Source organism: Providencia vermicola (assembly GCF_010748935.1).
Classification (GTDB): domain Bacteria; phylum Pseudomonadota; class Gammaproteobacteria; order Enterobacterales; family Enterobacteriaceae; genus Providencia; species Providencia zhejiangensis.
Genome location: NZ_CP048796.1, coordinates 584,043 through 699,385, shown reverse-complemented (window position 1 = coordinate 699,385; position 115,343 = coordinate 584,043). Strand labels below are relative to the sequence as shown.

At 41.4% G+C, this 115,343-nt stretch carries 96 protein-coding genes, 4 tRNA genes and 3 rRNA genes (2 of these 103 cut by a window edge); 24 read left to right on the top strand and 79 right to left on the bottom strand.

What is annotated here, in order from left to right:
- Both G3341_RS03000 and G3341_RS02995 read left to right on the top strand, forming a co-directional pair.
- Positions 1-2,155, top strand: partial view of a M16 family metallopeptidase gene (locus tag G3341_RS03000; RefSeq protein ID WP_163860672.1) — the 3' portion only. It extends 635 nt beyond the left edge of the window; 2,155 of the gene's 2,790 nt are visible here — the last part of the coding sequence; its start codon lies beyond the left edge, outside the window; its stop codon occupies positions 2,153-2,155.
- Positions 2,156-2,291: 136 nt separating this feature from the next.
- Positions 2,292-2,795 (top strand): GNAT family N-acetyltransferase, encoded by a 504-nt coding sequence (locus G3341_RS02995; protein WP_154622157.1) that lies wholly within the window; start codon positions 2,292-2,294, stop codon positions 2,793-2,795.
- Between the two features lie 97 nt (positions 2,796-2,892).
- On the opposite strand, the gene deoD is transcribed toward G3341_RS02995, so the two are convergent.
- The 10 genes from deoD to G3341_RS02945 form a co-directional block, all read right to left on the bottom strand.
- A complete protein-coding gene (deoD, locus tag G3341_RS02990; protein ID WP_004926652.1) occupies positions 2,893-3,609 on the bottom strand; it encodes a purine-nucleoside phosphorylase in 717 nt (238 codons plus the stop codon).
- 156 nt (positions 3,610-3,765) lie between these two features.
- Positions 3,766-4,989 carry a phosphopentomutase gene (gene deoB, locus G3341_RS02985; protein ID WP_154622158.1) on the bottom strand — a complete coding sequence of 408 codons (1,224 nt, stop codon included), beginning with the start codon at positions 4,987-4,989 and terminating at the stop codon, positions 3,766-3,768.
- A gap of 62 nt (positions 4,990-5,051) precedes the next feature.
- The gene (gene deoA / locus G3341_RS02980) at positions 5,052-6,374 is read right to left on the bottom strand and encodes a thymidine phosphorylase (protein WP_163860671.1); all 1,323 of its coding nucleotides are present in this window, start codon (positions 6,372-6,374) and stop codon (positions 5,052-5,054) included.
- A 53-nt stretch (positions 6,375-6,427) separates the two neighbouring features.
- Positions 6,428-7,207 (bottom strand): deoxyribose-phosphate aldolase, encoded by a 780-nt coding sequence (gene deoC / locus G3341_RS02975; RefSeq protein WP_154622159.1) that lies wholly within the window; start codon positions 7,205-7,207, stop codon positions 6,428-6,430.
- Between the two features lie 468 nt (positions 7,208-7,675).
- Complete coding sequence (locus G3341_RS02970) at positions 7,676-8,950, bottom strand: NupC/NupG family nucleoside CNT transporter (RefSeq protein ID WP_195848137.1); 1,275 nt, start codon at positions 8,948-8,950, stop codon at positions 7,676-7,678.
- Positions 8,951-9,253: 303 nt separating this feature from the next.
- Positions 9,254-10,036 (bottom strand): TatD family hydrolase, encoded by a 783-nt coding sequence (locus G3341_RS02965; RefSeq protein WP_163860670.1) that lies wholly within the window; start codon positions 10,034-10,036, stop codon positions 9,254-9,256.
- Complete coding sequence (locus tag G3341_RS02960) at positions 10,029-11,183, bottom strand: patatin-like phospholipase family protein (RefSeq protein WP_154622162.1); 1,155 nt, start codon at positions 11,181-11,183, stop codon at positions 10,029-10,031. Before G3341_RS02960 ends, G3341_RS02965 begins: the two co-directional genes overlap by 8 nt.
- Before the next feature lie 205 nt (positions 11,184-11,388).
- Complete coding sequence (locus G3341_RS02955; protein ID WP_154622163.1) at positions 11,389-11,799, bottom strand: BON domain-containing protein; 411 nt, start codon at positions 11,797-11,799, stop codon at positions 11,389-11,391.
- Positions 11,800-12,086: 287 nt separating this feature from the next.
- Entirely contained in the window at positions 12,087-13,676 is a 1,590-nt protein-coding gene (gene prfC, locus G3341_RS02950; RefSeq protein WP_163860669.1) for a peptide chain release factor 3, read from the bottom strand.
- A 238-nt stretch (positions 13,677-13,914) separates the two neighbouring features.
- Positions 13,915-14,982: a tartrate dehydrogenase gene (locus G3341_RS02945; protein WP_154622166.1), complete on the bottom strand. Its 1,068-nt coding sequence runs from the start codon at positions 14,980-14,982 to the stop codon at positions 13,915-13,917.
- Positions 14,983-15,089: 107 nt separating this feature from the next.
- On the opposite strand from G3341_RS02945, the gene G3341_RS02940 reads away from it, so the two are divergent.
- Both G3341_RS02940 and G3341_RS02935 read left to right on the top strand, forming a co-directional pair.
- Entirely contained in the window at positions 15,090-16,013 is a 924-nt protein-coding gene (locus G3341_RS02940; RefSeq protein WP_154622167.1) for a LysR substrate-binding domain-containing protein, read from the top strand.
- A 25-nt stretch (positions 16,014-16,038) separates the two neighbouring features.
- A complete protein-coding gene (locus G3341_RS02935) occupies positions 16,039-16,935 on the top strand; it encodes a helix-turn-helix domain-containing protein (RefSeq protein ID WP_163860668.1) in 897 nt (298 codons plus the stop codon).
- Between the two features lie 43 nt (positions 16,936-16,978).
- Here G3341_RS02935 and G3341_RS02930 read toward each other — a convergent pair whose 3' ends face one another.
- Genes G3341_RS02930 through G3341_RS02920 form a run of 3 tightly spaced genes read right to left on the bottom strand, consistent with a single transcriptional unit; the run spans position 16,979 to position 20,563 of the window.
- Positions 16,979-17,932, bottom strand: coding sequence for a PDR/VanB family oxidoreductase (locus G3341_RS02930; RefSeq protein ID WP_163860667.1), 954 nt, complete (start codon positions 17,930-17,932; stop codon positions 16,979-16,981).
- Positions 17,933-17,961: 29 nt separating this feature from the next.
- On the bottom strand, positions 17,962-19,410 hold the full coding sequence (locus G3341_RS02925; RefSeq protein ID WP_154622170.1) for an NAD-dependent succinate-semialdehyde dehydrogenase: 1,449 nt from the start codon (positions 19,408-19,410) through the stop codon (positions 17,962-17,964).
- Positions 19,411-19,435: 25 nt separating this feature from the next.
- Positions 19,436-20,563 carry an aromatic ring-hydroxylating oxygenase subunit alpha gene (locus tag G3341_RS02920; protein ID WP_163860666.1) on the bottom strand — a complete coding sequence of 376 codons (1,128 nt, stop codon included), beginning with the start codon at positions 20,561-20,563 and terminating at the stop codon, positions 19,436-19,438.
- A gap of 288 nt (positions 20,564-20,851) precedes the next feature.
- Between G3341_RS02920 and G3341_RS02915 the strand changes: the two genes are divergently transcribed.
- Together G3341_RS02915 and G3341_RS02910 are read left to right on the top strand one after the other, a co-directional pair.
- Positions 20,852-22,420 carry a BCCT family transporter gene (locus G3341_RS02915; protein WP_196713777.1) on the top strand — a complete coding sequence of 523 codons (1,569 nt, stop codon included), beginning with the start codon at positions 20,852-20,854 and terminating at the stop codon, positions 22,418-22,420.
- Positions 22,421-22,612: 192 nt separating this feature from the next.
- Positions 22,613-23,665 carry a hypothetical protein gene (locus tag G3341_RS02910; RefSeq protein WP_163860665.1) on the top strand — a complete coding sequence of 351 codons (1,053 nt, stop codon included), beginning with the start codon at positions 22,613-22,615 and terminating at the stop codon, positions 23,663-23,665.
- Positions 23,666-23,734: 69 nt separating this feature from the next.
- Here G3341_RS02910 and rimI read toward each other — a convergent pair whose 3' ends face one another.
- Together rimI and G3341_RS02900 are read right to left on the bottom strand one after the other, a co-directional pair.
- Positions 23,735-24,187 (bottom strand): ribosomal protein S18-alanine N-acetyltransferase, encoded by a 453-nt coding sequence (rimI, locus tag G3341_RS02905; protein WP_163860664.1) that lies wholly within the window; start codon positions 24,185-24,187, stop codon positions 23,735-23,737.
- Positions 24,156-24,566, bottom strand: a complete 411-nt coding sequence (locus tag G3341_RS02900) for a DNA polymerase III subunit psi (RefSeq protein ID WP_154622774.1) — start codon at positions 24,564-24,566, stop codon at positions 24,156-24,158. The genes rimI and G3341_RS02900 overlap by 32 nt, the downstream gene beginning before the upstream one ends.
- 195 nt (positions 24,567-24,761) lie before the next feature.
- On the opposite strand from G3341_RS02900, the gene rsmC reads away from it, so the two are divergent.
- From rsmC to G3341_RS02885, 3 genes are all read left to right on the top strand, one after another.
- Positions 24,762-25,775, top strand: coding sequence for a 16S rRNA (guanine(1207)-N(2))-methyltransferase RsmC (gene rsmC, locus G3341_RS02895; RefSeq protein WP_154622775.1), 1,014 nt, complete (start codon positions 24,762-24,764; stop codon positions 25,773-25,775).
- Between the two features lie 151 nt (positions 25,776-25,926).
- Positions 25,927-26,012 (top strand) — tRNA-Leu (locus tag G3341_RS02890).
- A 65-nt stretch (positions 26,013-26,077) separates the two neighbouring features.
- A tRNA-Leu gene (locus tag G3341_RS02885) sits at positions 26,078-26,163 on the top strand.
- A gap of 96 nt (positions 26,164-26,259) precedes the next feature.
- Here the strand turns inward: G3341_RS02885 and G3341_RS02880 are convergent.
- The 7 genes from G3341_RS02880 to G3341_RS02850 all read right to left on the bottom strand — a co-directional run bounded on the left by G3341_RS02880 (position 26,260) and on the right by G3341_RS02850 (position 34,552).
- Complete coding sequence (locus G3341_RS02880; RefSeq protein ID WP_154622776.1) at positions 26,260-26,520, bottom strand: DUF1435 family protein; 261 nt, start codon at positions 26,518-26,520, stop codon at positions 26,260-26,262.
- A gap of 111 nt (positions 26,521-26,631) precedes the next feature.
- A complete protein-coding gene (locus G3341_RS02875; protein ID WP_154622777.1) occupies positions 26,632-27,165 on the bottom strand; it encodes a GNAT family N-acetyltransferase in 534 nt (177 codons plus the stop codon).
- Complete coding sequence (locus tag G3341_RS02870; RefSeq protein ID WP_163860663.1) at positions 27,149-28,801, bottom strand: Na/Pi cotransporter family protein; 1,653 nt, start codon at positions 28,799-28,801, stop codon at positions 27,149-27,151. Before G3341_RS02870 ends, G3341_RS02875 begins: the two co-directional genes overlap by 17 nt.
- 409 nt (positions 28,802-29,210) lie before the next feature.
- Positions 29,211-30,650 (bottom strand): alkaline phosphatase, encoded by a 1,440-nt coding sequence (gene phoA, locus G3341_RS02865; RefSeq protein ID WP_163860662.1) that lies wholly within the window; start codon positions 30,648-30,650, stop codon positions 29,211-29,213.
- A 189-nt stretch (positions 30,651-30,839) separates the two neighbouring features.
- Positions 30,840-32,417, bottom strand: coding sequence for an alpha/beta hydrolase-fold protein (locus tag G3341_RS02860; protein ID WP_244316469.1), 1,578 nt, complete (start codon positions 32,415-32,417; stop codon positions 30,840-30,842).
- Between the two features lie 61 nt (positions 32,418-32,478).
- A complete protein-coding gene (locus G3341_RS02855) occupies positions 32,479-33,084 on the bottom strand; it encodes a DUF3156 family protein (RefSeq protein WP_154622781.1) in 606 nt (201 codons plus the stop codon).
- Entirely contained in the window at positions 33,059-34,552 is a 1,494-nt protein-coding gene (locus G3341_RS02850) for an APC family permease (RefSeq protein ID WP_154622782.1), read from the bottom strand. The genes G3341_RS02855 and G3341_RS02850 overlap by 26 nt, the downstream gene beginning before the upstream one ends.
- A gap of 398 nt (positions 34,553-34,950) precedes the next feature.
- On the opposite strand from G3341_RS02850, the gene G3341_RS02845 reads away from it, so the two are divergent.
- The gene (locus G3341_RS02845) at positions 34,951-35,622 is read left to right on the top strand and encodes a LuxR family transcriptional regulator (protein WP_154622783.1); all 672 of its coding nucleotides are present in this window, start codon (positions 34,951-34,953) and stop codon (positions 35,620-35,622) included.
- Positions 35,623-35,863: 241 nt separating this feature from the next.
- Here G3341_RS02845 and G3341_RS02840 read toward each other — a convergent pair whose 3' ends face one another.
- The 15 genes from G3341_RS02840 to G3341_RS02770 form a co-directional block, all read right to left on the bottom strand.
- The gene (locus G3341_RS02840) at positions 35,864-36,634 is read right to left on the bottom strand and encodes an N-acetylmuramoyl-L-alanine amidase (protein ID WP_154622784.1); all 771 of its coding nucleotides are present in this window, start codon (positions 36,632-36,634) and stop codon (positions 35,864-35,866) included.
- Positions 36,635-36,774: 140 nt separating this feature from the next.
- The gene (locus tag G3341_RS02835; protein WP_154622785.1) at positions 36,775-37,572 is read right to left on the bottom strand and encodes a methylenetetrahydrofolate reductase; all 798 of its coding nucleotides are present in this window, start codon (positions 37,570-37,572) and stop codon (positions 36,775-36,777) included.
- A gap of 599 nt (positions 37,573-38,171) precedes the next feature.
- A complete protein-coding gene (locus G3341_RS02830; protein WP_154623690.1) occupies positions 38,172-39,197 on the bottom strand; it encodes a hypothetical protein in 1,026 nt (341 codons plus the stop codon).
- 16 nt (positions 39,198-39,213) lie between these two features.
- Complete coding sequence (locus G3341_RS02825; RefSeq protein ID WP_163860660.1) at positions 39,214-39,744, bottom strand: fimbrial protein; 531 nt, start codon at positions 39,742-39,744, stop codon at positions 39,214-39,216.
- A 14-nt stretch (positions 39,745-39,758) separates the two neighbouring features.
- The gene (locus tag G3341_RS02820) at positions 39,759-40,259 is read right to left on the bottom strand and encodes a fimbrial protein (RefSeq protein ID WP_154623692.1); all 501 of its coding nucleotides are present in this window, start codon (positions 40,257-40,259) and stop codon (positions 39,759-39,761) included.
- A complete protein-coding gene (locus G3341_RS02815; RefSeq protein ID WP_154623693.1) occupies positions 40,252-40,650 on the bottom strand; it encodes a hypothetical protein in 399 nt (132 codons plus the stop codon). Before G3341_RS02815 ends, G3341_RS02820 begins: the two co-directional genes overlap by 8 nt.
- A gap of 28 nt (positions 40,651-40,678) precedes the next feature.
- On the bottom strand, positions 40,679-41,386 hold the full coding sequence (locus G3341_RS02810) for a fimbrial biogenesis chaperone (protein WP_154623694.1): 708 nt from the start codon (positions 41,384-41,386) through the stop codon (positions 40,679-40,681).
- 9 nt (positions 41,387-41,395) lie between these two features.
- The gene (locus G3341_RS02805; protein ID WP_163860659.1) at positions 41,396-43,870 is read right to left on the bottom strand and encodes a fimbria/pilus outer membrane usher protein; all 2,475 of its coding nucleotides are present in this window, start codon (positions 43,868-43,870) and stop codon (positions 41,396-41,398) included.
- A gap of 14 nt (positions 43,871-43,884) precedes the next feature.
- Positions 43,885-44,427, bottom strand: a complete 543-nt coding sequence (locus tag G3341_RS02800) for a fimbrial protein (RefSeq protein ID WP_154635551.1) — start codon at positions 44,425-44,427, stop codon at positions 43,885-43,887.
- A gap of 58 nt (positions 44,428-44,485) precedes the next feature.
- Positions 44,486-45,028: a fimbrial protein gene (locus tag G3341_RS02795; protein ID WP_154635552.1), complete on the bottom strand. Its 543-nt coding sequence runs from the start codon at positions 45,026-45,028 to the stop codon at positions 44,486-44,488.
- A gap of 265 nt (positions 45,029-45,293) precedes the next feature.
- Positions 45,294-45,581: a helix-turn-helix domain-containing protein gene (locus tag G3341_RS02790; protein ID WP_154635553.1), complete on the bottom strand. Its 288-nt coding sequence runs from the start codon at positions 45,579-45,581 to the stop codon at positions 45,294-45,296.
- Positions 45,582-46,855: 1,274 nt separating this feature from the next.
- Positions 46,856-48,349 carry an aldehyde dehydrogenase family protein gene (locus G3341_RS02785; RefSeq protein WP_154622585.1) on the bottom strand — a complete coding sequence of 498 codons (1,494 nt, stop codon included), beginning with the start codon at positions 48,347-48,349 and terminating at the stop codon, positions 46,856-46,858.
- Positions 48,350-48,375: 26 nt separating this feature from the next.
- Positions 48,376-48,744, bottom strand: a complete 369-nt coding sequence (locus G3341_RS02780) for a cupin domain-containing protein (RefSeq protein ID WP_154622586.1) — start codon at positions 48,742-48,744, stop codon at positions 48,376-48,378.
- Between the two features lie 47 nt (positions 48,745-48,791).
- Positions 48,792-50,096, bottom strand: coding sequence for an NAD(P)/FAD-dependent oxidoreductase (locus tag G3341_RS02775; RefSeq protein WP_163860658.1), 1,305 nt, complete (start codon positions 50,094-50,096; stop codon positions 48,792-48,794).
- Positions 50,097-50,331: 235 nt separating this feature from the next.
- On the bottom strand, positions 50,332-51,102 hold the full coding sequence (locus G3341_RS02770; protein ID WP_163860657.1) for a helix-turn-helix transcriptional regulator: 771 nt from the start codon (positions 51,100-51,102) through the stop codon (positions 50,332-50,334).
- A gap of 339 nt (positions 51,103-51,441) precedes the next feature.
- Here G3341_RS02770 and G3341_RS02765 point away from each other — a divergent pair, with 339 nt between their 5' ends.
- On the top strand, positions 51,442-52,389 hold the full coding sequence (locus tag G3341_RS02765) for a nucleoside hydrolase (RefSeq protein WP_154624924.1): 948 nt from the start codon (positions 51,442-51,444) through the stop codon (positions 52,387-52,389).
- A gap of 50 nt (positions 52,390-52,439) precedes the next feature.
- On the opposite strand, the gene G3341_RS02760 is transcribed toward G3341_RS02765, so the two are convergent.
- Complete coding sequence (locus G3341_RS02760) at positions 52,440-53,423, bottom strand: glycosyltransferase (RefSeq protein ID WP_154624925.1); 984 nt, start codon at positions 53,421-53,423, stop codon at positions 52,440-52,442.
- Between the two features lie 310 nt (positions 53,424-53,733).
- Here G3341_RS02760 and G3341_RS02755 point away from each other — a divergent pair, with 310 nt between their 5' ends.
- On the top strand, positions 53,734-54,660 hold the full coding sequence (locus G3341_RS02755) for a DUF808 domain-containing protein (RefSeq protein WP_163860656.1): 927 nt from the start codon (positions 53,734-53,736) through the stop codon (positions 54,658-54,660).
- A 105-nt stretch (positions 54,661-54,765) separates the two neighbouring features.
- Here the strand turns inward: G3341_RS02755 and narI are convergent, their stop codons facing one another.
- The 5 genes from narI to G3341_RS02730 all read right to left on the bottom strand — a co-directional run bounded on the left by narI (position 54,766) and on the right by G3341_RS02730 (position 62,926).
- Positions 54,766-55,443 (bottom strand): respiratory nitrate reductase subunit gamma, encoded by a 678-nt coding sequence (gene narI / locus G3341_RS02750; RefSeq protein ID WP_163860655.1) that lies wholly within the window; start codon positions 55,441-55,443, stop codon positions 54,766-54,768.
- On the bottom strand, positions 55,440-56,162 hold the full coding sequence (gene narJ, locus G3341_RS02745; protein ID WP_154624927.1) for a nitrate reductase molybdenum cofactor assembly chaperone: 723 nt from the start codon (positions 56,160-56,162) through the stop codon (positions 55,440-55,442). Before narJ ends, narI begins: the two co-directional genes overlap by 4 nt.
- Positions 56,159-57,700 carry a nitrate reductase subunit beta gene (narH, locus tag G3341_RS02740; protein WP_163860654.1) on the bottom strand — a complete coding sequence of 514 codons (1,542 nt, stop codon included), beginning with the start codon at positions 57,698-57,700 and terminating at the stop codon, positions 56,159-56,161. The genes narJ and narH overlap by 4 nt, the downstream gene beginning before the upstream one ends.
- A complete protein-coding gene (locus G3341_RS02735) occupies positions 57,700-61,461 on the bottom strand; it encodes a nitrate reductase subunit alpha (protein WP_163860653.1) in 3,762 nt (1,253 codons plus the stop codon). The genes narH and G3341_RS02735 overlap by 1 nt, the downstream gene beginning before the upstream one ends.
- 67 nt (positions 61,462-61,528) lie before the next feature.
- Positions 61,529-62,926, bottom strand: a complete 1,398-nt coding sequence (locus G3341_RS02730) for a NarK family nitrate/nitrite MFS transporter (protein ID WP_154624930.1) — start codon at positions 62,924-62,926, stop codon at positions 61,529-61,531.
- Positions 62,927-63,255: 329 nt separating this feature from the next.
- On the opposite strand from G3341_RS02730, the gene narX reads away from it, so the two are divergent.
- The 4 genes from narX (at position 63,256) to G3341_RS02710 (ending at position 67,664) form a co-directional block, all read left to right on the top strand.
- Positions 63,256-65,010: a nitrate/nitrite two-component system sensor histidine kinase NarX gene (gene narX / locus G3341_RS02725; protein ID WP_163860652.1), complete on the top strand. Its 1,755-nt coding sequence runs from the start codon at positions 63,256-63,258 to the stop codon at positions 65,008-65,010.
- Between the two features lie 22 nt (positions 65,011-65,032).
- Positions 65,033-65,689 carry a two-component system response regulator NarL gene (narL, locus tag G3341_RS02720; RefSeq protein ID WP_154624932.1) on the top strand — a complete coding sequence of 219 codons (657 nt, stop codon included), beginning with the start codon at positions 65,033-65,035 and terminating at the stop codon, positions 65,687-65,689.
- A gap of 184 nt (positions 65,690-65,873) precedes the next feature.
- On the top strand, positions 65,874-66,389 hold the full coding sequence (gene idi, locus G3341_RS02715; protein WP_154624933.1) for an isopentenyl-diphosphate Delta-isomerase: 516 nt from the start codon (positions 65,874-65,876) through the stop codon (positions 66,387-66,389).
- Between the two features lie 1,077 nt (positions 66,390-67,466).
- A complete protein-coding gene (locus G3341_RS02710; protein ID WP_163860651.1) occupies positions 67,467-67,664 on the top strand; it encodes a hypothetical protein in 198 nt (65 codons plus the stop codon).
- A 6-nt stretch (positions 67,665-67,670) separates the two neighbouring features.
- Here G3341_RS02710 and rrf read toward each other — a convergent pair.
- The 9 genes from rrf to pepQ form a co-directional block, all read right to left on the bottom strand.
- Positions 67,671-67,786: ribosomal RNA gene (gene rrf, locus G3341_RS02705) — 5S ribosomal RNA — on the bottom strand.
- A 119-nt stretch (positions 67,787-67,905) separates the two neighbouring features.
- Positions 67,906-70,811 (bottom strand): 23S ribosomal RNA (locus G3341_RS02700).
- 324 nt (positions 70,812-71,135) lie between these two features.
- Positions 71,136-71,211, bottom strand: a tRNA-Ala gene (locus G3341_RS02695).
- A gap of 132 nt (positions 71,212-71,343) precedes the next feature.
- Positions 71,344-71,420 (bottom strand) — tRNA-Ile (locus tag G3341_RS02690).
- Positions 71,421-71,485: 65 nt separating this feature from the next.
- Positions 71,486-73,025, bottom strand: a 16S ribosomal RNA gene (locus tag G3341_RS02685).
- The 16S, 23S and 5S rRNA genes sit together here with 2 tRNA genes alongside, the layout of an rRNA operon.
- A gap of 565 nt (positions 73,026-73,590) precedes the next feature.
- Positions 73,591-74,115, bottom strand: a complete 525-nt coding sequence (gene hemG / locus G3341_RS02680; protein ID WP_154624680.1) for a menaquinone-dependent protoporphyrinogen IX dehydrogenase — start codon at positions 74,113-74,115, stop codon at positions 73,591-73,593.
- A 17-nt stretch (positions 74,116-74,132) separates the two neighbouring features.
- A complete protein-coding gene (trkH, locus tag G3341_RS02675) occupies positions 74,133-75,584 on the bottom strand; it encodes a Trk system potassium transporter TrkH (protein WP_163860650.1) in 1,452 nt (483 codons plus the stop codon).
- Positions 75,585-75,599: 15 nt separating this feature from the next.
- Positions 75,600-76,226 (bottom strand): IMPACT family protein, encoded by a 627-nt coding sequence (locus tag G3341_RS02670; RefSeq protein ID WP_154624678.1) that lies wholly within the window; start codon positions 76,224-76,226, stop codon positions 75,600-75,602.
- A complete protein-coding gene (gene pepQ, locus G3341_RS02665) occupies positions 76,226-77,560 on the bottom strand; it encodes a Xaa-Pro dipeptidase (RefSeq protein ID WP_163860649.1) in 1,335 nt (444 codons plus the stop codon). The genes G3341_RS02670 and pepQ overlap by 1 nt, the downstream gene beginning before the upstream one ends.
- Positions 77,561-77,818: 258 nt before the next feature.
- On the opposite strand from pepQ, the gene fadB reads away from it, so the two are divergent.
- Both fadB and fadA read left to right on the top strand, forming a co-directional pair.
- Positions 77,819-80,011, top strand: a complete 2,193-nt coding sequence (gene fadB, locus G3341_RS02660) for a fatty acid oxidation complex subunit alpha FadB (protein WP_154624676.1) — start codon at positions 77,819-77,821, stop codon at positions 80,009-80,011.
- A gap of 4 nt (positions 80,012-80,015) precedes the next feature.
- Positions 80,016-81,182 (top strand): acetyl-CoA C-acyltransferase FadA, encoded by a 1,167-nt coding sequence (fadA, locus tag G3341_RS02655; RefSeq protein WP_154624675.1) that lies wholly within the window; start codon positions 80,016-80,018, stop codon positions 81,180-81,182.
- 385 nt (positions 81,183-81,567) lie between these two features.
- On the opposite strand, the gene fre is transcribed toward fadA, so the two are convergent.
- From fre to pepE, 3 genes are all read right to left on the bottom strand, one after another.
- Entirely contained in the window at positions 81,568-82,269 is a 702-nt protein-coding gene (gene fre / locus G3341_RS02650) for an NAD(P)H-flavin reductase (RefSeq protein ID WP_154624674.1), read from the bottom strand.
- A gap of 10 nt (positions 82,270-82,279) precedes the next feature.
- Positions 82,280-83,752 (bottom strand): 4-hydroxy-3-polyprenylbenzoate decarboxylase, encoded by a 1,473-nt coding sequence (gene ubiD, locus G3341_RS02645; RefSeq protein WP_163860648.1) that lies wholly within the window; start codon positions 83,750-83,752, stop codon positions 82,280-82,282.
- A gap of 114 nt (positions 83,753-83,866) precedes the next feature.
- The gene (pepE, locus tag G3341_RS02640; protein ID WP_154624672.1) at positions 83,867-84,592 is read right to left on the bottom strand and encodes a dipeptidase PepE; all 726 of its coding nucleotides are present in this window, start codon (positions 84,590-84,592) and stop codon (positions 83,867-83,869) included.
- A gap of 166 nt (positions 84,593-84,758) precedes the next feature.
- On the opposite strand from pepE, the gene rfaH reads away from it, so the two are divergent.
- On the top strand, positions 84,759-85,253 hold the full coding sequence (gene rfaH / locus G3341_RS02635; protein ID WP_154624671.1) for a transcription/translation regulatory transformer protein RfaH: 495 nt from the start codon (positions 84,759-84,761) through the stop codon (positions 85,251-85,253).
- Positions 85,254-85,306: 53 nt separating this feature from the next.
- Here the strand turns inward: rfaH and tatC are convergent, their stop codons facing one another.
- From tatC to udp, 10 genes are all read right to left on the bottom strand, one after another.
- The gene (gene tatC / locus G3341_RS02630) at positions 85,307-86,083 is read right to left on the bottom strand and encodes a Sec-independent protein translocase subunit TatC (RefSeq protein WP_163860647.1); all 777 of its coding nucleotides are present in this window, start codon (positions 86,081-86,083) and stop codon (positions 85,307-85,309) included.
- Between the two features lie 3 nt (positions 86,084-86,086).
- On the bottom strand, positions 86,087-86,629 hold the full coding sequence (gene tatB / locus G3341_RS02625) for a Sec-independent protein translocase protein TatB (RefSeq protein ID WP_163860646.1): 543 nt from the start codon (positions 86,627-86,629) through the stop codon (positions 86,087-86,089).
- A gap of 3 nt (positions 86,630-86,632) precedes the next feature.
- Positions 86,633-86,923 carry a twin-arginine translocase TatA/TatE family subunit gene (gene tatA, locus G3341_RS02620; protein ID WP_154624669.1) on the bottom strand — a complete coding sequence of 97 codons (291 nt, stop codon included), beginning with the start codon at positions 86,921-86,923 and terminating at the stop codon, positions 86,633-86,635.
- Positions 86,924-87,036: 113 nt separating this feature from the next.
- The gene (ubiB, locus tag G3341_RS02615; protein ID WP_154624668.1) at positions 87,037-88,671 is read right to left on the bottom strand and encodes a ubiquinone biosynthesis regulatory protein kinase UbiB; all 1,635 of its coding nucleotides are present in this window, start codon (positions 88,669-88,671) and stop codon (positions 87,037-87,039) included.
- Positions 88,658-89,311, bottom strand: coding sequence for a ubiquinone biosynthesis accessory factor UbiJ (locus G3341_RS02610; protein ID WP_154624667.1), 654 nt, complete (start codon positions 89,309-89,311; stop codon positions 88,658-88,660). Before G3341_RS02610 ends, ubiB begins: the two co-directional genes overlap by 14 nt.
- A 1-nt stretch (position 89,312) precedes the next feature.
- Positions 89,313-90,068, bottom strand: coding sequence for a bifunctional demethylmenaquinone methyltransferase/2-methoxy-6-polyprenyl-1,4-benzoquinol methylase UbiE (gene ubiE, locus G3341_RS02605; protein ID WP_154624666.1), 756 nt, complete (start codon positions 90,066-90,068; stop codon positions 89,313-89,315).
- 76 nt (positions 90,069-90,144) lie between these two features.
- The gene (gene rmuC, locus G3341_RS02600; RefSeq protein ID WP_163860645.1) at positions 90,145-91,500 is read right to left on the bottom strand and encodes a DNA recombination protein RmuC; all 1,356 of its coding nucleotides are present in this window, start codon (positions 91,498-91,500) and stop codon (positions 90,145-90,147) included.
- 104 nt (positions 91,501-91,604) lie between these two features.
- Positions 91,605-92,135: a DedA family protein gene (locus G3341_RS02595; protein ID WP_163860644.1), complete on the bottom strand. Its 531-nt coding sequence runs from the start codon at positions 92,133-92,135 to the stop codon at positions 91,605-91,607.
- A 70-nt stretch (positions 92,136-92,205) separates the two neighbouring features.
- Entirely contained in the window at positions 92,206-92,988 is a 783-nt protein-coding gene (locus G3341_RS02590) for a tyrosine-protein phosphatase (protein WP_154624681.1), read from the bottom strand.
- Positions 92,989-93,196: 208 nt separating this feature from the next.
- Positions 93,197-93,952, bottom strand: a complete 756-nt coding sequence (gene udp / locus G3341_RS02585) for a uridine phosphorylase (RefSeq protein ID WP_163860643.1) — start codon at positions 93,950-93,952, stop codon at positions 93,197-93,199.
- A 257-nt stretch (positions 93,953-94,209) separates the two neighbouring features.
- Here udp and G3341_RS02580 point away from each other — a divergent pair, with 257 nt between their 5' ends.
- Positions 94,210-94,353, top strand: a complete 144-nt coding sequence (locus tag G3341_RS02580; protein WP_163860642.1) for a hypothetical protein — start codon at positions 94,210-94,212, stop codon at positions 94,351-94,353.
- A gap of 64 nt (positions 94,354-94,417) precedes the next feature.
- Here G3341_RS02580 and G3341_RS02575 read toward each other — a convergent pair whose 3' ends face one another.
- Genes G3341_RS02575 through ltnD form a run of 7 tightly spaced genes read right to left on the bottom strand, consistent with a single transcriptional unit; the run spans position 94,418 to position 101,207 of the window.
- A complete protein-coding gene (locus G3341_RS02575) occupies positions 94,418-95,794 on the bottom strand; it encodes a GntP family permease (protein WP_154624663.1) in 1,377 nt (458 codons plus the stop codon).
- A 10-nt stretch (positions 95,795-95,804) separates the two neighbouring features.
- A complete protein-coding gene (gene denD, locus G3341_RS02570; RefSeq protein ID WP_163860641.1) occupies positions 95,805-96,764 on the bottom strand; it encodes a D-erythronate dehydrogenase in 960 nt (319 codons plus the stop codon).
- 56 nt (positions 96,765-96,820) lie between these two features.
- Positions 96,821-97,588 (bottom strand): DeoR/GlpR family DNA-binding transcription regulator, encoded by a 768-nt coding sequence (locus G3341_RS02565; RefSeq protein ID WP_004924695.1) that lies wholly within the window; start codon positions 97,586-97,588, stop codon positions 96,821-96,823.
- 12 nt (positions 97,589-97,600) lie between these two features.
- The gene (otnI, locus tag G3341_RS02560; RefSeq protein ID WP_163860640.1) at positions 97,601-98,380 is read right to left on the bottom strand and encodes a 2-oxo-tetronate isomerase; all 780 of its coding nucleotides are present in this window, start codon (positions 98,378-98,380) and stop codon (positions 97,601-97,603) included.
- A 10-nt stretch (positions 98,381-98,390) separates the two neighbouring features.
- A complete protein-coding gene (locus G3341_RS02555; RefSeq protein ID WP_154624660.1) occupies positions 98,391-99,032 on the bottom strand; it encodes an aldolase in 642 nt (213 codons plus the stop codon).
- A complete protein-coding gene (gene otnK / locus G3341_RS02550; protein ID WP_163860639.1) occupies positions 99,025-100,302 on the bottom strand; it encodes a 3-oxo-tetronate kinase in 1,278 nt (425 codons plus the stop codon). The genes G3341_RS02555 and otnK overlap by 8 nt, the downstream gene beginning before the upstream one ends.
- On the bottom strand, positions 100,299-101,207 hold the full coding sequence (ltnD, locus tag G3341_RS02545; RefSeq protein WP_154624658.1) for an L-threonate dehydrogenase: 909 nt from the start codon (positions 101,205-101,207) through the stop codon (positions 100,299-100,301). Before ltnD ends, otnK begins: the two co-directional genes overlap by 4 nt.
- 398 nt (positions 101,208-101,605) lie before the next feature.
- On the opposite strand from ltnD, the gene G3341_RS02540 reads away from it, so the two are divergent.
- Positions 101,606-101,995 carry a YidB family protein gene (locus G3341_RS02540; RefSeq protein WP_163860638.1) on the top strand — a complete coding sequence of 130 codons (390 nt, stop codon included), beginning with the start codon at positions 101,606-101,608 and terminating at the stop codon, positions 101,993-101,995.
- 68 nt (positions 101,996-102,063) lie between these two features.
- On the opposite strand, the gene metE is transcribed toward G3341_RS02540, so the two are convergent.
- The gene (gene metE, locus G3341_RS02535) at positions 102,064-104,343 is read right to left on the bottom strand and encodes a 5-methyltetrahydropteroyltriglutamate--homocysteine S-methyltransferase (RefSeq protein WP_163860637.1); all 2,280 of its coding nucleotides are present in this window, start codon (positions 104,341-104,343) and stop codon (positions 102,064-102,066) included.
- A gap of 108 nt (positions 104,344-104,451) precedes the next feature.
- On the opposite strand from metE, the gene metR reads away from it, so the two are divergent.
- Positions 104,452-105,408, top strand: a complete 957-nt coding sequence (gene metR, locus G3341_RS02530; RefSeq protein ID WP_154624655.1) for an HTH-type transcriptional regulator MetR — start codon at positions 104,452-104,454, stop codon at positions 105,406-105,408.
- Here the strand turns inward: metR and G3341_RS02525 are convergent.
- The 3 genes from G3341_RS02525 to G3341_RS02515 all read right to left on the bottom strand — a co-directional run bounded on the left by G3341_RS02525 (position 105,338) and on the right by G3341_RS02515 (position 109,467).
- The gene (locus G3341_RS02525) at positions 105,338-106,192 is read right to left on the bottom strand and encodes a carboxylate/amino acid/amine transporter (RefSeq protein WP_154624654.1); all 855 of its coding nucleotides are present in this window, start codon (positions 106,190-106,192) and stop codon (positions 105,338-105,340) included. The two genes, metR and G3341_RS02525, sit on opposite strands and share 71 nt — an antisense overlap.
- A gap of 17 nt (positions 106,193-106,209) precedes the next feature.
- Positions 106,210-107,859, bottom strand: a complete 1,650-nt coding sequence (locus tag G3341_RS02520; protein WP_154624653.1) for a Na+/H+ antiporter — start codon at positions 107,857-107,859, stop codon at positions 106,210-106,212.
- Between the two features lie 261 nt (positions 107,860-108,120).
- Positions 108,121-109,467, bottom strand: coding sequence for an NCS2 family permease (locus G3341_RS02515; protein WP_154624652.1), 1,347 nt, complete (start codon positions 109,465-109,467; stop codon positions 108,121-108,123).
- Between the two features lie 657 nt (positions 109,468-110,124).
- Between G3341_RS02515 and G3341_RS02510 the strand changes: the two genes are divergently transcribed.
- Positions 110,125-111,795, top strand: coding sequence for an ArnT family glycosyltransferase (locus G3341_RS02510; protein WP_163860636.1), 1,671 nt, complete (start codon positions 110,125-110,127; stop codon positions 111,793-111,795).
- A 49-nt stretch (positions 111,796-111,844) separates the two neighbouring features.
- Here G3341_RS02510 and G3341_RS02505 read toward each other — a convergent pair whose 3' ends face one another.
- Together G3341_RS02505 and G3341_RS02500 are read right to left on the bottom strand one after the other, a co-directional pair.
- Positions 111,845-113,035, bottom strand: a complete 1,191-nt coding sequence (locus tag G3341_RS02505; protein ID WP_154621817.1) for an MFS transporter — start codon at positions 113,033-113,035, stop codon at positions 111,845-111,847.
- Between the two features lie 166 nt (positions 113,036-113,201).
- Positions 113,202-113,954, bottom strand: coding sequence for a sulfite exporter TauE/SafE family protein (locus G3341_RS02500; RefSeq protein ID WP_163860635.1), 753 nt, complete (start codon positions 113,952-113,954; stop codon positions 113,202-113,204).
- 222 nt (positions 113,955-114,176) lie between these two features.
- Between G3341_RS02500 and G3341_RS02495 the strand changes: the two genes are divergently transcribed.
- Positions 114,177-114,734, top strand: coding sequence for a helix-turn-helix domain-containing protein (locus G3341_RS02495; protein ID WP_154621819.1), 558 nt, complete (start codon positions 114,177-114,179; stop codon positions 114,732-114,734).
- Here G3341_RS02495 and G3341_RS02490 read toward each other — a convergent pair.
- A protein-coding gene (locus G3341_RS02490; protein ID WP_154621820.1) for a hypothetical protein crosses the window boundary here: on the bottom strand, positions 114,731-115,343 show its 3' portion. 50 nt of this gene lie beyond the right edge of the window; only the last 613 of its 663 coding nucleotides appear in the window; its start codon lies beyond the right edge, outside the window — the gene reads right to left on this strand; the stop codon is at positions 114,731-114,733. The two genes, G3341_RS02495 and G3341_RS02490, sit on opposite strands and share 4 nt — an antisense overlap.

Here is a 115,343-nt window from a genome sequence, read left to right as displayed (position 1 = left end):
GGCAAAAGAGTATTATACAACTTGGTATCAACCACAACGTATGACCCTGTTGGTGATTGGCGATTTCAATCAATCCACCGTACGTGACGAAATCAATCAGCTTTTCGCCATGCCAAAACCAAAGAGCCTGTCTCAAGATAATCCAGAGTGGAAACAATTTGTTCACGCTAATTTTCTGCTCGTCCAACCGGTGTTTGATAAAGAGCAAGGTGCCCGTTATGTCCAGTTTGCTTTGCAAAAAGACATTATCGCACCTCTCAATACACGAGAAGGGCAATACGAAGATTTACTGGACAGCCTATGGCTCGCCATTTTAAATCAGCGTTTCTCTGTTTTAGTGGATAATGGCGTATTACCCGCGATTAGTATCAATGAACAAGGCTCAATGCTAGATAACCAGCGCTTACAACAATTAATGATTATCCACCCTAAAGGGGAAGATTATCTGGGGGCCACTCAGGTTTTATTTACCGAGCTACAGCGATTAGCAACTGAGCCTGTGACCCAAGAGGAGCTTGATAGCGCTCGACAAAATATCTTGAAAAAACTTAGCCAGCAGGCCGCTTCAGAACAGCGCTATGGCAACGACTATTTAGCGGGTCAATTAACCACCGCACTTGAATATGACATGCCAATGTGGAATAAACGCCAACAATTGGATAAAAGCTACCAGCTTATCGGGAAAGTTAAACCGCAAGATTTACAGCTGCACGTGGCGAACTTTTTAAATGAAGCCTCACCACGCTTAGCGCTCATTGGTCCTGATACTGACGCAACGAAAGTCAATCATGCGGACTTTAGTGAGCAGTGGCAAAATACTCGCCTAAGTTCACCGGGGCCATTCACCCTACGCTCTCAAGCCATCACACTGCAACTACCGCCAATTCCCAAAGGCTCTATCATCGAGCAAAGTGACCTCCCCGTCGCTAAAACTGAGCACTGGCAACTGAGCAATGGCATTAAGGTTATTGTTAAAGCAGATAATCACCTTAAAGAAGATATTCAGTTCAACTTACAGCTACCCGGTGGCCGTTCTCTCGAAACGCCTCAAACGGCAGGGTTGACTGATTGGGCGTTAAAGCTCCCTGAAAGCAGTGGTTATGCTGAATACAGTGCGCGCGATTTAGCCTTACTCGCCAAACAAAACCAAATCTCAATTCGTCCTTATAGCGAATTATTGACCCACGGTTTTCGAGGCAAAACACCTATTGATAACTTAGACACCGCGCTGCAATTACTACATCTAAAACTGACTTCACCACAGTTTAGCGGTGAAAAATTAGAACAACAAAAACAGTCTTTTGCTTTGAATCTCACTAAAACCCCTGTTGAACGTACTTTCCTTGATAACATTAATAAAGAAAGTTATCAAAATGGCGCGTTATTAGTTATTGATCCACAAGGTGGCTGGAAAAATTTTACCGCGGGCCAGCTGCAACAGGCTAATCGCCAACTGTTGGATTCTACTGCCGATATGACACTCATCATCAGTGGTGCCATCAATAAACGAGAATTAAAATCATCGTTGGAACAATGGGTCGCATCAATTCCCACCAGCAATCAAAAACTGGCTTGGCGAGACCAAGGGATCATGCCCAAAATGGAGAGCTTTAATAAACGCTATCCAATTAGTAGTAGCGATAAGAGTATGGTCAGCATCCAGTTTGCGGCTCCTGCACAATGGACACAGCAAGATCAACTCGCCATGCAATTGTTAGATACCATTGTGAGTCAACGCCTACGCGGCGAACTGCGCGAAAAAGCCAGTGGTATCTATGCTCTCGGTTTCTCACAACTGCTTGCCAAAAAACCGCAACCCTACTATTTTGCGCGGCTTAATTTTACCACCTCCCCAGAACGTACTGAGGAAATGAATCAAATCGCCCAAAAAACCATTCATCAATTACGCCAATCAGGTGTCACCGGCCAAGAGCTGACTGAAGCAAAAAATATTTGGCTCACAGAACACGCCCAAATAACCGATAGCTCAGGTTATTGGACTGAAGCATTAGCGCAAATTGCCTCTGATGACCGACAATATCAGCGCTTAAATCAACAGCAAGCGATTATTCGCCAATTACAAGTTGACGATATTAACCGTATCGCCAACCAATATCTGGGGAAAAACCCGAAAGTCTTTACGATGACACCGTAGCTATTGAAGGGGGATTGTTCCCCCTTTATTTACCCAACACATTGTCTTACAAAAGTTTTTACATATAACCGTTTGACTCTCTGACGGCTTATATGATTAATGGTATTGTTTTCCAATAAAAAAGAGACATAACATTATGAATGACATCGTGATCCGTAGAGCAACCTTAGACGATATTCCAGCCGTCACACAAATGCATGCTGATTATTCAGCGTACGCTAATACATTACAGCTCCCTTACCCTTCGCTCAAAACATGGGAAGCTCGTCTAACTGCAAATGATCCTCTCGTCACTCATTTTGTTGCGACTCTTGATAATACTGTCGTTGGGATCCTCACTATCCATCAACCAAGTCAGCAACGACGTAAACATGTCGCCAGTTTTGGCATTACCGTCAGTGAGATGCATCAAGGAAAAGGAATTGGTTCTGCGCTGATGCAAGTGATGGTCGACTATTGTGATAACTGGTTAAATATTCATCGCATTGAATTAGAAGTCTATGCGACTAACGACAATGGATTGGGGCTCTATAAAAAATTTGGTTTTGAGCAAGAAGGTGTGATGCGTGATTACGCTTTTCGCGATGGACAGTATGTCGACGCAATTATGATGAGTAGAATTAATAAAAACCGCAAGTAATCACGCCAATTTGAATGTCATACACTTCTCTTGCTCTTTCCCCAAAAAAATGCCACGTGATAGACGTGGCATGATCCAATAAGAAATCACTGGATGATTATTTATCGCCTAATAGAACGGAATCCAATGCGATTTCAATCATTTCGTTGAACGTTGTTTGACGCTCCGCAGAGGTGGTTTGCTCACCGGTTTTGATATGATCGGAAACGGTACAGATTGTTAATGCACGCGCGCCGAATTCCGCTGCCACACCATAAATACCAGCAGCTTCCATCTCAACACCCAAAATGCCGTATTTTTCCATGACTTTGAACATATCGGGATCTGGCGAGTAGAACAGATCAGCAGAGAATAAGTTACCGACACGAACATTGACATTTTTCGCCTTCGCCGCTTCAACGGCATTATGCACCAGTTCATAGTCTGCAATCGCCGCGAAATCGTGATCTTTAAAACGTTGACGGTTCACTTTTGAATCAGTACAGGCACCCATACCGATAACGACATCACGCAGTTTCACATCATCCATTACTGCACCACATGAACCAACACGAATAATCACTTTGACACCAAAATCAGTGATTAACTCTTTCGCATAGATAGAGCAAGAAGGAATACCCATTCCGTGACCCATCACGGAGATCTTACGACCTTTGTAAGTTCCCGTGAAGCCTAACATACCGCGAACATTATTCACCTGACGCACGTCTTCGAGGAAAGTTTCAGCGATATATTTCGCACGCAGCGGGTCTCCTGGCATCAATACGACGTCAGCAAAATCACCCATTTCTGCATTAATATGAGGCGTTGCCATTATTATTATTCCTTATAAATCATTAAATTGAAAAGTTTAACATCATTACCTGATAATAGTAGCGACTGATAATACTCGCTGTCTACGGCAAATGACCCAATACCATCAACAATAAATAAGGCAGTTTCCTGCCTTATTTACATTTATGTTAACCAATTACAGCATTGGTTTGCCGTATTCCATCGGTGAGAGGTCGAAATATTTAGCGACGGTTTGACCGATATCCGCGAATGTTTCGCGATGACCTAAAAAGCCGGGTTTGACTTTCGGACCATAAATGAGAACGGGAATGTGCTCACGAGTATGGTCAGTACCATGCCAAGTTGGGTCACAGCCATGGTCTGCGGTTAAGATCAAGATGTCATCTTCTTTGACCAATTCCATCAGTTCTGGTAGACGACGGTCAAAGAGTTCTAATGCTGCTGCATAACCGGGTACATCACGACGGTGTCCATAAGCAGAGTCGAAATCAACAAAGTTAGTGAACACAATCGTCTTATCACCCGCCTGTTGCATTTCTTTCACGGTGGCATCGAACAGAGCATCAATACCTGTTGCTTTCACCTTCTTAGTGATACCTACATGTGCATAGATATCCGCAATTTTACCGATAGAAACAACTTCACCTTGTTTCTCTTCAACTAATTTTTGCAATATCGTTGGTGATGGTGGCTCAACGGCTAAGTCATGACGGTTACCCGTACGCTCAAAACTGCCTGCTTTGTCGCCAATGAATGGACGCGCGATAACACGACCAATGTTGTAGCCGCCATTTGTCAACTCTTCACGAGCGATTTCACATAGCTCATACAGTTTGTCTAGACCATAAGTCTCTTCATGACAGGCGATTTGGAATACGGAGTCAGCTGAGGTGTAGAAAATCGGTTTACCCGTTTTCATGTGCTCTTCACCCAATTTATCCAAGATCACGGTACCTGAAGAGTGGCAATTACCTAAATAACCAGGCAAGTTAGCACGCTTCACAATGATATCTAACAACTCTTGTGGGAAGCTGTTTTCTTCATCTGCGAAATACCCCCAGTCAAAGAGCACAGGCACACCCGCGATTTCCCAGTGACCGGATGGTGTGTCTTTACCTGAAGAAATTTCACTCGCATAAGCGTAAGCACCGATGATCTCTGCATTAGGATCAAGGCCTGCTGGGAATTTACCGCAAGACTCTTCAGCTGCTTTACCCAGACCCAGTTTGGTTAAGTTAGGCAAATGCAGCGGCCCCTTACGGCCTTTATCTGCATCACCACGCGCACAGGCATCTGCAATATGGCCTAATGTGTTTGAACCTTCATCATTAAATTTGTGCGCATCACCTGCTGCACCAATCCCAAAAGAATCCAACACCATAATAAATGTACGTTTCATAACTTCTCTCCTGCGTCATCATTCCCTATAGGGAAGTGCCACTGATAAAACTTATTTGTCAATTATTCACTGATTTGGCGGTAAACCATTGGTGAAACTTCTGGTTTTTTATCACCAATAACCATAGCAGCACGTACTTCTTTTGCTGCATCTTCCCATGCTTTTTCACTATTTGCATGAATAATCGCTAATGGCGTTTGGCTATCAACGGAAGTTCCCAGTGCCGCGATATCGCTTAAACCAACACTATAATCAATCGAGTCAGTTGCTTTACGACGACCACCACCTAATGTCACCACAGACATACCCAGCGCACGGGTGTCCATTGCCGTCACAATACCGGATTTCTCCGCATACACGGCTTTGTGCAATACGGCTGTTGGTAAATACTTGTTATAGTTTTCAACGAAATCAGTTGGGCCTTTTTGAGCCGCCACCATACGACCAAAAATCTCTGCGGCTTGTCCATTATCCAACACCGCCTGCAATTTCTGGCGAGCTTCTTCTCTATTTGCAGTCAAGGATCCGGATACAAGCATTTCAACACACAGCGCCATCGTGACTTCGTACAAACGAGGGTTCCGGTATTCGCCGGTTAAAAATTGCACCGCTTCGCGGACTTCAACGGCATTACCCGCACTTGAAGCAAGTACTTCGTTCATGTCGGTCAATAAAGCCGTTGTTTTACAACCCGCACCATTAGCCACCTGTACGATAGACTCAGCCAACTGCTCTGATTTTTCATAAGTTGGCATAAAGGCACCTGACCCCACTTTGACGTCCATCACTAAGGCATCAAGACCTTCAGCTAATTTTTTGCCTAAAATAGATGCGGTAATCAGTGGAATAGAATCAACTGTTGCAGTGATATCACGCGTTGCATAAAAACGTTTATCAGCGGGTGCCAGTGAGTTTGTCTGCCCGATAATCGCAACCCCAACATTTTTGATAATGTCACGGAAACGCTCATCATCTGGGAAAATATCAAAATTAGGAATCGCTTCAAGCTTATCCAGCGTTCCTCCGGTATGGCCCAAGCCACGCCCCGAAATCATCGGCACATAGCCACCACACGCAGCAACCATTGGGCCTAACATCAAAGAGGTCACATCACCAACCCCGCCAGTTGAATGTTTATCAACGAGAGGGCCATTTAAATTGAGTGATTTCCAATTTAGTACAGTGCCTGAATCACGCATTGCCAATGTTAATGCAACACGTTCAGCCATTGTCATATCATTAAAATAGATGGTCATTGCCAATGCGGCTATCTGACCTTCAGAAACAGAATTATCTCGTACTCCATTGATAAAGAAACGAATTTCTTCTTCACTCAGTACTTTACCATCACGTTTTTTACGGATAATTTCTTGTGCCAGAAACACGGTATGCTCCTTAATTCAAACAGAATCTAGGTAATCGCTTAATCACACTATTATTAATAGTTACTGCTTGATTTTTTAGTCTCAAAACCAAGTGTATTCAACAGATTAGCTAATAAACTTGATGCGCCAAAACGGAAATGGCGAGCATCGACCCAGTCTTTACCTAAAATTCTATCTGCTAATGCTAAATATTGAGCAGCTTCTTCAGCAGTACGAACGCCACCCGCCGGTTTAAAACCAACGGTTTTCGCTACGCCCATATCATGGATCACTTGCATCATGATTTCAGCACTTTCAAGAGTGGCATTCACCGGTACTTTACCTGTGGAGGTTTTAATAAAGTCCGCACCCGCTTTAATTGAGATTTCAGAAGCTTTGCGAATCAGTGCAGGATCTTTTAATTCGCCGGTTTCAATAATCACTTTCAGAAGGACATTGGCTGCCGCGCAAGCATCTTTGCACGCTTTCACTAAATCAAAACCAATTTTTTCATTACCAGCCATCAACGCTCGATAAGGGAAAACCACATCAACTTCATCTGCACCATAAGCAATAGCAGCACGTGTTTCCGCCAACGCTATCTCGATGTCATCATTTCCATGCGGGAAGTTAGTGACTGTTGCGATACGCACTTCGGGCGTACCTTGCTCACGCAGTGCTTTACGTGCAACAGGAATAAAACGAGGGTAGATACAGATAGCCGCAGTTTGGCCTGCTGGGCTTTTTGCTTGATGACACAACGCGATCACTTTTTCATCGGTATCGTCATCATTGAGGGTGGTTAAATCCATCAGATTCAGCGCGCGTTGCGCAGCAGCAGTTAAATCAGTCATAAAAAACTCTCCAACGTTGTGAATTCTGTCAGAACAACACGTTCTTTGTTGGCGAGCGGGCTTGGTTCCTTAAAGATGCTACTCGAAAACCCGAATGTAGCAGCTGAATTCCTTCTCACCGCACAATACCCTAGAGCACATTCACTCTGAGAACTAGCAGTCCATAGCAGCTAATTTATCGCTATTTGACCATGGAACTCGGCTATTTTGTGTGCTACAAATCACATTAATTGCCTGAACGTTACATTGTTAAATACAAATATGTGAACAATATCGCAATTATACGCTATTTAGTCTCAGTTTTATTCTCTCAAATGGCTTTTTTATGTCTTTTTTAGCCTTCCAATGCCATCAATCCACTTGATTAAGCGTAGTTCAAAATTGACGGTATGAAATAAAGAGAAGAAAGAATATAACTGAAAATAATGAAAGAGAAAGGGCATTTGCCCTTCCTCAAAAAACGAGAGATTAAATTATTGCAAGTGTTAAGAAGAAGCCCGCAATAGTCGCACTCATTAAGTTAGAGAGCGTACCCGCCAGAACAGCTTTCATTCCTAAACGAGCGACATCACTACGACGATTTGGTGCCATACCACCTAAACCACCAAGTAAAATAGCCACCGAAGATAAGTTAGCAAAACCACACAGTGCAAATGAAATGATCGCTTTAGTATGATCGGAAAGTACCTGTTTGCCTGCCGCAAGAACATCTGCATCCGGTTTCATGTATTCACCGAAATTCATAAAGGCAACAAATTCGTTAACAACCACTTTTTGACCAATAAACGAACCGGCAACTGTTGCTTCACTCCATGGCACACCAATCAAATAAGCTATCGGCGCAAATACCCATCCCAGAATTAATTCCAAAGAAAGTTGTGGATAATGGAACAAGCCACCAACACCGCCTAAAATACCGTTAATTAGAGCGATCAAGGCGATAAATGCCAATAACATTGCACCTACGTTCAAGGCCAATTGCATCCCCGAAGCAGCACCTGAAGCAGCTGCATCGATCAGGTTTGCTGGGCGCTCATCTTCAGCAACCAACTCTGTCGCATTAACGTTATCACGCACTTCCTCAGTTTCGGGTACAAGCAATTTAGCGAACAGTAATCCTCCCGGAGCCGCCATAAACGATGCAGCAATCAAGTATTCCATTGGAACACCCATTTGCGCATAACCGGCCAATACAGAGCCTGCTACAGAAGCCAAACCACCACACATAACCGCAAATAATTCGGAATTGGTCATGGTCGAGATATAAGGACGTACAACTAATGGTGCCTCTGTCTGCCCAACAAAGATATTCGCTGTAGCAGATAAAGATTCCGTTCTGGAGGTACCAAGCACTTTTTGCAAGCCGCCACCCAATACTTTGATGACTAGTTGCATAATACCGAGGTAATAAAGAACCGCGATCAATGAAGAGAAGAACACAATGATTGGCAGAACACGTAAAGCGAAAACAAATCCACCACCGCCAAACAGTTCAAACATTTTGTCGGAAACAAGGCCGCCAAAAATAAAATTCATGCCATCTTGGCCGTAACTAATAACTTTAGAAACGCCATCTGACATCCCTTGTAATACGCGACGACCTGCTGGTACATAAAGTACAAATGCACCGATAGCGATCTGTATAAGAAAAGCCCCGCCAACAGTACGGAGTTTAATCGCTCGACGATTGCTGGAGAATAGTACGGCAATACCAATCAGTACTGCCATCCCAACCAGACTCATAATGAGTTGCATGGAAGTATCCCTGTTCACTTAATGCTAGATTGATGTAGAAAGGAAACTGGTAAGTTCCCTTGACTCTTTGTGCGATGATTATACCTAGTCCCTTCCAAGAACCCGCAATCTTCGTCACAAATACATAGTGTAATAAGTAACAAAAATTCAATTCTTGTGATTAAAATCACATTTAGTTATCGACATAATCTGAAAAGCACAAAAAGAGAGAATAATGAGGTGAAAAAATGCAGGGAATAAGCTAGCCAGATAAAACCCACCTCTCATAAAAACAGTGAATGCATCTGGCTTTTATTTGAACAGATTAAATAATGATAGGCTATTTATGTAAAGTTGCTGCGCAATTTCATCGGGACTTTCGTGGCGTAGTTCACATAACGACTGAAAAATCTGTTGAATACGCTCAGGACGATTTGGCTCACCTTGAAAGCCAGACACAGGCATATCTGGGGCATCGGTTTCAAATACCAATGAGGTTAGGGGTAATTTGGCGATCGCTTGACGTGTTTTATTTGCTCTTTCATAAGTAATGGTACCGCCAACACCAATGAAATAGCCTAATTTAATAAATGCTTGAGCTTGTGATAGGCTGCCTGCAAAACCATGAATAACACCGCATGCAGGTACAGGGTAGCGACGTAACAATGCAGCCAGCGGGTCATGACTTTTACGCGAATGTAAGATGACTGGCAGATCAAACTGCTTAGCTAATTTTAGTTGGGCGATTAACACTTGCTGCTGTAAATCAAACAACGGTTCTTGCATATAGAGATCAAGACCAATCTCGCCAACAGCAACACACTTAGCGTGATTCTGTTGTAAATAACCTATCATTGTCTCCATATGTTGTTCTTGAAAGAGATTCAAGTACAGAGGATGAAAGCCAATAGCCGCATGCAGCTGTGAGTATCGCTGAGCTAAATGCCAAACTCGCTCAAAATTATCAACACTGACCGCCGGAATAATAATATCCGTAACCCCTGCCTTTTCCGCTAAGCAGAGGCTTTCATCAATCGCACCAACAAAAGGTGGAAAATCAAAGTGGCAATGGGTATCAATAAATCGGTTAGTCATTTTTTTTATTCAGCGGTTGCTCCGACTCCTCGTTTGCAGCCATCATGGCTCCCGTCATCATCGCCTGTGCCGTATCCGTTGCCTTTTTGGCTTTACGTTGAGCAACTAACTCAACATCATGTTTAGCATCAAAGATCGCTTCCGCGTAATCTTCTGCAATCTGTATTTCTTCATGGGCGGCGCTTTCAAAGCTAAAGCGATTTAATCCATTGTTATTCATTGTAAAACAATGGCCTAATGCAGCAATAAAGTAACGCCCACAGCGACGCCCTAAATGATAGTCCTGATTAAGCGCTGACAACCGGCTCCCTAATGCACTACTTTTTAGTGGCGTGGAAGGATAGATTTCAAAAATCTGTAAGTCTCCCGGTGGGTTTTCAATAAACTCCTGTGTCCGGCGATAGCTTTTTAGATGAACTTTTAGCATAGCAGCCATTCGCTGTAAGCCATATTTTTCACCCTCCAGCCAACGCGTCATTCTCTTCACCCATTCGGGGGTAAAATACATCTGAGAAGGAACAGTACGGATCACCACAATCGTATCAGCGCCACGACGGTATGCTTCTTCAACAGGGATCGCCGCACTAATCCCTCCATCATGATAGAGAGTGCCTTCAAATTCGACGCCCATCCGATAAAAGCCCGGAATAGCACTAGAAGCACGAATGATATCTAACCATGTATCAGCGTTAGGTTTCAAAAATTCGGCTTCAAAGTCATCACTACGGCTGGCTCCCATATAGAATTCGCGCCCCGCTTCCATCAATTCAATCCCAGATTTGATCTGTAATGGAAGCTCTTTCGAGGTGCTTTCAACCAGCCAATCTAAATCAATAAGATGACCACCTCGAATAAAACGTAAGGGATTAAAAAAGAGTGGGCTTGTTGTATAACGGGTAATAACCCGCCGAGCGTAGCCATATTGACCACAAATATACGCAGAAAGGTTTTGCGCCCCCGCCGAAGTACCAATCATGATATCAAATGGATTAAAGCCTGTTTTTAAGAACTCATCCAATACACCTGCGGTGAAAATACCACGTTGACCGCCTCCCTCACAAATAAGGGCAGTCTTACCTTTATTGAGTTCATCGTAAAAAGCTAAAGGTTCAATGCTGCCAAGTGTCACTGATACATGTTTTCCCATATATGTCTCCTGACAGATCCTCTCTGCATCCCAATACTGCAATACACTTCGGCACTATCGCTAATTAAATCAATTTATACTTATCAATAATACAAAAACTGAACCTCACCAAGAGATCCAGTTTTCGACTATTAGCGAATAATGTTAGCGGATTAATGAACTCAATAGACGACTATTTGAGTGATTTACGCCAATTATATATCCATTAATTTGCTACGACTAAACCGTTTTGTACCGATTTTACACCATTAACCCTTGATACGACTTGTACAACCTTATCAATCTGGTCAGCGGATTTGACAAAACCAGAAAGGTAAACAACCCCTTTGACGGTTTTCACTGAAATAGAATTACTGTCTATGCCACTGGTTGTCAGTAGCTTACTTTTGACCTGAGCAGTGATAGAGGAGTCATCCATGTAGTTATCGGCACTATTCACACCACTAGAAATCGCTTCACTGGTGTCTTTTCCTGCTATATCTGCCGTTTTCACCGCGCTATCCCACGTTTCAGAGGCCTGCTCTTTTAATGGAGAGTTTGCTGATGAACTACATGCAAACAGAGCACCACTTAATCCAATGACAATGAAAGAACGTAACAGTGCTAAATTTTTCATCGGAACCTTCCTTATCGACTCTACTGCGATTTTAAATATTGAAATAAAAGCATTATCGTCAAATATGGCAGACAAGCCATTAAATCAATTAACGACACTTATATTACAATTGATAACTATAGACTATGGGAAAAACACCTTTAAATAAAGTAGATAAACGTAAAAGACAGAGCAATCTGCAATATTTAGATAAAAAAACAGGAGAGTATTCGAAAATAGATGCTTAGTTTGGGAAAACCCACTACAAAAAAAGGCATTTTCGTAGTGGGCTGAGCGATTAGGAAAAATTAATGCTCGCGAGTTTTACGGAATTTTACATCTGGGTAGCGTTCGCTGGTCAGATTGAGGTTTACCATTGTGGGTGCGATATAAGAAAGGTTATCGCCGCCATCAAGTGCGAGGTTTTGCTCATTCTTACGCTTAAATTCCTCAAATTTCTTCGCATCATCACACTCGACCCAACGCGCTGTTGATACGTTGACCGCCTCATAGATAGCTTCAACGTTGTATTCGCTTTTTAAGCGTGCAACAACAACGTCAAACTGCAACACACCGACAGCCCCAACGATTAAATCGTTATTGGTTAGCGGACGGAAAACCTGAACAGCACCTTCTTCAGATAGCTGGACTAAGCCTTTTAGCAGCTGTTTTTGCTTTAATGGATCACGCAGACGAATACGACGGAATAATTCAGGTGCAAAGTTTGGAATACCGGTAAATTTCAGATCTTCACCTTGTGTAAAAGTATCACCAATTTGAATCGTTCCATGATTATGCAAACCAATAATGTCACCTGCATAAGCGTTTTCAACATGTGAACGGTCACCCGCCATAAAGGTCAATGCATCCGAAATGACGACATCTTTTTTAATGCGTACCTGACGCAACTTCATGCCTTTTTCATAAGTACCTGAAACAATACGCATGAAAGCCACGCGGTCACGATGTTTTGGATCCATATTCGCCTGAATTTTGAAGACGAAACCTGTAAATTTCTCTTCGGTCGCTTCAACTTTACGCACATCTGTTTGACGAGGCTGAGGGGCTGGTGCCCATTGCACTAAGCCATCAAGCATATGGTCAACACCAAAGTTACCCAATGCAGTACCAAAGAAGACTGGGGTTAACTCACCCTCCAAGAAAGCCTCATGATCAAATTCATGAGAAGCTCCTTTTACCAGCTCTAACTCATCACGTAATTGAGCCGCCAGCTCATCACCGACCACTTTATCTAATTCAGGATTATCTAGCCCTTTAATAATACGGACTTCTTGGATGGTATGGCCCTGACCTGTTTGATATAAGATGGTTTCATCACGTAAGAGGTGATAAACGCCTTTAAATAATTTACCGCAACCAATAGGCCATGTGATTGGACAACACGCGATATTCAGTTCATTTTCAACTTCATCCATCAATTCCATTGGATCGCGAATATCACGGTCAAGTTTATTCATAAAAGTCAGGATAGGCGTATCACGTAGACGCGTCACTTCCATCAATTTACGTGTTCTATCCTCAACCCCTTTACCTGAATCAATGACCATCAAGCAGCAGTCAACCGCCGTCAATGTACGGTAGGTATCTTCAGAGAAGTCTTCATGGCCTGGCGTATCCAGTAAGTTAACTAAACAATCATGATAAGGAAATTGCATCACCGACGTTGTAATCGAAATACCACGTTGCTTTTCCATTTCCATCCAGTCTGACTTGGCGTGTTGGTTTGAGCCACGACCTTTTACCGTCCCTGCACGCTGGATAGCTTGTCCAAACAGTAATACTTTTTCAGTAATGGTGGTTTTACCTGCGTCAGGGTGAGAAATAATTGCAAATGTCCTGCGCGCGTTGACTTCATGTAGAAAATTCTGATCTGCCATTTAACCGTTCTTTTTTGTCTGAATACAGATTTGTACATGCATTAGGAGAGGCAATAGGTGGCTCTTAGCTCAGCAAATCCGTCTTGTTAATCGAAATTGGCGGCTATTTTCTCAGATCTTGGGGTTATAAACAATCAAAGCCTGACATCATCAACCTAGGTTGGCAAATCCCTAGGCTGACGTGAACAGGTGTAAACAAGATAGTGCGATAACGCTCAGCCACATTATAAGGATAAGGCTAATTCGCTAAAATCATTTCAGCGATGGCTTGCCCGAGTTGTTGCGTACTCGCGCTACCGCCCATATCTCGAGTTAAATGGCGACGCTCTTTTATCACTGTTTCCACTGCATGCATGATGGTATCGTGCATGTGTGGGCAGTCCAAATGTTGCATCATCATCGCCGCGGCCCAAATCGTCCCGATAGGATTAGCAATATTTTTACCCGCAATATCCGGCGCTGAGCCATGAACAGGCTCAAACATTGATGGGAACTGTTTTTCAGGGTTAATATTCGCTGAAGGTGCAATAGCAATTGTGCCAGTGCAAGCAGGTCCTAAGTCAGACAAAATATCCCCAAACAAATTGGAACCAACCACCACATCATAAAATTCAGGCATCCTCACCAAATTCGCGGCAAAAATATCAATATGAAACTGATCGACTTTAACGTCAGGATAGTGTTTTGACATCGCAGCGAAACGACTATCCCAATACGGCATGGAGTGAAACAAACCGTTTGACTTAGTCGCTGAGCTTAAATGCTTTTTCTCCCGTGATTGTGCCAGTTCAAAGGCATATTTTAATATCCGGTCAGTGCCTTTACGGGTAAAAATACTTTGCTGGGATACGACTTCATCTTCCGTGCCTTCATATTGAATTCCCCCAATAGCGGAGTATTCGCCTTCCACGTTTTCACGTACCACATAAAAATCGATATCACCCGGTTTTTTACCCGCTAAAGGCGACTGAATTCCTTCAAATAGGCGTACGGGGCGTAAATTAACGTACTGGTTAAATGCGCGGCGAATAGGCAATAACAATCCCCAAAGTGAAATATGGTCAGGCACCCCCGGAAAGCCTACAGCCCCTAGAAAAATAGCATCAAATTTTTTTAATTGCTCTAAACCATCTTCAGGCATCATACGCCCTGTGCGATGATAGGTTTCACAAGACCAGTCGAAATGGGTAAAGTTAAATGAGATTTGATGCTTACTGGCGGCCGCTTCTAATACTTTTAATCCTTCAGGAATAACTTCAGTTCCAATTCCATCCCCAGGAATGACCGCAATATTAAATTGTGACATGGCACGAATCTCCCACAACAGTGATTTTATCAGCGAGTAAGATCACCAGTTTATGAGTTGCTGTGATAAAGTATAGCGTCGAAGTGTAATCTTTGGGTTTACAAACTATGAACAAGCTACCTGCATTGGAAGACATTAAAGTTTTTGTGACCGTCGCTCGGTTGATGAGTTTTTCACGGGCCGCAGAACAACTGCTTGTTTCACCCGCTTATGTCTCTAAACGCATCAAATTACTCGAAGAAAATCTAGGGCACCCTTTATTTCTCCGTGCGGCTCGCTCAATCAATTTAACTCATGAAGGACGCATTGTCCTGAAAAGTGGAGAAATACTCCTACAAGAACTCAATGACATGCACAATGAACTAAAAGCTTGTCGAGAAGAGATCCGCGGTGAATTAAGAGTAAGTTGTAGCACTGGATTTGGTAGCGCCTACCTAAACCCGTTTATTTTGTCATTACGCGCTCACTATCCCTTATTGGGTATCGATCTGACATTAACCGATCGTTCTATTGATATAATTAGTGAAAACATTGACTTGGATATCTGTATTGGCGGCATCATTCCTGAACATTTCATCGCGAAACGTATTGCGAAAAACACACGTATTCTTTGTGCTGCCCCCTCTTATTTAAAAAAATATCGTTGCCCAAATCACCCTCAAGAATTAGAAAAACAACATTTTTGTATTACGATTAAAGAACGCAATCAGGCACCTTCTCAGTGGAAACTACAACATCAAACAGAAAGTATGACAGTAACACCGAATAGTAAGCTGATGGTGAATAATGGTGACGTTGCAAAACAGTGGTGTATTGGTGGTGAAGGCATCTTATTACGCTCTTTATGGAGTGTCTTACCAGAGCTCCAAAATGAACAATTAATCCGTGTACTGCCTCAATGGAGTCAGCCTGCCGACGTGTACGCGGTTTATTCACGAACAGTGCGAAATAACGCCAATTTACGGGTTTTTATTGAAAATTTAGAACAATATTTATCAAAGCATTTACCGAGTCAATTTCAGGATGAATGAATCAATAAAAGGTGGACATGAGCCGATGACAGACACGCAAACATTTGGACAACGTTTGCTGGCCTTATTGAAACAACAAAAAATGAGCCAGTTAAAAGCCGCTGAAACACTAGGTGTTTCTCGGACAGCCGTCAATAAATGGACAAAAGGCGGTATGATTGATGAGAACAACCTTGAAAAATTAGCTCAGTTGCTGAATGTCGATAAAATATGGCTCAAGTATGGTTATGTCAACCACTCACCGGCAGCAAGCCATCCTACAATTGCACGCAATATCAATGAAGTACATCTTCAAGAATCCACCGAAATTGTCACTTGGGAGTGGGACTTACTGACGGGCGAACTCAATTATTCTGATAATGTTGAAGATGTTTATGGCATCAAAATCACCACCAATGATGACTTTTGGGCACTAATGAACCAAGAATCAAAAGATAAACTCGTGAGTGGTTACTCAAAAATTATTCGCGAGGGCGGTGCTCATGAGATGGATTTTAAAATTGCATGGGATGATCAATATCGCTGGATCACATCGCGCGCAACGGGTGTGAAAGGCCCCAATGGTAAAGTCACTAAATTAGTTGGTATTAGTCTTGATAATACCGAACGTAAAAATACTGAACTCAGATTACGTAAAATCAAATGCTATTTTGATGTGCTATTGGCCCACTTTGACCATCTGGTCGTCTTTACGGATAAAGCAGGTGAAATATTAGCCAGTAATCTTGAAAGTCAGAATACGGATATCGATTATTTAGAGCTACAACGCTTACTCTATCAATTAGCCATCAATCACAAATCATGGCTAGAAGGCATCTATCATAAAGGCAGTGATCATATTCATTTTCAAGGAAAACATATCAGCGCCGCTTATCATCTGGATAATGAACAACAACCTTTTCTGATGTTCCAGCTCAAATAATAGAAAACAGCCCCATGTTGGGGCTGCCTAGTCGATAAAAAGCTTATAAATCTAACACTAGCCGTTTAGTTTTAGCGCGAGAAACGCATAACATCATGGTCTTTTGCTGTGCGCGTTCATCATCGTCAAGATAATGGTCCCGATGATCCGCTTCCCCTTCTAAAATAGCCGTTTCGCAAGTCCCACATACACCATTACGGCACATACACTCTACCTGAATGCGTTTATCTGCCTCGATTGCCTGTAAGATTGACGTCCCTTCGTTAATCATCAAGCTAAAACCAGAACGTTGAAAATAAACTTCAAATGCATCACCTTCACTAGCGACTTCACCAAAGTTTTCGAAATGTACTTTAGATTCACCTAAATGCGCATAACCGTGTTCAATGACCGCATTAATCAAGGTTTCAGGCCCACAAACATAAATATGGCTATTCTCAGGCTGTGCTTGTACCAACTGTTCTACTGATAAACGCTTGCCCTGACTGTTATCATAAAGATAAAGACGTTCTCCAATGCGTTGTTGAAGCAGTTCCACAAACGCCGCCGTCTTTTGATCGCGAAAACAGTAATGCAATTCAAAATCCAGTCCCATTTTTTCTAATTCATATAAATAGGATAAAAATGGGGTAATACCAATTCCACCAGCAATTAAGATATGTTTACAGGAACTGTCACCGACCAGTGAGAAATAATTTTCAGCGGGCGATAAATATAGTGAATCCCCCTCAAACAGTTGCTCGTGCATATACGCCGAGCCCCCTTTCGAGTTCTCATCACGCAATACTGAGATACAGTAGTGATGCGGGTTATTAGGATCACTGATTAATGAATAAGCACGCTTTAGCCCCTTTTCTTCATTCATATGTACTGTGATATGGCTTCCCGCACTAAAAGGTTCGAACACGCTATCTTTTGCCGCAAATTCGAACAGCTTAATGGTTGGGGTGAGCTGCTCTATGCGGCTAACCGTCACGGCAATTTTTTGCTGGCTCATCACAATTCCCTCTTTCACTTAATTACTGGCTAAGCAATATCAATACACAAATATTTCACGGTGAGGTAATCCTCAATACCATAGCGAGAACCCTCCTTGCCTAAACCTGACTGCTTAACACCACCAAATGGTGCAACCTCATTCGAGATCATGCCTGTGTTAATCCCAACCATGCCACTTTGTAGCTTTTCAGCGACACGATAGACACGACCAATATCTTTTGAAAAGAAATAAGCAGCCAAGCCATAAATCGTCGCATTCGCTCGACGAATAACTTCATCTTCATCATGAAAACGGATCATGGCAGCAATAGGACCAAAGATTTCCTCATGCACAATATCCATAGAATCATCAACATCCACCAATACTTTCGGGTTAATAAAATGACCTTGTTCGGCAATTTCATTACCTAATGTCAGTTTCCGTGCGCCTTTTGCGATAGCGTCGTCGACTAATGCATGCATGCCTTCAATAGCACGAGATGTAATCATAGGCCCGATATCAGTGCCTTCATCTAGGCCATTACCAACACGTAACTGGCTCACTTTAGCGACAAACTTTGTGAGAAACTGTTCGTAAATCGCATCATGGATATAGAAACGATTCACACAAACACATGTTTGCCCACCATTACGGAACTTAGCCTGTATTGCGCTACTGACAGCTTTATCGATATCAGCATCATCAAACACAATAAACGGCGCATTCCCACCCAATTCTAAGGACGTCTTTTTAATGGTTGATGCACACTGCTCATACAGCTGGCGCCCAACCTGTGTTGAACCGGTAAAAGAGAATTTACTGATTAACGGGTGCCGTGTGAGTAATTCGCCTAAAACACGAGACTCCCCTGTAACAACATTAAAAACACCAGCAGGGATCCCCGCTTGTGCTGCTAATTCAGCGAGGGCTAATGCCGTAAACGGCGTTTCGCTAGCAGGCTTGATAAGCATGCTACACCCCGCAGCCAGTGCAGGCGCAGCTTTACGCGTGATCATCGCCGCAGGAAAGTTCCACGGAGTGATAGCACTACACACACCAATAGGCTGCTTGATAGTTAAAATTCGATTGCTCGTGACCGTTTGTGGGATCGTCTCGCCATAAACTCGTTTCCCCTCCTCGGCAAACCATTCTATAAATGAAGCCGCATAGCGAATTTCACCTTTCGCCTCATTGAAAGGTTTACCCTGCTCTAAAGTCATCAGCAAACCTAAATCATCAACGTTAGCTTCTATTAAAGTAAACCAACGATGTAGAATAATAGAACGCTGTTTTGCTGTAAGTTTACTCCAACTGAGCATCCCTTCATGGGCTTGAATGATCGCATCATTGACCTGTTCAACCGAAAGGCTGGGAATAGTTCCCAGCACAGACTGATCTACAGGGTTTGTGACCGTTAGCGTTTTAGCGCTATCTACCCACTGACCATTGATATAGCAGGACTGACGGAACAAAGCGGGATTACTTAACCTATTCATGTATTATTCCCCTGATCGGCCTGCTTTACTCAGTATGCGCAGTCGCAATTAACTTATGGAAGTGCGCGACGCCGTGTTCACTGATGCCACTACGCTGCCTATCTGCCATAATCCGGCCTTGTCCGCGATAACCACGAGAACGTAATCCTTTTTGTACGCTTTCAACTAAACGCAAATCTTCCGGACGGAAAACGGTGCGATACCATTCAATTAAATTTTTCTGATATTCCGTCAGCTCTTCATTTAAGAAATAAATATCATAATGTTGTAAGGTTTCACCCGCATTGGCTGGGAATTCATAAATAACGGTCATGAAATCGCCACCTGGAGGCATATTGAACATGGTGCTTGGCCAAATCCAAAACCCGAAGAAACGCGGATTAACGACCGATTCATCGAACTGATAAGAAGACTCAGAAGGCTTAGCTTTACCAATTTGTACAGTCCAGTTCTCATTCAATTGGTGTTCGTACACATTGACGTCAACAGAACTGGCGAAACTCACATGGTTCGTAGGGCAGTGATAACACTCAATATAGTTATCAACAATCGTTTTCCAGTTAGCAGGTGTATGACTGACAAAACGAGCAGCTAACTTGAGATCACGGATCACTGAACAGGCTTCTTCCATTTTCTCCGCTAACCCAAGTAATTGCTCCTCGATGGGTTGAGGTTCACCTTCAGTCAAGTTGATATAAATAAAACCTGCATGCTCAACAACATGGAAGCTACTTAATGTCATTGCATCTGCATCAAAATTATTAACATTCTCGCAGTTTGTTGCATGAGCCAACTGGCCATCTAATTTGAATGCCCAAGCGTGATAAGGGCAAGTGATCACATTCTTCATTTTACCGCTTTCACCACTGATCAATTGGTGACCGCGGTGTGGGCATACATTATAGAAGCCACGCAAAACATCATCACGCCCACGAACAATAACAAGACTTTCGCCAATCAACTGACGAGTGATGTAGGCATTTTTCTCTTTGACTTCACTACAATGAGCGACACACACCCAAGAGTTAGCAAAGATATTTTCTTTTTCGAATTCAAATACGTCATCGGAAGTGTAATAACGTGCAGGGATAGTCCATGCATTATCAATATCAAGGTGATCATTAATCGAAATGACTTTTTTTGCATTGCTCATAACTACCTCACTTATGTAAACTTATAGTTAACATTATTTTTTGAGGATGTTAATCCAGATCTCAATAATGATCAAACAAAATATTACATCTCTCCTCGAATAATTTTATTAACCATTTAAAATCAACAAGATAATAAAATCACTCTCAAATATATTGTTAACGTTAGGTTAATTAATTGTTGACCTCACAATGTTTTCATGGATATTCTCTGTAAACCGACAGTAGCATTCCCTGCAACCAACTCTCATTAAAAGACATAAAAAGAAGTGAGCAACTGGAGAAAAGGTATGATGAATAATAAGAAATCTGTATTTTACGTATCGCTCGCCTTTAGCCTGCTATTAATCAGCATAGGCGCGTTTATACCTGACAAACTCGAAGCATTTTCAAATTCCTCTCTGGGTTTTATCTATAACAACTTAGGTTGGTTTATACTCGGAGCCGTCTTTATCTTTTTTAGCTTTTGTATGTACCTTGGTTTTTCAAAGTTTGGTCATATTCGTCTCGGTGATGATAATGACCGCCCTGAATACCGTACGGCAACATGGATAGGCATGCTATTCAGTGCTTCAATAGGTATCAGTCTCGTATTTTGGGGAGTGGCAGAACCCGTTTCCTACTATATAAATCCACCTATTGGAACAGGCTATACTGAACAAGCGGCGAAAACCGCCATGCAATATGTCTATCTACACTGGGGAGTTTCTGCTTGGGCGTGCTATGCATTAGTCGGTGTGTCATTAGCTTTTTTTCAATTTAGGAAAAAACTACCTTCATCTCTTAGCTCTGTTTTCTATCCGCTTATCGGCGACAAAGTCAAAGGATCTATCGGTAAATGGGTCGATGTCATTGTTGTGTTGTCGATCGTGATTGGGATTGCAACCTCACTAGGCTTTGGCACACTGCAAGTTAACAGCGGAATGAATTACTTGTGGGGAATGCCTGTCAGTATCTGGATACAGATCGCGATCATTGCAGTGGTCACCGTTATTTATATCACGTCAACAATTTCAGGTTTACAAGGTGCCATCAAACACCTATCGAACCTGAATATGTTGTTAGCTTTCGCATTGATGGGATTTATTTTATTTGCCGGCCCAACACAAACCATCTTAAAAGTACTGTTCCAAGGTATTGGTGACTACGCACAAAATTTCGTCAGTATGTCATTTCGCACAGAGCCTTATAATGATGGTACGTGGATCGCTAACTGGACTCTGTTTTACTTTGGTTGGTGGATTGCATGGGCACCATTAGTGGGTAGCTTCGTTGCGCGTATTTCTAAAGGCCGCACAATTAAAGAATTTATGATTGGTGCAGTATTCATTCCGGTCCTTGGCTCATTTGCTTGGTTTGCCGTTATGGGAGGATCAGCAATCCATTTGATCCAAAATATGGGGCAAAAAGCGTTAGCAGAGGCAGTAAAAACGGATGTGACTTCGGCCTTCTTCAAGTTTTTAGATTACTTTCCTGCGAGTACTTTCCTGTGCATACTGGCAATGGTTTTAGTCATGGTGTTTTTTATTACTTCAGCAAACTCAGCGGTTTTTGTTCTGGGTATGGTGAGTGAAAATGGAAACCCAAACCCAACTCATATCACCAAAACAATTTGGGGAGTGATTATTGCAGCTATCGCGATTGTGCTGATCATTACAGGTGGTCTATCCGGCTTACAATCGGCATTAGTGGCTACAGCCATTCCACTTTCAATATTAATGCTCATCATGTGCTATTCAACTTACAAAGGGCTTAATGAGGAAATCAAAATAGCAAAAGCAGAAAAAAAATACCGTAAAAAGAATAAAATCATACTCAATCAACCTATTTTACCGACCCCTGAAAAGTTATCAGAATAATATTTCTCATCAGAGAACAAAAAACCACAATGTTAATGTTGTGGTTTTTTTTTATTATTAATCACTAATACATTAAGCGCTCGCAAAAAATCATTATTTTTTTATTATTTCCTAATTAATGATTTGGATAGTCTTCGTTATCAATAAGATCTCTATTGACTTATTAAAATTAATTATAGGAATAATAAGATCATGCCAGAAAATAATCGCCTTAATCGCATCGTTCTCAAAGCAGAAATAGCCAATTTCTTACATGATAAATCCTGCCAACTCGCGCTAAATGGCGGTCCTCAAGCAAAAGGCAGCCAAGGCGCAGCGGAAGAAATTGCGGTTCAATTATTACCATTATTCAGTGGGCAAGATAAAAAATTAATTAATGATTATATTGATGAAAAAATTCCTTACTTAGTTTTCGAGGGATTAATTCATACTAACATGGATGGAAGCCCAATAACTATTCCAGATAAATTGGCATTTCCAACGCTTCAAGAATTAGAAACCGATATCGAAATTTTAAAATTAGCCTCACAACAACAGATTATTTTAGCGCTCCTTAATGAAACAACCTTTGCGTATGACAAAGAGAACGTCGGAAATATTATTAGAATCGTCGCTAATTTTTATGGTGGCGGTACCGAAAAATTACAGAATGAAGATCCTGATACCAGTTCACATTCTGGTAAGGCCATTGTACCTCATACAGAAGACCCTTATTATTCTGCAATCAAAGTTGTTGATGGGCACTCTCCATCCCCATCGACTCTTGTACTCACCGCTCGATGGAATCCTTTATATGAAACGACAAAAGTGATCTCTATTGAGCGCGCTCTCACCCTGCTGTCATTAGAAGAAATTATCGCATTAACGACTAATAGCTTTGATTTCCGTCCAGCAAAAACAGCCGGTGAAGGCAAGAGCTTAGGTGGTAAACAGGTTCCCATACTCGAACTCAACAAGGATGGAAAATTGAATATGAACTTTAATCCGGAGCGTTTTTCCGTTAACCCATCCGCCTCAGCATTTATTAAAGATACCTACATTAAATTTAATCATATTACCGAAAAGCTCGCGTTTGATGCTGTCGATCTACAGCCATCCAGAATGATTGTTATCAATAATAAAATAAGCCTACACTCTAGAGATATCGTTAAAGATAACCGCAGGACATTAGTAAGAATTTTTGGCTACAGAAAAGGAACTGAATACAATATGGTGAGCCAAGACCCACTGATTGTGAAAAGCTAATATTAGTGATTGTTTACCACGACCTCCATTAGGCCGTGGTTTTATTGAATAAGTCAGCTTTCTTCTAAATTATTCGTCATTAAACAGAGTTAAAGCCAAAATTAATGCGTCTTCGCGTCCTTGTTTTGCAGGATAATAATCTTTACGCACCGTAACTTGATGAAAGCCTAATTTATCATATAGGCGCAATGCAGCTGCATTGGACTCTCGAACTTCAAGCCATAATGTCAAAATACCTTTATCAACTAAATCGGTGATCAGTTGTTCCATCAAAAGACGTCCATAACCTTTCCCTTGATAATCAGGATGAATAGCAATATTAAACAGTGTTGCCTCATCTAGGATACACTGTGTTATTGCAAAACCAACAACCTGATTATTAACGGAAATTTTTATGTTATGATATTTTTCACCTTGGTTGCCATAAAAAACACGTTCAGTCCAAGGAAAATCATGACTTAACTTCTCAATTAAGAACGCAGTAGCAAGATCAGACTGCTTTAGTGCTGAAATTTTCGTCATACTGGTAAATCTGCTCCCATAGTGCCCGTTTAGCGCTATTGCTGGTTGCCAGCTCATCTAATACAGGAGAAATAAAGGTTGTTTTTAACCCTTCTGGATGAGATTGGCTGCCTAATACCCAACAATTTATTGTTATTGGTGTTGGAAGCATCGCCAATTGCTCCGAATTAATACAAACCACATCTGTTGGATACACTTTCATCGCTAAAAAAATATCTTTTAACAGTAGGCTGTTTAAATCGAGGTTCTCATCAGTAATAATAATAAGCTTAGTCGAATCTGGAATTCTTACACCACGTTCACCGCGTAATACAGCAGGGTTTCTCACTACCCATTGAGTGATACCCATTTGATTTAAAAGCTTGTCACGTCGTGCCATTAATTTTATTCCAGTCGCTATATTAACAATCACATCTTATCAAAGCGGATTAATAGCGCCAACATAGCAATGCTATTTCCCCATTTTCTGATAAAGTGTGCGCAAAATAATTCAGTTTATATACCATTTGCATTGCAGCTAGGCGTCAACAACGCGACGGCTCGACGTATGAAGAGTATTTAGGAGATAAAAAGTATGTCACTACTGACACCGGCTAGCGAAGTTATCCAACGCCACCTTGAACATTTTACTGATCGACACGTGATTTTAGCCGGTGATATTCAAGATGAATTTGCTGCAACCTTAGAAGCCGCGAGTGTACGAGTTCTCACTAACCAATATCATCACTGGCAAAACCTAAGTCGCTTAATGGGTGAAAATGCACAATTTGCTGCTATTGCCGATGCGGATTTTATCCAACCTTGTAATACCTTAATTTACTTTTGGCCTAAAAACAAACAAGAAGCCTGTTTTCAACTCGATGATTTATGTACTCACCTCGCAGTGGGCAGTCAGATTTTTATCGTCGGGGAAAATCGTAGTGGCGTAAAAAGTGCCGAATCTATTATGGAAGGTATTGCAACATTACAAAAAATTGACTCGGCAAGACGCTGTGGACTTTATTATGGTGAATTAGAGCACCCAACACACTTTGACATTGCACGTTGGTGGCGTCGCTATGAAGTCGAAGAAGTACAAATTCACGCTTTACCTGGTGTATTCAGCCATAATGAATTAGATATTGGTAGTGACTTACTCCTTTCGACACTTAATGAACCGATTACCGGTAACCTTCTCGATCTCGCTTGTGGTAATGGCGTATTAGCTGCTGTAGTGGGTACTCACAACCCAGATGTTACACTGACCCTAAGTGATGTTAGCGCCGCGGCTATTCGTTCTTCTATTGCAACACTGCAAGCGAATCAACTGAAGGGGAAAGTGATTGCAAGTGACGCTTACTCTGATATTCATGATAAATTTGATTGGATAATCTCCAATCCACCATTCCATGATGGCTTAAATACCAACTATAGCGCGGCTGAAAATATCATTTACCAAGCGCCAAAATACCTAAAGAAAGGGGGGCGTTTCCGTATTGTTGCTAATGCCTTTTTACCTTATCCAGATATGTTAGATAAGGCTTTTGGTAGCCATGAGGTTTTGGCAAAAACAGGAAAATTTAAAGTTTACCAAGCGATTAAACGTTAATTACATTAAGCTTTTTTACATTACGGCCAATCAATAATTGTTGGCCGTTTTTACATCAAAAAAATAAAAGTGCAATAAAAAATTATTGACGAATGGCAAAATTAGCCTAAAATCCGCTGCGTGCTATTGCGACAAGATAGTGTCTGATATTGCGAGGGTGGCGGAATTGGTAGACGCGCTAGCTTCAGGTGTTAGTGTCCTTCGGACGTGGGGGTTCAAGTCCCCCCTTTCGCACCAGATAGACTCTCTGTTTTAAGGTCCACATTAGACTTAACAACAATAGCTGAGAATTGACAGTACCTGCGAGGGTGGCGGAATTGGTAGACGCGCTAGCTTCAGGTGTTAGTGCCCTTCGGGCGTGGGGGTTCAAGTCCCCCCTTTCGCACCACTGTTAATATCGTTCACCAAGACTCAAAATTGCCCATCTAACTCATCTGCGTGCAATAACAAACGCTTTTGTCATCACCTCTTTTATCCGCCATCACTAAGTATTATGTTGTAATACCAAAGCAATCAAACTACATAACAATGCAATAACAGCAGGAACAATTAATAAGTGCCGCGAGCCTCGATTAAACAACATTGCCGCGGTCGCCAGCATGGTGACGATAGTGATAATTTTCAGGCTATTTAGCCCCATATTGCTGAGTAGATAAATCACGCTCAACAAAATAACCGCAAAAACACCCCATAACCCTGCGGCAGAGCGGCGTAAATAAGCGCTTTTTGTTACATTTATTGGCATAGCTACCTCAACAATACAAATGATAATGATTATCAATCATATCTTGTTTTTAACAAAAAACAACCGTTTTGTTGAGGAAACGACACGCGTTTAATCGAAACTTAAAATAACTTATTCATCAAATAGATACACAAAATGTATATCTTCAGGCTCTAACGCAAATAATTCAGGATCAGGCCGTTCAAGTAGCTTACATCCCATATATTGGTAAAAATGCACTGTATTTTCAGAAGGTGTTGCTGATACATACAACCCAGCGGCTCCCTTCTCTTTCGCTAGCTCACAACATTGATTAAATAACATTCCACCTAAGCCTTCACCTCGATAGCGATGGCTAACGTGCAAAAATGATAACTGAAGTAAATTATGTTCTTCGCCACGCCAGACGTTATCTAGGCTTGCCGCTGCGATTAGCTCATCTTGGTCATATACACCAATAAACACCGCGCCATTATCATAACTTTCGAGTAAATGTGGCGTATAAGCTTCAGGCTCACCTTCAGGCCAACCTTTCATATCAAAACGTTGTGCCGATAGCACCAACTTTCCATCTTGATGAAGATAGAGATTTTCGATTAATTCTGTTCTATCAATTGACCAAACGGATGGAATTTCATCACGTTGTAACTCACGTATTTTTCTCATTTTCTAAACTCAATTGTTCTTTACGACTCTCTGCTACACCTTCTAAAGCATGGTAGGCGACAGCACAAAATAATGAATTCAACCGTTTCATATCTCCAAGTAGGCTCACATGTAAGTTGCTAGTATCTAAGCTTTGCATATTTTGTTCATGCAACCTTTCCACATGTGCGTAAGCAAAACGCTGGTTAATAAGACGGAAACGATGTTTTGCCCGTCGTAAACGTTTTGCATTATCAATATCGGCTGAAACAAAAACAGACATCCCTAAATTTAAATTAGCTTGCAATCGCTCAAGTAATGAATTCAATTCTTTATAGCCTTCATGAGAAAATGAGCGACGATTATCAATGGACTTTTTGACTAGCTCCGATGTCATGCGATGGATGATAGTCGAAGATTGCTGTAAATTGAAAGCGGTATCAATAATTTCAGCCCAACGCCTTGAATCTTCTTCACTCAATTCACTTTGTTGTAATTGTGCGAGATACAGTTTAATGCTGCTATGTAGCATATCCACTTCTTCTTCCAAGCGGCTGATTTCCCTTTTTTGCTCCTTATTGCCATTCAAGACATCGGTAAAGCGCTGTAACATCACGCCCAGCACATCTCCCATACGCAATGTTTCTCGTACAGCATTGGCGATAGCAAGTGAGGGGGTTTCTAATGCGCTTTTATCTAAATAACGAGGTGCTATTTCTTGCTCCATTGACGGAACAATAGGGATTAATTTATTACATAGCCTCGCCATTGGACCCACAAAGGGTAGCATGACTAAACAGCGAGCTAAGTTATAAAAGACGTGAAAATAGATCACGATTTCGGCTTCATTAAAGCCGTAGTGGCTAATCCATTGTGCAATGGGTTTAACCCAAGGTAGCACGACGGCACAACCAATTAATTTGAATAGTAAGCTCCCAAGGACAACTTGCCGCGAGATCTCATTTTGTCCGCGGCTACTCATCATCGCGAGTAAACCACTACCTATATTGGAGCCAATGACAATACTTAAACTAATGTAGAGTGGTACTAAGCCTGTCGCACTCAACGTGGCTGTTAATAGTACAGCCGCTAAACTGGAGTAGCTCACCATAGCAAATAGCGCGCCCACCAGCAGCGCTAAAACCACATCGCCACTCAACGAGGTAAAGATAGCTTTCACTGCGTCAGCATGAGTAATCGGCTCTGCCGATGCCACAATTAACTGTAGTGCAAGTAAAATTAAGCCTAACCCAATACCAACGCGTCCAATTTGACCCGCCCTATTTTTCTTCTGGCTCAAAAAGGTTGATACCCCGACCAGAATTAACAGAGGCGATAACCAAGAGAGATCAAAAGTTAACACCCTCGCCATTAACGCCGTCCCAACATCGGCACCAAGCATAATAACCATTGCAGGCGTTAATGAAATTAGCCCCTGAGAAACAAAAGAGATCACAAGTAATGCTGTTGCATTACTGCTTTGAACTAATGCGGTGACCCCTACACCAGAAAGAAAGGCGCTTGTTCTTCGATTGACGCTTTTCCCTAAAATTCGGCGTAGATCAGCACCAAAAACCCGCATAATACCGGTACGGACAATATGAGTCCCCCAAACCAGCAATGCGACAGATGATAAAAGATGTAAAAGTGCCAGCATTGAAACCCTATGACGTGATATTTGTTATAGTTAAGACAATGGTGATAAAAACTATATGAGTGTTTTTTAGCGGAAGAAAATAGCCTTCCTCACTCTTGATGGATGAGCTAATTAGATAACTAAAAACATTATCTTATTAAATGAAATCGTACAATCATACCTTGTTTTTATTGTTTTTCAAAAAGTTAACAACAAATTACTCAGTCGTTGTATTGGTGATAGAGCCGTTTAATCTCTCATAATCAGCTCAAACGAACTCAAACACCTAATAATTTTTTATACCTGAATCGATGAATTAACGCAAAACAGTTAATGTAAGAGAGCGTAAATCGAGGGAAAGAAGATAAGACAATAAATAAAAAACCCTCTACAACTTCCTATCATAGAGGGTTTAGCTTACAGGGTTGGTTTATTGTTTCAATCCCATGGCATCACGCATGGTAAAGAACAAATCGGTTTGGTCAGTCAATCCCATGACGTTAGCAGCATGTGGGCCATATGCTGCAACGCGTAATTGAGTGCCAGTATGCTCCTGCGACTCCGTTTCAGAGTTACCGTAGTTAACGACCATGACGGAACCATCTTTTGTAATCAGAGCTTGAGTCAAGCCAGGTGCTTTAACGCCTTGAGGAACAATTTGGCTAGAGTGAGCATGGTCAGCTGTCACAATAATTAGTGTGTCCCCATGTTTTTTCGCAAACTCTAAACCAACCTGTACGGCCTCATCCAATGCCACTGTTTCACCAATTTGACCACATGGATTCGCGCTATGATTCTTTTTATCGATGGAAGCACTCTCAACCTGTAAGAAGAAACCATTAGGGTTAACTTCTAATAACTCGATCGCTTTTTTAGTCATTTGAGCCAACGTTGGCGCATTTGGATCTAACTTAGAATTCGGTTTACACTCAAGCGGCGGGTTATCAATATTGCCATGATATGTCGCTTTAGGGCCTTCCCAAGCAACAGCCATATTACCGTCATGGAATAGACCTAAAACAGGTTTGTCTTGGTTAGCAACAGTGACTGCATCTAAGGATTTCGCATCACGAACAATATTAAAGCCACGTTCCTTTGCTTGCTCTTCTAAGGTTTTACCTTGGTAATCACCCACTTTTGCAACTTGCTTAAAGCTCTTCGCACCACCCCCTAACGTGACATCCGCGCGGGTAACCAGTAGTTGCTCAGTGATTGAACCACGACCACCATTCTCTAAGGCATTGGTTGCACATTTTTCAGACGTTTCTTCAGGTCCATAACATTTACGACCTGTCACATGAGAAAATTGTGCAGCAGGTGTCGCGTCTTGCAACTCAGAAGTCGTAACATTACCAGTCGCTTTACCATTACGTTTAGCAATCTCAAGTAAGGTTTCATGGTCTTTACCGAATACATCGACACCTAAGGCGCCATTATAGGTTTTTACACCAGTAGACCATGCCGTTGCAGAAGCAGATGAGTCGGTAACATAGTCAGGTTTTTGTGTTTTTTTACTTAATGCATAGTGAGTATATTGACCCGTGATAGGCAATGCATCAATGCCTTTAAAGAAACCACCTGCGCCTTCTGCATAGTTACGTGCGACGGTAATTTCAGAGTCGCCCATACCATCACCAATAAACAGAATCACGTTTTTCGCTTGCTCGTTATGAAGCGCAGATTTCATAATATCTGTTTGTTCTTGGGTTAAACGACGAGCACCACCAAATTGGGTAACATCACCTTGTGCAGCTCGGTGTTGTAAAGCAGCATCATCTTTAGACGTGGATGCGGAGGCGGGAATAATACTACCAAAAACTATTGAACTTACTGCTACAGCTAGAATCGATTTCATGCAATGATTCATCATAATCATTTCCTTGCCAATAAAAGAAGTTAAATATGTAATTGCTTCAAATAATGACTGGCATGCTAATCCTGCTAGATGACAGTTGAATGACGCTTTTGTGTCGAAAAGAAGACGATTGCCATAATATGCAAAAAAAGCAGTCCAATAAAGACTGCTTTTTGCATTTTCTATCACTAATAGATGACATTATTATTTCGGTGGTTCAGCCATCAAATAACGAGTCCCTTGATATAAGGTTTCACACCAAGAAACATAATCATGGCCACTCGGAAGCTCTTCGGCCTCCACTTGATACCCTTTATGCTTTAACACATCCAATAATCGATAATGATTTTGGATTATCCCACCCCAACTACCACGCTGTTCGAATAACCCTGCCTCAAGATAAAAACGTAACGGTTTTTTCGACATTTGTTCGATTTCGCGGATTAGCCATTCAGGATCTTTGCCTTTAGGTGCCCACCAATAAGAACCGGACATACTGAGCACATTCCCGAATAATTCAGGATGTGACAGAGCATTCCAAGTCGCCCCCAAACCACCATAACTCGACCCTGCAATAATGGTGGATTTTGCAGGCGCTTGAATACCTTTGGTCGCTAAAACAGGCATAAGCTCTTTAGCAAGCATAGCAGGGAACTCAGCGTTTGGTGGTAGCTCCACATTTCTGCGCTCAGAGCTAATGCTATCGACAAATACCACATACATCGGTGGTATGGCTCCTTCTGACATCCACTTATCAAAAAATTCAGCCATTTTGTATGTTTGTAGATAGATTTGCCCATCTAACAAAACGAATACGGCAGGTTGCTTCATGGCCGCCTTAGGGCGATACACATAAATTTGTCGATCATTATTCAGCACATTGCTGTGGAAGCTAAATGATGTCAATTGACCATTAAGTTGATGACCTTCTATCTGAGCAAAGTGACATTGACGTTTTTCGGGTGATAGTGACAATAATGAAAAACGATTATAGCGATCATTTAGCAGTGATGGGATCGCCTGTGCGTTGAAAGGATCCGCTTGTGCTGTTGCTAGAATTGCCTTGCGCTGCGCAAACCCACCTTCTGTCACTTTTGGCACATCTGGCGCAATTTTATATTGCGATAACGTATCATTCGGCACGATAAAAGTGCGGTACCAAATATCCGTATTCGGTATATGAGCCATGGTCTCATGGTTACCTGAAGGGGCACCTAAAATATAAGCATTCGCTTTTGCTCCACGCCATAAAAAAGTGACTTTCTGCTGCCCTTTCTTATACTCCTCAACGAGCGGGGTGCCCTGCTCTTTCACCTCTCGCCAAAAAGTATCTGTCGTTTTCTCCTTCAGGTGTTTATCAATCAATGCCTGTAACTTAGGGCTATCAATTTTATTTTCTGCCTCAATCGCCAAAGGCTGGTAATTCGATAAGTTGAATTTAAGATTCCATGGCTGAGCAGGGGCGCCCTGTAAATTGAGATAATATTGCCCCTGAGCAGGGACAATATAAGAGACGGAGTGAGGCTCTGCGTGTGGCATTTTTTGCAGCAGTACACGGATTGGTGTTTTAGTACTGTCAGTAAGTACGATATCTGAGATCCCATCCCCCTCTTGGCGGATATACTGTTTATCAGAAATTTCAACGAATAAACAGCTATGACCTTCACTATCATGAATACCCTGAATAGAAGACGATAATTCATCTAAACGAATACACTCCGATACCGCCGCCATCGCAGATGACGAAAATAAAATACAACCAATTAAAGGTAACGATTTCACATCAACTTCCATTGAGAGCTAATTTAATAGCGAACATTACTATCAAATTAATATTTCAAACTCAATGATTGAGATAATGTTTTTCCATAAATTGGTGGAACAATTGCAACACACTCAATAAACGATGTCTTTGTTCCGGCGTTAAACGTAAATAGCGGCGTGTTGCAGGAATTCGGCACACCAGCTCTGAAGCGGTAAAAGGTTCTATCTCACAAGACCAAACACCATTACGAATATGCAAATGACAATCATTAAAATCGAGCTCGGCTAACGTTTGCGAAATGATCGGATACTGTTGCAATAAACTAATGAGTTTTTGCCCTTCTTCATCTTTAGAGACAAAGTGAATATGTTTACGGCGTAAACTCCCCGTGGTTTTCACCGAAATCTGTGCATTGATAGCCTCACCACAATGCCCAGTCACAGAAAAGCGGCTAAATACAATAAAAGCCATAAATAACGTTTTAACGCGTTCTGTCACTTGAACAGTCAGTTCACCGTGTGGATGTATCAGGAGCTCCCCCGGAGCTCCCCATTCACATTGATACGGTAAAATATCACGCTCTAGTCTATTCAGTGTTAAGCCTTGTTGATAGCCAGCGGGTAGACGTTTTTTACTTAAACGTTGCCAAATAGAGCATTTAGGCGAGGTTGCGTAATGGTTCAACTTTCACCCCCTTCAACTCTTCTTCGGTAAATGTACTGGATAACACCTGCTCAACTGAAACCGGTTTAAACGGATTCACTTTTTGTACAAACACGGTCCAAATTAAAGCATAGCTTGCGGTTAGCCCTAACATAATAATAAAGGGAATATACACATCTGACTTGTTCATACCTGGTGGCGTAATATAGACGATCGCTAAAATAATCCCGACACTAGAAATAATTTGTGGAATTGGGAAAAACGGCGAACGATAAGCACGGTGCAAATCAGGGCGACGAATGCGCAGTGAAATAACCGAAATCGTAACTAATAAATAGGCGGTTCCCCATGAACAGACGGCTGCTAGCACGAGCGGAATGATCCTATCTAAATCACCTTGAATTGCGAATGTATGTAAACAAGGGATCATTACCGCAACCAAAATCCCAAAAACTGGTGTCTTAAAACGAGGGTGCAGATAAGCAAAAATACGCGGTAATGCACCATCAAGAGCCATACCATAAAGAATACGAGGCACCGCCGCCATCAGGGTATTAATCGTTGCTCCACCCGCTAACAATAACGCAATACCAATCCAATATTTACCAATATCACCAAAGACTTGACCAGCAAAGGCAGGGATCGCCATTGGGGTTTCTAACAAACTAATATTATTCGCAGGGTCCACAATAACGTTTTCAACTTGATTAGTCATGGCCGCACCAAATAAGAACATACAGAAAGCGACACCACATAATCCAGTTGCCATAGCACGAGGGATCACTTTGGCTGAATTCTTAATTTCAGGTGCCATTGGTGTCACCAACTCACAACCCACAAACATGAACATTGCCATACCAACAAAGCTCAATACTAATGTCGGGTCCGCAACATTTAAACCGAGTCCAAACCACCCTTCAACAGAAGCATGGAAAGGCATCATTAATCCGCTGATACTAAAGATGACCAACGTACTCCACATCGCAAAAGTCAGAACAACTTCTACTTTACTAAAGGCTTCAATGCCAAATGCATTCAACAAACCAAAAGTAATCACTAAACCGACACCAACCATCCAAGATGTATTACTACTTTCCATCACGGTATTGAGACTCTCAAAATTCACCAATGCCATGATCCCTGACAAGATTGTTTCAGCCGTTCCTGCAAAGACATGCACAATCAAGTAGGCCGATAACGCCCCCGTGATTGCCCAGAAACGCCCCATACCACATGAAATATAATCGTAAACAGAACCTGATGTTGGCAAAATAGCCGCGGCTTCAGAAAATGTCGTCAACTGGGCTTGCATCATGATAAAACTCAGCAACACGGCTAGCGCAAAAGTATCACCACCAATTCCGAAACCGCTTGTCACCGTTAAGATGACAGGGCTTGCCATAATCACGCCCACAGAGCTAGCGAGAGTGGTTGGAAATCCCACCTTCCCCTTTTCAATGTGTGACGTTAATTTTGAGGACATATTCATTTTGCTTCCCTCTCTTTCTCAGTACGCAGTCAAGATTGTGAATTTTTTGTAAAAATAGAGTGACTGTATTGCAACTATAGAAATAAGCATAAACATGCCGCTATCGTCCTAAAGGACGATACCCATAGGGAGGGATAATTTCGAGGAGACATACGAAAAGTACCGAGTAAATGACATCAAAAATGAATAAACCAATAAATATCAATAAATAGCAACCTGAGCGTTCATTAATATATTAATAAACAATCAACGAAATATACTGATTGGCGAATTGGTTGAACTGGCTTATGACCGATGAAGTTCAAATATTGTAATCAAGCTCACGTTATTAACATGTTTATTTTATGTTAACGAAAATTAATTGCATGATAATAATTGGACCAACTATGGAAGGGAATATGATGAAGACACCCTCTTTGTGCTACCACCAGCGAACATTGATTAACTGTTGCTTGAACACAATTGCTCATATTATTCCTGTTTCAGCATCCGTTTATTATTTGGTGGACGATCTTTGGCAACCTGATAACCATGTGCTCTATGGGATCAGCTCTCGTATGCATCAAGATTATTTGAAACATTTTTATCAATTAGATCCGTTACACCCTGATAAATTCCGTGGTGATGATCTGCGTTTAGTTAGAATGGCGCCGGACATGAAACAACAAAGCCAAGAATTCTATAATGATTTCATGAAGCCCAACAACATCACTGACATGGCAGAAATATTTATTCGCCGTAAAAACAAAATTATTGCGGGCATTTCTGTCTTACGCGATACGCCATTTCAACAACAAGAAGTGATGCGACTCAACGCCATCCTGCCTGTCGCTGAATTAATGACATTTGATATTTTACCTGACTCGTTAGTTTCTTATACGCCGAAAGAACAAGAAATCATTCACTTAGTACGAGAAGGAGCAAGTAACAAGCGCATTGCCATACAACTTGGCGTATCGCTATCTACTGTCAAAACGCATTTACGCAATATTTTCACTAAAGCCAATGTTAGTAACCGTACAGAACTCGTTTCATCCGGTTTTATTATTCGCCAAGAAAAGATGCTGTAAGTGCTTAGACACAGCCCTTAATGAATTCATGGAAAAACCAATATATTTGATTCATTGACCATCACAATTATTTGTTTATTTAATAATACAACATGGGAGTAAATGCATTGGCAACGCCCCTATTACGTTACTCTCCAAATAGGCTTGAACACCAATGCATTTCATTCTTAAATAAATACGTTCACTATCATACTCAATGAAGTATTAGGCAAAGTCCTGTTATTCAACTAACGCCATGACATTAAGGGAAGTACTTTTCAACTAGCGCATAAAGGATCGCAACCGTCTCAACATCAGCAATACCATCATAGTTTTCTGGTCTAAAGTGAAGCTGAAAAGCGCGAATTAGCATTTTATAGCCATTATCTGTATTCGCTTTTGAAACGTCATACCCATAGCGTTTTAGCTTCTCTAAAATTTCTGCTTTTGCTGGTAATCCCCCGTTATATTTCTGCATATAACAAGATTTAGTTGCCTCATCATACCAAGCCCCAATTCCAGCATCATAAAGTTGTTTCCAAGGAAACGCTGCACCGGGATCACTTTTACGCCCATCAGGTGCAATATCCGCATGTCCGACAATATTGGTAGGAGTAATATCAGGGTAACGTTCGATAATATTGCATGCTAATTGTTTGATTGCTTCAATCTGCACTTCATTATAAGGCGGAAAAAGAAAATTCCCGTTGTTATCTTGAGCTTCATTGACAATTTCAATACCTATCGAAGTATCGTTCAAGTTAGTTCTACCGGCCCATGTACTCACGCCTGCGTGCCAAGCTCTTTCATTTTCATCAACTAAATTAAAGACCCTCATCTCCTTAAATCCAGCATTTGTATACATTTTATCTGTTGGGTCGGGAACTAAATAATGAGCACTTACAGCGGCATTTCCTGATAATGCATTAACTGAACCTTGAAAATTCAAAGCAGTATAATGCATGACTAAAAACCTTACTCTACGATTAAAACCTTTTATTGAACGGTACGCATTGTAATCGACTTTTAACATTATCATGCCCTCATTGATACTGAATTAGCCTAACAAGGATAAAATTAAAACTGATTATCATCCCCTATTGTTGTCGGGATAAAACCAATATTAATTTCGCTGGAAAAAGTAGTTCACTCTGTCAGTGATATTCAGATAACTCATCTCAATTTATCAAATAGCTTTTTGACTATCTCTGCATTATTTAATGTAAAAAAATGCAATCGCTTGTTCTCTTTTATATACTCTTCGATTAGAAATTGAGTAAGCTGAATACCAAATTCCCTATGGTTATTAATATTACTCGGTCTTATGTGTTTCTTTATCCATAATGGATAATCGATCGCATTATTTTTCAAAAACGACTCGATAAAACTAAAGTTAAGTATAGGCATCATTGATATCGTAATAGGGCTATCATTCCCCAATTGCATTTTCATATAAGAAAATGCATTTTTATTCAAACATAATTGACTAATAAGCTCTGTAACGCCTAGTTGCAATTTTTTTCTTAGCCAATCAATCTCCCTTTCAGGTGTGATACTTTCTTTGTGATAATCAGGATAAACACTGGATTTTATCATTACTTCAGGGTATCGCCCTCGAATAAAATCAATAAGCTCTATGCCATAATTAAATGGGAGTTTCTCATCAAAACGGTGTCTATCACCCCGAATGACAAACAATTCTGTTATATCATTCTTTAAATACTCTTCAATAATAAAACATAACTCACATTCATCTTTATTATTAATCGCAACATGAGGAACAACATTTACATGAGTAAGGTTCTTTAATTGACAACACGTGTTATAGGTATCTCGCCATTCAGTTTTACCTATCTCAGTATTCACTGTATAGAATAGGGGCGTTAACGCTTCAGTATTTTTTAGCAAACGTTCTAATGTATTATCTATTTTAGGCATAGCACTGATTTCAAAGCTCAAGGCTGTTTCCATATACCCTCGCTCTCTAACATTTCGCCAATAAGGCTTCACTCATTCATTAATCATAAGTAACGACATCCCCAAAAATAAAACAATCGAATATTTAAAACAGAGGTCATCTTATACCTTTAATCATTTTATTAAACGTTTATAGATGACGTGAAACACGGTTTCTCAACTCACTATTCAAGTGAGAAAATACGGATTTATTTTAGTTTCATATTCAATAACTTTATCCTTTTATTTAAATTATAGTTCATCATAAGAGGACAACTAAAATATTTCAACAAACAAAATACGTATAAAATAAGTTGTGTTTTTCTATCAACTCAGTCATGGCGCATACTCACGAACTCATCGAACAGACAAAATCAATCAATATTTAATTAATTACGAGGCTGATATAGGAAATCAAACGATTAATTTCATTATTATTAGCGTTTATGATTTTGAGAATTAAAAATGGTGAGAGTGAACTCAAAAGATGAAGAGAATCATAAAAAAAGCATATATTAAATATCGTTTATACTGACTCGTTATACATGTTAATATCAATAAAAAATGGTGAGAATCAATCCTTTGATTTTCACCATCGTCAAACACAATTCAAATTAAATATACTCAAAGATTAATACACCACCACCACTCATATTACCTACCGATGCATTAGCCCTATTTTTTCCTAATGTCATACCAATATCTAATGTTTTATTTGTAATGCCTTGTAGAGTGGTAATCAACTGTTTTTTATTATCCACGGATAACTCACCATACCAACCCGATGACGTATTACCTAAATCTAAACTAGTACGAGTTGGATTAGCACTATCAATGGGTTTTGATGGTCGGTAAGTCACTTTAATATTACCGGGATGAGTACAACTCACCGTTATTGCTTTAGTCAGATTTTTACCTTCTGCTAATGACTGAGGTAATGTACCAAAATTAAAATCTAATTGCGTTTTATCAACTCGACAAGTATTCACCACTGTGACATAAAAGTTTAACCTTGCTGAGTTTTTAGGCTGGATTAGTGCAACGGAACTTAACCATTTACTAGGTACCTCCGGATTCCTTACCCCAAACAAAGTTGTATCCACTTGAATAATATGCGGTGTATTTCTAATCGGTAAATTTGTATTACTAATTAACGTTACTGCCGTTTGCCCACTAAAAGCCATCGGCGTATAAGGTACTGAATTGCACACTGCACGCCCGACATTACCTGCACTTTGACCTATTTTGGCATATTGAGTATTAGGATATCCCGAAATTGATCCCAACGATTGAGGTAAAACAATTCTAAAATCAAATGCCTCCCGCGTTACAGGATCAACATACCTCACGGTATTGGGTACGATAACATACTGCACGTTAATTGAATTAGGAGAACCACCATAAGGAGCACAGGCACGAGTCCCCCAAGCATATTCTGTCATTCTTCCGCCAGAGCTACTTAAAATGGCATTCAACGTTAAGTTTACACCATTAAAATTAGCCCCCGTCCAAGTTGTATTTGCGGTAAACTGAGTGCCGTTATATCCCATGACAGTCCAATCATCAGGGTCTCCAGCGGAGCTAATATTTGAAAAAGCAAATAATACGACTGGTAGTAAAGAAAAAATTTTTTTCATCATAAGACCTAATTCAGATTTATAAATAACTCATCAAAATAGCCACCGTACTGTCAAAGCTACCTTCAGTTAATAGTGATTTATCAGGTGTAATTAGCGATGCACGAAGAATAAATGAGCCTTCTAGCTCATGACTTCCAAAAGGGATCCATTTATTTAAATCAAGATTAGTATTTTCTTTTGTCAACGAAATACCTAATCCCTCCTTTGATGTGCGTAAGACATTATTACCTACCTGTGTATAAGTGCCATATTTTGTCGGATATAAATATATGTTCATCACTTTATTAGCGGGTACTGAACTACCCGCGCAGCTATATTTAAGTTGAATATCTTGATAAGCAGTTCCACTCTCTACGTCAGAAAAATCAACGTTATCAAAGTTCACAAACAAGGGTGATTGATTATTATTGCCTAAAACGGTACAGACCGGAGCAACAATCGTGGCACTAATATTTATTCTGACATCGGCACGACCGCTATTAAAATCAGCGGCAAGACTCCAATTGGATAGAAATAATAATAAGAGTAACCGTCTTGTCTTTATCATATTATTTCCTCTTATTAATTATAATTAACCATAACACTTGCTGTGCCATGAATAGTGCCAGGTTTAGCGAAATCACCTTTAGTTAAAAAAGCATTTAAAACTAATTCTGCTTTACTATCATTAGTCACCTGTACTTCTAAAGGTTGATTAAATGATATAGGCTCTCCACTCATGCTTTCTAGACCGACAATGAGACCAGTTCCACCTTGCGTTTTCAAATAATCAACACCATTTCGCCTATAGACATTAGTAGAATCTAATGAAATTTTTATAATCTTATTCATCAGTGTCGGTGTACAATTTTGAAATTCAATTGAAAATGATTTTTTATCCGAGATATTGCCACCGACTTCAATATAGCCTAATGAATAAGGTATAAATTGAACTATTATCTCTGATTGTTTAATTTCACATTTCTTATCAACTAAATTACCATTAAAATTAATAACCAATTCACTGGCAAAAGTGGGAGATACCATCAAGCTAAGTAATATGACCAGTATTTTTTTAATCATAGTCTAGCTCCATAATCACTGCTCTACCCTTAATGTTTTTAGTCTGTAGATAAACATTATTTCGCCCCGAGAATAGCGTCTGAGGTGCCATCACTTGCTGATTACCTTCAAGCACTTTCGCTTTTGCCTGTAATGGAATTTTTATATTATTATCATTAAACAAACATTTATCTAACTCAATAAAAAAGAAACTTCCAACATATTCATTAGCTAAAATGACACACGGAGAGTACATTAAACTTATTTTAAAATTCAGTTTTCCACTTAATTCATTCATCTTCATTGCAGATGTCACATCATTCGAAGGAAAATAATTATTTTCCTCATACTGAGTGGCCATGCTACTAAATGAAATAAATAAAGTGTAAAACACTAAATAAAAATACTTCATTGCACTCTCACTTTGTTAGCTCTGAAATTTATTGTTTATCAGCTTTACAGACAGATGCATTACAGTTAAATGAAACTGTTGGTCTTCCGCCATAGTCGTTAATATAAGTAAGATAAGGCTTTTGAAAATGAGCAGTCTTGACTTGATAAGAACCAAAAGGTTCGATCATAAACGAATCAAAGGCGCCATTTTCTGACTTATTTTTATCACCGGCTAAGCCTATCACGGTCAAATAAAAAGGTGATGTATTTTTAACCACATAACCATTACTGACAGATTGTAACTCTAAATCTAAAGCCCAATTGGTTTTTGCCTTATCTAAAATTGCCTCTGGGCGATAGAATAATTTAATTCTTGACTGTAATGCGACCTGCATCACATTCGGTTTATCACTTTTAGGAGGGATCTCTCTTAAATTAAAGTAATAAACAGACTCTCTATCTTTCGGTAACTTAGATACATCCGTCGTCGAGATTCGAATCATACTTTTGACGTTTGGTTCCAAACGTTGAACCAATGGTGTTGCAATTAACGGCCCTGTTGTTAATTTATTACCATTTTTATCATCAATCCAAGCCTGAGCTAAATAGGGTAGAGTATCACTTTGATTCTCAATATTAATAACAACTGGATTAGAACTCCCTTCTACAATCGCTCTTGTTCTATCAAGAGAAACCGCGGCCATGCTGTTATGTGCTATAAATAATAGTGGAATTAACAATAATTTATATTTCATAAAAATTCTCTATTTCTCACAAATTAAAATAATTTGATTTACATTATCTAAGGTTGGTAAGGTCGTACTACATTGTGTTTGATTAGACCAGTTGATATTTAACTTTTCTTCTGATTGAACAGCTGTTAACCAAACTAATCCATTATCACTTACAATTCCGACCTCTCGCCCTTTTTCATTTAATACCTGAGAACCAAATGGTGGTGACCCTGAGTTATCAGACATTTTAATCGTTGCAAATAATTTAAACCCTTTATCTGCACTTATTTTTCTATATCCAATAGCGCCTTCCGTTAATGCGATATCATAAATTGTATTTGATGATTCAATATTATCGGGTAATTTACTCATATCCACATTGTAACTATTTTTATAATAGTTAGTCATGTTAGGAATAACGCCAATACCTAATCCATTCGTCACGGTTGTACCATTATTTAAAGGAACATCCGCAATATTATTTGTGTCTATCATTAACCTTGAGGCAGAAGAATATGATGAACTGTGTAAAGCTACACCATGTTGCGTCAATGTCACCCCACCATTGAGCCCTAAGCCTAAACTACTATCCCCTTTATCCGAGATAGACATATTACTATTGATAGATCCATAGCGTGTCGGTAAATCATACATTCCAGCAAGTGTACTTTGTTTTTTGGCATCTTTACCGTAACTTGTCGATGCACTTATATTATAGTAGTCATTATCATCTGTTAAATTAGACACTGAAATACGCGAATTATAAGTATCGTTATATTTCATTGTATCAAAAGTATAAAACTGCTTACCAAATGGTACAGAAAGCATTAAGCTAATTTGGTCATCATATTTATTTTGATAATAGCTTCTATTTGCTGACAGTGTAATACTTCCTCCCTGTAGTTTTAAGTAAGGAAGATTGATACTTTTACCTATATTAAGACCATATTGATGAGTTTGACCTCTATCCCAATATTGTTGCAATTGATAATTTAAATTTATATTAAACTCACCTAAGCGCTTAGAGAGCGTTATTTGATAACGTTCTTTTTCGCTATCAACAACCCTATCATCTCTTAAGTCTAAATATTGGGATAATGTATAGTATTTTCTATCCGTAAATCGATACCCTGCAAAAGTTAAGTCCATATCGTAGTCATCGAATGTTTTCGAGTAACTAACACTGTATGAATTACCTGAAGGACTATCATGGTCTAATTGTGCGAACGAACGCGTAATGTTCACCGAAAGTGCACCAAACCGATTCATAAAGCGACCAACACCTAATGAAACCTGTTGATAGCCTTGGCTAATATCTGTTGCACCGTTTAACGACCAATTATTATTTAAACCGTGAGAAGCCTCTGCTCTAAAAAAGAACACACCACGATATACCGAATGATCCACTTTTGTCGGTTGCCCCGCAGATACGTTATATCGCGTGGTGCCCGGACGCGTTAAATACGGTACATTCGAACTACTTACTGTAAATTGTTGCTCAGTACCATCCTGCTCAATAATTTTTACGTTAAGCTCACCACGCGTTCCACTGTTTAATGATTGAATCTTAAATGGCCCAGCGGGTACATTTCCATCGTACAAGACACGTCCGAGTTGTGTAATGACCACTCGCGCATTCGTTTTAGCTATACCTGTTATCTCTGGTGCATATCCACGTAACCTTGGTGGTAACATAGAATCATTAGTGAATAAGGATAATCCTGTAAATTTAATTGGCTCTAGAATTTGTGAGGGGGTTGTACTCTCACCAATCACTAGTTTTGAATCTAGGGCTTTTATGTTTCTATATAAATAAATGGCATTAAATAAAAAATTACGTATTGTCGATGTTTTACCATTGGAATTTTGTTTTTGATAATTACCATAGTATTCACTACGTAGGCGCCATGCACCCATATTGGCGCCAAGATATCCACTAATGGAAGCAATCTGATTCTTTAAGCTATCCCGATCACTATATTGATAGTTTGCATTATAATCTAATAACAACCCGCTGATCCCCTCATCCCACAATGATTTGGGTAACCAGTTATTATCCATATATTCGAGATATAATTGTGGGATATTCAGCGTCACAGTGCCTTCGGATAAATTAGGGACGACACTGACCCCTTTTAATGCCGAAAAATCAATACACGCCCCATCATTCCAATAGGTTAATTGGTCAATATACTTTTCTTTAATACCTAAGCTATTAATGTATGACTTATCAATGCACACATCACTGACAGAGGCATCTGTACTATCACCAATAATTTGAATAGGAACTGTAGACTGCGTCAATTGAGTACTATTTATAATGATGTTAAAGAAATAAGTTCCCGGTAGAATAAAATTAGGATTTTTAAATCTTGAGACGTCAATGTTCGCTTTATCTTCGCTATCAAGTATATCGGTATTAAACTCTACAGAGTAAGATACTTTAGTCAAACAAAGCATCGATACCATGAATATCGTTATTTTTTCTTTTGTTGATAACATCATAAATACTCATTAGATTAATAGTAATCGATATCAAATGTAATGATACTTGAGAATTCTCCTAATTGAGGCTTTAGCTTATCAACAACAATAACCTCAGATAAAAAGTCTAGTTGCTGTTCATTAATCGATTTTGTTTTCCCGGATATTCTTTTTAAGTTATAAATTGGGTAGTATTGATTAGGTTTAACAACATCGCTTCCACTTAATATATAAATAGCTAAACCATCGGCATCATTAAATTTAAAGCCATTAAAATTATTTGTTGCTGGACCCGTAAACTTTATTCGTACAGGTGATTTTTCATCATTAAAGTAAGAGTTTGATAATTGGCAATTCTTTAAAATTATTTTAAATGGTTTCTTTATCTTATTTTCTTCTAACTTGCTTAAGGCATAGGCACCAAAATCAATAATTTGGTCTTTACTCGTCAATTGAATTGAGCAACCAGAAGCGAGTATCTCTCCTTTTACTGTTGCCTGTCCCCAATTCATTGCAGCTAAGACTGGCATACTGAAAATAGGTGAGAATAACAGGGTAATAATCAGCAAGCTTTTCATAGTATTAATTTTTCAAATTATAGGCTCCTTCGCCTAATAGTGAAGGAGCCTGTATAACTTACTGGTATGCGATTTCGAAAGTAGAGATCGTTGAGAAATCACCTGCTGTTACAGCATTAGCACCCGCCTTCTTAACGAAAGCAGAATAAGTCAATGTATTATCACCATCACGTAGGTTCAGTGCCGCAGGAGTTCCAAAAGTAATATCTTTGATACCAACTGCAACATTTGCTGCGCTACCTGATGTTGCTAAAAGATTTTGACCTGCAATTTTGCTAACACCATCAAAAGTGATAGTTGCAGTCTTAGTAACTGTGATTGGGTTTTGTGGATCTGTATCGTCAATAGAAGTCAAAGAACAATTTTTCAGGTTCAATTCAAAATTTTTGTATTTTGAATCGCCTGCATTTAATTGGCTTAGAGATAGTTGGCCAAAATCAACAACCGTTGCTGTACCGCCTTGACCCGCATCTAGGTTACAAGGAGTATCACGAACTTCACCTTTAAAAGTCACGGTTCCTGAGTTAACATCTGCAAGTGAAGCGAAAGATGTGGTTAACATAGCCGCTGCTAATACAGCCATAGCTTTATTTAATTTCATACTATTTCCTATCAATGTTTTAAGTTTAATTATAAATTGAATAATAAAATTAAGACTATTTAATTACTCAACACAGATAAACATATCTGTATTAGAAAGCGTTTTAAATAAAACACTTTCTAATACATAAAAATTAGCGAAGTCCATCCCCATTAGCTATAAAGCTAAAAGGTTAATTTGGTATATTAGAAAGACAATACAGCTAAATTTAATTTAACTTTCACCTATACTATAAAGATTCTTTAAACAGAAATAGGCTATGACTTCATAGCATATAATCTTTTGGCGTTATATGACAATCATCAGACTTAAAGAATGACGAATATGAAATAAAGTCTAGCAATGACACATTCATCACTGATAGTATAAATGTAAAATCTGATAATGAGAGTGTATTATAACCTCTTTCATACCGTGATATTTGCTGTTGACTTACACCTATTAATTTACCAAGCTCTGCACCTGTTAACCCTTTTTTTATTCTAATCATTCTTATAAACTCACCAATTTCAGAGTTAATCACACCAAAATGTTCTTTTTCTTGTGAAACCATAAAACAATCTCTCTAGTGAAAGTATTTATCAAAATAAAAAAATGAAAACTTAAATAGAAATAAATCATTAGATAATTAAATACTCTTTATTTGCATGTAATCTAACTCTTATCTATATTCGATTAAAGAAGTTTATTTCGATCGAACAAACCACTTACGATAGGCAAAATCTATCAAGTGACGTAATTTGATCGGTGAATTAAATAATAATATAAATACAACTACTGGATTTTTACAACTAAGCAAATGATTAAAAAGACTTTTCGGATAATACACTTTAAATGATTACTTTATGTTTTAATAATCCCATTAAATTAATATCCGTATATTTACCTGCCATAATTAAAATAAATTGTTACATATGAAAACATTAAAAAATACGCATACTCCTTTTCCATGTTTTTAGCCAAAATAATTTTTTAGATAAAAACAAATTTAATAACATTATCGTAAATAAAATAATTAAAAGCAAAAACAACGAAAATGAGTTCCATTGTTTTTTATAATATTTAAAATTAAAAAATAAACATTTTAATTGTCTTTCTGATTATTTACCCCTACCACCAAAGCATTATCTACTAAAACATCTTGTATCTCACATATTGGCTTTTTGTAAATAAAGGTAAACTCCCTTTTCGTGTTAATTTTTAAAATGTTCCCTAAAAACCAACGCAAAATCATATCGAGAGTTGGTCATTTGAGAGTGAATAGTGAATTCCGTTACAAATAACCTTCAAATCGGTTACCTGCTCACGGATAACACACTCTTGCTAGGTGGCTTTTGTACGTGGCACTTAAACTGAAATGAGTTTACGGTGATTTGATATCTATCTTTAGACTAAAAATAATGAATGGATAAACGGTATCCTGCATCGGCCCACAATCAATATCAGAAAACGTTCTAACCTATCTAAAGGGCATTCTGTACCCTACCTAACACTGGATTATGTACGTTGTTCAGGCGCTCTTGGCGAGATTGTGAAACCGACGTTACCAAGAGGAAAAGATAACAAAAACTCAGGGAGCACTGGTTTTCATGAGCGACCTCCACTGATAGTTTTCTCCAGTCGAGTCTCAACTTCCCTTTAAGGCTAATGTTAGAAAATCTACGCCTGACTTTTGGGAGATAAAAAAAACCCAGCCTAAGCTGGGTTAACCACTCTAAAATCGACATAAAAATACTCTAAATCACGATTCTAATCGCTACTTATGACCCCAATGTAGCCTTTGCCCCTACCTAATTAGAAACGTGTTGAGTATAAAAGCATTAACAATCAATAACGTACCATAACTGACTTCAATTCAGTGTAGTATTCAATGAATGCACTACCAAACTCGCGACCAATGCCGGATGATTTGACTCCGCCAAAGGGCACTGCGGGATCAAGGAACGTATGCATATTGACCCAAACAGTCCCGGCTTCGATACGAGAAATCATTCGCATGGCCTTACTGAGATCATTGGTCCACAGACTTGCCGCTAAACCAAATGGTGTACTATTCATTTGTTCAATTAGCTCTTCTTCATCGTCATAGCTTAAGAAAGTGCCAATTGGACCAAATGTTTCCTCTTTCATTAATGCATCATTAGGGCTATTTGCACGAATAATCGTTGGTGGTACAAAGTAACCAGTACCAGCAATAGGCTGACCACCATAAATAATTTCATTACCTTCTTGGCGAGCTTTTTCAAATAGGCCTAAAATCTTTTCATAATGCGCTTTATTAGCTAGAGGCCCCATTTCCGTTGTTTCATCTAAAGGAGAGCCAATTTTGAATGTTGATAAACGCTGTTTTAACTCAGCAAGCACTTCTTCTATCAGTGATGATGGAATATAAAAACGTTCAGCTGCCGCGCAAATTTGTCCTTGGTTTAAATATCCCGCTTCAATAATCCCATCAACAATTTTGTTAACTGGCAAATCCGCGAGGAATGCTGCACCATTTTTTCCACCCAATTCTAAGGTAACACGGGTGAGCTTCCCTTCCATTGCAGCTCGACCAACAGCGAGGCCTGTCGGTACAGAGCCAGTAAAGGTCACTTTTGAACATAAATGATGGCTAATCAACGCTGGGCCAACTTCACGTCCCCCACCGTTAATAATATTAATCACACCGTCAGGAATGCCTGCTTCTTTGGCTAATTCAGCCACTCTCAGCATCGTTAATGGCGTAAATTCACTTGGCTTTAACACAATAGTACAGCCACAAGTCAGCGCCGCCGCCAGCTTCCAAATGGAAATCATAATAGAGAAGTTCCATGGAATAATCCCTGCAACCACACCAACAGGCTCACGTTGCGTGAAAGCTCGGTATTGTTCACCTTTAAATGACGGCAAAGAAACATTCAGCGTTTCACCGCTGATTTTGGTTGCCCAACCCGCGAAATAGCGTAAAAACTGTGCAGAAGAGCCAATTTCAAGGAAACGAGATAATTGAATGGTTTTTCCTGAACATAAACTTTCAAGCTGAGCCAGCTCTTCAAGATTTTTTTCGAGCAAGTCAGCTAAGCGATTTAGGCAATTACCTCTTTCCATTGGTGTGGTTTGCGCCCAAGCACCGCGGAAAGCAGCATAAGCGGCTTCCATTGCACTATCAACTTCAGCCTTAGTGCCTTCTTTCACTTTAGCGATAACTTGCTCTGTGGCGGGGTTAACGACGTCAAAGAAGGCATCCCCCTCACCGGAAACTGGCTGGCCGTTAATAAAATGTCCATGTTGGCGTTGTAAAAACGCACTTACTTCCGGTAATAGGGCTAAATTATTCATCGTTATCACTCCACTTTAAAAGTTAATTATGCATTTACACAAGCAAGGTAATGCTTAACAAAACGTTCAGCGGTGATCTCCCACAGGACTTCAGTGCCTTTAGCAGCAAACCAAGAGTCACCTTTATGGTATTCAACAGTTGTTCCGGTTTTTACATCGGTCAGTTTAACCGAACCTTCGTATACGGTAGCCATTTCATCAAATGGGTAAACCATTTTAAATTTACCTTTGGTACAGGCGAAAATACCGCAAGTTAAATTATCTGTTGGTTCACCATGAATCATCGCAACGCTTGCTTGCGGGTCACCTTCAACAACGACAGAGCCTAAGTTCGTAACACTGCCAATATTGAGTAATTCTGGTAGTGGCTTATTTAGTAATAATGGACTAATCATGACGTTACCTTTTTATAAATTAACAAGATGATACAGAAATACTTAGATTAGCGGCGCCCTTGCCAGTAACCCGAAGTTTGGTGAGCAATTTTCGCCAATGACACAATGACATTACGAAGTTTATCTTTACCAATAATATTGGCATGAGGAATGGAACTCATTAAGTCATAACGACTTGACCCTTCAACCATGCCTTCAGCAAGCACTTTACAAACGATCTGGCTCGGTGTTACACCAAAACCTGAGTAACCTTGCGCATAAAACACGTTTTTATGCTGTGGCAATGAGCCTATTTGTGGAAATAGGTTAGCACTACATGCCATCGGTCCACCCCATGCCAATTCGATTTTGACATCTTTCAAGTATGGAAAAATTTTCAGCATCAAATTGCGATTCCAAGCTTTTAAATCAGAAGGAATGTACTCAAGGAAATGGGTTGAACTGCCAAACAATAATCTGTTTTCTTTGGTCACACGATAGTAATCAATGACAGGACGAATATCGCTATAAGCACCACGAATAGGACTTATTCGTTCAATTAACTCTTCAGGTAGTTCTTCTGTCATTAATTGATAAGCATAGGTATTAATGGTTTTTGGATAAATCGTAGGTTCAAGGCCGTTAAGGAATGAGTCACAAGCCCACAACATTTTTTGAGCTCGCACCGTCCCCATTGCCGTACGCACAGTCACGGTGTTCCCATATTCGACATTAAGAACTTGGCTGTTTTCGAAAATTTTTGCACCGTAGACTTCACTAACCGCCTTCGCTTCACCTAACAGCAGATTCAACGAGTGAACATGACCACCGCCCATGTGCTTTATACCGCAAGTGTAGGCATCGGAACCGATGATCTGTTTCAGATCTGATCCTGCATAAAATTCAATTTCTTCCTCTGGATCAACGGCTTTAAAATCTTTTAACCAGCTACGTAGGGTTTTCTCTTGGCGTTTGTTACTACCTAAATAGGCATAACCACTGCAAAAATCGGCATCAATATTATATTTAGCGATACGGTCGCGCATGATCCCTGCACCCATATTGCTCAATTTAAAAATGGTCTCTAAGCCTTCTTTCCCTACATATTTTTTGATCGCATCAATATCATGGCCAATACCTGCCATCACTTGACCGCCGTTGCGCCCAGTTCCGCCATACCCCAAATAGCGCCCTTCTAAAATGGCAATATTAGTAATGCCCTTTTCACATAACTCAAGCGCTGTATGGATACCGGAAAACCCACCACCAATGATCACGACATCCACATCAAGATCTTCTTTTAATGTTGGAAAACGGAGATCATACTTTTTGGTAGCAGCATAATAAGTCAATGATTCTACTTGGTTATTCATAATGGATACCCTGTTTAGTATCTTTCGATAACCTTGATTATCTTAACCTTGAATTAACATTTACATAGCCCTTTAGGGACATTTGAAACATCAATTTAACATTTGTGACGCAGGTAGAATATTTAGATATAAACAACAAAATAAAAATTCAATATTTATATTTTTAAATCAATTGATTAAGTTTAGTTTTGATATTAATAATTTAAATTATCTAGTGCTATTTAGAGCCTAGTTTTTAACATAAACGATGACGATAAGAGGAATAATGATGATGGCTCATTAACAAGTTAAATAATTCAGCCTGTGAACGAATGTCTAACTTTTGATAAATGTTTTTGCGATGGTTTTTTACCGTACCTAAGCTAATAAATAGCGATTCAGCAATTTGCGGGGAGCCTTTACCTTCAAGGATCAACTCAACGACTTCACACTCTCTTGGCGTTAAACCAAAATGAGTCTGCATATCCGCTAAACGATAATGATGAGAAACATCATTCGGTGAAACTTCTTTATGCAGTTTCGCCATACTACGAATGATTTCAAAAGCTTCTTTTAGGGGGGCTTGGGTCGATTTTTCAGATAAAAACGGTTCATCTTCATTGCCAAAAAAGATACCTAGCTGCCTATCTGGGGTAATTTCTAGCAATAACCCAGCTTCATCACACCAGCCCGTTTTGCGGTAAAAATTGAGATAATAATCTGTATGATAGAAACCTTTCGGAGCCAATTCCCGTAATGTTAAAACTTGTGAACCGCCCCCTTTCTGTAACTCCTGATAGAAGGGATCCATAAGATAAGCGCCGCGCTGGTAGATACGGTTTACGCTATCACTATTACGTTTTTCCACTTTTGAAAGGAAACGCGGTGGGGCATTTTTTTCAAAGGAATAAACAATCGCATTATCAAAGGCGATAAATGATGATAGCCAAGATAATAAATTGGGATAAAACTGGTTGGTTGCAACAGAATCAATCACATCAGGTAGTTTATCCAGATAGTTTTCCATTCTGCCTCCAAAGTTATTAACTTATTAATAAGCTATTAGCTCTAAGCGATAAAATCATAACTCAAAGCCTATAAAAACCATATTATCCCTAGCAACTCAATTCTATTGTTATTAATATGTTAATTAAATCACACTATCGTCCAAAAGTATTAATAATTTGTTACCAACTATTTATCTCTATCCCTATAATTTCTAGGTGTATCAACAAAATTTCCCGCCTAAATTTTTTATGTTAATCATTTAATTAAAACGACTAACCTATTGAATTACTGCTATTGAGACTATGATTTATTATTTTATCCGCCATTCACTGTAGACTTACCGACTTTAGGAGAGAAAATGACACAAAAGAAAATCATTTTAGATTGTGATCCTGGCCATGATGATGCAATGGCAATCCTATTGGCCCTAGGACACCCTGATATCGATATACTGGCTATCACTACTGTCGTGGGTAATCAAACGTTAGAAAAAGTCACTCGTAACGCCTTAGCAATAACAGAATTCGCGGGGGCTAAACACATTCCTATTGCTGCCGGCTGCCATCGCCCATTAGTACGCAAGATCCAAAATGCTCCCGAAGTTCACGGCACAAGTGGATTGGATGGCACGCATCTTCCTGAATCGACGCTTCCTCTTGATCAACGTCATGCCGTGGATCTGATCATTGAAACATTAAAAGCTCATCCACCGAAAACGATCACTCTAGTGCCTATTGGTGGCCTAACGAACATTGCACTTGCTGTGAGAAAGGCGCCTGAAATCGTTGAACTCGTCAAAGAAGTTGTTTTGATGGGAGGTGGGTATCATACGGGTAACCGTTCTGCGGTTGCTGAATTTAATATCGCTATCGATCCTGAGGCTGCTCACATTGTGTTTAATGAGCACTGGCCCCTCACTATGGTTGGTTTGGATTTAACACATCAAGCAAGACCAACGGATAAAACCATGGCTGATATTGCCGCACTCAATACGCCAATCAGCCAGTTTGTCGTGGACTCACTGAACTTCTACACTGCCGGATATCGTCAACGCAGTGGTACCAATCAACACGCGCCAGTACATGATCTCTGCGCTGTTGCATATGTTATTGATCCCACATTAATTAAAACGCAAAAAGCCCCTGTGAATATTGAACTACAAGGCACATTAACCACCGGCATGACAGTCACTGATTTTCGACACCCACTGCCCAGTGATTGCCATACACAAGTCGCGACACAATTAGATAATGATGGCTTATGGAAATTATTCTTTGAATCCCTAAAACGTTTGTCTCATCAGTAAGTTAGTGCATCAACAAGGGGGAGTTTATATCGCTATCCCCCTTTAAATAATTATTTAGCGATGGCTTTTAGTTTGCTGTAGCGACGAATCAACCGCCATTTTAATTTTACCGTCGTTGCATGAGACCAAATCACGTTCCAATAACCTTTTTCAAAGAACATTCGTGTCATATCACGTTGGATTTCAGGTGACTGAATGGAAAGTAATGCTTGAGTGATGCCGAGGCCTTCTTTACCGACTTGCCACAAGCAGGAAGGGGCTTGTTTGACTTGTTCTGGGTAGCGCTTGTATATGTCGAGTAACATATCAATGATTTTCAAGTAAGTATTAATTTTGCGAACAGAGCGTTCATCCCCTGTCAGGGAATGAGAAACTGATTGGTTATGAATTAAATACTCATAATACTGTTCGTTGATAAATTGAACGCGCTTCGCCACCAGCAAGAGTTCCGTCGTCCAAGGAATATCCTGATGATGTAGCTTAGGTTCAAACGTGAAATTGTGTTGACGGATTAAATCTAAACGATAGAGATTTAACCATGTAACATGCAAAAACTTGCGTGAACTTAGGCCTATTTCTAACCATTCTGGGCCACTAATTATGCCAGTAGAAGGAACCTTATTAGGCGGGAAAATGGCCTTTGGTGCGTCTCCATTGGTATAAATATAAGTGCCATTACAGGTGGCTACATCCAAATCGCCGGCGAGCGCGATTTCCAACAGACGCCCGTACATATTCGGGCTAATTTCATCATCAATGTCAGGAAAAGTGATGTATTGCCCTACGGCTTGAGCCATCCCTGTATTACGAGCCACCGAAACGCCTTGGTTCTCTTGTGTGAGTAATTTAAAGCAGGCGAATTTAGCTTGATACTGGCGTATCACCTCTTCACTGTTATCTGTGGAGCCATCATTAACAACGATCAGCTCCCAATGACTTAAGTTTTGCGCGAGCAAGCTATCAAAAAAATGAGGAAGAAATTTTTCACCATTATAAACGGCAACAACAATACTCAAAACCGGCTGAGAAGACATGTAATAACCTTATTAAACCATTCCATTCGAAAGTGCCTCTATGGGTCACTTTCCGTCATTATTTGACTAAAAGTACAATATCCGACATCAATCTAAACCAGATAAGTTAGATGATTAGAGAGAAAATTGATCAGTAGGTTCCATTGTCATAAAAAATTCATAATTAAAAAGACACGACATTCCGTTTGACCATTTTCATGAATTTTCTCCAAATCAGATTTATTTACCTATCCAAAGATGAACTAATTATCGCAATATCAGCCTAATTAACATTAAATGCATCTTAAATTGGATAATTAAGGATCACTCTGTGGCAGGAAGTAGCTTACTTGCTTTACTCGATGACATTGCAGCTGTATTAGATGATGTCTCCGTCATGACAAAAATGGCCGCGAAAAAAACCTCTGGCGTGTTAGGTGACGATCTCGCGTTAAATGCCCAACAAGTGACGGGGGTACGAGCCGAACGAGAAATCCCTGTTGTATGGGCCGTGGCTAAAGGTTCATTTATCAATAAATTGATATTAGTTCCGCTTGCCTTACTGATTAGTGCATTTATTCCTTGGGCAGTCACACCACTCCTTATGATAGGTGGGGCTTATCTGTGCTTTGAAGGCGCAGAGAAACTGATGCATAAGTATCTGCATTCAAACCAAGACAGGAGCGAAAAAAGAGAACAACAAGCCACAATGTCACCCGAAGAGCTTGCCGCATTTGAAAAGAGTAAAATCAAAGGTGCGGTACGCACTGACTTCGTACTGTCTGCTGAGATTATAGCCATCACACTGGGTATTGTTTCGGCCACAACATTTATGAATCAAGTTATTGTTCTATCCATCATTGCGATTGTTATGACGGTAGGCGTGTATGGGCTAGTTGCGGGTATCGTAAAACTTGATGACCTCGGATTCTACTTGCAGAAAAAAAGGGCAAAATTATTAAGTCAGCTAGGTAAAGGCTTGATTTATGCGACGCCTTATTTGATGAAGACCTTATCCATTGTAGGTACCGCAGCGATGTTTATGGTTGGCGGTGGAATTCTGACTCATGGTATTAGCATTATCTATAATTGGATTGAAGAGTTAGCCTTAGCAGCCTCACTCACTCCAACTATAGGTTCAATCATGCAGTTCATCACGCCGCCTGTTGCAAACCTTATTTTCGGCTTGCTCGTGGGTATTGTTCTCGTCTTACTCATCACGTTAATTAAACAAGCTAAAAATCGTTTAACCGCTTAAAAGTAAAAAAACCCTATATCTTTGATATAGGGTCGCTATATTAGCAATATTTGTTGCCTACACAAGAACATGAAAGGGGGCTTTCAGTTATCTATCTGCCTATTTTTAATGGCGATTTCTTACTATTTGGTAACGACGCGAAATATATTCTATCGGCGCGCTCCAAATATGAACCAATCGGCAGAATGGGAACAATAAGAACAGTGTCATCCCTAAAACAAGGTGTAATTTAAAGACAATTCCAACACCGTCAAGGTATTGTGAAGCGCCCCAATGGAAAGTCACCACGGATTGTGCCCAGCCAACTAGCTTCAACATTTCACTCCCGTCCATATGTTGAGCAGAGAATGGAATGGTTAACAGACCCAAACAAACTTGTACAACCAATAAAGTTAAGATCATAATGTCGCCAAAAGACGATGTCGCTCTGACACGAGGGTTAGTTAAGCGACGCTTCAAGAGCATCGCTCCGCCCACGAGTACCATGACGCCACATATCCCACCACCCACCATTGCCATTAACTGTTTAACATGCATTGGTAAGAAGGATTCATACATCCAATGGGGCGTTAACATACCGAAAAAGTGCCCCACAAACACACCAATAATCCCTATATGAAACAGATTCGATGCTAAACGCATATTCTTCTTGTCGAGCATCTGGCTAGAACCCGCTCGCCAACTATATTGTCCATAGTCATAACGTAACCAACTACCAACAATAAACACAGTACCGGCGATATAGGGATAAATATCGAAGAAGAATTGATTGATAAAATTCATTTTTGAACTCCCGCATTATGGCCTGCATCAAGATTCAAATATTGAGGAACCACTGCATTCGCAAAACGTTGCTGATGAGCCGTCACTTCACTATTACAGCTTTTTTCATTAGCAAAGAATGTCACTTGCTCCTCTTCCCAAACAGCATCGAGTGCCTCAGGTGTATCATCACGTGCTTCCGCTGCTACTTGACCATGTAATTGACTCGTCTCTATCGTGCTATCAGAAAGGGAGAGCAATAAATCAAACAACAGACCAAATCGGCTTTGTCGCTGTTTCAATCTTTCCCCTAATAACGCCAGAATCGGGGCTATATCTTGCAAACCTTCACGTGTTTGCTCTGGTACTAAGATCGTCAGGTATTCTAAATAAATGGGTAAGTAGTCAGGCAACTCACGACTATTTAGCGCTAGACCTTGTTGCTGATACTGCGCCATCAAGTCAACCATGGCTTGGCCTCTATCACGTGACTCGCCATGCACATGTTCAAACAACAGTAAGGATGTGGCTCGCCCCCTATCAAACAATTCACAGTACTGTGCTTGCATATCTAAAAGATCTTCATTGAGATATTCACGAACAAACATCATCAATTGTATAGCCTGCGTAAACGGTAATTCATTTGCCTGTTCTAACGCTTCAATCAGTTCGTCACGATGTTGCCATAACACCTCAGTTGGATAATCAAGTAATCGAGAAATCACTTTTAATGAGATCATAGTGTCTTCTCCTGCGGTGTTTTTGGTGTCACATCTATCGCATCAATTCGGCGGCTGTTGAACAAATTCACTTTATTATCACTACCATGACAACCGTCACCGAAGCTAAAGCCGCATGCTTTTGCTTCAGGGAACGCTTCACGTGCTAACTCACGGTGACTCGATGGGATCACAAAGCGATCTTCATAGTTCGCTATCGCCAAATAACGATACATTTCTTGTGCCTGTGCTTCCGTTAATCCAACTTGTTCTAACGCACTGGTATCACACTGATTTTCGACCGTTTCGGCTCGTTTGTAATGTCGCATCGCCAACATACGTTTAAGCGCCAATAAAACAGGCTCAACATCCCCCGCCGTTAACAAATTGGCAAGGTACTGAACTGGGATACGTAAGCTTTCAACATCTGGCAATACGCCATTGCTCGCTAACATACCGGCATCTGCAACGGATTGAATGGGTGATAAAGGCGGCACATACCATACCATTGGTAAAGTTCGGTACTCAGGATGTAATGGCAAAGCAAGTTTCCATTCCATAGCCATTTTATACACGGGAGATTTCTGAGCGGCATCGATCACACTCAAAGGGATCCCTTGCTTTTGCGCTTCTTCAATCACCATCGGATCATGTGGATTAAGGAAAATATCCCGTTGACTTTGATACAAATCCGTTTCTTTTTCTGTACTTGCCGCAGCTTCAATTTTATCCGCATCATAAAGCAGCACGCCTAAATAGCGGATACGTCCAACGCAAGTTTCAGAACACACTGTTGGCATACCTGATTCGATACGTGGATAACAGAAAATACATTTTTCTGACTTACCACTCTTCCAGTTGAAATAGATTTTCTTATATGGACAGCCCGTTAAACACATCCGCCAGCCACGACATTTGTCTTGGTCGATCAAAACAATGCCGTCTTCTGAGCGTTTATAAATAGCCCCACTCGGACAGGTTGCAACACAGGCTGGATTCAAACAGTGTTCACATAAACGAGGCAAATACATCATGAAGGTATTTTCAAATTGCCCGTACATCTCTTTTTGTATATTGTCGAAGTTCTTGTCATGCGCACGTTGACTAAACTCACCACCAAGATCATCTTCCCAGTTTGGCCCCATATTCACATTACTCATACGCTGCCCAGTAATTAATGAGCGCGGACGAGCCGTGGGGATATGTTGACCCTCTTTGGCATTTTTTAGATGGCTATAGTCATAATCGAACGGCTCATAATAATCATCAAGAGCAGGTACATCTGGGTTTGCAAAAATCTTAGAGAGCACCCCGACTCGATTCCCCATTCGAGGAATTAATTTGCCTTTGATATTACGGATCCAGCCCCCTTTCCATTTATCCTGATCTTCCCAATTATGGGGGTAACCGATACCTGGCTTAGTTTCAACGTTATTAAACCAAGCATATTCAACACCTTCACGGCTAGTCCACACATTTTTACAGGTCACTGAACAAGTATGGCAGCCAATACATTTGTCGAGATTCAATACCATGCCGACTTGAGAACGAATTTTCATTATGCTTTCTCCTTTCCGCTCAGTGTCTGCTGATAGCCATCTTGCTCACCATCAAGCCAGTCAACCTGCTTCATTTTGCGCACTATCACGAACTCATCACGGTTAGAACCCACAGTACCGTAATAATTAAAGCTATAGGCCAGATGCCCATACCCACCAATCATATGAGTCGGTTTAGGGCAGACACGGGTTACAGAATTATGGATCCCCCCGCGTTGCGCAGTGATTTCTGATCCAGGTAGATTGATCAGTCTCTCTTGAGCGTGGTACATCATGATCATGCCGTCAGGAATACGCTGACTGACAACAGCTTTAGCGGTTAACGCGCCATTACTGTTGAAAGCTTCAACCCAATCATTGTCTTTAATCCCTAATTGACGAGCATCTTCCTCACTTAGCCACACAATAGGTCCGCCTCGACCCAGCGTTAACATCAACAAATTATCGCTATAAGTTGAATGGATCCCCCATTTTTGGTGCGGTGTTAAAAAGTTCAGCGCTTTTTCTGGGAAACCATTCGGTTTTTTTCCCATTAAAGGTTGAGCTGCACGCGTATCAATCGGTGGGCGATAGACCACAAGACTTTCACCAAAGGCTCTCATCCATTCATGGTCTTGATACAATTGCTGACGGCCACTTAAAGTACGCCAAGGGATCATTTCGTGAACGTTGGTATAACACGCATTGTAAGACACATGCTCATCTTCCAAACCAGACCATGTTGGACTAGAAATGATCTTACGTGGCTGTGCGACAATATCGCGGAAACGGATTTTTTCATCTTCTTTATAGCGGGCTAAGTGAGTATGGTCACGTCCAGTCACTTTTCCTAACGCATCCCATGCTTTAACGGCAACCTGACCATTCGTTTCTGGTGCTAAAGTTAGGATCACTTCAGCGGCATCAATTGCCGTGTCGATCTTCGGCCGCCCTTGATTAGCCCCGCTTGGTTGAGTTTTATTCAGTTTTTTCAGGAAATCGACTTCATCTTGTGTATTCCAACTGATCCCTTTACCACCATTACCCAGTTTATCCATTAGAGGGCCTAATGATGTGTAACGTGCATAAATAGATGGATAATCACGTTCGACCATCATAAGATGCGGCGCGGTTTTTCCTGGGATCAACTCACATTGACCTTTTTTCCAGTCACGCACATCAAAAGGTTGTCCCATTTCAGCGGCGCTATCGTGTTGAATAGGCAATGTCACAATATCGGTTTCTTTGCCTAAATGACCAACACACACCTCAGAGAATGCTTTAGCAATCCCTTTATAGATCTCCCAGTCACTCTTAGATTCCCAAGCGGGATCAACTGCTGCGGATAATGGATGAATAAAAGGATGCATATCCGAGGTATTCATATCATCTTTTTCATACCACGTAGCTGTTGGTAAAACGACATCCGAGAATAAACAGGTACTAGACATTCTAAAATCTAGCGTGACCACTAAGTCGACTTTCCCTTCCGCTGCTTGATCAACCCATTCAACTTCTTCTGGCTTCACGCCACCTTGCTGCCCTAAATCAAGCCCTTGAATACCATTTTCAGTACCTAATAAATATTTCAATAAATATTCATGCCCTTTACCGGCAGAGCCTAAAAGATTAGAGCGCCAAATAAATAAGTTACGCGGGAAGTTTTGTGGATTATCAGGCTGCTCGGCAGCAAAACGAATGTTCCCTGCTTTAAGCTGCTTCACGGTATAATCCACCGCCGACAATCCCTCTTGTTCAGCTTTTTTCGCGATAGTGAGCGGGTTAATACCTAATTGTGGGGCAGAGGGTAACCATCCCATACGCTCCGCACGCACATTCAAATCAATCAGGCTGCCACTAAACGCTTTTTTCTCCGCGAGTGGTGATAATAGCTCTTCGGTACTAACCGTTTCATAACGCCATTGGCTAGAGTGATTGTAGAAAAATGAGGTACTATTCATATGGCGAGGTGGGCGCTGCCAATCTAAACCAAAGGCAAGAGGTAACCAACCTGTTTGTGGGCGTAATTTTTCTTGGCCGACATAATGAGACCAACCACCGCCGCTTTGCCCAATACAACCACAAAATACCAACATGTTGATAATCGCTCGATAGGTCATATCCATGTGATACCAGTGATTGATACCCGCTCCAACAATCACCATTGAACGGCCATGGGTTTTTTCGGCTGTTTCTGCAAATTCACGCGCTATACGGATGATATTTTGGCGACTCACGCCTGTCACCTTCTCCGCCCAAGCAGGTGAATATGCTTTCATATCATCGTAATCGACTGCACAATTTTCATCACCAAAGCCACGGTCAATACCATAGTTAGCAAGCAGTAAATCATAAACGCTGGTGACCAATACTTCTTTACCATCCGCAAGTTGAATACGTTTGGCAGGCAATTTATGCAGCAGGATGTCTTTCAGTTCAACATGTTGAAAATATTCGCTTTCTAAGCCACCAAAGTACGGAAAACCAACCTCAACTATCTCGTCATAGGTCTCAGAAAGGCTCAGTTGCATTTTAAACTCAGCCCCATCCTTCGCATTACGAGGTTCAAGATTCCATTTGCGACTTTCATCCCAACGAAAGCCCATCGAACCTTGTGGTACGCACAGTTTTCCTGTTGCTTCATCAATCGCGATCGTTTTCCACTCAGCGTTTTTTTCTTCGCCTAAAGACCCCACTAAATCCGCTGCACGCAACATTCTACCACCAGCATAGCTCCCATCTTCACGCTCATCCAACATCACTAACATTGGCATATCGGTGTAAGTTCGGACATATTCACGGAAGTATTCAGCTTGACGGTCCACATGGAATTCTTTCAGGATGACATGGCCCATCGCCATCGCCATTGCACTGTCAGTACCCTGTTTAGGGTTCAACCAGTGGTCACATAATTTAGCGATCTCAGCATAGTCTGGGGTAACGGCGACAGTTTTTGTGCCCTTATAGCGCACTTCAGCAAAGAAATGGGCGTCTGGTGTCCGTGTTTGAGGTACGTTAGAACCCCATGCAATGATGTAAGAGGAGTTATACCAATCTGCTGACTCTGGAACATCGGTCTGTTCACCCCAAGTCATCGGAGACGCTGGAGGTAAATCACAATACCAGTCATAAAAACTCAGGCAAGCACCACCAATTAACGATAAATACCTCGCCCCTGATGCATAAGAAACCATCGACATCGCTGGTATAGGTGAAAAACCAATAATACGGTCGGGGCCAAACTCCTTAATCGTGGTTACATTAGCGGCGGCAATCAGTTCATTCACCTCTTGCCAGCTTGAACGAACAAAACCACCACGTCCGCGCGCTTGCTTATAGCTTTTAGCTTTTTGCGGATCATTAATAATAGAAGACCAAGCCGCGACTGGATCCTGATGTTCCGCTTTCGCTTCACGCCATAACTTTAATAGACGTTTGCGCACCATCGGGTATTTCACACGATTAGCACTATACAGATACCATGAGTAACTTGCCCCACGAGGGCACCCTCTTGGCTCATGATCAGGCAAATCAGGTCGTGTACGCGGGTAATCTGTCTGTTGAGTTTCCCATGTTACCAAGCCATTTTTAACATATATCTTCCAACTGCATGACCCTGTACAGTTAACACCATGCGTGGAACGCACGACTTTATCGTGCTGCCAACGGCTACGGTAACCATTTTCCCAATCGCGGTTAACATTCAGCTCTTGTCCATGATCACCTGAAAATGTTTCGCCAAGTTGCTTAAAATAACGAAATCGGTCTAAAAATTTGCTCATTCGGATTGCCTCCAAAGAGACGCCGGCAGGCGCCGTACATTGCTAAAATCGTCTTTATTGATTGTTATTATTTGTGTTTACGTCCATAAACTAACCATGTGATGAACACACAGGAGACATAAAACACGAAGAAAACTTTCATCGCACCGGCAGGTGAACCCGTCAGTGTTAAAGAAGTCCCAAAAGCCTTAGGAATAAAAAAGCCACCAATCGCGCCAATGGCTGAAATAAAACCTAATGCAGCAGCACTTTCTGTCACGGCTTGTTTTTGAGCCTCTTCTTCTGTTGCTCCTAGCGCGTATGCGCGGTCAATGGTTAATTTACGAAATACAACCGCGATCATTTGGAAAGTCGAACCGCTACCCAACCCTGCCGTCAAAAACAGCACCATAAACACAGCATAAAATGCGATAAACGACCCACCTTGGCCTTGTTCAGGCAAGGTGAAAAACAGTAATCCCGAAAAAATCGCCATTATAATAAAGTTGATAATAGTGACTTTTACGCCACCGAAACGATCGGACAACATGCCCCCCGCTGGACGAGCAAGCGCACCAAGTAAAGGGCCAAAGAAAGCAAATTGTAAGATGACGACATCAGGGAATTGCGTCTTAGAAAGCATCGCAAAACCGGCTGAAAAACCGATAAAAGAACCAAAGGTTGCGAGATAGAGAAAACTGAGTATCCAGAGATGGCAACGTTTTAATACAGGAAGCTGAGCCTTTAACGATGCGCGGTTCGCGGCTAAGTCGTTCATGCCAAACCAAGCCATGACGGTGAAAAACAGCAGAAAAGGCACCCAGATCCATGCTGCATTTTCTAACCATAATACCGAGCCATCTGCTTGTGGTGTACCTGTTCCCCCCATAAAGGAGAACACGCCGATCCCGACAATAAAAGGAGCCACTAGCTGCATGACACTAACCCCTAAATTACCGAGGCCACCATTAAGTCCAAGAGCGCCACCTTGGCGGGCTTTAGGAAAGAAAAAGCTAATGTTTGCCATGCTAGAAGCAAAGTTTGCCCCAGCAAAACCACATAGCAGTGAAATAATGACGAAAACACTATAAGGTGTAGCCGGATTTTGAACCGCAAATCCTAACCAGATACAAGGAATAACAAGAAAAATAGTACTGATTGCAGTCCAACGACGACCACCAAAAATAGGTATTACAAATGAATAAGGCACACGTAAAAGAGCACCGGAAACGGAAGGAAGCGCTGTTAATAAAAACAATTGGTCTGTAGTGAAATTAAAACCGACTTTATTTAGATTAACGGCTACTGCACTAAATAACATCCATACGCAAAAAGCGAGTAATAAACAAGGAATCGAAATCCATAAATTTCGATTGGCAATTCGCTGTCCTGTTTTCTGCCAAAACTGAGTATCTTCAGGATGCCAATCCTGAATAATTGCACCTGACTGTTTTGTCTGTGTATTAACATTTTCTTGTTGAGACATAACTCACCCCAATAAATCGCATTTCTGAGGTCAGTTTGTGTCCATTTAGCATCCATCAGACTGATCTAAATCAAGAGACACTCAAGTTAAATTTTGCACACTATATAAACAACCCCCTAGAGAGGTATTAGAGGTATATTTAGTTAACTCTATCAATATTAAAGATAAAAATAGATTTATATAAATTACTTTTATCCAGATATTTGCGCTATCCTATAGGAAGGAAATTTAGAGTTAACCCTGAAGTGGTATATGTAAATTGACGCAATCTCTGAACAATATAATCATTATGAAAAGTAGATTGCGAGGTTATTTTGAAGGAAGTGAATATGCCGGCATTTCATCGTCGATTTTCGATCATCAACCAAGTTATTGGGCTGATGCTACTTATTGCCGTGCTGGGTATTATTGGCATGACGATTTCAAATCGTATGATTATTAGTGTACAAGGTAATGCGCATGCGATTAATAAATCAGGTTCGCTTCGCATGCAAAGTTACCGCTTACTCTCTTTAATTCCCTTAAATAATCACTCTGAAGAATACCTTAACGCTCTAGAAAATGATTTATCTAGCCCAGAATTAACACAAGTCATCAAATCTGAAGATTTAACCACTCAGTTTTCAGAATTATATGACTTTTGGCTACACACTTTGCGTCCCGCCCTAAATAAAGCGCTCACTCCCAATGATGCTCGATATGAGGTCATTGCCTTTGTTAATATGCTTGATGAGCTTGTTCATAATATCGATGAAAAAACAGAAAGAAAAATTGCTTATGTGGCGATGACACAAATGATCTTTATTGGCTTAGTCTTTTTATTATTAATGGCCACTATTTGGCACTTAAGACGCAAAATTTATTATCCATGGATGAAGCTACTCACAATGGCGAATGCGATTGGACAAAAAGATTTTAGCCAACGCTATCCAAATAACAATAAACAAGATGAATTGAATGCATTAGGGCTGACATTAAACCAAATGTCAGATGAATTAGCACAAAGCTATCATCAACTTGAACAGAGAGTTACCGAAAAAACAGCAGACTTACGTAATAAAAACCAAGTACTGTCTTACCTTTACCAATCAAACCAAATACTTCATTCCGCAGAACCTCTCGACATTCGACTAGGCAGAGTACTCAGTGAACTTAAAGATATCACAATATTAAAAAATTTGAGTTTAAGGCTCTATGAAGATAGCAATGAAACCTACTTTCATGAAATTTGCAGCTCATCAAACAGCGCTCACTCTGAAGATACATTGTCTAATCCAAAAGATAACCTTTATCATCCTAAGACGTTATCATGGGAGCTCTCTGATAATATTCACCGCTATGGTGTCATCGTGGCCGAAATTGAAGCAAATGAGACGCTTTCTGACGAACAGAATAATTTAGTTCTCATGCTCGTAAAACAAATATCAGGCATGCTAGCGATGGAACATCAAATTGAACAACAGCAGCAGCTATTAATAATGGATGAACGCTCTGCTATTGCAAGAGAACTACATGATTCGATAGCGCAATCACTTTCTTGTCTAAAAATGCAAATTAGCTATCTACAAATGCAGCCAGAGTCGCTACCTGAAAAACATCAACAATTGCTGAGTGAAATGCGAAATGAAATTAATACTGCATACAGCCAGCTTAGAGAATTATTAACGACATTCCGATTAAAGCTCACTGAACCTGGGCTACTCCCATCATTAGAAAATACCATCAATGAATTTAGTCAAAAAATGGGCTTTCCTGTTTTATTAAATTACCACCTGCCAGCGAAGAGTATTTCGCCACACCAATCTATTCATATTATACAGATAATCCGAGAAGCACTGAGTAATATTCTTAAGCACGCTCATGCAAACTGGGCACAAGTCACCCTTCAACAAGATTCGGGAATTGTCACGATTTCAATCGAAGATAATGGTGAAGGAATAGGCCCTACACCCGATAAACAAAACCATTACGGTTTAATTATTATGAGAGAGAGGGCACTTAGCCTTAATGGTAAATGTGACATAATTCCGAGAGCACAAGGTGGAACAATCGTTAAAGTCACATTCTCTTTACCTGTAGCTTAATTATTTTGGAGTAACGCAATTCATGGAAAATACAAACACAACAAGCGAAAAATCAACGATTTTACTCATTGATGACCACCCGATGTTAAGAAATGGCGTCAAACAATTAATTAGCCTAGAACCCTCATTATGTGTAGTTGGTGAGGCAGGTGATGGAGCCACAGGAATAAAAATCGCTGAAGAACAAGATCCAGACCTTATTCTTCTCGACTTAAATATGCCAGGCATGAATGGATTTGAAACCCTTGATGAGCTGAGAAAACGCGAATTATCAGGTAGAATTATTCTTTTTACTGTATCTAATTATGGTGAAGACCTCGTAAGTGCCTTAAAACGCGGTGCAGATGGCTACCTGCTAAAAGATATGGAACCCGAAGAGTTAATCGTGGCGCTTAAAGAAGCCGCGAGTGGTAAAATGGTAGTGAGCCCTGCATTAACATCTGTATTAGCGGAATCCCTCAGAGATAATCGTCCACAAACTGAAAATAATCTACTGTCGTTAACCCCCCGAGAAACGAATATACTAGACCTTATTTCACAAGGCCTCTCAAACAAAATGATCGCACGTAAACTCGATATTGCTGAAAGTACTGTCAAAGTTCACGTAAAACATTTACTCAAAAAATTAAATCTCAAATCACGTGTTGAGGCTGCGGTATGGGTACTTCAGCAAAAATAGTGAGTATCAACACACAACAACCAAACACTGCATATTTAATTTCACAGGAATTCCTAGACGCATATAACAACTATGCGACTAGGATTCTATCAATCAATTAAAAGGCTCAAATCTACAAGCCATACGCATTAAACTATAATATGATCATCAGTCCCACAATTTACTCAATATCTAAGACTAACTAATGGAAGAAAATATCATTCTTGTTGATGAGCAAGATACCCCTATAGGCAGTATGCCGAAGTTATTAGCGCATCAACTGGGTAAATTACACCGCGCATTTTCAGTTTTTATTTTCAATGCTAAAGGTGAACTACTCATTCAGCAACGTGCCGCTCATAAATACCATTCAGCAGGACAGTGGGCAAATAGTTGTTGTAGTCACCCTCATCCAAAAGAAGAAACACTGGCAGCAGCGAAACGTCGATTAATGGAAGAACTTGGATTTACCACAGATATTTCTCCGGTTGGACATTTTATTTACCATGCCCAAGTCACTGGCGATTTAATTGAACATGAGTATGACCACCTATTCGTTGGTCAATATGACGGCATTGTTAAACCTAACCCAAATGAAGTTTCTGCGATCCGCTGGATCTTACCTTCTGACTTACAACAAGAGATAAAAACTAACCCAGAGCATTTCACTCCATGGTTTAAATTGATTATCAATCAATATCCATTGCTTAAATTTAATTAATCCATCGCTAGCGTCAGATATACCATTTCAATCAATAATAACTGACAAGTCATCAATTCATAATGAGTCATTCTGCTTTCTCATGAAATTAACATCTCATTCTAGGATGAGTAAGCTGAGGTTTACGCCTTTTCACTACGGCTCATTCATAATATCAGTATTACCGTTAGCCCTTACCAACTCACTTGTACAACCCACCGAATCACAATACCAAGTCGTTCTACGCCATTGTTGACCCGTTCCATTTTTGCCATAGCTTAGCCAATATTCATTACGCCTCAAATACAGAATGTTTTACATTATTAGTGAGCAGTTGTGTTGAATAGCCTCTACTTCTCCCCTGACAATCTCGTAAGCTAATGCCTATAAACGACGAAGGAATATTTAGCATGGGCGAATGACTGGATAGAAAGATGGCAGGAAGGAGTGAGACTCGATGCTGTAGCGAATGATAAATAGCAATTCAATAGCAGTAAAATGTAAGCGGCCAATCATCACACATGCAACTCTACACCTATATCTCGTATGCGAACCAGCACTCATAAAGGATGCGTGACTCGTTTATCGCTAACCGATATAGCAAGTAGGAATGGCATAAGATCAATAAACTGAATGATTTTTACTTTATGAGTTGATTTTATTGATATTATTAGTTGTCGTATTTTAATAAAAGATGAAGAAAAAAACGCTTTAAACGACTGATTCATTCTTTAAATTAATTAATTTTCAAAAATTTAATTGTTAAAGTGTTAAAACTTACTTATAGATCGCTAAATTATTATCGATACTCAATAAATATTCGTCTCCTTCTATTATGGTCAGAATAATAAAAAACCATCCTTAACAAGAATGAGCTAAAGGTCGTCAATGACCTCTACCGCTATTTGACTCTCCCCTAACAGCCTCTGAGGCCAGAGCTTATAAGCTAGCGAGTTATTTACCTATAAGTTGATGAGATGGATATCGAGTACTCAGTATGATAAAGCGATCTAAACCATTATGTTCCATTATGTTATTTAGATACCGATTGCGATTCATAAAAATAAACACCAGTCATCCTATAAAATGGTCTCAACCATGAAAATAAGTCGAATAGTGAGCCATTCCTTTATCTCTACTCAATGTATTGGCCATCAATATGCGGTTCGCTGGTGCAGGATTGGTGAGGAAGTGCCGTGGATGGGGTTGGTGGTGACAGTAAGGCAGAAGGATGATAAAACGGTATCACATCCCCCAAACGCAAAAAAGCCACCCATCGGGTGGCTTTCTCACTAATTTGATGTCTGGCAGTTCCCTACTCTCACATGGGGAGACCCCACACTACCATCGGCGCTACGGCGTTTCACTGCTGAGTTCGGCATGGGGTCAGGTGGGACCACCGCGCTATTGCCGCCAGACAAATTCGGTTTTCGTTCCCGTCGGCTTACACCAACCAGAACAGCAATCTTGAACAAGCTAATTTCTCGCACTCTGCGTGCGCTTCACAACGTTCTCTCTAAAACACCTTCGGTGTTGTCAGGTTAAGCCTCACGGTTCATTAGTACTGGTTAGCTCAACGTATCGCTACGCTTACACACCCAGCCTATCAACGTCTTAGTCTTAAACGTTCCTTTAGGACCCTTAAAGAGTCAGGGAAGACTCATCTCAAGGCAAGTTTCCCGCTTAGATGCTTTCAGCGGTTATCTCTTCCGCACTTAGCTACCGGGCAGTGCCATTGGCATGACAACCCGAACACCAGTGGTGCGTCCACTCCGGTCCTCTCGTACTAGGAGCAGCCCCTTTCAATCTTCCAACGCCCACGGCAGATAGGGACCGAACTGTCTCACGACGTTCTAAACCCAGCTCGCGTACCACTTTAAATGGCGAACAGCCATACCCTTGGGACCTACTTCAGCCCCAGGATGTGATGAGCCGACATCGAGGTGCCAAACACCGCCGTCGATATGAACTCTTGGGCGGTATCAGCCTGTTATCCCCGGAGTACCTTTTATCCGTTGAGCGATGGCCCTTCCATTCAGAACCACCGGATCACTAAGACCTACTTTCGTACCTGCTCGAGCCGTCACTCTCGCAGTCAAGCTGGCTTATGCCTTTGCACTAACCGCATGATGTCCGACCATGCTTAGCCAACCTTCGTGCTCCTCCGTTACTCTTTGGGAGGAGACCGCCCCAGTCAAACTACCCACCAGACACTGTCCGCACCCCAGATGATGGGGCCACGTTAGAACATCAAACATTAAAGGGTGGTATTTCAAGGTTGGCTCCATGCAGACTGGCGTCCACACTTCAAAGCCTCCCACCTATCCTACACATCAAGGCTCAATGTTCAGTGTCAAGCTATAGTAAAGGTTCACGGGGTCTTTCCGTCTTGCCGCGGGTACACTGCATCTTCACAGCGAGTTCAATTTCACTGAGTCTCGGGTGGAGACAGCCTGGCCATCATTACGCCATTCGTGCAGGTCGGAACTTACCCGACAAGGAATTTCGCTACCTTAGGACCGTTATAGTTACGGCCGCCGTTTACTGGGGCTTCGATCAAGAGCTTCTCCTTACGGATAACCCCATCAATTAACCTTCCAGCACCGGGCAGGCGTCACACCGTATACGTCCACTTTCGTGTTTGCACAGTGCTGTGTTTTTAATAAACAGTTGCAGCCAGCTGGTATCTGCGACTGGCTTCAGCTCCATCCGCGAGGGACTTCACCTAGCGCCAGCGTGCCTTCTCCCGAAGTTACGGCACCATTTTGCCTAGTTCCTTCACCCGAGTTCTCTCAAGCGCCTGAGTATTCTCTACCTGACCACCTGTGTCGGTTTGGGGTACGATTAATGATAATCTAGAGCTTAGAGGCTTTTCCTGGAAGCGGGGCATGAGCTACTTCGCCACCGTAGTGACTCGTCATCAGACCTCAGCATGTAGTGAACCGGATTTGCCTAATTCACCTGCCTACATCCTTAAACCGGGACAACCGTCGCCCGGCCAGCCTAGCCTTCTCCGTCCCCCCATCGCAATTATCACCAGTACAGGAATATTAACCTGTTTCCCATCGACTACGCATTTCTGCCTCGCCTTAGGGGTCGACTCACCCTGCCCCGATTAACGTTGGACAGGAACCCTTGGTCTTCCGGCGTGCGGGTTTTTCACCCGCATTATCGTTACTTATGTCAGCATTCGCACTTCTGATACCTCCAGCATGCCTCGCAGCACACCTTCACAGGCTTACAGAACGCTCCCCTACCCAACAACATTTACATGTCGCTGCCGCAGCTTCGGTGCATGGTTTAGCCCCGTTACATCTTCCGCGCAGGCCGACTCGACCAGTGAGCTATTACGCTTTCTTTAAATGATGGCTGCTTCTAAGCCAACATCCTGGCTGTCTGAGCCTTCCCACTTCGTTTCCCACTTAACCATGACTTTGGGACCTTAGCTGGCGGTCTGGGTTGTTTCCCTCTTCACGACGAACGTTAGCACCCGCCGTGTGTCTCCCGTGATAACATTCTTCGGTATTCGTAGTTTGCATCGGGTTGGTAAGTCGGGATGACCCCCTAGCCGAAACAGTGCTCTACCCCCGAAGATGAGTTCACGAGGCGCTACCTAAATAGCTTTCGGGGAGAACCAGCTATCTCCCGGTTTGATTGGCCTTTCACCCCCAGCCACAAGTCATCCGCTAATTTTTCAACATTAGTCGGTTCGGTCCTCCAGTTAGTGTTACCCAACCTTCAACCTGCCCATGGCTAGATCACCGGGTTTCGGGTCTATACCCTGCAACTTAATCGCCCAGTTAAGACTCGGTTTCCCTACGGCTCCCCTATACGGTTAACCTTGCTACAGAATATAAGTCGCTGACCCATTATACAAAAGGTACGCAGTCACACCTAAAAGGTGCTCCCACTGCTTGTACGTACACGGTTTCAGGTTCTATTTCACTCCCCTCGCCGGGGTTCTTTTCGCCTTTCCCTCACGGTACTGGTTCACTATCGGTCAATCAGGAGTATTTAGCCTTGGAGGATGGTCCCCCCATATTCAGACAGGATAACACGTGTCCCGCCCTACTCGTCGAGTTCACAACACCAACACCTTCGGATACGGGGCTATCACCCTTTACTGCCGGACTTTCCAGACCGTTCTCCTGATGCTGATGCTGATTAAGACTCTGGGCTGCTCCCCGTTCGCTCGCCGCTACTAGGGGAATCTCGGTTGATTTCTTTTCCTCGAGGTACTGAGATGTTTCAGTTCCCTCGGTTCGCCTCGTTTGACTATGGATTCATCAAACGATAGTGCAACGAATTGCACTGGGTTTCCCCATTCGGACATCGTCGGCTATAGCGGTTCATATCACCTTACCGACGCTTTTCGCAGATTAGCACGTCCTTCATCGCCTCTGATTGCCTAGGCATCCACCGTGTACGCTTAGTCGCTTAACCTCACAACCCGAAATTGTTTCAACGATCACCTAACTGTCATGGCTGTGCGTGGTGAAATTCTTTGTTGCGCGGTGCTCGTCATGCTCACGTACCGATGTACGCTGCGCTGACTGCGCTCCTACGCCGTGAATTTCACACTGCTCGCTCATGCCACTCGTTTGAATGACCGAAAATTTCAGGTTTGAAATTTTGAGAGACTCTCACATTGTTTAAGCGATAAACAATGTGCGTTGTTTCAATTTTCAGCTTGTTCCAGATTGTTAAAGAGCATAATTATTCGCAATAGACTATAACTAATCTATTCTGAATAATTCAAAAGTATTATGGTGGAGCTAAGCGGGATCGAACCGCTGACCTCCTGCGTGCAAGGCAGGCGCTCTCCCAGCTGAGCTATAGCCCCATAACAGGTTTAACAGTATCGTCTTTTCTTTAATCAAGAAATTAAAAGCCAAATCGAATTTAGACAAGGCATAACTTGGCGACGTTTACGCGGGTAAACGAGCTAAGTTATAACGCAGTATTAATTCGATTTTGGTAGGCCTGAGTGGACTTGAACCACCGACCTCACCCTTATCAGGGGTGCGCTCTAACCACCTGAGCTACAAGCCTATTGATACCGTTGACTCTATTTCATCAGACAATCTGTGTGAACACTTCACAAAACACTTCAATGGTAAGGAGGTGATCCAACCGCAGGTTCCCCTACGGTTACCTTGTTACGACTTCACCCCAGTCATGGATCACAAAGTGGTAAGCGCCCTCCCGAAGGTTAAGCTACCTACTTCTTTTGCAACCCACTCCCATGGTGTGACGGGCGGTGTGTACAAGGCCCGGGAACGTATTCACCGTAGCATTCTGATCTACGATTACTAGCGATTCCGACTTCATGGAGTCGAGTTGCAGACTCCAATCCGGACTACGACGTACTTTATGAGTTCCGCTTGCTCTCGCGAGGTCGCTTCTCTTTGTATACGCCATTGTAGCACGTGTGTAGCCCTACTCGTAAGGGCCATGATGACTTGACGTCATCCCCACCTTCCTCCGGTTTATCACCGGCAGTCTCCTTTGAGTTCCCGACCGAATCGCTGGCAACAAAGGATAAGGGTTGCGCTCGTTGCGGGACTTAACCCAACATTTCACAACACGAGCTGACGACAGCCATGCAGCACCTGTCTCAGAGTTCCCGAAGGCACCAAAGCATCTCTGCTAAGTTCTCTGGATGTCAAGAGTAGGTAAGGTTCTTCGCGTTGCATCGAATTAAACCACATGCTCCACCGCTTGTGCGGGCCCCCGTCAATTCATTTGAGTTTTAACCTTGCGGCCGTACTCCCCAGGCGGTCGATTTAACGCGTTAGCTCCGGAAGCCACGCCTCAAGGGCACAACCTCCAAATCGACATCGTTTACAGCGTGGACTACCAGGGTATCTAATCCTGTTTGCTCCCCACGCTTTCGCACCTGAGCGTCAGTCTTTGTCCAGGGGGCCGCCTTCGCCACCGGTATTCCTCCACATCTCTACGCATTTCACCGCTACACATGGAATTCTACCCCCCTCTACAAGACTCTAGCTGACCAGTCTTAGATGCCATTCCCAGGTTAAGCCCGGGGATTTCACATCTAACTTAATCAACCGCCTGCGTGCGCTTTACGCCCAGTAATTCCGATTAACGCTTGCACCCTCCGTATTACCGCGGCTGCTGGCACGGAGTTAGCCGGTGCTTCTTCTGTCGGTAACGTCAATCGTTGATGATATTAGCATCAACGCCTTCCTCCCGACTGAAAGTACTTTACAACCCTAGGGCCTTCTTCATACACGCGGCATGGCTGCATCAGGCTTGCGCCCATTGTGCAATATTCCCCACTGCTGCCTCCCGTAGGAGTCTGGGCCGTGTCTCAGTCCCAGTGTGGCTGATCATCCTCTCAGACCAGCTAGGGATCGTCGCCTAGGTGAGCCATTACCCCACCTACTAGCTAATCCCATATGGGTTCATCCGATAGCGCAAGGCCCGAAGGTCCCCTGCTTTGCTCCTTAGAGATTATGCGGTATTAGCCACCGTTTCCAGTAGTTATCCCCCTCTATCGGGCAGATCCCCATACATTACTCACCCGTCCGCCGCTCGTCAGCGGGAAGCAAGCTTCCCCTGTTACCGCTCGACTTGCATGTGTTAGGCCTGCCGCCAGCGTTCAATCTGAGCCATGATCAAACTCTTCAATTAAAAGTAGTCTGATGCTCAAAGAATTAAACTGTTTATCAATTCGCTTCTGTTCGGCTAACATTGTCGGCTTCGCTCCGCTTTCCTCGCCGTACCTCAGTACTGTCTCGGAAATGCTCACTCGCCTTCGCGTTATCCTTCCACAATCGAATTGCACATTGTTAGTTCATATATGAATTAACGTGTTAGTCACTCTTCAAGACTTAAAATCAAATATTTTTTTGATAGTGTCCTGTGAGTGCCCACACAGATTGTCTGATAAATTGTTAAAGAGCGTTGCGACTTTATCTTTCGATATTAACCGTTTAGGTTGTTGTCGCGAGGTGTCGTATACTACGTTTTTCTGTCAGAAAGTCAAGTGATTATTTTCAACTTTTTCTCTCTTTTTCACCTCAGTCATCACGAGGGTTTCTTTTTCAACTTGACCACCGAAGCGGTTTGTCGTGACAACGGATGCGCATTATAGGGAGTCAGAAAATTCTAGCAAGTGTTTTTTAAACTTTTTATTTCAACCGATGAAACATTAGACAAATCGCTTAAAATCATCACTTATTGCTAAAAATATGTACTACAAGCGTTCAAATTCTTGAGTAAATTGACTGACCTTTTCCCAATCTGTGTATTCGATCTCTGTATTGGGGTCAGTAGGGCCATCGGTCATCTTCATAATAAAGCGAATCATTGTCTTATCAAACCAGCCATACTTGGGATACATCAAAGCGCCAGCAAATACAGATTTTAATGTCGGCTTCCAAAGACTTTTCTCTAAAAACTTACGCGTATAGGCATTTGTCTCTGGGGTATCTTTTCCTTCTTTTCTTGCGGTGAGGTTTACACCAAAGAAAGCCGTTTTCATCACATTCAATTGCTGTTGATGCATATTAACAAACCGTACAAGTGATTTGTTAAAATGGCCATAGCGAATAGATGCCCCAACCAACACCTTCTCATAGGACGCTATATTGATATTCTTTTCAGTATTTAAATCACGAATATCACATTGATGCCCTAAGCTTCTTAATTGTTCAGCTATTTTTAAAACAATTTTTTTCGTTTGCCCATCAGTACTTGAATGCAAAAGTAAATAACTCATTCTTAATCCTAATATGGCTAATCACGCCAAAATGTTGGTGTGAATAACACTAATAATGTAAAGACTTCAAGACGACCAAATAACATGGTCACAACTAGTATCCACTTCCCAGTGGGGTTCATTGAGGTAAAGTTATCTGCAACGGTTCCAAGTCCGGGCCCTAAGTTATTTAACGTTGTTGCTATAGCAGAAAAAGCAGAAAACTCATCAACACCCGTCGCGATTAACAGAAGTAGACTCACTACAAATACCAATGCATAAGCAGAAAAGAATCCCCAAACAGCTTCAATGATCCTCTCAGGTAATGCTCTTTGGCCTAATTTTATGGTATAAACCGCATTAGGATGGACCAACCTTTTTAACTCTCGGGAACCTTGCAAAAACAGTAATAAAATACGGATAACTTTTAACCCCCCCCCCGTCGATCCAGCACAGCCACCCACAAATGCCGCACATAATAGAAGCATGGGTAAAAATAAAGGCCATCCTGCAAAGCTATCAGTTGTAAAGCCTGCCGTTGTAGCCATTGAGACGACTTGGAAAAAAGCTTGATCAAGTGTCTGTCCGAAAGAACCATAGACTGAATGATAGAGTAAAACCAATGTACAAATAATAACGAGCACTAACTGAAAGCTAATAAATGTTTTAAATTCAGGATCACGCCAATAGATCCCTAAGCTACGTCCAGTTAATACCGCAAAATGTAAACCGAAATTACAACCCGATATCAGCAAGAAAATTGCAATAATGGTATTGATAGCAGGACTATTAAAATAGCCGACACTTGCATCATGAGTTGAGAAGCCGCCAATCGCTATTGTTGAAAAACTATGGGAAATCGCATCAAAAACATCCATTCCAGCGATCCACAGTGCGATAGCACAAATAATGGTCAGTAAGACATAAATCAGCCAAAGTGTTTTCGCGGTTTCCGCAATACGAGGACGCATCTTATTATCTTTCAGTGGCCCCGGCATTTCAGCTCGATAAAGCTGCATTCCCCCAACCCCCAATAATGGGAGAATAGCCACAGCGAGTACAATGATCCCCATGCCGCCAAGCCATTGTAACATTTGTCGATAAAATAAAATCGCTTTAGGCAGCGTATCTAAGCCTGTTAACGTTGTTGCACCCGTTGTCGTTAATCCAGAAAAAGACTCAAAGAAAGCATCCGTTATTGAGAGATTTGGCTTCTCAGAGAAAATAAAGGGTAATGCCCCTACGCTACCAAGAACTGTCCAAAATAATACTACGATTAAGAAACCTTCTTTTGCTTTAAGTTCATGTTTGCTATTACGGGTAGGGATCCACAAAAGCAGACCGATCACTAAAGCCGCAACAAAAGTTTGACTAAATGCTCGTCCAGCGCCATCACGATAAATTAACGCAACAATACCAGGAACAACCATGGTAAAAGAGAAAATAATGACGAGTAGCCCGACAATACGGGTTATTGCACGAAAATGCATTCGGCAGGTTCCTTGCTAACCAATTAACGATTCAGATTCCGGTATAAGCTCTAAAGCTCCGCGACTCATATCGCGTAATTTATCATTGACTTCGTGTTCTAAGGTAGCAGGAATTGCAATTCGCAAGAAAACTGTTTCATTGTATTCGCTATGCACAATCATACCATTCACTTGCGCAACCAACTGCTCGACCGTATTAATAAATGAATAATCACAAACGAGATGAAAAAATTTTTGGGGTACTTTCGTCTGTGTTGGTAATAACTTAAGTGCCTGTTGAGCTCCGTTACCGTAAGCTTTAACTAACCCCCCTGTGCCTAACTTAATCCCACCAAAATAACGCACAACGACGCAAGTAACCTCACCTAAATGACTTCCAAGTAATTGTGCCATTATTGGCTTTCCTGCCGTACCAGTCGGCTCGCCATCGTCAGAAAAACCAAGCTGCTGGGAGTCATCGGGACGCCCAGCAACAAATGCCCAGCAATGGTGCCGAGCATCTGGGTATTGTGCTTTAATCGATTGAATATAATCTTTCGCAGCATCAATACCATCGGTATGTGCAAGATAGGTAATAAAACGGCTTTTCTTAATTTCTTCTGTATAAGAAATAGATTCAGCCGGTATTAAATAAGCTTTCATTACGGTAATTGCAAATCTCGCGTCATATTTTCAACTCGATTATGGTGAATGATAATGTTGTCTTCAATACGAATACCACCATATGGCTTGAATTGTTCAATCTTTTCCCAATTAAAATATTGATTAAACTCGCTAGAACGCCAAGATGATAACAAGGATTCAATAAAATATAAGCCTGGCTCAATGGTTACGACCATTCTCGGTTCAAGTACACGAGTGCAACGCAAGAATGGGTACATTTTCGGTGCGGCAAGTAATGTTCCCTCTTCATCTTGCATAAAGCCAGCAGCATCATGGACTTGTAGCCCTAAAGGATGACCTAAGCCATGAGGTAAAAATGGCGTAGTGAGCCCTTTTTCCACCATAACTTCTTCACTTACCCCTTTAATTATTGAGTGTTTTTTCAATAACTTGGCAATTCTATGATGCATATCGACATGATAATCCGTATAACGAACACCCGCTTTAATCGTGTCGATGAGTGATAACTGCTCTTTATTTAAATCAGCAACGAGTGCAGCGAAGTCACTTTTGCCTTTTGCTGCATAAGTGCGTGTGATATCTGCGGCATAGCCATTATATTCTGCACCCGCGTCGATCAAAAAGCTTCTAATCTCACTCGGCGCTTGTTGCTGTAATTTGGTGTAATGCAATACAGCCGCATTTTCATTCAGCGCAACAATATTACCGTAAGGAACATCGGTATCACGATGGCCTGTCGCCTGTAAGTAGCTAATATTGATATCAAACTCACTCATACCCGCTTGAAAAGCTTCAAATGCCGATAAATGACCGTTTACCGCCATTTTCTGAGCTTCACGCATGCAGTACATCTCATAATCCGTTTTATATGAGCGGTGAAAATGGTAAAAATCAATAACAGGTTTTGGGTTAATGTTTTGTAAGCGAATACCTAATGATTCTGCTCTTTCTTTAGCAGAACCAATATATGCCATATTATCCTTAGAAAGATTCGCTAAAAATTGGCTAATATCGTCAGCATTTTTTAAATGAATAAGTTCAACTTCTTTTGTCCAGAAACTATTCGGTAGCGGTTCAACACTGTGCCAATAATCAACAGGTGAATAAAACCATAATTTAGGTTTATTTACGCCATCAACTAATAACCACGAATGTGGGACATCCGTTACAGGTACCCATGCTTTAAAGTGAGGATTGACTTTAAAGGGGTAATCACTGTCATCAAGGAAGATACGTAGAGGTTCACCAGAATGAATCAGTATGGCGTCTAGCTTGCTGCGCTGTAAGACTTGCTGAGTTGTTGTTTGCAAAGTTTTAATATGTTCAGCGTAGAGTGCAGTCAGTTTTTCCATTTCATTCAACCTTTCAGCTTTATTTAGAAAATGAAAGCTTAGCACGTTCTTTAATTTACTGGTATGCAGTCTAAACAGAAAACCCTTTAATTAATTGATTGGTAAATAAAATACTATTTTCATCAACTTGTATTCCTACTGTTTGCTGTGATCAACATTCCACTTTTGTTATTGATTATTTGCATTTTATTAACATTCTAGTCACACTCAATTCTATCTGGTCGTACCAGATGATAAAATCATCATAAGGAGAGCGGCATGCTTTATCAAAGTGAAACAATCTATGTTCAATGGTTGAAAACAGGTATTGCAGAACTCGTTTTTAACTCAGCCGAGCCAATAAATAAGTTAGATACTCATACCGTTGCTTCACTTGATGAAGCAGTTGCTACTCTTGAACAGCAAACAGAACTCTTGGGTGTTATTTTAAGATCTGACAAACCGGCTTTTATCGTTGGTGCTGATATCAAAGAATTTCTTTCTCTTTTTGAAGCACCAGCAGAAATGTTAAGTGAATGGCTAAGCTACGCAAATCGCATTTTTAATCGTATAGAAGATTTGCCTGTTCCTACTGTGAGTGCCATTAATGGCTACGCGTTAGGTGGCGGCTGTGAATGTATTCTTTCCACCGACTTACGAATTGCCTCTCCAGATGCTCGCGTAGGTTTACCTGAAACTAAGTTAGGTATTATGCCTGGCTTTGGTGGGTCAGTCCGTTTGCCTAGACTCATTGGCTTAGATAGCGCTCTCGAAATTATTACCGCAGGTAAAGATGTCAGTGCAGCCGAAGCGTTAAAAATGGGATTAGTGGATGCGGTTGTTGAAACAGAAAAACTCCCTCAAGCTGCATTAGAATTGATTGAGTCAGCTATTTCTGGGGCGATTAATTGGCAGCAACGACGTCAACCGAAATTACAACCATTGCAACTTAGTCCTATTGAGCAAACAATGAGCTTTAATGTTGCGAAAGGAATGGTTTATAAGGTTGCGGGAAAACATTACCCAGCCCCAATGGCAGCAGTCAATACTATTGAAAAAGCCGCTAATTGTTCTCGTGATGAAGCGCTAAAACATGAAATGGCCGCTTTTGTTCCCCTTGCACACAGTGACGTCGCTCGTTCATTAGTCAGTATTTTCTTAAATGACCAACAAGTTAAGTCTACTAGCAAACGACTTTCTCGCCATGTAGAAGCCCCTAAACATGCAGCCGTACTCGGCGCGGGTATTATGGGTGGCGGGATCGCCTACCAATCAGCCAGCAAAGGTGTATCTGTGCTGATGAAAGATATTAATGAAAAATCGTTAGATTTAGGCATTGAAGAAGCCCATAAATTATTAAATGCTCAGTTTGAAAGAGGCAAAATCAACGCTTCAAAAATGGCGAAAACTCTCGCATCCATTCACCCTTCTCTCTCCTACTCGGGCATTGAAAATGCACAAGTGGTCGTCGAAGCGGTTATTGAGAATCCTAAAATTAAAGCGGCTGTTCTCTCTGAAGTTGAGGCATTAGTTAGCCCTGAAACAATCTTAGCATCCAATACCTCTACTATTCCGATTACTGAACTAGCCAAATCACTGAAGAAACCTGAAAATTTCTGTGGAATGCACTTCTTTAACCCTGTGCACCGCATGCCATTGGTTGAAATTATTCGCGGTGAAAAAACGACCGATGAGACCATCGCTAAAGTTGTTGCCTACGCAAATAAAATGGGTAAAACCCCCATCGTCGTTAATGATTGCCCAGGGTTCTTTGTCAATAGGGTTCTTTTTCCTTATTTTGCAGGTTTTAACTTGCTATTACAGGATGGTGCCGACTTCAGAGAAATCGATAAAGTCATGGAAAAAGAATTTGGCTGGCCTATGGGCCCCGCTTATCTACTTGATGTTGTTGGGATCGATACCGCTTTTCACGCAGAACAGGTAATGGCTTTAGGTTTCCCTGAGCGTATGAGCAAGACCAATAAGAATGCCATCGATGTGATGTTTGAAGCACAACGCTTTGGGCAAAAAAATGGCAAAGGTTTTTATCAATACGAAAAAGATAAAAAAGGAAAACCGAAAAAGGTCGATGACCCAGCGACTGATGCGTTATTAGCGTCAATTAGTAAAGGAAAACGTTCATTTACTAAAGAAGAGATCATCGCACGTATGATGATCCCAATGATCAATGAAGTCGTTCGTTGCCTAGAAGAAGGTATTATTCAAAGCCCAGCGGATGCTGACATTGCACTCGTTTATGGTCTTGGTTTCCCTCCTTTCCGTGGAGGCGCATTCCGCTATTTAGATACAGTGGGTACACAATCCTATGCTAAAACAGCTGAAACATATGCTCAATTAAGCCCACTGTATCAAATTCCTGAGGGTCTCAAAGAAAAATCACAGACCAATTCCAGTTATTATGCGCTGCCACCTGTAGTGGCAATTGATGTTAAAAAAGTTGCGAGAGGCTAATAGTATGGAAAATGTCGTTATTATCGATGGAATACGTACACCTATGGGGCGTTCAAAAGGCGGTGTATTTCGCCATGTCCGAGCGGAAGACCTCTCAGCACATTTAATGAATGTAATTTTTGAACGCAATCCTAACGCAAGCAAGAAAGACCTCGATGACATTATTTGGGGATGCGTACAGCAAACCCTTGAACAAGGTTTTAATATTGCGAAAAATGCTGCGTTACTGACTGATATTCCACACACCGTTCCAGCGGTCACTGTCAACCGTTTATGTGGTTCATCCATGCAAGCTTTGCATGATGCAAGCCGATTGATAATGACGGGTGATGCGCACTCGGTATTAATCGGCGGTGTTGAACATATGGGCCATGTTCCAATGACACATGGTATTGATTTCAACCCTAAATTAACACTACGAGTCGCAAAAGCAGCAGGCGCTATGGGTTTAACCGCAGAAATGCTGGCAAAAATGTATAAAATTAGTCGCGAAGAACAAGATGCATTTGCGCTCAGGTCACATCAACGGGCAACAGAAGCAACGAGAAACGGGCAGTTTAAGCAAGAAATAGCCCCTATTGCTGGGCATGATAGCAATGGCAATCTCTTTGCCGTGAATTACGACGAGGTCATTCGTTTTGATGCCAATCTTGAAAGCTTAGCGTCATTACGTCCCGTCTTTGATCCTGTCAGCGGTACTGTAACTGCGGGTAACTCATCGGCACTTTCGGATGGTGCATCAGCGATGTTAATCACTAGCGAAAGTTATGCGCATAAACAAGGGCTGAAGCCGAGGGCTAGAGTTCGCGCCATGGCTGTAGTCGGCTGTGATCCATCTATCATGGGCTTTGGGCCTGTTCCTGCAACAGAATTAGCGCTTAAGCGGGCTGGATTATCACTAGCCGATATGGATGTGATTGAGTTAAATGAAGCGTTTGCAGCTCAATCAATTGCCTGCCTAAAAGGGCTGAAACTACCTGAAAATCAAATTGATGAAAAAGTTAACCTTAATGGAGGTGCTATTGCACTAGGCCATCCTTTAGGATGCTCAGGAGCAAGAATAACAACCGCATTACTCAATCAATTAGAGCAAAAAGACAAACAATTTGGTCTAGCAACAATGTGTATAGGCTTTGGTCAGGGAATCGCAACCATCATAGAGCGTATATAACGTTTATACCCAAAATAGTTTGAATGGTAGTTTGCCAATAATAAAAGTGCGCTCAGAAAATTTATTTTATTACGTATTCTGAGCCACATTGCCAAGGCATATACCAATTGAAGTATCAAGGGTATACCGCTAGTTGCCGTCGTGTTGTTGTATGTTGTCAACATTCCCGCCTAGTCAGGGGCGGGCTTTTTATTTTGTGAAGCAATACGCTAAAGACAATTAGCCAATCAATGATATTGTTCCGCTGTCACTACAACCATTGCGAAAAGAGCATCGTAGAATAAAAATCATTAATAAACACAATGAAAAAGCCTCAGTGGCATAATAAATTTCAATAGACGCCACATTCAGTCTCAATATATTCGAAACGAAGCCATTGCGTGTTTTAAATAAACTCGTAAGCATCACCGAACAGTTGCTCAGGTTTTGCATTACGCTCGGCACAAAAGCGTTCTCTAGCGATTTTTGCCATTTCAAAACGCCCTGCGATATAGATGTCATAAGAAGACAAATCGCCAAAGTCTTCTAAGACCGCGCTTAATACCGTTCCTGATCGTCCTCGCCATAACTCATCAGGCTGTTCTACGATGGGCACAATTTTTAAATTCGAGTAACGTTCACTCAGCGCCTGAAGCTCACCTAAATCATAAAGATGTTCTAATTGGCGCCCTCCCCAATAGAAAGTAATGTCTCGAGAAGGGTTCTCCATCAACGCAGCCAGTAATATTGAATGCGTGTATGAGAAACCGGTTCCCCCCGCGACTAAAATCATGGGGTTTTGGCTATTTTCTCTAAACCAAGCTTTACCGTGTGGGATATCAATATCAATGCGGCGTTGGTCTAAAATTCTATCCATCACCGCCATGGCATAAAGATTAATCTCCGAAGCCCCAATATGAAGTTCAATTGTTTCGTTATTCGCGGGTGTAGAAGCCATGGAAAATGGGCGCTTATCACGTTCGTCCATTACCACCATAAGATACTGGCCCGCTTTAAAATGAAAAGGACCATCCGGCAACAAAATAACCCGATATACAGTATCAGTTATGGACTCAACAGATGTGACTTTGCAGCTCAAAGTTGCCATGGATCCCCTCTTATTTTTCAAAAATATTCAATTGTTCCCAAATATCATCTATACGCGACTTCACTTTTTCATCCATTACTATTGGTCTGCCCCACTCCCTGTTTGTTTCCCCAGGCCATTTATTGGTGGCATCTAGCCCCATTTTCGAGCCCAAACCTGACACTGGTGAAGCAAAATCAAGATAGTCAATCGGTGTATTTTCCATCATAACAGTATCACGGGCAGGATCCATACGCGTGGTTATCGCCCAGATCACATCTTTCCAGTCACGCGCATTGATATCATCATCACAAACAATGACAAATTTTGTGTACATAAATTGGCGAAGATAAGACCAAACCCCCATCATGACGCGTTTTGCATGACCTGCGTATTGTTTCTTCATGGTGACAACCGCGAGGCGATACGAGCAACCTTCAGGAGGCAAATAAAAATCAACAATTTCTGGGAATTGCTTTTGCAAAATAGGCACTAAAACTTCATTTAGTGCTTCACCAAGTACGGCTGGCTCATCAGGTGGTCTGCCTGTATAGGTGGAATGATAAATGGCATTGCGACGCTGTGTAATATGAGTCACTGTAAATACAGGGAAACTATCGATTTCATTATAATAACCGGTGTGATCCCCATAAGGTCCTTCGGGGGCAAGCTCTCCCGGCTCAATATACCCTTCTAAGATAATCTCAGCCCCAGCGGGCACCTCAAGGTCATTAGAAATACATTTAACAACCTCTGTTTTATTACCGCGCAATAATCCTGCAAAGGCATATTCAGATAATGTATCCGGAACGGGTGTCACTGCCCCCAAGATAGTTGCAGGATCTGCTCCTAGTGCAACCGCCACGGGGAACTTTTCCCCCGGATGCTGTTGGCACCACTCTTGGTAATCAAGAGCGCCACCACGGTGTGAAAGCCAGCGCATAATGACTTTATTTTTACCTAACACTTGCTGGCGATAGATACCTAAGTTTTGGCGTTCTTTATTCGGACCTCTCGTGACGGTTAATCCCCACGTAATGAGTGGCGCTGCATCCTCAGGCCAACAATGCATCACAGGAATTTTAGTCAGATCGACATCATCACCAGTCCAAATTTGCTCTTGGCAAGGTGCTGAGCTTAGCCGTTTCGCCGGCATATTCAATACTTGTTTAAATTTAGGTAATTTATCGAATAAATCACGGAATCCCTTCGGGGGATCTGGCTCTTTCAGGAAAGCAAGCAACTTACCCACATCATGTAAGGCTTTGATATCTTCTTGCCCCATCCCCATGGCAACGCGTTTAGTCGTACCAAACAGATTGCATAAGACAGGCATATTATACCCTTTGGGGTTTTCAAATAATAATGCCGGGCCCCCTGCTCTAAGCGTGCGATCGGCTATTTCCGTCATTTCGAGGTAAGGATCGACTTCCATCGTAATACGTTTTAATTCGCCTTGCTTTTCAAGCTGGGCAATGAAGTCTCTTAGGTCACGGTATTTCATTGTCATCTTTTACTATTACAGAGGGAGTCTCATTATAAGACGTCCGGCAAAGGTTACAAGTTACCCATAAAAACTATTTGTAATCAATATGTTTATCTCTAAAAACTGATTACTTTACTGACAAACAAATGGAACCAGTGATTTTAATGATAAAGTATCAAACTGTTCAGGAAATACCTGATTGTGCTTAAATAATTTAAAACCATCACCTTTTCCACTGAAATACTCCAGTGTATTCCCCTTAATTTGTAACCCACTACCTTCCCTTAGCGCAACAACGACTTCATGTGGATTGATCACACAAAATTCTTGCAATCTTTCATCGCGAGTTTCCCCCATATGACCAGAGATATGCGCATCAATATAATGAGGATTTATTTGCAATGGAAATAGCCCCAAAGATGGCATAATTGCCGCATTACTCACTGGCATATCATTGGTTGTACGAATACTTGGTGTCGCGACATTACAACCTGCACTCCAACCAATATATGGCACATCACGTTCTCTCACCGCACGCTGAATAGCCACAATAAGCCCATTTTCATGCAGACATTTATTTAACCACCAAGTATTACCCCCGCTAACAAGAATACATTCAGCTTGTTCAATTGCTTCTACAGGACTAGAGAAATGCTCTATCGAGGTGACTTTGATCCCTAAAGATTCACTTAGCTGTTCCGCACGTTCATCATGCGAACCGCGTAATATTGCATAAGGCACTAATACTGCTGACTTAATATTTTTACGGGCAATCATTTCGTGAATACGAGGTAATGCGTAGCTTAGCCATACTGGATTATTAGGAAGCTTACCATTACTTAATAAAAATATTTCCATGCTGTCTCCTAGATAACGAGTTGTTATACTATGGTTAACTCTCTTGAGTAAGTTTAAGTTAATATATGTTTCTGATTCTGAATGATATTCTTACTTAATGGATTAGTCACATTTTTATGTGTTAATTTGTTATGATGAGCATAATTTTGTCGCGTGGGTTAGAAAAATGGAAAAGTGGTATTTGCTATATTGTAAACGAGGGCAAATTGATAGGGCCATAGAGCACTTGAATAGGCAAAGTGTCATTTGCATGACCCCGATGACAGAGATAGAAAAAGTGGTTAGAGGAAAACGGGTGACAGTACAAGAAGCTCTATTCCCTAACTACCTATTTGTGAAATTTGATCATAATGACATCCATACGACAACAATCCAATCAACACGAGGTGTAAGTCATTTTGTGCGTTTTGGGCAACTACCTGCCGTTGTACCCGATGAAATTATAGAGCTCTTGCAACAGGCTCCACTGTCTCATCTTGTCGCCCCTGAAACACCAGTGCATGGTGATAATGTTTTAATTACAGAAGGTATTTTTTCCGGTATACAAGCTATCTATGATGAGCCAAATGGTGAGTCGCGATCCATCTTATTGCTGAATATTTTAAATAAAAATGTATCTAAAGTGCTTGATAACTCTCAATTTAAAAAATTACCTCAATAGAAATAAAAAGGCCCACATCGAGTGGGCTTTTTTGTTAATTCAATAGTCATGAACTAAGAATCTTCTTTTTCTTCGTTTTCTTCGTTTTCTTCTTCATCCGCCTTCCGTCGACCTTTACCTACATAAAAGTTAGATAAAAGTACCCCCAACTCAAAAAGTAAGTACATCGGAACGGCAAGTAAAGTCTGAGAGAGAACGTCTGGTGGCGTTAGGAACATCCCAACAATAAATGCACCAACTAAAATATATGGGCGTTTACGTTTTAATGATTCCGGCGTTGTCACTCCCGTCCAGCATAAGAGAATAATGGCTATAGGCACCTCAAATGCGGCACCAAATGCCATAAATAGCGTCATAACAAAACTGAGATATTTGCTAATATCCGGAATAAAATTAACGCTATCGGGTGTCGTTTTCACAAAGAAGCCGAATGCTAATGGGAAAACCACAAAATAAGCAAATGCCATTCCTAAATAGAAAAGGAAGCTGCTCGAAACCAACAAAGGCAGCATTAATCTACGTTCGTGCTTATATAACGCAGGTGCTATAAACGCCCAAATTTGATACAGAATGACCGGTATTGATACAAATATCGATACCATCATTGTCAGTTTAATTGGGGTAAAGAATGTAGATGCCACATCTGTTGCACTCATTTGAGAACCAACAGGGAGCTTATCAATCAAAGGGGCGGCAACTAACCGATAAATGTCATTTGAGAAGTAAGCCAAAGCAGCGAAAACAATCAAAACCGTAATCAAACAGTTTAGCAGCCGCTTCCTGAGTTCAATGAGGTGGCTAATAAGTGGTTGTGTATCATTTACAGCCATGTTCTATTTTTCGCTTTCAGTCTGATTAGGATTTTTTTTCGTTGTCGATGCAGTTTGTTGAGCGTCGTCGCTTTGCGCTGATAACGTTACTGGCTCTTCAACCACTTCTGCCATTTTTGCTGCATGTTCAGGATCAGGGTCTGACTCTTGAGTTTTTGAAGCATTGTTTTGAGCATCTTTAACTGCACTATCATAGTTGTCAGTTAATTCTTTCGCTTTTTGCAATTCGCTTTCAACACCCTCTGTCGTCGCTTGATAACCTGATTTTAATGATTGTGCTGCTTGGCGAAGCTCATCCATAGATTGTTTTAGCTCAGGAGAAAGCGTTTCCATACCAGCTTTCTCCTCAACTTTTTTCAAGGTCTCTTGCAATTCTTGCAATTTGAGTTCTTGTGACAATTCATTTTGCACATTAGCGGCTAAAGAGCGCATAGCACGGATCCAACCAGCAACAGTTCTCACTGCCACTGGTAGACGCTCAGGGCCTAATACGACAAGACCAATAACTGCAACAAGCAGCAGTTCACTGAAACCTATGTCAAACACGGTTTAACCCTGCTCTTTATTTTTGCTCTCAACTGGGCTGTCTTTCTTCTCAGCAGCCTGTTGCTCTGTAATATTTTTAGGTGCAAAATCAGCATCTTGTTTTTCTTGCTCTTCTTTTGCAGCCTTTGCAGCTTCATCATCGTTCATTGCTTTTTTAAAGCCTTTCAATGATTCACCTAAGTCAGATCCCAGAGAGCGCAGCTTTTTGGTTCCGAAAATTAAAATAATAAGTAGAGCAATAATAATAAGTTGCCAAGGGCTACCAAAAGCGGCCATTGAAATAGTTGATTCCATTGTTTATACCTCTGTAAAAGTGGGATCAATAGTTATTTATCCCATTATATACAACCTGCTCTCAATACGGAAATATTCACAGGCTTATAAACTTGTCGCAAAACAAGGTTTACTTAATTTTTTCCTGATTTATACCAACCTATAACCCATGACAACGCACCAATAGTCATAAATGCTGTCGCCATTGAGGTTGACTCAAAAATAAAGAATAAACTACCGCAAAGAATCAGTGTTGCCCCCATTCCTAATAGGTACTGAGACTTACGCTGTTTGCTACGTTGTTCCTTTAATTGATCAGTAAGTTGTTCAATATTCGATTGTAGGAATTTATGTTGACGTAAAGCGCCATAAATTAAATCAGGAATTTCAGGCATTTTTTCTGCCCAATAAGGTGCCTTTTCTTTTAAAGCTTGAGTAATAGCTGGAATACCAACTTGGCTATGTATCCAATCTTCTAAAAATGGCTTCGCCGTCTTCCACAAATCAAGTTGGGGATAAAGCTGACGACCTAAACCTTCAACATAAAGTAAGGTTTTTTGTAGCAATACTAGCTGTGGTTGCACTTCCATATTGAAGCGACGAGCAGTATTAAATAGATTCAGCAGGACATGCCCAAACGAAATTTCAGCCAGTGGCTTTTCAAAGATTGGTTCGCACACCGTTCTGATAGCAAACTCAAAATCCTCAACGTTGGTATCAGCAGGTACCCAACCTGAATCGACATGTAACTCCGCCACCTTACGATAGTCGCGGTTAAAGAACGCAATAAAGTTTTCCGCTAAATAACGCTTATCTTCTTTATTTAATGACCCTACAATACCACAATCAATGCCAATATAAAGTGGATCTTCAGGGTGTTCATAACTCACAAAAATATTGCCTGGATGCATATCCGCATGGAAGAAACTGTCACGAAAAACTTGGGTAAAGAAGACTTTGACGCCTCTTTCAGCCAAGATTTTCATATTTGTTCCCTGAGCTTTTAAAGCCGAGATATCCGACACAGGGATTCCGTAGATGCGCTCCATGACCATCACATTTTCACGGCAATAATCCGCATAAACTTCAGGCACATACAACATAGAGCTATTTTCAAAGTTACGACGCAGCTGGATAGCATTGGCTGATTCACGTAAAAGATTCAGCTCATCGATTAACGTTTTTTCGTATTCACGCACGACTTCTTTAGGGCGTAAACGACGGCCGTCTGGTAACAAAGGCACCCAATTAGCGATGCGGTACATGAGTTTCACATCAGCTTTAATCACTGGCAAGATATCAGGACGAATGACTTTTAAAACAACCTCTTTGCCATTTTCTTTCAGCTTGGCAGTGTGGACTTGAGCGATTGACGCTGAGGCGAGGGCTTTTTCATCAAAATCATCAAACCATTGTTCTAATGGCCCACCTAATGATTCTTCAATGTAGCGACGCGCCAATTTACCGTCAAAGCTAGCGACTTTATCTTGTAGTAAAGAGAGTTGATCAGCAATTGTTGGAGGGAAAAGGTCTCGGCGAGTCGATAACATCTGACCAAATTTAATCCATACCGGCCCCAACTCTTGTAACGCTAAACGTAATCGCTCACCCACTTCTTTTTCTGGATGTTGATTCTTGATCCAAAAGAAACCAAAGCGACCGATCCGAAGGGGTAACGTGAGTTTAACTTTTGGGATTAATTCATCTAAACCATATGAGAGGAATACCCGAATAATAAAGTAAAGGCGTTTTATTTCACCGGGCGTCATTATGCTCCTCCAGCTGGCGTAACCGCATTTCTAGCTGATTTAAGGACTCAGCAACCTGCTCAACTTCATCACTAAAATAAGCCAGTTCTAGCGGATTTGGCGCCATTTTCCATTCTTCAAGCAATGTATCTTTTAGGTACGTTTTTTGTCGACATGCTAGATGTGAAACAAGTTTACTTCCCTTTTGAACGATTTGGCTAATCCCTTGCGCGGCAACATCGCCGAGATAAGGTGACAGATAATGGGCGGGGTCCCAAATGGCCATATCTAACAGCGACGACCAATGCTGAACAACCTGCATATCACCTTCAATAACAATTTCACCACTATTAATTAGCTGTGATAATTGCTGTTTATCCTTTAGTTTAATCAACGTAAACAGGGATGTTTTGATTGTACAATCAGCAGGTTCACACCATTGGCTTAACACATCAACATGGTTATCAGTAAAAATCAGCGTCAACGTTTGATTGAGCTCTTTTAAGTCGACCGACATGACTTTACCCGCTAAGCGTGCTCTAGCGGGTTTTAAGACCGATTCTTTAAATAACATATGATTCATACATGTTTCCATGAATGCCGTCATTAAAGAATATAATACGGTATTTTGGCTTTCTGACTGTGCTGACGTGGCTTCCATCTTAGAATTTAAACCCTTTATGCAATGCGACGATACCACCTGTCATATTGGTATAAGTAACCTGTTCAAAACCTGCATTTTCCATCATGGATTTCAGTGTTTCTTGGTCAGGATGCATACGAATAGATTCAGCGAGATAACGGTAGCTCTCAGGATCACCAACGACTGCTTGCCCAATACGTGGCAAAACATGGAATGAATACGCATCATAAGCTTTATTCAGTGGCTCAATAACAGGTTTAGAGAATTCAAGAACAAGCAAACGTCCACCTGGCTTTAACACTCGAAACATTGAGCGCAACGCTTTATCTTTGTCTGTAACATTACGCAGACCAAAAGAGATAGTGATACAATCAAAATAATTATCTGGGAACGGCAACTCCTCAGCATTAGCTTGAACATAGCTAACATTACCAACGATACCAAGGTCACGTAACTTTTCACGCCCCATTTTTAACATGGAATCATTGATATCAGCGAGAATCACTTCGCCTTTTTCACCGACAAGGCGAGAAAATTTAGCGGTTAAATCGCCGGTTCCACCCGCCAGATCTAGAACGCGTTGATTACGACGCACACCACTGGCTTCTATCGTAAAACGTTTCCAGACACGATGAATGCCAAACGACATTAAATCATTCATCAAATCATATTTTGATGCTACAGAATGAAAAACATTTGCTACTAGGCCAACTTTATCTTCTTTGCCTACTGTACGGAAACCAAAATCAATAGTTTCTTTTGTTGGTTCTGTCATTTCTATTATGCCTGTTTATAATTCAAACTTTTGTAGGAAGTGTAACAGCCTTTGAGGTAAAACCCTATCAAGAAGTCTAAGATTCCGCACAATATGGCTTATCTGACTTTTCAACTAATTGAGCGGAGATTGGCTGCTTTACCTCTACTCCCATTTCTTTAAAGCTTTCTGCTTGGCTAATCAAATTTCCTCGGCCTTCTGCTAGCCTTTTCATTGCTGATTGGTAAGCCTGATCTGCTTTATCTAAGCTGGCGCCTAAAAGCTGCATATCCTCGACAAAAAGGCGCAACTTATCATACATTTTCGCTGCTTTTGTCGCAATTTCTTGCGCATTTTGTCCTTGTCGTTCGTACCGCCATAAGTTATTGATTGTTCTCACTGCAACCAATAAGGTAGAAGGACACACTAACATGATATTCTGTTTTATCCCTTCATCAAGTAACTCAGGCGATTCTTTTAAAGCTAACAAATACGCAGGTTCAATCGGAATGAACATCAAGACATAATCAAGGGAGCGTATTCCTGGTAATTGGTGATAATCTTTACGGCTTAAACCACGCATATGATTACGAATTGAAGCGACATGATTTTTGAGTGCATAAGCTTGTTCTTCGGGATCTTCACTATTGAAATAGTTTTCATAGGCGACTAATGACATTTTAGCATCAACAATGACGTCCTTGCCTTCAGGTAGGCGAATAATCACATCGGGTTGATAACGACTATTGTAGCTTGTGTTTATACTCACCTGTGTCTCAAACTCACTACCTTGACGTAAGCCAGAAGCTTCAAGGATACGAGTCAAAATCGTTTCTCCCCAATTCCCTTGAATTTTATTATCACCTTTGAGAGCACGCGTTAAATTAACGGCTTCTTTCGTCATTTGATTGTTTAACTGTTGTAATTGACGAATTTCATAAGCCAAGGTGTGCCGTTCTTTAGCCTCTTCCCCAAAACTTTGTTGAACTTGCTGGCGAAAACCTTCAAGTTGCTCACGAAATGGTGACAGCATGGCGATTAAGCTTTTCTGTTGCTGCTCTGACACTCGTCGTTCACTTTGTTCGAAAATACGGTTTGCCAAATTTTCAAATTGTGTGGTCAGTCGCTGCTCACTATTTTGCAATAGCCTTTGTTTTTCTTCGTTAGCTAATTGATTTTGTTCAAAACGTGTGGTGATTTCCCGTAGTTCAGCTTCCTGCTCACGGTTAATATCTCGCAATGTACGCAGCTCTTGATCAAGACGCTCATACTCCATTTTCCATTCAGAAAGATGGATGTTTTTTTCATCGCTTGCCGCAAGCTGACGGTTAACTTGTTGGAGTTCTTGTTCTTTTTGGCTCAATTTTTGTGCAATAGAAAACCAGACAGCCAAACCGCCAATTAAAATACCACCGAGGGCACCAATAACCCCATATAGTAGAGAGGTATCCACTGTTAAATCCTTACATTACGTGATCCAATGTAAAGTAATCGGATACTGTATATCTGTCCAGAAGTAATTTGAAGTAAGCCATAAATTGCGAACAGCTTCGCAGCTTATCCCATCCAATGAGCCAACCAACGTAGGCCAAAAGCGCCTGGCGCTAATATACCGAATGCCCATATCATCGCAGAAACAATATTCGCGACCTGAAAGTAACGTTTCGGCATTTTACAAATGCCTGCAACTAAAGGCACTACGGCTCTAAATGGTCCAAAGAAACGTCCTAAAAATACGCTCCAGATCCCCCAACGATTAAAGAAGTGCTGCCCGCGATCTATCATCTGTGGTTTACGAGAAATAGGCCACATTTTACGAACATTGTCTTTGTAGTGAAAACCAAACCAGTAAGAAAGCCAATCACCAAAAAACGCGCCTAATGTCGCGGCAAGCCATACAGGCCAAAATGTGATACCGCTTTCTCCGATTAAAGCCCCTAAGCCAAGTAAAATGACGGTCGCAGGTAACAGTAAGGATAAAAATGCTAAAGATTCACCAAAAGCGAGAAAGAAAATGATTGGTAGTGCCCATATTTCATGTTCACGGGTAAACTCAGTCACCGCATGGACTATTTCATTTAGTGTCACCGTCATTTCTCCCTTAATGATAACTTGGTGAGTACATTAACGAATATGTAATAAACCAATATTAAACTAACTATTCGATAAAATAGCTTTGCAGCACGCTGCGACCAGACTTATCCAAACCAAAATCCGTCTCTAACCACTTATCAATGCTGCCATAATGATTATTTATACTATTTATCGCTGTCAGTAAAAACTCTTCGCGTACTGAATAGACATATTCAAACTTCTTCACTGCGCTTTCGCTCATTCTCTGGGCGTGTTCTTCCAGTAAATGCTTGCGATATGGGGCCAACGTTTCGTTTGTTAGCAAGTAATCTTCCATGACGGTGTCTAAATCAGCGCCAAGTGCAAATAGTACTAAAGCTGAACCAACGCCGGTACGATCTTTACCAACGGCACAGTGCTGAACGATACCGCCTTTTTCTGGCTGCTTTAGCATATTCACCAGTTGATGATAAGCTGGATTATTTAGCGGCAGCAGTTCGTAAAGACGGTTCATGAAAATTTTAGGATCAAATTTTTCAAGGAGTTCAGGGGTTAATTTATCAAGATCAGCACTCACCTCTTTAGCCATAGGGTTTGCGGGTGCATTAACATAATGAGCGCCATCCCAAACAATATCTGGTTTTGATTTAATTTCAGCAACATCGCGATAATCTAATATCTGATAGAGATTTTGATCTTGTAAAATGATCAAATCCTCTTCAGTTAAATGGTTGAGAGCCCCTGAGCGAAACAATAAACCTGACTTAATTTTATTACCATTCGCTAATTTTTTCCCACCAAGGTCACGGAAATTAACGCCGCCTTTAAGAGGCAATACTGAAGGGTGCAAATAAGGTGTTTTGGTCATCATCTTCTTACCTATAATGTTGATTGTTCTCAAAACCATAACAGATTATGCCTCGAAAAAAATCAGAAAAAATACCTGCAATTAAGCAGGCATTAATAAAATGAGCGATAAAGATGAAAATAAACCAAGAGAGAAAGTGAACTGGGCTCGTCTACTGTTTATTCACAACCGAGTGAAAGCGTAAGTAAACGAGCCAGTAATGACGCAATTAAAGTAGGCGGCGAGCAGCCTCAACCACAATACTCAACACATTACCTTCTGTTTTCTTCAGCAAGGCTTCATTAGGGATTTCTTGTTGGGTACGGTTAACAATCACACCAGCGACCATACCAGCCCGTAAACCTTGGCTTGAACACATAGTCAATAATGTTGCAGATTCCATTTCATAATTCATGACACCCATATCTTGCCATTCTTTCATTGAACCTCTGAAATGGCGCATCACACGGCCTGTATAGGTATCGTAGCGTTCTTGTCCTGGATAGAAGGTATCAGAGGAAGCCGTCACCCCCACATGGACGGTCGCCCCCGCTTCTTTTGCTGCATCATAGAGAGCATTTGTACATGTAAAGTCAGCAACCGCAGGGTATTCAAGAGGTGCAAAGTGCTGGCTCGCGCCATCCAGTCTTACTGCGCCTGTCGTCACCAAAACATCACCTACATTGATGTTTTCTTGGATAGCACCTGTTGTACCAATACGTAAGAAAGTACGGATCCCTAACTGTGCTAATTCTTCTACAGCAATCGAGGTAGAAGGACCACCGATACCTGTAGAACACACAATCACGGCTTTACCATCAAGCTCACCACGCCAAGAGGTGAACTCACGCAGAGAAGCGAGATGTACTGGGTTATCCATCAAACGTGCGATTTTCTCAACGCGATTCGGGTCACCGGGAACAATAGCAACAGTAGCACCCTGCAAGTCACTCTTTTTTAAGCCTAAGTGGAATACGTCAGACATATCAAACTCCTTTACACAATGGCATCATTGAATTTATACGTTAAGAGTAATATAGCGGTAAACCCCAAACAGTTTAGTGACATTAATCACCTTTAATGAAAATCGATATGTTTATGTTGCAAAATAAAGTGATTCAAGTCACATAAAACAAGCGTGTAGACCTAAGTATCCGATCAGTATAGACGATACCGAGAGGAGCACTGAAACAACACTTATAAAATTTGATTAGCCATGATGAGAAGTATTGATTGTTGTTAATGATATACAGCAAAGCCTCTATTTATACCTATAAATGCCAATTCAAGGCTGATTCATCGCATATTTTGCGTGACGCCTTGGTTGATATTGAAGGTGGACATGCCTTAGCACAAGATATCTTCATTGCCCCCGCTCGAGAATAAAAAAGCGCCACTCATGATTTGAATGGCGCTTTGAATTATTGGCAGAATAAAAGAGCGTTGGCTATCAGAGAACTACATCAAGGATTAGAACGCCCACCAGACCGATTGCCCAAGCTATCGTTGTTGGAATAGACCAGACCATCATCTGCTGTTTAACGTCCTTAATACCCATCATTCTATTCACAACCCAGTAAAGGCTGTCGTTAAAATATCCGAAGAATAATGACCCCATAGTTGCTGCTTGAGCAGCGACAAGTAGATTAATATCCGGAATTTGGCTAATGATTGGCGCAGATATTGAAGCTGCCGTGATCATCGCGACGGTGCCTGAGCCCTGAATTAAACGTACTAAGGTTGCGATAATAAATGGGATGAGCACAGGCGTGATCGGTAAGCTCGCCACATGCTCGGCTAAAATATTCCCCGTCCCACTATCACGTAGCACTGCGCCTAATGCACCGCCAGCACCTGTTACCAATAAAATGATACCCGCTGACTGTAAGCCTTCTTCCATACGGTCGATGACTTCTTCCTTTGTCGCTTTTGGCATCAATGTATAAACCGAGATTAACACACTGATCGATAAAGCGATTATAGGTGCCCCAAGGAATTGGAAGGTTTGGAAGTACCAATTATCATCCATACCTTGGAAAGTGTCAGTTTTCAGCAATAACCCATTAACTGCGTTAATAAAAATCAGCAAGATCGGCGTGACGATAGGCAATACAGATAAGAACAGGCTTGGTAACGGTTTATTTGCCTTTTCTTCCATATAACGATCGTGGATTTCTTTTAAATCGGCATTGTTGCTGTCATCAGGCATGAACTCAGGGTATTTAACCGCTAGCCATTTTGCGTAAAAAACAATACCAATCACGCAAGGCACCGCAAGGGTCATCCCCGTTAATATCATGGCACCAATATCAACACCAAAAATGCCTGCAACCCCCAAAGGACCTGGCGTTGGCGGTACAGTATGGTGTGTGACCACCAGACCACCCGCTAATGCAACACCTAGGGTTAACAAACTGCGCTTACCGTTCTTTGCTAACGCTTTCGCCAACGGATAAAGAATAACGAATGCCGAATCAACAAAAATAGGGATACTGACGATATAACCTGTAATAGCCAGCGCCCATTCTTCACGCTTTTTTCCTAACCAACGAATAAAACTATAAGCTATCTGTTCAGCGGCACCAGAAACTTCTAGCACCCTTCCCATCATTACCCCGAGACCGATAACAATACCGATGCCACCGAGTGTACTACCAAAACCTTTTGTAATGACAGTCACTGTTTCGGCCGCTGTTAATCCACCAGAAATACCGGCGATTGCAGCCGCAATCAACATGGCAAGTAACGCATGAATACGCGTTCGTAATACCAAGAAGATCAGGACAAATATGGCCACTGCGAGGCCAATAATAGGAATATAGGACATCGCTTATCCCCTATTGCTGTGAGCCGTGGTGAGTGATGAACGAACGGATCGCATCAGCAAATGAACCATCTGCACGAAAGCCAAGGCCTAACGCACGGCTAATATCAAATTTGCCCGGCCAACTCGCGACGATACGGTTAATAGCTTCATCAGGTTCGAAACGAATAAGGTCAACAGCGTCTTGACCAGCGACATCGCGTAGCGCATCAATCATTCCTTGAACCGTTACGGTAATTCCCGGTAAGTTAACGGTACGAGAAAGGCCAAATTTCTCTGCTGAAATAGTTGCAGCATGGATGAAATTGCTCACCACGGTTTCTGGGCTAGACAGCCACAAAGCAAGTTCAGGTGAAACTGGGCAAACACTTTCAATACCATTTAATGGCTCACGAATGATCCCACTGGCAAATGATGAAGCAGCCTTGTTAGGCACTCCTGGGCGAACACTGATGGTCGGTAGACGTAACACACGTCCGTCAACATAACCTTTACGTGAGTAGTCGTTAACCATCAACTCACACATGGCTTTTTGAGCGCCATATGAAGATTGCGGATTCACAACACATAGGTCGGTGATCACATCTGGCAGCTCACCACCAAATACGGCTAAAGAACTGGTAAAGATAAACTTCATGGCCGGATTTTTAGCACGAGCCACTTCTAACAACTGACGTGTTGCTTCGAAATTCACTTTCATGCCTAAATCGAAATCACTTTCAGCATGGCTACTCACAATTGCAGCTAGGTGGTAAACCACATCGGTTTGTGCATCAATCAGTTGATCAGCAGCACCTGCTTGAGTTAAATCCGTTGCCACACAGCTCACTCTAGCATCTTCAATTGGGGATGTAGGGCACTGAATGTCCGCTAGAACGAGTTGGTCAAATTGAAAACCCTGGCTATTTTTAAGTAAAGCAGCGGCTAGCTGCTGACCTAAAAAGCCAGCGCCGCCAGTGATGATAACTTTCATTGTTATTCTCCTTGAAATAGCCTATTTCTGGCTATTTATCATTAGGTAAGATTTATTTATGTCTTTATTAAATGAAGTTTTATATTTTGTTCTGTTATCCGCTGCACAGCATCGTTTGGTAGTTGATCGTCGCAAATGATGTCATGCAATTGATTGAGTGGACAAACACGAAACATACCGTATTTGCCAAATTTACTACTGTCAGAAACCAGCACACAGCGCCGAGCAACATCTAGTAGTGTTTGTTTTATCTGCACTTTTTCTTCATGGGGCGTAGAGACACCATGCAGTAAATCCCAAGAGCTTGTACTAATAAATGCCACATCAACATTTAACGTTTTCAGCATCATCGCTGCGGTATTACCAACACACGAATGATTGCGTTTATCGACTTGCCCTCCCGTGTGATAGAGATTGAGTTGCGATTTATTCATCAAATACTGCATGATCGAAAAATCGTTAGTCACAATCGTTAAATTAAACCGTTCACCTAACACACGAGCGATTTCAAATGTGGTCGTTCCCGCATCGAGATACACCACTTGCCCGTCTTCAACGAGCGATGAGGCAAATTTACCTATCTCACGTTTACTGCGATGGTGTAGACGCGCTTTCTCACTCCAAGGTAACTCTTGGCGTAACGCATCGTTTAAACGAACACCACCGCTGATTGCGACCACCTTCCCTTCTTCTTCGAGCATGCGAATATCACGTCTTACCGTCATATGTGACACATTCATCAGTTCAACCAAATCGTTGATCGAAACGGTTTGGTATTCATGAACGTAACGGTAAATAAAATCACGACGCTCTGAAGGGATCATAGGTTCTCCTGTTTATGACTGTGCTTGTTTCAGCCACCCTAAACCGTCTTCTGTGCGGCCCGCAGGATGATATTCACATCCCAGCCAACCTTGATAACCCATTTTGTCGAGTTGCTCGAAAATCCATGGGTAGTTGACTTCACCGCTATCAGGTTCGTGACGATAAGGCACTGAAGCTATCTGAATATGACTAAATTTACCCCATAAACGCTCAATTGTTTTCAATAAATCACCTTCCATGATTTGGCAGTGATAAAGATCCAATTGAATAAAGACGTTTTCACGAGCAATTTCAGGGAGTAAGGCTTCAGCTTGCTTCTGTGTCGTTAAGAAGTAGCCAGGCATATCACGCGTATTAATCGGTTCAATTAAGACGCGAATACCATGTTCTGCCATCACATCCGCTGCATATTGGATATTCTTGATAAAGCAGGCTCGCTGTTGCTCAGGCGTAAAGCGGGCATCGACTTTGCCGGCCATCGCATGCACTTGTTGACATCCTAATGCCTTAGCATAGTGCAATGCCGTATGAACGCCTTTTGCAAATTCATCTTCACGACCTGGTATCGATGCCATTCCGCGCTCACCAGCAGCCCAATCCCCCGCAGGCATATTGAACAGTGCTTGTGTTAATCCATGTTTTTTCAGCTCTTCCGCGATAGCTTCTGGCTGCTCTTCGTAAGGAAACAGATATTCAACGCCAGTAAAACCTGCCTGTGCGGCACGCTCAAAACGTTGGATAAAAGGAACCTCGTTAAACATCATACTGAGATTTGCTGCAAATTTAGCCATGTTTAGTGCCTCATTTCTTTGGATAACGGCTTTCTAGCTCGTTAACCTGCTCTTCAGTGAGTGTTGTAAAGCCTTGCTGACGTAGCGTGATATACAAACGAGCCGTATCTTCCAGTTCTTCCGCATTGAAGAAGGCTTGTCTTAATGTTTTACCGCCAACAACAGGCCCATGATTCGATAGCAATACCGCATTGTGGTTTGGTGCTAACTTTTCAATCTCTTCACCAATACGGTCATCCCCCGGTGGTAAATATTGAATCAAGGGTAGTTTGCCAACTCGCATCACATAATAAGGCGTGATCGGGGGTAAGCAGTTGCTGCTATCAAGTCCCGCTAAACACGATAACGCTGTTAGCCAAGGCGAATGTAAGTGCACCACGGCTTGGCAGTCTGGACGCTGTCGATACATCGCCATGTGCATAGAAACTTCTTTCGTTGGCTTATCTCCATCGATCCAGTTACCTTCTGCATCCAACTTACTCAATCTTTCTGGATCTAAATCACCAAAGCTTGAATTGGTTGGGGTAACAATAATGTTCCCATCGGGAAGTTTGGCACTGATGTTTCCGGCTCCACCACTGCTATAGCCGCGGTTAAACATCGATTTAGCCCAATCAGCCAGTTCTTGGCGTAGTGCCTGTTCTTCACTCATTAAACATCTCCTGTGCGTACTGGAAGAAATTCTCTTGGCCGAAATTACCCGATTTGAGTGCCAACCAGTGTCCGCTTGTTAAATCCTGAACCCATGGAACCCCAGGTGCGATTGGCGCACCAATGCTAAGCTGCTCTGTTCCTAGGCTTTGAACGACCTTGCCGGATGTTTCGCCACCCGCAATAATAAAAGTGTTATAACCTTGCGCTTGAAGAAGTTTTACCACTTCACCAAACACGTTTTCGACTGCACTACTCGCCACTTCTGCCCCATAATTTTCCTGAATTTTTTTCAGAATTTCAGGTGGTTGAGTCGCATAGAGTAAAGGGGCTAAACCAGTGATTTTTTGTTCTTGAACCCAATTCGCTAATTGCTGTGCATATTCTGGGTTAGCAATACACTCGCCCACATCCACAACTTTTGCAGGCGCGATTTGCTGGTAGCTTTGAACTTGTTTATTCGTCATCACTGAGCAGCTACCGGATAAAATAATGGTTTTACGGCCTTGGCTTGCAGGTATTTCACCACGGCTGCCACCCGCGCCCCATTCACAACCCGTATCCACATTTGCTAACGCAGCGCCAAGACCTGAGCCCCCCGTCAGCAAAGGCATCTCTTTCACGGCTTTTGCGATAGGCAATAAATCATTCATTGTTAATGAATCAACAACGATATAGCTTGCCCCTTGCTCTGCTAAAGTCGCTAGACGTTGCTTAATCAGCGCGTCACCTTGCTGAATATCAGACAATGGAATTAACCCGGCTTTACCTTCAGACTGTTTTTCCATGACTCTGAGCAAGTTAGCATCTGTCATTGGTGTCACTGGGTGATGCTGCATGCCACTTTCATTGAGTAATTGGCCATTTACAAATAAATGACCATGAACAACGGTTCTGCCGTTTATTGGCAAGGCAGGACAAATCAATGCGACTTGCGTATCAAGCTGTTGCATCAATGCGTCAGTAACCGGTCCAATATTGCCTTTTTCTGTAGAATCAAAAGTGGAGCAATATTTAAAGAAAATCTGTTGGCAGTGAGCTTGCTGCTTTAACCAACGGCAGGCATTTAAGGATGCATTGATTGCGGTGTCGACAGGACAAGAACGGCTTTTTAGGCTGATAACAATCGCATCAACATCTTGTGGCACAGCCGTATTTTCATCCGGTTCATTCAATAGTTGAACGACACGCCAGCCGTTCTGTACCATAAATCCTGCAATGTCGGTTGCACCGGTAAAATCATCGGCGATCACACCTAATTTCACTGTCATACTTTTTTCTCCGGTAAAGCAATTCCTTTGAAAGTTTTGATCACCGCACTGTCATCTTGATGGCCAAAGCCTTCATGACTTGCAGAAATAAACATCTGATGAGCAGTTGCGGCAATAGGCAATGGGAAATTAAGTGCTTTTCCCGTTTCCATGACTAAACCTAAGTCTTTAACAAAAATATCCACAGACGATTTTGGCGTATAATCACCATCAAGAACATGCTGCATACGGTTTTCAAACATCCAAGAATTACCCGCAGCATGGGTGACGATGTCGTACATCATATTCAAGTCGATACCTGCTTTAGCGGCTAACGCCATACTTTCCGCAGCAACAGCAATGTGTACGCCAGCCAGCAGTTGGTGGATTGTTTTCACCGTTGACCCTAGACCGACTTCATCACCAACGCGGTATAAGCGCTCAGATATCGCCGCAAAAATAGCGTTAAGTTGCTCAAATAATGCTGGTGCGCCTGACGCCATCACCGTTAACTTACCTTCCGCCGCTTTCAGCGCCCCCCCAGAAATAGGGGCATCCATTAGTGGTAATTGATATTGTTCTAAACGCTTAGCGATGCGCTTGGTTTGCTCAGCCGCTAACGTACTATGCAACACAATAATTGTGCCTGGATGTAACTGTTCTACGAGAGGTTTATCCCCTTCAAATAGAATAGCTTCAACTTGGCGACCATTAACGACCACTAAAAGTAAAGCCTGTAAGTCTTGAGCATATTCAGCAGCGTTTTGCCCCACCGCAACAGCACCAGCCTGTTTTAAGGTTTGGCATGCATTTGGGCTAAGGTCAAAGCCATAGGTAGGAATATTATTTTTTATAAGGGATTGTGCGATCCCCATACCCATAGAACCGAGACCAATAACACCGACATTCTTAACGATATTTCCCATAACAACCCCTGATGTTGTTAATCTTTGTTATTGATGTGAATTCTCACATAACAAAATTCACAAACACATGATGAACATCACATTACGAACAAGATAAAAAACCAACAAATAAATTCTATTCAATTGATTTTTAATGCTTTATATTTTTTGGTAATTCACAAAACCATTCACAGCATAATGTGATAAAAAATGTGATATGAGTATGTTTTACACAGTTCAAGAATAAAAAAAGAAAATTTGTCATCTTTTCCATTCAGTTAAGTAGATATCGCATCATTTTTGATTGACGCTTTGCTGAAATTGACCAAAATAGCCGACGACTTAATTTTTTAGTGGTATTCCAAAGCTAACCATAGGCAGTTGGAGTCTACAACTTGATAAACGATGAGGAGCATTAGATGGGTTTGTTCGATCAACTGATCACCATGGTTGCCGGTGATAAAATGAGCCAGTTTCAATCTGTTATTGAATGGATTGATAAACAAGGTGGGTTAGCGGGTGTTGCCGATAAATTTAACCAACAAGGCTTAGGTGAGATTGTCCAATCATGGATCGGTAATGGTGAGAACCTACCTGTTAGTGTCAACCAGTTAATCCAAGTATTCGGTAATTTAGATATCCAGCAGCTCGCTCAACAAGTAGGCTTCGACTCACAAGAAACAACCGAGTTAATCGCAAAATACCTCCCCAAACTCGTCAATCAAGCGACTCCTGAAGGCGTTTTACCAGAACATATTGATTTATCAGCAATCGGCATGAATATGCTAAAAGAAAAGCTGTTTGGTTAATACTGTCAAAAAATAGAAAAACGGTAGGGAATACGCTGTCTCACCTACCGTTTGTCATTGTTAAAGCCTTAGCTTTGGTATTCATTCCTCAGTTTTTTCGCCGCTTCAACCATGTTAGCTAATGATTGACGGGTCTCTGGCCAGCCTCTTGTTTTCAAGCCACAGTCAGGGTTAACCCACAGACGTTCAACCGGAACACGTTTTGCTGCTTTTCTCAGCAGAGCCACAATCCAATCGACATTTGGTACGTTGGGTGAGTGAATATCATAGACACCCGGTCCAATTTCATTGGGGTAGTCAAAGTCTTCAAAGGCGTCTAACAACTCCATATCAGAACGTGAAGTCTCTATCGTAATAACATCGGCATCCAGTGCAGCTATCGACTCCATGATGTCATTGAACTCGCAATAACACATATGAGTGTGGATCTGTGTCTCATCATCGGCTATTGCAGCACTCAGTTTGAAAGCATCAACAGCCCAATTTAAGTACTCTGCCCACTCATCCTTACGCAGTGGTAATCCTTCACGCAGTGCAGGTTCATCAATTTGAATAATGCCAATACCTGCTTTTTGTAAATCATCCACTTCATCCCGTAACGCTAACGCAATCTGTTTCGCGATCGTTTCACGGCTCACATCTTCACGTGGGAATGACCAGCACAGTATCGTGACAGGCCCTGTTAACATCCCTTTGACCGGTTTTTCAGTCAAAGATTGCGCATATTTCGCCCATTCAACTGTAATGGCTTCAGGACGACTAATATCACCAATGATCACTGGTGGTTTGACGCAACGTGAACCATAGCTTTGCACCCAGCCATTTTGAGTAAATACATAACCATCAAAATGCTCGCCGAAATATTCCACCATGTCATTACGTTCTGCTTCACCGTGCACCAGCACATCGATATCTAGCAGCTCTTGCTCTTTAATCGCTTGCTTAATGTGCTCGCTGATATTGGTACGGTAGTGCGTTTTGTCAACATTCCCTTTCTTGAAATCAAGGCGTAGCGTTCTAATTTCACTGGTTTGTGGGAACGAGCCAATCGTTGTTGTTGGCCACAATGGTAGATTAAAACGCGTGCGCTGACGCTGTGCCCGTATTGGATATGCGCTATTACGCTCAACATCCCCTTCTCTAACCGCTTTCAAACGCTGTGCAACCGTTGCATTATTTACGCGTGTTGAGGTTTTACGCGCACGAATGGGGGCGCTGTATTGCTCCAACTCAGCAATATTGGCCTCTGTTGGCTCATTTAACGCTTTACTTAATAAAGCTAATTCACCGCATTTTTGTAAGGCAAATGCAAACCAGCTTTTCACCTCATCGTCCAAACGAGTCTCGTCGTTAAGATCGATTGGGCTATGTAACAATGAACAGGATGTACCAATCCATATTGGTCGTTGACCTAATAACGGTTTCACCCGTGCAAATTTTTCACCTAAATCAGCCTTCCATACGTTGCGCCCATTGATAATCCCAAGAGATAGCAGCCAATTTTGTGGTAATTGTTGATGCAGTTTTTCAATATCATCACGTCCAGCCACCACATCAACATGCAAACCTTGAATCGGCAGTTGTTTAATCAGGTCTAAATGATGACTAATGCCATCAAAATAAGTGGTTAGCAGTAAATTAGTTTTACCTGTAAGGGCTTGATAGGCGGTTTGATACGCGTGCTGCCACTCTATCGGTAAATCTAAAACCAAGGCCGGCTCATCGATTTGAACCCACTCGATCCCTTTTTGCGCCAGACGAGTCAGAATTTCTTCATAGACAGGCAATAAATCATTCAGCAAAGATAAACGATCGAATGATTCACCCTTCACTTTACCTAACCATAGATAGGTAATTGGGCCAATAACAACCGGTTTAATGTTATGACCTAATGCCAATGCTTCATCAACTTCATCAAATAGCTGCGTCCATGAAAGGCTAAATTTTTGCCCTTTTTGGAACTCGGGAACAATGTAGTGATAGTTGGTATTAAACCACTTAGTCATCTCTCCCGCTGCGGCTGGTTTTCCTGTTGGAGCACGGCCTCGTGCGACTCTAAACAGGGTATCTAAATCAATTGAGCCATCTTCATTTTGATGACGTGGTGGCACGTTGCCCAACAATAGGCTGGTTGTCAGCACTTGGTCATACCAAGCAAAATCACCAACAGGTAATAAATTCACTCCTGCCTCTTTTTGTTGTTGCCAGTGACGAGCCCGTAACTCACGTCCTGTCTCTAAAAGTGCGGCTTGATCAATCTTGCCTGCCCAATAATCTTCTTGTGCACGTTTTAGTTCTCTTTTCAGACCGACACGAGGAAATCCAAGTGTATGATTTATAACAGACATATTGACCCCTTAAAATTTTTAGCCGTCTAGATGTTTACACATCTATAATCAACAGGTACTGTATAAAGCACAAGCGCAAATTATTCATTGTCATCTTGAAGGTTTCTCATGATTGAACTAAAACATCTAAAAACATTGCATGCGCTCAGCCAGCACGGTTCATTGGCGGCAGCTGCAACCTATTTGCATCAGACTCAGTCTGCTTTGTCACATCAGTTTAGTGACTTAGAGCACCGTTTGGGCTTTAAGCTATTTGTTCGTAAAAGCCAACCATTACGTTTTACTCCACAAGGGGAAGTCCTATTACAGTTAGCCCAGCAAATATTGCCTATGGTGAAGGATGCGATTCGTGTCTGTAATGAGCCAGGTGTCTCAACACTACGTATCGCCATTGAATGCCATAGTTGTATTCAGTGGCTCACTCCTGCATTACAACAATTTAGGCAAACATGGCCACAAGTTTCCGTCGATTTTAAATCAGGTGTGACTTTCGACCCGCAACCTGAATTACTGTCACGGGAACTGGATATCGTCTTAACGTCTGATATCTTGGCGGATAAAGAAATTCACTACACGCCACTATTTGATTATGAAGTGAAATTGATTGTGGCTAATGATCATCCTCTGGCAAGAAAGCCAATAATTGCTCCGCATGATCTGGCCGATGAGACTTTATTAATTTACCCCGTACAACGTCACCGTTTTGACGTATGGCGTCATTTCTTGCAACCAGCGGGCGTTTCACCAAGTGTTAAAACTGTCGATAACACACTGATATTGATTCAAATGGTTGCGGCAAAAATGGGAATAGCAGCATTGCCACATTGGGCTGTCGATTCCTTTGAAAAACAAGGTTTGATTAGCATTAAAACGCTAGGGAATGGATTATGGAGCAGGCTGTACGCTGCATGCCGTGAAGGAGAGCAACGCCAACCTGCTATTGAAGCTTTTACCAAAACCGCGACTAGTCACGCTGTTGATAATTTGTCTTATGTTAAGCCGGTGAAAGTATCCAGCGCCTATGTACCCACAGAGAAGCAACAATTAGGCTCGCTCCAATGGTAAAACTCAGCCAATCCGGATGTTGTTGCCAGATAGCAAAATTCACTAATAGCCCCGCTGGAACCATCATGTTATTCATGATAGCAAGGGTTCCAGCGTCTACCTTGGTCGCGCCATAGTTCCACATAAAATAGCCAATACCAGAAGCTGCTACACCTAACCACAGCAGAACGCCCCATTGCACATGGGTTGTTGGAACCATGGATTTATTACCGAATAAGAGCCAACCAACTAGCGCCACCAACGTTGCACCGAGATAGAACCAAGAAAAAGCCTGATGCTGAGGAATGGGATAGACCTCCATCAAGCGTTTATAACCTACCTGACCTATCGCGAAGAAAATATTGGCAAGTTGAACATAGATCAAGCCAACCCAAAATGACTCACTCAGGTGATCATAACGAATGATTGCAGCTCCGATCACGGCCAGCAATGAACTGAAGAGATAGCCTATGCGTAACTTTTGACGTTCCAATAGGTCATAAACTAGCGTCACATACAGTGGCGTCATGACCGTAAATAGCAAAAATTCAGCGACGGTAAGGTGCCGATATGCTTGGAAAACAAAAAAGTACATGATCCCCAGCTGACATGCGCCAACCGTCATATAGAGGGCAATCACTTTTTTTCCTAAGCCACGCCAACGTAAAAAAGGCAAAAAAACCAACGCCGCTAAAGATACGCGAATTAAAACAGATAACCAGCTATCGACTTGACCAGCAAGATATTCACCGATAAGACTAAAAGACGCTGCCCAAAGCAGCGTCGTTATAACAAGTAACCACATTATTGTATTGTTCTCAATTAATGCTCTTTTTCAATGAGTACGGCTTCTAATAAATCGAGGTCAGTCAGTAAAGATTGCAACGTTTCATTACTGATTTTACGTGTTGCACGTAAGTGATATAACTCACCTCGTTCGGCACGTAGTGCTGTTAATCTAAACCTGCGTTCCAGATCCTCAATTTGTAGATTATGCTCAATTTCATCCTGACCCGCGGTTCGGCGACGTAAATGCCCCGTTACCCTTGATGCGACCTCACTAATATCTTCCGGATCTAATTTTTCATCGACATCCGCGGATAAACGCTCTTCCATTTTGTTCAAACTGACAATAGCCACTTCAGCCATTGCCGCTTTTGCCATGCGTATTTCGTTGATATCCGCTTCCTTGTCACTCACCTTAAAATTACGCAATAACAGTGGTAACGCGATCACACCAGCAAAAATCGAGAATAAAATAACCCCAGCAGCAATAAATACCAGCTGATAACGAGCAGGGAATGGTGAGCCATCACTTAAAAATAACGGCACTGACAACACACCCGCCAAGGTAATTGCCCCACGAACGCCCGCAAATGAAGCTAACCATAATTCACGCACTGTATAGTTGGCGAACTGTAATGGCCTTTTCTTCAAAAACAGTCGGCTAAATCTTTTCATTAGCCATAGCCAACAAAAACGTAATATCAACAAAGCAAAATAGATAACCGCAACAGCCGCGAATAACATCCAAGTTTCTACACTCGGGTCTAATTCAGCTTGCAGTACAGAGGTTTCCCATATTCCCGGCAATTGCAATCCGAGCATGATAAACACCAGTCCGTTAAATACAAACTCAAGCATCGACCATACGCTGTCAGCACGTAGTCGCATTGCCAGAGGAGCATTACGGATCACACCAGATTTAGTGATCGTCATACCCGCAGCAACCGCTGCCAAAATGCCCGAAAAACCAATATGCTCAGCAATCATGTAGGAGGCAAAAGGCAGCAAGAGCATAAACACGATTTGCGTTGCGGGATCATCCCCACTCCAGCGGCTCATCAGTCTAAGCGATTTACTGTAAACCCAAGTCACGACGATACCGGACAATAATCCACCTATCGCAACTTTAAAGAACTCAATGGTCACACCGGAAACAGAGAATGCCATCGTTCCCATGGCAATCGCCACAGCAAACTTTAAAGCGACAAGGCCAGAAGCATCATTCATGAGAGCTTCACCTTCCAACACACTCATCATGCGTTTTGGAATTCGGCCTTTACCCACAATGGAAGAGAGGGCGACAGCATCCGTTGGTGAAAGAACAGCGGCAAGTGCAAATGCAGCAATTAATGGAATACCAGGCATCAGCCAGTAAATAAGATAACCAATCCCAACAACGGTCACCAATACCAGCACTAATACCAAAATGAAGATTTCGCGTCCATTTTGGAAAAATTCACGGGTTGGTGTTTTCCAGCCATCAACGAATAACAATGGTGGAATCAATAACACCATAAATAATTCAGGATCAAACGTGACATGCAAGCCAAACTGAGGCCAAGCCAATAACGCACCAATCGCAATTTGAATCAAGGGTAATGGAACACGAACAGGAATGACTTTTGTCACCACGCCTGAAACAGACACAGCCAAAATTAAGATGAGGATAGTAAAGAAAATTTCCATGTTGCCCTTACTGATTAACTAAACGAACCAAGACCCAAATATGACCCGTCGTAGCAGAATATTAGGTAGCTCGTCAGGCCATAAAATTTTTCAGTAAAGCCAGCAACTCGTGAAAACCTGCGGGTTTCACATGATTTACCGCCTTTTATCTATTCTATCCTTAACTCACTACTCGGCGGGAAAATAATTCAAACTTTAAGATTAATCGCGATAATACATTAGGGGGCGGCTAACGAGCCCTCCCCCACAGAATAACAAATCTTAAATAGCTAGATCAGCAGCATAAAAAGCTACCAAAAGAACGGCAATCACGACGGTACCGATATTTAGCTTACGCCATTCGCCAGCAAAAATACGGCCGATCACCAGCGCTGCAAAGCCCAACATAATACCGGTGACAATATTACATGTCAGAACAATAAACACCGCACACAATAGGCCTGACATCGAATCGACAAAGTCATCAAAGTCGAGTTTAGACACATTACTGAGCATCAGTAAGCCAACGTACATTAAAGCGGGAGCCGTCGCATAAGCGGGAACTAAATAAGACAGTGGCGATAAAAACAGAATGAACAGGAATAACACACCAACGACAACAGCGGTCAAACCTGTGCGTCCACCAGCTGCCGTTCCTGCCGCTGACTCAATATAAACGGCAGCAGGAGAAGCACCAATTGCACCAGCAAAGATACTGCTCACCGAATCGGCTGTTAATGCCTTACCACCATTAATAATTTGCCCCTCTTTATCAAGCAAATTCGCTTGACCTGCAACAGCGCGAATTGTTCCCGTTGCATCAAAGACGGCAGTCATCACTAAAGCTAATAAACTCGGTAACACAATTGGCTGTAATGCGCCCATAATATCCATATTAAATATCAGTGATAAACCATCCTCCCCGAAAGAAGGCAGTTTAAAGAAACCTTGATATTTAACGGCGGGATCAAAGATCAACCCAATAATAGAGATAGCGATAATGACCAGTAAAACACCACCGGGCACACGACGCTTTTCCAGACCAAAGATAACGGCTAAGCCCGCTAATGAGATTAAAACAGGAAAAGAGGTGAAATCCCCCAGTGCTACAGGTAGGCCTGCGTTTGGATTTTTAATCACCAGCCCTACCCCATTGGCAGCAATCAGCAGTAAAAATAGCCCGATACCGATCCCTGTCCCATGCGCAATGCCCATTGGCATATTACGAAGGATCCAACTGCGAATGCCTGTCACTGAAATAATGGTGAATAAACACCCCATTAAGAATACGGCACCAAGCGCAACAGGGATGCTAATATTTTGCCCCAACACCAAACTAAATGCCGTAAATGCGGTTAGTGAAATAGCACACCCGATTGCCATTGGGAGATTAGCCCATAGCCCCATTAATAATGAGCCAAAACCAGCAACTAAACAGGTCGCAATAAACACTGCGGTAGGAGGGAAACCTGCCTGCCCTAACATGCCAGGCACAACAATAACGGAGTAAACCATTGCTAAAAACGTCGTTAACCCAGCAATGATTTCACGGCGAACCGAAGAGCCACGCGCGGAAATTTTAAAAAATTTATCCAATTTGCAATTGGTTGAAGCCTGTTGGCCAGACATGGAGATACTCCTGCTAAACATAACTAAAAGCGCCAAATTCCGCTCACGAAAACGATTACTTTTTTAAAAAAACTCATAAGCCAAGTCATTCACTTAATGAAGAGTGATTTTACGCAATCGTTTGGCTTTATGGTCGAAATGGCAGATTCTGAAGCGGGCAATTATCAATCTAAACAGGTGTACTGATCAAGTGTTTTCGAATTTAAGCAGCAGATAGCGTGCAGCAAAGCAAACTTAACGTAAATTTTTAGTCTTTCTTTCTTCCTCGATATTATTGATAGCTAAATGCAATGGCTACGTGACCTCTTCCGACTTTAATAACGTTAAGAAATAGACCCCATTCAATAAACTACTAATAGATTTTACTCTCGTTTAGCTGTAGTTAATAAATGCTTTGTTAGAGTTAAATTCTATTTTGTTAATAATAACAAGATAAATTAATTTCAATTAATGAGGTTTTAATTTTCATTAACCGCATTTATTACCAAAAATGTAACGCTGCAAAAAATATAATCACACCTTCAAAAAGTAAATAAAAATTAACTTTTATTTCATAATGTTAACAAGATTCATTTATAACAGTTTATTTTTATTTATTAGGTTAAAATTAAACATTACGCCGAGCTATTAATTATTGGAATATATTTACTGTAAACAATGTATAAAAAATTATCCCCTAAACAATTATCACTAACTTTATTTATTGGCTTCCTGGTTATTTATCTTTTGCCCGGTATTTATGGGCATACGCCATGGAAGCAAGATGAGAACTATAGCTTTGGTATCATCCAAACCATGTTCGAAACCAATAACTGGTTAGTGCCTACCAATGCGGGCGAACCTTTTATGGAAAAGCCCCCTCTGTACTACTGGGTCGCGACGCTCACTTCACATTTGCTGTCTGGCTTAATGCCGCTTCACGATGCTGCCCGTAGTGCTACTCTATTGTTTTCAGTGGTTAATTTTTCATTTTTTATTTTGCTAGCACGTCGCGCTTTCCATGCAGCAGACATTGGGGATAAACGTATTTGGGTGGCTTTCGCACTCTATGTTTGTGCTCCCGGTATTTTAAGACATAGCCATGACATGTTCACGGATATTGCATTGGTGACAGGAGCAACCATTGGTTTATATGGCATTTTAGGGCTGATACGCCAAGAAAAAGTTGTCGCATCCGCATGTTGGCTTATGGCTGGTACGGCTATTACCCTGTTATCAAAAGGCGTATTTGTACCTGGTGTCTTATGGATCAGCTTACTACTTACGCCTATTTTCCTACCGCATTGCCGGCAAAAAACATTCTGGTTACCCGCCATCATCGCGGGCCTTTGCTCACTGATCTTTATTTTACCTTGGCCTATCTTATTATATTTGCAACACCCAGATCTTTTTATCACTTGGTTTTGGGAAAATAACATTGGACGATTTTTAGGTTTTTCCGTTGAAAAATTAGGCGCTAAGGCTAACTTAACACGCGTGCCAGCATCTGTCCTTTTATTTGCCTTTCCTTCTGGAATACTGGCAACCCTTTATTTTTTAAGGAACCCTTTAAAACGATTACGCAATCACAATGAGTATTTAGTCACAATATTCCCATTATTGGGAATTGTATTTTTACAGATGTCAGCAACAGGTAGAGCACTTTATTTATTACCTTTTATCGCTCCATTGGCTATTTTAGGTACAAATACACTGTTTTCTATTCCAGAGAGAGCATTACGCTATTTTTCATATTTTGCGGCAACATTCTGGTCTGCACTGATTATTTTTCTTTGGGTTTGCTACGTGATCGCGCTTTCTGGCCATGCTGAAACTTGGCTTCAGTTTTTTAGTCAATGGCTTCCCATGAGCTATCACATGCCATTTTCAGCGTTGACTTTGGTGGCTGCAACGCTTCTCACTGCTATTTGGTTTTTACGTGGTTCCTTCCTCAGCCAACAAATAACATTGAGAGCCATACAGAACTGGGCATTAGGCATGTGTATTGTTTGGGGGGTCACGTTCACCTTATTTGTAGGTTGGATTGACTATGCCAAAGGATTTGAAAAAGTATTTGTCGATTTAGCGCAACAGCTAGATGATCATTATCATGATAATGACTGTATGGCCTCGGATAATATAGGCGAATCTGAAGCCCCTATGCTGTACTACTACACCAACATTCTGCATCAGCGACAAGATCGCTTTGAAAAACCAGCGCATTGCCGCTGGCTGATTGTATTATCAAAACAGGTTAAACCAGCACCATCTGGTATGACATTATTTTGGACAGATCATCGCCCCGATGAATTTACCGAAAATTTAGTCGTTTATAAGAGTGTTGAATAGATAAGACACATTTCTGTGCCAGTTCAGACAACTGGCACAGAAAGCCAGTTTAGACTCGCTGAGTCGCCTGTGCGCTATATTTCTCACGGGTAAACCAGAGGAATGCCGCTGCAATAAGAATTAGGAGAACGGGCAGCCCTGATGGTGAAATCGACGTCGCTACGCCAGCTAATAATGGTCCAGAAAGGTTACCAATTCCCCATAGCATTGCTGCTGCCGCATTGGCGATAATGAGGTCATTGCCACGAAAATATTGTCCAATTTGCACAAGAGCAATTGTGTAAATCGCCCCTGCCGTTGCGCCTAAGACAAATAACAGTAACCAAATTAAGACGTTATGAGTAATCAGTAATGGCAACAAGCAACTTGCACCAAACGTGACAATGCCGCAAATTCGGTATAATTTTTCACGATTCATATGATCAGCGAGCCAACCAAACGGCATTTGCATAATGGCATCCCCCGCCAATATTGCACTAATCATCATTGCTGCAATCGCTTCGGTATGCCCCATCCCCATCCCATAGATAGGAAATATTGACAAAATAGTGCCATCAAAAAAGGCAAAAAACAGGATACCCGCACAAATACCGGGTGCAAATTTCACAAATTGAATAATAGAAAAACGAGACTCACTTGCCGTGGCTGAAATATGGTCTCCCACCTTTTGTTCCATCGCTAAAAATAGTGCGATGGATATAAGATGGAGCAAAGTACAAATGAGTAAAGGTGACTTATCTTCAACCCCATAATAAGCAATAAAAGAAGGACCAAGTAGCTGGCTTACAGTAAATACCGTTGTATAAATAGCCAATATTCGACCCCGCTTATTTTCAGGAGAAAGCTCATTAATCCACGTTTCTCCTAAACAGATAAGTACACCACTCGCAAGTCCTGTAATCAGGCGTAATGGGAAAAGTAACCACAATGGCAACGTGCTGAGCAACGGCAATAAACTCATAGCCGAAACAACCGTGGCAAATAACATCGCCTGCCGCTTTCCACACCAGTGCACAATACGCTGAACAACCGGTGCGATTAAAAACATACCTAAGGCAGGTGCAGCAGAAATAATACCGATATATAACTCACCAACACCATAGCTATTTAATCGCAGTGCGACCATTGGAATACTGAGTCCAATGACAATACCAATCACTGCGATACTGGTCGTGATCGTAAAAATAGCAAATGAAGGGGTACGACGAAGATATTGAAAACGCTGATGATCAGAGCTCATTTTGATATTCATTGCTTCCGTTATGAAGCATCCATTTTAAACACTATTAGTTAGGGTTAGTTTTGACATAAAAACCCATCATCATCATAACTAGCAAAAGATGACAAAAGGCGCTCGTATCATAAACTATATTTTGTACTGATAGTTTTTTATTTTTGGGCACCGATTATAAAATGAAAAAATAACGATATAACAAAGCAACACCTGAAATTAAAATAATAACATTAATAATTTTAAGGAACGTATCACGGGATATTTTCAGTGTAATATGGCGCCCAACCCAGATTCCTATTAGCATAGCGGGAGAAAAAGCTAGCGCCATCAAAATAATATCCATATTGACATAAACACCCATCACTAAAAATATAATAACACGTGTCAATGTACTAAAACCGATTAAGGTCATCTGGGTGATGCGAAATCGCTGTTTATCTGCGATGCGGCTTGATAAATACATAGCATAAATAAAACCACCACTACCAAATAAGGCACTAAAAACCCCACCGATTAAGCTGAAAGGCACAACAAATGCTTTTGACAAATGTGGCTGGGCTTTCTTTGAAAAGAACGTATTCAGTACATAAAAAATAACAAATATACCCAACAGTAAAATCAGGATATCAGGACGCGTTTTCAATAGAATGGCAGCCCCAATTAAACTCCCCACGATCATCAATGGAATAATCCATTTAATTTCATGATAGTCCGCGTTTTTACCATCTTTAACAAGGTTGATTAATGCCGCGGTTAAGTCAATAAGGGCAAGAGTCGGCACAATCATATTTAAAGGAAGATACATCGCTAATACTGGAGTGGCGACTAACGCAGAACCAAAGCCAGCCATCCCAAAGACCAAATAAGCGCACAGTAAAGTAAAAAAGCAGATTGCCATCTCTGGAGATAAAATATCAAACGGCATAGTGAATCTCTACAAGGGTATTTTGTTCACTATAATTTCTTCTGAAAAAATAAAAAAGTCCTGTTTGATAGAATGTGAAACCTTATTTATTTATCAAACACGTTAATTTTCACACTTCGAGATTATTGCCAAAATATTATGCCTTCGTCAGTACATTTCTGACATAATGTTGCTATGATGCTAGAATTAATAGCATAAATTAATTTTCAGGGAAGACAGCATATGGATAAAAAAATCAATATTAAAATTGGTCAAAAAGTACGCCATCTGAGGCAAGCACGAAATTTATCCCTGAATGAACTTGCGCGCCTATCAGGCATTTCAAAAGCCGCGCTCTCTAAATTAGAATCGGGTGATTCCAACCCTCGCGTTGATACGCTAGAAGCTATTGCCATTGCATTACGTTTCCCTCTGAGCGACTTATTTGCATTACAGCATGAAACTTACCCCTATTTCGTCAAATCCTCCACCCTACAAGGCGATTATTCACAGCTCTTTAAATTTCGGATCAATATGGGCAATATTTCTGAGATATGGCAGCTAAAAATGAAACGTGGCGCCATCATTAATAGTCCAGCTCACATGAGTGGAACCCATGAACACATCATGATGCATACAGGGTCATTGATGCTACGTTTAAAAAACGACCAGACAGTACTACTAGAAGAAGGCGATTTTTATGCTTTTAGCTGTGACTTTCCCCATTCCTACCTCTGCATGGAAGGAGAATTAAATGCAACCGTCGTCATGACCTACTCTCACCTCAGTGACAGTATTTAATGCTCGATATGCTTCGCGTCGTAACTGATCCGCAGTATGCCTTTTTTATACTTCATTGATTTAATTGAAAACTGTTCAATTTTACCAAGTGATGCGACATGCGTACCACCGCATGGCACCTCATCACCTTCAGAAACACCACAAAGCCGTAACGTATCGCGTTGCCCGATTAATACAGGTGAATCATCACTGATAGATTGATTCACTAGCATTTCTATTTGCTTATCATCAAGTTGCTCGATAGGTGTGGCGTTATCTCCGATGGCGCTGAATTCAACCCGTGACTCATTAGGAAAGTGATGCCCTTTTTGTCCCTGCCAACCAAAACGTGACATAACCCAACTCAGCAAGTGTCCTGTAGTATGTAAAGCGGCATGGTGTTGACGCTGCGCCTTATCAACACGGGCAATAACGGTATCACCACTCTGCAAATCTTGGTTTGAGTTTAAATAAGCAATAATTAATCCATTCGAGTGTTTCTTAATACGAACAGGCTCATCATTAATCCAACCAATATCTGCTGGCTGCCCTCCTCCTTGAGGATGAAAGATATTCTCCGTCAATGCCACCCATTGCCCGTCGTCATCATGACCCGACTCGAGAATAGTG

Excerpts from the sequence above, each read along its gene's own strand:
- G3341_RS02575 (WP_154624663.1), bottom strand. The coding sequence starts at position 95,794 with ATGTCCTATATTCCTATTATTGGCCTCGCAGTGGCCATATTTGTCCTG.
- G3341_RS02935 (WP_163860668.1), top strand. The coding sequence starts at position 16,039 with ATGACAGACACGCAAACATTTGGACAACGTTTGCTGGCCTTATTGAAA.
- G3341_RS02500 (WP_163860635.1), bottom strand. The coding sequence starts at position 113,954 with ATGCCGTTTGATATTTTATCTCCAGAGATGGCAATCTGCTTTTTTACT.
- otnI (WP_163860640.1), bottom strand. The coding sequence starts at position 98,380 with ATGGCTAAATTTGCAGCAAATCTCAGTATGATGTTTAACGAGGTTCCT.
- G3341_RS02670 (WP_154624678.1), bottom strand. The coding sequence starts at position 76,226 with ATGAAAGCTTATTTAATACCGGCTGAATCTATTTCTTATACAGAAGAA.
- G3341_RS02790 (WP_154635553.1), bottom strand. The coding sequence starts at position 45,581 with ATGGTTTCACAAGAAAAAGAACATTTTGGTGTGATTAACTCTGAAATT.
- G3341_RS02520 (WP_154624653.1), bottom strand. The coding sequence starts at position 107,859 with ATGGAAATTTTCTTTACTATCCTCATCTTAATTTTGGCTGTGTCTGTT.
- G3341_RS02610 (WP_154624667.1), bottom strand. The coding sequence starts at position 89,311 with ATGGAAGCCACGTCAGCACAGTCAGAAAGCCAAAATACCGTATTATAT.
- narX (WP_163860652.1), top strand. The coding sequence starts at position 63,256 with ATGCCGGCATTTCATCGTCGATTTTCGATCATCAACCAAGTTATTGGG.
- narL (WP_154624932.1), top strand. The coding sequence starts at position 65,033 with ATGGAAAATACAAACACAACAAGCGAAAAATCAACGATTTTACTCATT.
- udp (WP_163860643.1), bottom strand. The coding sequence starts at position 93,952 with ATGTCTGACGTATTCCACTTAGGCTTAAAAAAGAGTGACTTGCAGGGT.
- G3341_RS02960 (WP_154622162.1), bottom strand. The coding sequence starts at position 11,183 with ATGGGAAAACATGTATCAGTGACACTTGGCAGCATTGAACCTTTAGCT.
- G3341_RS02770 (WP_163860657.1), bottom strand. The coding sequence starts at position 51,102 with ATGGAAAACTATCTGGATAAACTACCTGATGTGATTGATTCTGTTGCA.
- deoD (WP_004926652.1), bottom strand. The coding sequence starts at position 3,609 with ATGGCAACGCCTCATATTAATGCAGAAATGGGTGATTTTGCTGACGTC.
- rsmC (WP_154622775.1), top strand. The coding sequence starts at position 24,762 with ATGTCACTACTGACACCGGCTAGCGAAGTTATCCAACGCCACCTTGAA.
- G3341_RS02830 (WP_154623690.1), bottom strand. The coding sequence starts at position 39,197 with ATGATGAAAAAAATTTTTTCTTTACTACCAGTCGTATTATTTGCTTTT.
- G3341_RS02730 (WP_154624930.1), bottom strand. The coding sequence starts at position 62,926 with ATGTCTCAACAAGAAAATGTTAATACACAGACAAAACAGTCAGGTGCA.
- G3341_RS02915 (WP_196713777.1), top strand. The coding sequence starts at position 20,852 with ATGATGAATAATAAGAAATCTGTATTTTACGTATCGCTCGCCTTTAGC.
- G3341_RS02815 (WP_154623693.1), bottom strand. The coding sequence starts at position 40,650 with ATGAAGTATTTTTATTTAGTGTTTTACACTTTATTTATTTCATTTAGT.
- G3341_RS02900 (WP_154622774.1), bottom strand. The coding sequence starts at position 24,566 with ATGGCACGACGTGACAAGCTTTTAAATCAAATGGGTATCACTCAATGG.
- G3341_RS02870 (WP_163860663.1), bottom strand. The coding sequence starts at position 28,801 with ATGCTGGCACTTTTACATCTTTTATCATCTGTCGCATTGCTGGTTTGG.
- G3341_RS02805 (WP_163860659.1), bottom strand. The coding sequence starts at position 43,870 with ATGATGTTATCAACAAAAGAAAAAATAACGATATTCATGGTATCGATG.
- idi (WP_154624933.1), top strand. The coding sequence starts at position 65,874 with ATGGAAGAAAATATCATTCTTGTTGATGAGCAAGATACCCCTATAGGC.
- prfC (WP_163860669.1), bottom strand. The coding sequence starts at position 13,676 with ATGGCAGATCAGAATTTTCTACATGAAGTCAACGCGCGCAGGACATTT.
- G3341_RS02825 (WP_163860660.1), bottom strand. The coding sequence starts at position 39,744 with ATGATAAAGACAAGACGGTTACTCTTATTATTATTTCTATCCAATTGG.
- G3341_RS02765 (WP_154624924.1), top strand. The coding sequence starts at position 51,442 with ATGACACAAAAGAAAATCATTTTAGATTGTGATCCTGGCCATGATGAT.
- G3341_RS02580 (WP_163860642.1), top strand. The coding sequence starts at position 94,210 with ATGATATACAGCAAAGCCTCTATTTATACCTATAAATGCCAATTCAAG.
- G3341_RS02920 (WP_163860666.1), bottom strand. The coding sequence starts at position 20,563 with ATGAGCAATGCAAAAAAAGTCATTTCGATTAATGATCACCTTGATATT.
- ubiB (WP_154624668.1), bottom strand. The coding sequence starts at position 88,671 with ATGACGCCCGGTGAAATAAAACGCCTTTACTTTATTATTCGGGTATTC.
- tatC (WP_163860647.1), bottom strand. The coding sequence starts at position 86,083 with ATGGCTGTAAATGATACACAACCACTTATTAGCCACCTCATTGAACTC.
- G3341_RS02840 (WP_154622784.1), bottom strand. The coding sequence starts at position 36,634 with ATGTTAAAAGTCGATTACAATGCGTACCGTTCAATAAAAGGTTTTAAT.
- G3341_RS02810 (WP_154623694.1), bottom strand. The coding sequence starts at position 41,386 with ATGAAATATAAATTATTGTTAATTCCACTATTATTTATAGCACATAAC.
- metR (WP_154624655.1), top strand. The coding sequence starts at position 104,452 with ATGATTGAACTAAAACATCTAAAAACATTGCATGCGCTCAGCCAGCAC.
- G3341_RS02800 (WP_154635551.1), bottom strand. The coding sequence starts at position 44,427 with ATGAAAAGCTTGCTGATTATTACCCTGTTATTCTCACCTATTTTCAGT.
- G3341_RS02735 (WP_163860653.1), bottom strand. The coding sequence starts at position 61,461 with ATGAGCAAATTTTTAGACCGATTTCGTTATTTTAAGCAACTTGGCGAA.
- fadB (WP_154624676.1), top strand. The coding sequence starts at position 77,819 with ATGCTTTATCAAAGTGAAACAATCTATGTTCAATGGTTGAAAACAGGT.
- ubiE (WP_154624666.1), bottom strand. The coding sequence starts at position 90,068 with ATGACAGAACCAACAAAAGAAACTATTGATTTTGGTTTCCGTACAGTA.
- ubiD (WP_163860648.1), bottom strand. The coding sequence starts at position 83,752 with ATGAAATACCGTGACCTAAGAGACTTCATTGCCCAGCTTGAAAAGCAA.
- narJ (WP_154624927.1), bottom strand. The coding sequence starts at position 56,162 with ATGATCTCATTAAAAGTGATTTCTCGATTACTTGATTATCCAACTGAG.
- metE (WP_163860637.1), bottom strand. The coding sequence starts at position 104,343 with ATGTCTGTTATAAATCATACACTTGGATTTCCTCGTGTCGGTCTGAAA.
- G3341_RS02565 (WP_004924695.1), bottom strand. The coding sequence starts at position 97,588 with ATGATCCCTTCAGAGCGTCGTGATTTTATTTACCGTTACGTTCATGAA.
- deoB (WP_154622158.1), bottom strand. The coding sequence starts at position 4,989 with ATGAAACGTACATTTATTATGGTGTTGGATTCTTTTGGGATTGGTGCA.
- narH (WP_163860654.1), bottom strand. The coding sequence starts at position 57,700 with ATGAAAATTCGTTCTCAAGTCGGCATGGTATTGAATCTCGACAAATGT.
- G3341_RS02555 (WP_154624660.1), bottom strand. The coding sequence starts at position 99,032 with ATGAGTGAAGAACAGGCACTACGCCAAGAACTGGCTGATTGGGCTAAA.
- hemG (WP_154624680.1), bottom strand. The coding sequence starts at position 74,115 with ATGAGTTATTTACTTTTGCATTCAAGTACTGATGGGCAAACGAAAAAA.
- rimI (WP_163860664.1), bottom strand. The coding sequence starts at position 24,187 with ATGACGAAAATTTCAGCACTAAAGCAGTCTGATCTTGCTACTGCGTTC.
- G3341_RS02940 (WP_154622167.1), top strand. The coding sequence starts at position 15,090 with ATGAACAAGCTACCTGCATTGGAAGACATTAAAGTTTTTGTGACCGTC.
- otnK (WP_163860639.1), bottom strand. The coding sequence starts at position 100,302 with ATGACAGTGAAATTAGGTGTGATCGCCGATGATTTTACCGGTGCAACC.
- G3341_RS02525 (WP_154624654.1), bottom strand. The coding sequence starts at position 106,192 with ATGTGGTTACTTGTTATAACGACGCTGCTTTGGGCAGCGTCTTTTAGT.
- G3341_RS02970 (WP_195848137.1), bottom strand. The coding sequence starts at position 8,950 with ATGAGTCTGGTTGGGATGGCAGTACTGATTGGTATTGCCGTACTATTC.
- rfaH (WP_154624671.1), top strand. The coding sequence starts at position 84,759 with ATGGAAAAGTGGTATTTGCTATATTGTAAACGAGGGCAAATTGATAGG.
- G3341_RS02495 (WP_154621819.1), top strand. The coding sequence starts at position 114,177 with ATGGATAAAAAAATCAATATTAAAATTGGTCAAAAAGTACGCCATCTG.
- G3341_RS02820 (WP_154623692.1), bottom strand. The coding sequence starts at position 40,259 with ATGATTAAAAAAATACTGGTCATATTACTTAGCTTGATGGTATCTCCC.
- trkH (WP_163860650.1), bottom strand. The coding sequence starts at position 75,584 with ATGCATTTTCGTGCAATAACCCGTATTGTCGGGCTACTCGTCATTATT.
- G3341_RS02785 (WP_154622585.1), bottom strand. The coding sequence starts at position 48,349 with ATGAATAATTTAGCCCTATTACCGGAAGTAAGTGCGTTTTTACAACGC.
- G3341_RS02540 (WP_163860638.1), top strand. The coding sequence starts at position 101,606 with ATGGGTTTGTTCGATCAACTGATCACCATGGTTGCCGGTGATAAAATG.
- G3341_RS02995 (WP_154622157.1), top strand. The coding sequence starts at position 2,292 with ATGAATGACATCGTGATCCGTAGAGCAACCTTAGACGATATTCCAGCC.
- G3341_RS02590 (WP_154624681.1), bottom strand. The coding sequence starts at position 92,988 with ATGACCAAAACACCTTATTTGCACCCTTCAGTATTGCCTCTTAAAGGC.
- pepQ (WP_163860649.1), bottom strand. The coding sequence starts at position 77,560 with ATGGAAAAACTGACTGCACTCTACGCTGAACATATTAAAACTTTGCAA.
- G3341_RS02850 (WP_154622782.1), bottom strand. The coding sequence starts at position 34,552 with ATGAATATGTCCTCAAAATTAACGTCACACATTGAAAAGGGGAAGGTG.
- G3341_RS02910 (WP_163860665.1), top strand. The coding sequence starts at position 22,613 with ATGCCAGAAAATAATCGCCTTAATCGCATCGTTCTCAAAGCAGAAATA.
- G3341_RS02760 (WP_154624925.1), bottom strand. The coding sequence starts at position 53,423 with ATGTCTTCTCAGCCGGTTTTGAGTATTGTTGTTGCCGTTTATAATGGT.
- G3341_RS02945 (WP_154622166.1), bottom strand. The coding sequence starts at position 14,982 with ATGTCACAATTTAATATTGCGGTCATTCCTGGGGATGGAATTGGAACT.
- G3341_RS02775 (WP_163860658.1), bottom strand. The coding sequence starts at position 50,096 with ATGAATAACCAAGTAGAATCATTGACTTATTATGCTGCTACCAAAAAG.
- fadA (WP_154624675.1), top strand. The coding sequence starts at position 80,016 with ATGGAAAATGTCGTTATTATCGATGGAATACGTACACCTATGGGGCGT.
- G3341_RS02505 (WP_154621817.1), bottom strand. The coding sequence starts at position 113,035 with ATGAGCTCTGATCATCAGCGTTTTCAATATCTTCGTCGTACCCCTTCA.
- G3341_RS02965 (WP_163860670.1), bottom strand. The coding sequence starts at position 10,036 with ATGACTAACCGATTTATTGATACCCATTGCCACTTTGATTTTCCACCT.
- G3341_RS02515 (WP_154624652.1), bottom strand. The coding sequence starts at position 109,467 with ATGTCTGGCCAACAGGCTTCAACCAATTGCAAATTGGATAAATTTTTT.
- G3341_RS02875 (WP_154622777.1), bottom strand. The coding sequence starts at position 27,165 with ATGAGAAAAATACGTGAGTTACAACGTGATGAAATTCCATCCGTTTGG.
- G3341_RS02780 (WP_154622586.1), bottom strand. The coding sequence starts at position 48,744 with ATGATTAGTCCATTATTACTAAATAAGCCACTACCAGAATTACTCAAT.
- G3341_RS02930 (WP_163860667.1), bottom strand. The coding sequence starts at position 17,932 with ATGAGCCAGCAAAAAATTGCCGTGACGGTTAGCCGCATAGAGCAGCTC.
- deoC (WP_154622159.1), bottom strand. The coding sequence starts at position 7,207 with ATGACTGATTTAACTGCTGCTGCGCAACGCGCGCTGAATCTGATGGAT.
- pepE (WP_154624672.1), bottom strand. The coding sequence starts at position 84,592 with ATGGAAATATTTTTATTAAGTAATGGTAAGCTTCCTAATAATCCAGTA.
- narI (WP_163860655.1), bottom strand. The coding sequence starts at position 55,443 with ATGAATTTTATCAATCAATTCTTCTTCGATATTTATCCCTATATCGCC.
- G3341_RS02835 (WP_154622785.1), bottom strand. The coding sequence starts at position 37,572 with ATGGAAACAGCCTTGAGCTTTGAAATCAGTGCTATGCCTAAAATAGAT.
- G3341_RS02880 (WP_154622776.1), bottom strand. The coding sequence starts at position 26,520 with ATGCCAATAAATGTAACAAAAAGCGCTTATTTACGCCGCTCTGCCGCA.
- G3341_RS02510 (WP_163860636.1), top strand. The coding sequence starts at position 110,125 with ATGTATAAAAAATTATCCCCTAAACAATTATCACTAACTTTATTTATT.
- G3341_RS02710 (WP_163860651.1), top strand. The coding sequence starts at position 67,467 with ATGAAAATAAGTCGAATAGTGAGCCATTCCTTTATCTCTACTCAATGT.
- phoA (WP_163860662.1), bottom strand. The coding sequence starts at position 30,650 with ATGATGAATCATTGCATGAAATCGATTCTAGCTGTAGCAGTAAGTTCA.
- G3341_RS02845 (WP_154622783.1), top strand. The coding sequence starts at position 34,951 with ATGATGAAGACACCCTCTTTGTGCTACCACCAGCGAACATTGATTAAC.
- G3341_RS02925 (WP_154622170.1), bottom strand. The coding sequence starts at position 19,410 with ATGAATAGGTTAAGTAATCCCGCTTTGTTCCGTCAGTCCTGCTATATC.
- ltnD (WP_154624658.1), bottom strand. The coding sequence starts at position 101,207 with ATGGGAAATATCGTTAAGAATGTCGGTGTTATTGGTCTCGGTTCTATG.
- fre (WP_154624674.1), bottom strand. The coding sequence starts at position 82,269 with ATGGCAACTTTGAGCTGCAAAGTCACATCTGTTGAGTCCATAACTGAT.
- tatA (WP_154624669.1), bottom strand. The coding sequence starts at position 86,923 with ATGGAATCAACTATTTCAATGGCCGCTTTTGGTAGCCCTTGGCAACTT.
- G3341_RS02795 (WP_154635552.1), bottom strand. The coding sequence starts at position 45,028 with ATGAAATTAAATAAAGCTATGGCTGTATTAGCAGCGGCTATGTTAACC.
- G3341_RS02955 (WP_154622163.1), bottom strand. The coding sequence starts at position 11,799 with ATGAAAAATTTAGCACTGTTACGTTCTTTCATTGTCATTGGATTAAGT.
- denD (WP_163860641.1), bottom strand. The coding sequence starts at position 96,764 with ATGAAAGTTATCATCACTGGCGGCGCTGGCTTTTTAGGTCAGCAGCTA.